Annotated in this window: 103 protein-coding genes and 7 pseudogenes (2 of these 110 only partly in view); 71 read left to right on the top strand and 39 right to left on the bottom strand. The window is 62.6% G+C overall.

Features of this window, described 5'->3' with window-relative positions; all coding sequences use genetic code 11:
* The 7 genes from CNE_RS36710 to CNE_RS36680 form a co-directional block, all read left to right on the top strand.
* Positions 1–1,094: the 3' portion of a replication initiation protein gene (locus CNE_RS36710; RefSeq protein WP_013959839.1), read on the top strand. The gene continues 304 nt to the left of window position 1, outside the view; the window shows 1,094 of its 1,398 coding nt (coding positions 305–1,398); the start codon falls outside the window, past its left edge; its stop codon occupies positions 1,092–1,094.
* Between the two features lie 1,373 nt (positions 1,095–2,467).
* Positions 2,468–3,610 carry a VOC family protein gene (locus CNE_RS36705; RefSeq protein WP_013959838.1) on the top strand — a complete coding sequence of 381 codons (1,143 nt, stop codon included), beginning with the start codon at positions 2,468–2,470 and terminating at the stop codon, positions 3,608–3,610.
* A 48-nt stretch (positions 3,611–3,658) separates the two neighbouring features.
* Entirely contained in the window at positions 3,659–4,615 is a 957-nt protein-coding gene (locus CNE_RS36700) for a fumarylacetoacetate hydrolase family protein (protein WP_013959837.1), read from the top strand.
* The gene (locus CNE_RS36695; RefSeq protein WP_013959836.1) at positions 4,612–5,634 is read left to right on the top strand and encodes an alcohol dehydrogenase catalytic domain-containing protein; all 1,023 of its coding nucleotides are present in this window, start codon (positions 4,612–4,614) and stop codon (positions 5,632–5,634) included. The genes CNE_RS36700 and CNE_RS36695 overlap by 4 nt, the downstream gene beginning before the upstream one ends.
* A 31-nt stretch (positions 5,635–5,665) precedes the next feature.
* Positions 5,666–7,594, top strand: coding sequence for an acyl-CoA synthetase (locus tag CNE_RS36690; protein WP_013959835.1), 1,929 nt, complete (start codon positions 5,666–5,668; stop codon positions 7,592–7,594).
* A gap of 34 nt (positions 7,595–7,628) precedes the next feature.
* Entirely contained in the window at positions 7,629–9,284 is a 1,656-nt protein-coding gene (locus CNE_RS36685; protein WP_013959834.1) for a bifunctional 3-(3-hydroxy-phenyl)propionate/3-hydroxycinnamic acid hydroxylase, read from the top strand.
* Positions 9,285–9,473: 189 nt separating this feature from the next.
* Positions 9,474–10,574 (top strand): transporter, encoded by a 1,101-nt coding sequence (locus CNE_RS36680; protein ID WP_013959833.1) that lies wholly within the window; start codon positions 9,474–9,476, stop codon positions 10,572–10,574.
* Between the two features lie 51 nt (positions 10,575–10,625).
* Here the strand turns inward: CNE_RS36680 and CNE_RS36675 are convergent, their stop codons facing one another.
* From CNE_RS36675 to CNE_RS36615, 13 genes are all read right to left on the bottom strand, one after another.
* Entirely contained in the window at positions 10,626–11,618 is a 993-nt protein-coding gene (locus tag CNE_RS36675; protein WP_013959832.1) for a Bug family tripartite tricarboxylate transporter substrate binding protein, read from the bottom strand.
* 53 nt (positions 11,619–11,671) lie between these two features.
* Complete coding sequence (locus CNE_RS36670; RefSeq protein WP_013959831.1) at positions 11,672–12,433, bottom strand: cupin domain-containing protein; 762 nt, start codon at positions 12,431–12,433, stop codon at positions 11,672–11,674.
* Between the two features lie 39 nt (positions 12,434–12,472).
* On the bottom strand, positions 12,473–13,288 hold the full coding sequence (locus tag CNE_RS36665; RefSeq protein WP_013959830.1) for a GntR family transcriptional regulator: 816 nt from the start codon (positions 13,286–13,288) through the stop codon (positions 12,473–12,475).
* Positions 13,285–15,075: an acyclic terpene utilization AtuA family protein gene (locus CNE_RS36660; protein WP_013959829.1), complete on the bottom strand. Its 1,791-nt coding sequence runs from the start codon at positions 15,073–15,075 to the stop codon at positions 13,285–13,287. The genes CNE_RS36665 and CNE_RS36660 overlap by 4 nt, the downstream gene beginning before the upstream one ends.
* A 10-nt stretch (positions 15,076–15,085) precedes the next feature.
* A complete protein-coding gene (locus CNE_RS36655) occupies positions 15,086–15,853 on the bottom strand; it encodes an enoyl-CoA hydratase/isomerase family protein (protein WP_013959828.1) in 768 nt (255 codons plus the stop codon).
* The gene (locus CNE_RS36650; protein WP_041229126.1) at positions 15,846–17,099 is read right to left on the bottom strand and encodes a CaiB/BaiF CoA transferase family protein; all 1,254 of its coding nucleotides are present in this window, start codon (positions 17,097–17,099) and stop codon (positions 15,846–15,848) included. The genes CNE_RS36655 and CNE_RS36650 overlap by 8 nt, the downstream gene beginning before the upstream one ends.
* Before the next feature lie 98 nt (positions 17,100–17,197).
* Positions 17,198–18,265, bottom strand: a complete 1,068-nt coding sequence (locus CNE_RS36645) for an SMP-30/gluconolactonase/LRE family protein (RefSeq protein ID WP_238553181.1) — start codon at positions 18,263–18,265, stop codon at positions 17,198–17,200.
* 179 nt (positions 18,266–18,444) lie between these two features.
* A complete protein-coding gene (locus CNE_RS36640) occupies positions 18,445–18,993 on the bottom strand; it encodes a 2,4'-dihydroxyacetophenone dioxygenase family protein (protein ID WP_013959825.1) in 549 nt (182 codons plus the stop codon).
* Positions 18,994–19,268: 275 nt separating this feature from the next.
* On the bottom strand, positions 19,269–20,087 hold the full coding sequence (locus tag CNE_RS36635) for a GntR family transcriptional regulator (protein ID WP_013959824.1): 819 nt from the start codon (positions 20,085–20,087) through the stop codon (positions 19,269–19,271).
* A gap of 143 nt (positions 20,088–20,230) precedes the next feature.
* Positions 20,231–20,836, bottom strand: coding sequence for a PqiC family protein (locus CNE_RS36630; RefSeq protein WP_013959823.1), 606 nt, complete (start codon positions 20,834–20,836; stop codon positions 20,231–20,233).
* Positions 20,833–22,464: a PqiB family protein gene (locus tag CNE_RS36625; protein WP_013959822.1), complete on the bottom strand. Its 1,632-nt coding sequence runs from the start codon at positions 22,462–22,464 to the stop codon at positions 20,833–20,835. Before CNE_RS36625 ends, CNE_RS36630 begins: the two co-directional genes overlap by 4 nt.
* Complete coding sequence (locus tag CNE_RS36620; protein ID WP_013959821.1) at positions 22,448–23,122, bottom strand: paraquat-inducible protein A; 675 nt, start codon at positions 23,120–23,122, stop codon at positions 22,448–22,450. The genes CNE_RS36625 and CNE_RS36620 overlap by 17 nt, the downstream gene beginning before the upstream one ends.
* Positions 23,119–23,766, bottom strand: coding sequence for a paraquat-inducible protein A (locus tag CNE_RS36615; RefSeq protein ID WP_148271823.1), 648 nt, complete (start codon positions 23,764–23,766; stop codon positions 23,119–23,121). Before CNE_RS36615 ends, CNE_RS36620 begins: the two co-directional genes overlap by 4 nt.
* Before the next feature lie 334 nt (positions 23,767–24,100).
* Between CNE_RS36615 and CNE_RS36610 the strand changes: the two genes are divergently transcribed.
* Positions 24,101–24,748, top strand: a complete 648-nt coding sequence (locus tag CNE_RS36610) for a TetR/AcrR family transcriptional regulator (protein ID WP_049800746.1) — start codon at positions 24,101–24,103, stop codon at positions 24,746–24,748.
* A gap of 9 nt (positions 24,749–24,757) precedes the next feature.
* Here CNE_RS36610 and CNE_RS36605 read toward each other — a convergent pair whose 3' ends face one another.
* Positions 24,758–25,471, bottom strand: coding sequence for a TetR/AcrR family transcriptional regulator (locus CNE_RS36605; protein WP_013959818.1), 714 nt, complete (start codon positions 25,469–25,471; stop codon positions 24,758–24,760).
* A 329-nt stretch (positions 25,472–25,800) separates the two neighbouring features.
* Between CNE_RS36605 and CNE_RS36600 the strand changes: the two genes are divergently transcribed.
* The 4 genes from CNE_RS36600 (at position 25,801) to CNE_RS36585 (ending at position 32,140) form a co-directional block, all read left to right on the top strand.
* Positions 25,801–26,949: an efflux RND transporter periplasmic adaptor subunit gene (locus CNE_RS36600; protein ID WP_013959817.1), complete on the top strand. Its 1,149-nt coding sequence runs from the start codon at positions 25,801–25,803 to the stop codon at positions 26,947–26,949.
* Positions 26,946–29,999 (top strand): efflux RND transporter permease subunit, encoded by a 3,054-nt coding sequence (locus tag CNE_RS36595; protein WP_013959816.1) that lies wholly within the window; start codon positions 26,946–26,948, stop codon positions 29,997–29,999. The genes CNE_RS36600 and CNE_RS36595 overlap by 4 nt, the downstream gene beginning before the upstream one ends.
* Before the next feature lie 80 nt (positions 30,000–30,079).
* Positions 30,080–31,393 (top strand): TolC family outer membrane protein, encoded by a 1,314-nt coding sequence (locus CNE_RS36590; RefSeq protein WP_238553179.1) that lies wholly within the window; start codon positions 30,080–30,082, stop codon positions 31,391–31,393.
* Between the two features lie 12 nt (positions 31,394–31,405).
* Positions 31,406–32,140, top strand: coding sequence for an MgtC/SapB family protein (locus tag CNE_RS36585; RefSeq protein ID WP_013959814.1), 735 nt, complete (start codon positions 31,406–31,408; stop codon positions 32,138–32,140).
* A 139-nt stretch (positions 32,141–32,279) separates the two neighbouring features.
* Here CNE_RS36585 and CNE_RS40430 read toward each other — a convergent pair whose 3' ends face one another.
* From CNE_RS40430 to CNE_RS41430, 7 genes and pseudogenes are all read right to left on the bottom strand, one after another.
* Positions 32,280–32,822 carry a c-type cytochrome gene (locus CNE_RS40430; RefSeq protein WP_013959813.1) on the bottom strand — a complete coding sequence of 181 codons (543 nt, stop codon included), beginning with the start codon at positions 32,820–32,822 and terminating at the stop codon, positions 32,280–32,282.
* Positions 32,823–33,227: 405 nt separating this feature from the next.
* A pseudogene (locus CNE_RS40425) lies at positions 33,228–33,380 on the bottom strand (copper-binding protein); the annotation flags it as partial.
* A gap of 54 nt (positions 33,381–33,434) precedes the next feature.
* A complete protein-coding gene (locus CNE_RS40895) occupies positions 33,435–33,569 on the bottom strand; it encodes a YHYH domain-containing protein (RefSeq protein ID WP_013959811.1) in 135 nt (44 codons plus the stop codon).
* Between the two features lie 58 nt (positions 33,570–33,627).
* Positions 33,628–36,807 carry an efflux RND transporter permease subunit gene (locus CNE_RS36575; RefSeq protein ID WP_013959810.1) on the bottom strand — a complete coding sequence of 1,060 codons (3,180 nt, stop codon included), beginning with the start codon at positions 36,805–36,807 and terminating at the stop codon, positions 33,628–33,630.
* Between the two features lie 17 nt (positions 36,808–36,824).
* Positions 36,825–38,315: an efflux RND transporter periplasmic adaptor subunit gene (locus CNE_RS36570; RefSeq protein WP_013959809.1), complete on the bottom strand. Its 1,491-nt coding sequence runs from the start codon at positions 38,313–38,315 to the stop codon at positions 36,825–36,827.
* Positions 38,312–39,643, bottom strand: coding sequence for a TolC family protein (locus CNE_RS36565; RefSeq protein ID WP_013959808.1), 1,332 nt, complete (start codon positions 39,641–39,643; stop codon positions 38,312–38,314). Before CNE_RS36565 ends, CNE_RS36570 begins: the two co-directional genes overlap by 4 nt.
* Before the next feature lie 97 nt (positions 39,644–39,740).
* Positions 39,741–40,124, bottom strand: a complete 384-nt coding sequence (locus tag CNE_RS41430) for a hypothetical protein (RefSeq protein WP_148271794.1) — start codon at positions 40,122–40,124, stop codon at positions 39,741–39,743.
* Positions 40,125–40,237: 113 nt separating this feature from the next.
* Here CNE_RS41430 and CNE_RS36555 point away from each other — a divergent pair, with 113 nt between their 5' ends.
* A complete protein-coding gene (locus CNE_RS36555) occupies positions 40,238–41,296 on the top strand; it encodes a DMT family transporter (RefSeq protein ID WP_013959806.1) in 1,059 nt (352 codons plus the stop codon).
* A gap of 1,000 nt (positions 41,297–42,296) precedes the next feature.
* Here the strand turns inward: CNE_RS36555 and CNE_RS36550 are convergent.
* Entirely contained in the window at positions 42,297–43,319 is a 1,023-nt protein-coding gene (locus tag CNE_RS36550; protein ID WP_013959805.1) for an IS110 family RNA-guided transposase, read from the bottom strand.
* A 544-nt stretch (positions 43,320–43,863) separates the two neighbouring features.
* Here CNE_RS36550 and CNE_RS36545 point away from each other — a divergent pair.
* The 3 genes and pseudogenes from CNE_RS36545 (at position 43,864) to CNE_RS36535 (ending at position 47,566) form a co-directional block, all read left to right on the top strand.
* A complete protein-coding gene (locus tag CNE_RS36545) occupies positions 43,864–44,841 on the top strand; it encodes an AraC family transcriptional regulator (RefSeq protein WP_013959804.1) in 978 nt (325 codons plus the stop codon).
* A 150-nt stretch (positions 44,842–44,991) separates the two neighbouring features.
* Positions 44,992–46,176, top strand: a complete 1,185-nt coding sequence (locus CNE_RS36540) for an FAD-dependent oxidoreductase (RefSeq protein ID WP_013959803.1) — start codon at positions 44,992–44,994, stop codon at positions 46,174–46,176.
* Positions 46,177–47,231: 1,055 nt separating this feature from the next.
* A pseudogene (locus tag CNE_RS36535) lies at positions 47,232–47,566 on the top strand (DUF932 domain-containing protein).
* On the opposite strand, the gene CNE_RS36530 reads toward CNE_RS36535, so the two are convergent.
* On the bottom strand, positions 47,563–48,903 hold the full coding sequence (locus CNE_RS36530; protein ID WP_013959802.1) for a type II toxin-antitoxin system HipA family toxin: 1,341 nt from the start codon (positions 48,901–48,903) through the stop codon (positions 47,563–47,565). The pseudogene CNE_RS36535 and the gene CNE_RS36530 overlap by 4 nt on opposite strands.
* Positions 48,904–48,906: 3 nt before the next feature.
* Positions 48,907–49,155 (bottom strand): helix-turn-helix domain-containing protein, encoded by a 249-nt coding sequence (locus tag CNE_RS40420; RefSeq protein WP_080569695.1) that lies wholly within the window; start codon positions 49,153–49,155, stop codon positions 48,907–48,909.
* A gap of 797 nt (positions 49,156–49,952) precedes the next feature.
* Here CNE_RS40420 and CNE_RS36525 point away from each other — a divergent pair.
* Positions 49,953–50,264: a DUF736 domain-containing protein gene (locus tag CNE_RS36525; RefSeq protein ID WP_035815586.1), complete on the top strand. Its 312-nt coding sequence runs from the start codon at positions 49,953–49,955 to the stop codon at positions 50,262–50,264.
* Between the two features lie 70 nt (positions 50,265–50,334).
* Here CNE_RS36525 and CNE_RS36520 read toward each other — a convergent pair whose 3' ends face one another.
* Positions 50,335–50,628: a helix-turn-helix domain-containing protein gene (locus CNE_RS36520; protein WP_013959800.1), complete on the bottom strand. Its 294-nt coding sequence runs from the start codon at positions 50,626–50,628 to the stop codon at positions 50,335–50,337.
* A 580-nt stretch (positions 50,629–51,208) separates the two neighbouring features.
* On the bottom strand, positions 51,209–51,523 hold the full coding sequence (locus CNE_RS36515; protein ID WP_013959799.1) for a helix-turn-helix domain-containing protein: 315 nt from the start codon (positions 51,521–51,523) through the stop codon (positions 51,209–51,211).
* A gap of 352 nt (positions 51,524–51,875) precedes the next feature.
* On the opposite strand from CNE_RS36515, the gene CNE_RS36510 reads away from it, so the two are divergent.
* The 4 genes from CNE_RS36510 to CNE_RS36495 all read left to right on the top strand — a co-directional run bounded on the left by CNE_RS36510 (position 51,876) and on the right by CNE_RS36495 (position 54,892).
* The gene (locus tag CNE_RS36510; protein WP_013955135.1) at positions 51,876–52,226 is read left to right on the top strand and encodes a DUF2958 domain-containing protein; all 351 of its coding nucleotides are present in this window, start codon (positions 51,876–51,878) and stop codon (positions 52,224–52,226) included.
* A gap of 170 nt (positions 52,227–52,396) precedes the next feature.
* A complete protein-coding gene (gene gabP / locus CNE_RS36505) occupies positions 52,397–53,788 on the top strand; it encodes a GABA permease (protein ID WP_013959798.1) in 1,392 nt (463 codons plus the stop codon).
* A 168-nt stretch (positions 53,789–53,956) separates the two neighbouring features.
* Entirely contained in the window at positions 53,957–54,184 is a 228-nt protein-coding gene (locus CNE_RS36500; protein WP_041229123.1) for a hypothetical protein, read from the top strand.
* 15 nt (positions 54,185–54,199) lie between these two features.
* On the top strand, positions 54,200–54,892 hold the full coding sequence (locus CNE_RS36495; RefSeq protein WP_013959796.1) for a helix-turn-helix domain-containing protein: 693 nt from the start codon (positions 54,200–54,202) through the stop codon (positions 54,890–54,892).
* 188 nt (positions 54,893–55,080) lie between these two features.
* On the opposite strand, the gene CNE_RS36490 is transcribed toward CNE_RS36495, so the two are convergent.
* The gene (locus tag CNE_RS36490; protein WP_013959795.1) at positions 55,081–55,296 is read right to left on the bottom strand and encodes a hypothetical protein; all 216 of its coding nucleotides are present in this window, start codon (positions 55,294–55,296) and stop codon (positions 55,081–55,083) included.
* Positions 55,297–55,328: 32 nt separating this feature from the next.
* On the opposite strand from CNE_RS36490, the pseudogene CNE_RS36485 reads away from it, so the two are divergent.
* The 5 genes and pseudogenes from CNE_RS36485 (at position 55,329) to CNE_RS36465 (ending at position 58,485) form a co-directional block, all read left to right on the top strand.
* Positions 55,329–56,084: pseudogene (locus CNE_RS36485) on the top strand (DUF2285 domain-containing protein).
* A 125-nt stretch (positions 56,085–56,209) separates the two neighbouring features.
* Complete coding sequence (locus CNE_RS36480; RefSeq protein ID WP_013959794.1) at positions 56,210–56,494, top strand: helix-turn-helix domain-containing protein; 285 nt, start codon at positions 56,210–56,212, stop codon at positions 56,492–56,494.
* Positions 56,495–56,520: 26 nt separating this feature from the next.
* Positions 56,521–57,354, top strand: a complete 834-nt coding sequence (locus tag CNE_RS36475) for a replication initiator protein A (protein WP_013959793.1) — start codon at positions 56,521–56,523, stop codon at positions 57,352–57,354.
* Positions 57,355–57,598: 244 nt separating this feature from the next.
* Positions 57,599–58,237, top strand: coding sequence for a ParA family partition ATPase (parA, locus tag CNE_RS36470; RefSeq protein WP_013959792.1), 639 nt, complete (start codon positions 57,599–57,601; stop codon positions 58,235–58,237).
* Positions 58,234–58,485 (top strand): hypothetical protein, encoded by a 252-nt coding sequence (locus CNE_RS36465; RefSeq protein WP_013959791.1) that lies wholly within the window; start codon positions 58,234–58,236, stop codon positions 58,483–58,485. The genes parA and CNE_RS36465 overlap by 4 nt, the downstream gene beginning before the upstream one ends.
* Positions 58,486–58,767: 282 nt before the next feature.
* Here the strand turns inward: CNE_RS36465 and CNE_RS36460 are convergent, their stop codons facing one another.
* On the bottom strand, positions 58,768–59,790 hold the full coding sequence (locus CNE_RS36460; protein WP_013953603.1) for an IS110 family RNA-guided transposase: 1,023 nt from the start codon (positions 59,788–59,790) through the stop codon (positions 58,768–58,770).
* A 161-nt stretch (positions 59,791–59,951) separates the two neighbouring features.
* Positions 59,952–61,325, bottom strand: coding sequence for an IS4 family transposase (locus CNE_RS36455; RefSeq protein WP_041229122.1), 1,374 nt, complete (start codon positions 61,323–61,325; stop codon positions 59,952–59,954).
* A gap of 116 nt (positions 61,326–61,441) precedes the next feature.
* Here CNE_RS36455 and CNE_RS36450 point away from each other — a divergent pair, with 116 nt between their 5' ends.
* The 3 genes and pseudogenes from CNE_RS36450 to CNE_RS36440 all read left to right on the top strand — a co-directional run bounded on the left by CNE_RS36450 (position 61,442) and on the right by CNE_RS36440 (position 64,938).
* Entirely contained in the window at positions 61,442–61,975 is a 534-nt protein-coding gene (locus CNE_RS36450; protein ID WP_013959789.1) for a DUF2840 domain-containing protein, read from the top strand.
* Positions 61,972–62,547 (top strand): S26 family signal peptidase, encoded by a 576-nt coding sequence (locus CNE_RS36445; protein WP_013959788.1) that lies wholly within the window; start codon positions 61,972–61,974, stop codon positions 62,545–62,547. The genes CNE_RS36450 and CNE_RS36445 overlap by 4 nt, the downstream gene beginning before the upstream one ends.
* 433 nt (positions 62,548–62,980) lie before the next feature.
* Positions 62,981–64,938 (top strand): annotated as a pseudogene (locus CNE_RS36440) (relaxase/mobilization nuclease domain-containing protein).
* Positions 64,939–65,521: 583 nt separating this feature from the next.
* Here CNE_RS36440 and CNE_RS41420 read toward each other — a convergent pair.
* The gene (locus CNE_RS41420) at positions 65,522–65,770 is read right to left on the bottom strand and encodes a hypothetical protein (protein ID WP_148271792.1); all 249 of its coding nucleotides are present in this window, start codon (positions 65,768–65,770) and stop codon (positions 65,522–65,524) included.
* A 93-nt stretch (positions 65,771–65,863) separates the two neighbouring features.
* On the opposite strand from CNE_RS41420, the gene CNE_RS38845 reads away from it, so the two are divergent.
* Positions 65,864–67,138, top strand: coding sequence for a thioredoxin family protein (locus CNE_RS38845; RefSeq protein WP_013959787.1), 1,275 nt, complete (start codon positions 65,864–65,866; stop codon positions 67,136–67,138).
* Between the two features lie 468 nt (positions 67,139–67,606).
* Entirely contained in the window at positions 67,607–68,860 is a 1,254-nt protein-coding gene (locus CNE_RS36430; protein ID WP_148271791.1) for an IS256 family transposase, read from the top strand.
* A 171-nt stretch (positions 68,861–69,031) separates the two neighbouring features.
* Here CNE_RS36430 and CNE_RS36425 read toward each other — a convergent pair whose 3' ends face one another.
* A complete protein-coding gene (locus CNE_RS36425) occupies positions 69,032–69,874 on the bottom strand; it encodes a hypothetical protein (RefSeq protein WP_013959785.1) in 843 nt (280 codons plus the stop codon).
* Between the two features lie 89 nt (positions 69,875–69,963).
* Between CNE_RS36425 and CNE_RS36420 the strand changes: the two genes are divergently transcribed.
* Positions 69,964–71,016 (top strand): RNA-guided endonuclease InsQ/TnpB family protein, encoded by a 1,053-nt coding sequence (locus CNE_RS36420; RefSeq protein WP_041228685.1) that lies wholly within the window; start codon positions 69,964–69,966, stop codon positions 71,014–71,016.
* 13 nt (positions 71,017–71,029) lie between these two features.
* On the opposite strand, the gene CNE_RS40400 is transcribed toward CNE_RS36420, so the two are convergent.
* The 3 genes from CNE_RS40400 to CNE_RS42605 all read right to left on the bottom strand — a co-directional run bounded on the left by CNE_RS40400 (position 71,030) and on the right by CNE_RS42605 (position 73,768).
* On the bottom strand, positions 71,030–72,259 hold the full coding sequence (locus CNE_RS40400; RefSeq protein ID WP_013959784.1) for a methyltransferase domain-containing protein: 1,230 nt from the start codon (positions 72,257–72,259) through the stop codon (positions 71,030–71,032).
* A 5-nt stretch (positions 72,260–72,264) separates the two neighbouring features.
* The gene (locus CNE_RS36410; protein ID WP_013959783.1) at positions 72,265–73,038 is read right to left on the bottom strand and encodes a phytanoyl-CoA dioxygenase family protein; all 774 of its coding nucleotides are present in this window, start codon (positions 73,036–73,038) and stop codon (positions 72,265–72,267) included.
* A gap of 325 nt (positions 73,039–73,363) precedes the next feature.
* Positions 73,364–73,768 (bottom strand): hypothetical protein, encoded by a 405-nt coding sequence (locus CNE_RS42605; protein ID WP_238553177.1) that lies wholly within the window; start codon positions 73,766–73,768, stop codon positions 73,364–73,366.
* Between the two features lie 598 nt (positions 73,769–74,366).
* On the opposite strand from CNE_RS42605, the gene CNE_RS36405 reads away from it, so the two are divergent.
* Positions 74,367–75,332 (top strand): LysR family transcriptional regulator, encoded by a 966-nt coding sequence (locus CNE_RS36405; RefSeq protein ID WP_013959782.1) that lies wholly within the window; start codon positions 74,367–74,369, stop codon positions 75,330–75,332.
* A 39-nt stretch (positions 75,333–75,371) separates the two neighbouring features.
* Here the strand turns inward: CNE_RS36405 and CNE_RS36400 are convergent, their stop codons facing one another.
* The gene (locus tag CNE_RS36400; protein ID WP_041229121.1) at positions 75,372–76,745 is read right to left on the bottom strand and encodes an IS4 family transposase; all 1,374 of its coding nucleotides are present in this window, start codon (positions 76,743–76,745) and stop codon (positions 75,372–75,374) included.
* Between the two features lie 614 nt (positions 76,746–77,359).
* On the opposite strand from CNE_RS36400, the gene CNE_RS36395 reads away from it, so the two are divergent.
* From CNE_RS36395 to CNE_RS36325, 17 genes and pseudogenes are all read left to right on the top strand, one after another.
* The gene (locus tag CNE_RS36395) at positions 77,360–77,551 is read left to right on the top strand and encodes a response regulator transcription factor (RefSeq protein ID WP_013959780.1); all 192 of its coding nucleotides are present in this window, start codon (positions 77,360–77,362) and stop codon (positions 77,549–77,551) included.
* Entirely contained in the window at positions 77,502–77,927 is a 426-nt protein-coding gene (locus tag CNE_RS40390) for a helix-turn-helix domain-containing protein (RefSeq protein WP_200872623.1), read from the top strand. The genes CNE_RS36395 and CNE_RS40390 overlap by 50 nt, the downstream gene beginning before the upstream one ends.
* A gap of 168 nt (positions 77,928–78,095) precedes the next feature.
* On the top strand, positions 78,096–78,953 hold the full coding sequence (locus CNE_RS36385) for a sensor histidine kinase (RefSeq protein ID WP_013959778.1): 858 nt from the start codon (positions 78,096–78,098) through the stop codon (positions 78,951–78,953).
* A 2-nt stretch (positions 78,954–78,955) separates the two neighbouring features.
* Positions 78,956–79,600, top strand: coding sequence for a response regulator (locus CNE_RS36380; protein WP_013959777.1), 645 nt, complete (start codon positions 78,956–78,958; stop codon positions 79,598–79,600).
* Between the two features lie 219 nt (positions 79,601–79,819).
* Complete coding sequence (locus CNE_RS36375) at positions 79,820–81,181, top strand: hypothetical protein (protein WP_013959776.1); 1,362 nt, start codon at positions 79,820–79,822, stop codon at positions 81,179–81,181.
* Between the two features lie 102 nt (positions 81,182–81,283).
* Entirely contained in the window at positions 81,284–82,579 is a 1,296-nt protein-coding gene (locus CNE_RS36370) for a hypothetical protein (RefSeq protein WP_013959775.1), read from the top strand.
* Positions 82,580–82,597: 18 nt separating this feature from the next.
* Positions 82,598–82,855: a hypothetical protein gene (locus tag CNE_RS36365; RefSeq protein WP_013959774.1), complete on the top strand. Its 258-nt coding sequence runs from the start codon at positions 82,598–82,600 to the stop codon at positions 82,853–82,855.
* A 68-nt stretch (positions 82,856–82,923) separates the two neighbouring features.
* The gene (locus tag CNE_RS36360; RefSeq protein WP_013959773.1) at positions 82,924–83,139 is read left to right on the top strand and encodes a hypothetical protein; all 216 of its coding nucleotides are present in this window, start codon (positions 82,924–82,926) and stop codon (positions 83,137–83,139) included.
* Positions 83,140–83,429: 290 nt separating this feature from the next.
* Positions 83,430–83,616, top strand: a pseudogene (locus CNE_RS43270) (transposase); the annotation flags it as partial.
* Between the two features lie 291 nt (positions 83,617–83,907).
* Positions 83,908–84,027, top strand: a pseudogene (locus CNE_RS40385) (DUF3158 family protein); the annotation flags it as partial.
* Between the two features lie 764 nt (positions 84,028–84,791).
* Entirely contained in the window at positions 84,792–85,421 is a 630-nt protein-coding gene (locus CNE_RS36350) for an acyl-homoserine-lactone synthase (RefSeq protein ID WP_148271788.1), read from the top strand.
* Entirely contained in the window at positions 85,418–85,627 is a 210-nt protein-coding gene (locus CNE_RS41415; protein ID WP_148271787.1) for a hypothetical protein, read from the top strand. The genes CNE_RS36350 and CNE_RS41415 overlap by 4 nt, the downstream gene beginning before the upstream one ends.
* A gap of 195 nt (positions 85,628–85,822) precedes the next feature.
* Positions 85,823–86,044 carry a hypothetical protein gene (locus tag CNE_RS36345; protein WP_013959769.1) on the top strand — a complete coding sequence of 74 codons (222 nt, stop codon included), beginning with the start codon at positions 85,823–85,825 and terminating at the stop codon, positions 86,042–86,044.
* 1,122 nt (positions 86,045–87,166) lie between these two features.
* Positions 87,167–87,880 carry an autoinducer binding domain-containing protein gene (locus CNE_RS36340; RefSeq protein ID WP_013959766.1) on the top strand — a complete coding sequence of 238 codons (714 nt, stop codon included), beginning with the start codon at positions 87,167–87,169 and terminating at the stop codon, positions 87,878–87,880.
* A gap of 760 nt (positions 87,881–88,640) precedes the next feature.
* Positions 88,641–89,819 carry an efflux RND transporter periplasmic adaptor subunit gene (locus CNE_RS36335; RefSeq protein WP_049800744.1) on the top strand — a complete coding sequence of 393 codons (1,179 nt, stop codon included), beginning with the start codon at positions 88,641–88,643 and terminating at the stop codon, positions 89,817–89,819.
* Positions 89,820–89,821: 2 nt separating this feature from the next.
* Positions 89,822–91,816 (top strand): MacB family efflux pump subunit, encoded by a 1,995-nt coding sequence (locus tag CNE_RS36330; protein WP_041229119.1) that lies wholly within the window; start codon positions 89,822–89,824, stop codon positions 91,814–91,816.
* A gap of 90 nt (positions 91,817–91,906) precedes the next feature.
* The gene (locus CNE_RS36325; protein ID WP_238553176.1) at positions 91,907–93,244 is read left to right on the top strand and encodes an efflux transporter outer membrane subunit; all 1,338 of its coding nucleotides are present in this window, start codon (positions 91,907–91,909) and stop codon (positions 93,242–93,244) included.
* Positions 93,245–93,391: 147 nt separating this feature from the next.
* Here the strand turns inward: CNE_RS36325 and CNE_RS41645 are convergent, their stop codons facing one another.
* Complete coding sequence (locus CNE_RS41645; protein ID WP_013959761.1) at positions 93,392–93,616, bottom strand: hypothetical protein; 225 nt, start codon at positions 93,614–93,616, stop codon at positions 93,392–93,394.
* A 232-nt stretch (positions 93,617–93,848) separates the two neighbouring features.
* Here CNE_RS41645 and CNE_RS36315 point away from each other — a divergent pair, with 232 nt between their 5' ends.
* A complete protein-coding gene (locus CNE_RS36315) occupies positions 93,849–94,226 on the top strand; it encodes a hypothetical protein (protein WP_013959760.1) in 378 nt (125 codons plus the stop codon).
* Between the two features lie 453 nt (positions 94,227–94,679).
* On the opposite strand, the pseudogene CNE_RS42595 reads toward CNE_RS36315, so the two are convergent.
* Positions 94,680–95,051 (bottom strand): annotated as a pseudogene (locus CNE_RS42595) (LysR substrate-binding domain-containing protein); the annotation flags it as partial.
* 237 nt (positions 95,052–95,288) lie between these two features.
* On the opposite strand from CNE_RS42595, the gene CNE_RS36305 reads away from it, so the two are divergent.
* From CNE_RS36305 to CNE_RS40365, 4 genes are all read left to right on the top strand, one after another.
* On the top strand, positions 95,289–96,356 hold the full coding sequence (locus tag CNE_RS36305) for an alkene reductase (RefSeq protein ID WP_013959758.1): 1,068 nt from the start codon (positions 95,289–95,291) through the stop codon (positions 96,354–96,356).
* A gap of 10 nt (positions 96,357–96,366) precedes the next feature.
* Positions 96,367–97,191: a pirin family protein gene (locus CNE_RS36300; protein ID WP_013959757.1), complete on the top strand. Its 825-nt coding sequence runs from the start codon at positions 96,367–96,369 to the stop codon at positions 97,189–97,191.
* A gap of 54 nt (positions 97,192–97,245) precedes the next feature.
* Complete coding sequence (locus CNE_RS36295) at positions 97,246–97,851, top strand: isochorismatase family protein (protein ID WP_035815657.1); 606 nt, start codon at positions 97,246–97,248, stop codon at positions 97,849–97,851.
* A gap of 169 nt (positions 97,852–98,020) precedes the next feature.
* On the top strand, positions 98,021–99,145 hold the full coding sequence (locus CNE_RS40365; protein WP_013959755.1) for an FAD-dependent monooxygenase: 1,125 nt from the start codon (positions 98,021–98,023) through the stop codon (positions 99,143–99,145).
* A 267-nt stretch (positions 99,146–99,412) separates the two neighbouring features.
* Here the strand turns inward: CNE_RS40365 and CNE_RS36285 are convergent, their stop codons facing one another.
* Positions 99,413–100,318, bottom strand: a complete 906-nt coding sequence (locus CNE_RS36285) for a LysR family transcriptional regulator (protein WP_013959754.1) — start codon at positions 100,316–100,318, stop codon at positions 99,413–99,415.
* Positions 100,319–100,537: 219 nt separating this feature from the next.
* Here CNE_RS36285 and CNE_RS36280 point away from each other — a divergent pair, with 219 nt between their 5' ends.
* From CNE_RS36280 to CNE_RS36205, 16 genes are all read left to right on the top strand, one after another.
* Positions 100,538–101,404: a VOC family protein gene (locus tag CNE_RS36280; RefSeq protein WP_013959753.1), complete on the top strand. Its 867-nt coding sequence runs from the start codon at positions 100,538–100,540 to the stop codon at positions 101,402–101,404.
* Complete coding sequence (locus CNE_RS36275) at positions 101,401–102,108, top strand: class II aldolase/adducin family protein (RefSeq protein WP_013959752.1); 708 nt, start codon at positions 101,401–101,403, stop codon at positions 102,106–102,108. Before CNE_RS36280 ends, CNE_RS36275 begins: the two co-directional genes overlap by 4 nt.
* A gap of 93 nt (positions 102,109–102,201) precedes the next feature.
* Complete coding sequence (locus tag CNE_RS36270; RefSeq protein WP_013959751.1) at positions 102,202–103,656, top strand: 2-hydroxymuconic semialdehyde dehydrogenase; 1,455 nt, start codon at positions 102,202–102,204, stop codon at positions 103,654–103,656.
* 8 nt (positions 103,657–103,664) lie between these two features.
* Positions 103,665–104,447 carry a 2-oxopent-4-enoate hydratase gene (dmpE, locus tag CNE_RS36265; RefSeq protein ID WP_013959750.1) on the top strand — a complete coding sequence of 261 codons (783 nt, stop codon included), beginning with the start codon at positions 103,665–103,667 and terminating at the stop codon, positions 104,445–104,447.
* A 32-nt stretch (positions 104,448–104,479) separates the two neighbouring features.
* A complete protein-coding gene (gene dmpH, locus CNE_RS36260; protein WP_013959749.1) occupies positions 104,480–105,268 on the top strand; it encodes a 2-oxo-3-hexenedioate decarboxylase in 789 nt (262 codons plus the stop codon).
* Between the two features lie 39 nt (positions 105,269–105,307).
* Entirely contained in the window at positions 105,308–105,523 is a 216-nt protein-coding gene (locus CNE_RS36255; RefSeq protein ID WP_080569673.1) for a 2-hydroxymuconate tautomerase, read from the top strand.
* A 40-nt stretch (positions 105,524–105,563) separates the two neighbouring features.
* Positions 105,564–106,508: an acetaldehyde dehydrogenase (acetylating) gene (locus tag CNE_RS36250; protein WP_013959747.1), complete on the top strand. Its 945-nt coding sequence runs from the start codon at positions 105,564–105,566 to the stop codon at positions 106,506–106,508.
* A 20-nt stretch (positions 106,509–106,528) separates the two neighbouring features.
* Positions 106,529–107,566, top strand: coding sequence for a 4-hydroxy-2-oxovalerate aldolase (gene dmpG / locus CNE_RS36245; RefSeq protein WP_013959746.1), 1,038 nt, complete (start codon positions 106,529–106,531; stop codon positions 107,564–107,566).
* A gap of 190 nt (positions 107,567–107,756) precedes the next feature.
* Positions 107,757–108,854, top strand: coding sequence for a porin (locus CNE_RS36240; RefSeq protein WP_013959745.1), 1,098 nt, complete (start codon positions 107,757–107,759; stop codon positions 108,852–108,854).
* 185 nt (positions 108,855–109,039) lie between these two features.
* Positions 109,040–110,227: an ABC transporter substrate-binding protein gene (locus CNE_RS36235; RefSeq protein ID WP_013959744.1), complete on the top strand. Its 1,188-nt coding sequence runs from the start codon at positions 109,040–109,042 to the stop codon at positions 110,225–110,227.
* Between the two features lie 24 nt (positions 110,228–110,251).
* On the top strand, positions 110,252–111,163 hold the full coding sequence (locus CNE_RS36230) for a branched-chain amino acid ABC transporter permease (RefSeq protein ID WP_013959743.1): 912 nt from the start codon (positions 110,252–110,254) through the stop codon (positions 111,161–111,163).
* 7 nt (positions 111,164–111,170) lie between these two features.
* Positions 111,171–112,178, top strand: a complete 1,008-nt coding sequence (locus CNE_RS36225) for a branched-chain amino acid ABC transporter permease (protein ID WP_013959624.1) — start codon at positions 111,171–111,173, stop codon at positions 112,176–112,178.
* Positions 112,171–112,914 (top strand): ABC transporter ATP-binding protein, encoded by a 744-nt coding sequence (locus CNE_RS36220; protein ID WP_013959623.1) that lies wholly within the window; start codon positions 112,171–112,173, stop codon positions 112,912–112,914. The genes CNE_RS36225 and CNE_RS36220 overlap by 8 nt, the downstream gene beginning before the upstream one ends.
* 1 nt (position 112,915) lies before the next feature.
* Positions 112,916–113,608, top strand: coding sequence for an ABC transporter ATP-binding protein (locus CNE_RS36215; protein ID WP_013959622.1), 693 nt, complete (start codon positions 112,916–112,918; stop codon positions 113,606–113,608).
* Complete coding sequence (locus CNE_RS36210) at positions 113,598–113,981, top strand: YciI family protein (RefSeq protein WP_013959621.1); 384 nt, start codon at positions 113,598–113,600, stop codon at positions 113,979–113,981. Before CNE_RS36215 ends, CNE_RS36210 begins: the two co-directional genes overlap by 11 nt.
* 6 nt (positions 113,982–113,987) lie before the next feature.
* The gene (locus CNE_RS36205; RefSeq protein ID WP_013959620.1) at positions 113,988–114,836 is read left to right on the top strand and encodes an NAD(P)-dependent oxidoreductase; all 849 of its coding nucleotides are present in this window, start codon (positions 113,988–113,990) and stop codon (positions 114,834–114,836) included.
* A 220-nt stretch (positions 114,837–115,056) separates the two neighbouring features.
* Here CNE_RS36205 and CNE_RS36200 read toward each other — a convergent pair whose 3' ends face one another.
* Positions 115,057–115,343 carry the 3' portion of a GlcG/HbpS family heme-binding protein gene (locus tag CNE_RS36200; RefSeq protein WP_013959619.1) on the bottom strand. The gene runs 118 nt beyond the window's last position, so only the last 287 of its 405 coding nucleotides appear in the window; the start codon falls outside the window, past its right edge — the gene reads right to left on this strand; the stop codon is at positions 115,057–115,059.

Raw genomic sequence — 115,343 nt, 5'->3', positions numbered from 1 at the left:
CTATCGCGGACGAGGCGCAGAACGCCAAGGTTCGCGTGACCAATACACCGTCAGACCGGGAGCCAGATGAGAACGATATCTGGGTCCAGGTCCAGTTGATCGGCATGGTGGCGATGCATCGCGGCCGCGTCCGTTTCGATGTGCATCACAGTTTGATCCCGCATATTCGAGATCCCCGCAAGTCTCATTGGCTCAGCCTTCGCATCTCAACGGCATTTACCCGCAGTCTCGCGCGTGCGATCTATGACAAGGTCTTGCCGAGTGTGCCCAACGGGCGTACGGACTGGATCAAACTTGATGAGATGCGGACCTGGCCGGGAAAGATGGGCGCGAATGCCAACATCTTCAAATACTTCAAGCGCGACTGGCTGGAGCCTGCGGTCCGCGAAATCAATGAGATCTCGGACATCGAGCTGTCCTACGAGACCAAGACCGAGTCCACTTCCTCGAAGAAGGTCGACCGGATTCGCTTTCTCCTCAAGCGTAAGGACACGGCCGACGCTGTCATGGCAAGCCTGTCCGATGCCAGCCAAATCTATAAGATTCTTAAGGAAGAGTTCAACCTCTCAACCCGGCAGTTTGGCGAGCTCTCCGAGAACCGCGAGACATGGAATGATGATCGCATCCTGCAGGCGATCGAGTACACGCGCTTCAAGCTCAATCGCGGTCAGGTCAAGAAGAGTCCCGCAGGCTATTTGATGAAGGCCTTGCGTGACAATTGGCGCATGTCAGAGGCTGAGCGCACGATGGTCCAGGTCCAGACCAAGCTGCTTGTCGAGGAAGAACAGAAGGACGCCGCGAAGATCGCCGTCAAGACCAGCGTGGAGCGCAGTGTTGCCTCGCGTGAAGACGAGACCCGCACTCGCATGAATGAAGAATCGCGGCAAGGGCGCGAACACTTCGGGGCAGCGGATACCAAAGCGCGAGGGGATTTTGTCCGGGCATGGTTGGCCTCGCGCGAGGGCAAGCTTGTGTTGAAGCGGATGAGGCTGGAGGCATCGTCCGTATCCGAAGACATCATCCTGGCGAATTCAGAGTTGGCATGGTACCTGGGCCAATTTGTGTTTGGGCGTATGGCCTCCTTGCGCGCCTGAAGGCCGCAGCTTTCCTGCCTGGCTGATCGTGTTAGCGCGCTAAACAACTATTGCGCGGCGCGATGTTCGATCTCCGCGACGCTAGCAAGTGCATCCCGGCGCGCTGCCGTCGGGGATGCGGGCCGCGCCTCTCGCCTCTGGCGAGGCACAGCTATCCGGCGGGATGTGGATCCGAAGTAAATTCGCGGGCTTCGGAGAGGGCTTGTCGTCCTGGGCCAGATCTCTCCGAGCTTGGACTGGCTCGCCACGCTCATGCGCCGTCGAGGCGGCGGGCCCAAAGCTTGCCATAGACTTTCCCTCAGGCCATCGCCGCCGGCGGATGATTGGTGTGGGCGTAGCAGCATAGCTAATTTGTGGATTAGGGGTAAGGATTCGCGACATGGCAGACGCACTTTGCGCAGCCTTGGCCGATGCCGCCTAGGGAGATATCGAGGTCGAAGCGAGGTCCCCATTGAGGGCTGACGCCTTCGGCCCTGCGCGCTGCGCTTGCCAGTCCGCGGTTTCTGCCGAAGGGGGGAGAGCGGTCTTGCTGTTTCCTTCACCGTATCACGACGTTCTCGCCGTCAAGGGCTGCGTGCCTTAGGCGCTTGCGGCCGTGGCCGTCCTCGACCCTCTGACGGCTGGCGCTGCGCCGTGCTGGCGCCGGTTCCGGGCAATTCCGCCCGAGCAACCGGAACACGATCATGTCGCAACAGTCCCATTACTTCGCCGAGCGAGGCCTGCTCTGATCTCGGGGGCTTCGGCCCCCTTTTTGCTACGCAAGGTCTAATGCGCAGTTCGCCAGCGAGGCCGGCGATCGATGAGCTTGGGGCCCTCGGCAGCTGGCCGTAGTGCTCGGCACTATTCTCCGCGATGGCTGCGAACGGTGCCCGCTGTCTGCTCTCTACACCTTCACCGAAATCCGCAGCTTGGCTCGGCGTTGGCTCGGATGCTGCAGCATCCAGGGCTCTCGCCGACTTTGACGGGCCTCACTTCGGGCGTTTCCCCCCCGAAGGCTCAAATTGTTCAAGTCCCTTGTGTCTATCGATTTCACCACTCAGGCCTAGCGCCAAGCGCTGGACCTTACGATTTCCGTCTACCGGCGCCTAGTTGGCTCCTGACCGCTGGTCAAGCCATGAAGCCACTGCGTGGCTGCTCGCAAACCGTTGCCGCAATTGGCCTTTTGCCTTGGTGTTGTGAGAGAAAAAGCTTGACGAAACAGCATCACAATAACGCGGGCCGCCCACGAATCACGCCGAATGAAGCACACGTCGCAAGCGGCTGCGGACAAAGGTCTGCTCGTCTCTTTGATATTGACTAAAACGTCAGGATGACGATAATGTCGTCAAAACATCGGGTGCCACCTATGGCGGCGCCCGGCCATTGGAGACGCCATGACCCGTCCGCCCCGCAGCGTGCTGCGCACGCCGCCGGCTTTCCCCGAAAGTGCGCTGCCTGCCTTCGTCCAGAAGCTCGACCGGCCCGAAGCCCTGGTCAAGGCCCAGGCGCTTGCCTTCCTGATGTTCGAGAAGCGCGACCTGCGCGCGACGCAGACCTTCCTGACGGATTTCGGCATGCATTGCGTGTCGCGCACCGGCAGCCGGCTGTTGATGCGCGGCGCCGGCCCCCAGCCGTGCCTGATGCTCGCGACGCCAGGGCAGCGCTCGCGTTATGTCGGCGCGGCCTTTTCGGTGCGCAGCGAGGCAGACCTGGACTACCTCGAGGCCAACGCGAATGCGCGCCGCCTCCAGGCAGACGAGATTCCGGGCGGCGGCGCCGGCGTCGAACTGACCGACCCCGCCGGGAACTTGCTGTGGCTGGTGACCGGCCAGCAGCCGGTCGACCCGCTGCCATTGCGGGACCCGCTGCATTCGCTCACCAACGACCCGGGACAGCTTCGGCGGGTGAATGCTACGGTCCGGCCGCCGCTGGAGCCCGCGGCCGTGGTCAAGCTCGGCCACGTCGTGCTCCAGACCGTCGACTTTCCCGGCATGGCGCGCTGGTATATGCGTCATCTCGGCCTGATCCCGACCGATGTCCAGTATCTGGAGGACGGGTCTCCCAATCTCTGCTTCTTCCGCCTGGACCTCGGCAGCACGCCCGCGGACCATCACGCCTTCGTGCTCGCCGGCGGCATCGAGGAGAAATACGAGCACAGCGCATACGAAGTGCTCGACCTCGACGCGCTCGGCCAGGGCAACAACGTGCTGCGCGCGAATGGCCACCGCCATATGTGGGGTATCGGGCGCCATGTGCTCGGCAGTCAGCTGTTCGATTACTGGTTCGATCCGGACGGCATGGAATTCGAGCACTACGCCGACGGTGATGTCTTCACCGCCGACCGGGAAACCCACTACGTGCCGCTGGAAATGTCCGGCATCTGGGCATGGGGCGACGACGTCCCCGCCGGCATGGGTGTCAAGCGCAATCTCGCCACGGTGTTCCGGGTTGCGCGGCTGCTGCGCGCCGGCCGGCTCTCGGCCGCGCGGCTGAAGCTGCTTGGCCGCGTGATGACCCAGGCGCGGCCCTGGCTCTGAGCCTGCGCATCCGCCCCTCTACGAACCCCCTCACGTCAAGGAAAGCAAATGTCCGTCAAAGTCGTCCGATATCTCCACGGCGGCGAACCCTGCTGGGGTGTGGTCCACGACCGCCGCATCGCGCCCCTGTCTTGCGGCTCTGCCAGCACCGCCGACTTCGTCACGAACGGCCTCGAAGCCGCGTGGCGCAGCACCCCCGGCCAGGCCACGCTGCCGCTCGACGCCGTCACGCTGCTGCCGCCGGTCACGTCTGACCGCCAGTTCCTGTGCCAGGGCATCAACTACGCCAGCCATGTGCGTGAGTCCGGCATGGACCCTGACAAGATCGGCTTCAACACCCTGTTCACCAAGGCCCCGTCCTGCCTTGCGCCCGCCGACGCCGACGTGGTGCGGCCGGCGCATGTGCATCTGCTCGACTACGAAATCGAGCTTGGTCTCGTGGTGCGCAAGCCGCTGAGCGAGGCGGTCCAGGTCGGGCCGGACCAGCTGCACGAGTACCTCGCTGGCGTGACCATCGTCAACGACATTTCGGCGCGCGACGTCCAGCTGCCGCAGGCCCAGTTCTACAAGGGCAAGAGCTACCGCAGCTTCGGCCCGGTCGGGCCTTTCCTGGTGCTGTTGGACAAGGAGGAATGGCGGCGCTGGCCCGCGTTCCGCATGCAGCTGCATGTCAACGGGCAGCCCCGCCAGGACGCCTATTGCGGCGACATGATTTTCAAGCCGCACCAGACGCTTACCGAGATGTCCGCGCTGCACGACCTGCAAGCCGGCGATCTGATCGCCACCGGCACGCCGGCCGGCTGTGCCGCCCGTGCGCCTGGCAAGCTGGCGATGTGGGTGTTCCGGCATTTGCTGTCCGAGAGTGCGAAGTGGCGCCTCTTCATCAAGAAGGGCTTGTCCAACCCGGCTTACCTGCGGCCGGGCGACATCATGACCGCTTCGATCCGCACCGACGACGGCGCCATCGACCTGGGCGAGCAGCGCAATCGGGTGGTGGCGGCATGAGCGACAGCTATATCGCCGCCATCGACGGCTTTGGCGATGCGTTCGCGTTGCGGCTGCGCCCGGCGCCCCGCCCGCGGCCGCGCCAGGGCGAGATCGTGGTGCAAGTTGAGGCCGCGGCGGTCAATCCCATCGATGTGCGCCGCCGCGGCGGCTACGGCAGCAGGCTTTTCTCTCTGATGGGCGCGGCGCGCATGCCTCTCATACTCGGTAACGATTTTGTCGGGACGGTTTGCGCGGTGGGCCAGGGTGTGACCGGGCTGCGCGAAGGCGATGCCGTGTTCGGCGCCAAGCCGCCATCGAGTGCGGGCACGCATGCCACCCATGTCGCCATGCGCGCCGAACACGCTCGCCTGATGCCGTCGTCCATCCCGGCCGCCGCCCTGGCGACGCTACCGTACAACTTCCTGACCGTGACGCGCGCGTTCGCCGACGCCGGGATCTGCCGCGAGACCGTGAACGGGCGTCCCGTGCTCGTGCACGGCGCGACCGGTGGCCTGGGCCAGATCGCGGTCTGGTTGCTGCGCAGGCTGGGAGCGAGTGTTACCGCTGTCGGCGGAGGTAAAGGACTCGTTGCCTGCCTGGCCGCTGGCGCTGACGTACTCGTCGATCGCCACCGCCAGTCGCTGGCGAGCCTGCCGCGGCATTTCGCCGCCACCCTGAATTTCGCCAACTGGGATGACGAAGCGGACCTGCTGCGCAGGCTGGCGCCCGACGCGGCCGGTCATGCGACCACGGTACATCCGCTGCTTGGCAACTTCGACCGGCTGGGACTGTTCAGAGGCGGGGTGGCCACGCTGGTTGGCAAGCGTGGCAAACGCGGGCTGATACCGAAGGGCGCGCGCTATGGGTGGACGACCTTCCGCCCGAACCCTTCGGCCCTGCAGGCACTGGCCGATTGCGCGGCGGCGCTGGCGCCCGCCGAGGTTAAGACTTTTGCGCTCAGCCAGGCCGGGCAGGCGTTCCTGCACGTCGGGCAAGGCCAACCCCGGCGGGCCGTCCTGCTGCCAGGGGAACTCTAGAAAAAGACAGCGCCACAACAAGGAGACAAGCATGCCCCATAACATAAACGACCGCGGGACGCGTACCGGCGGCATCCGGACCCAGGCCGATATCGACGAATTCGAACGCACACCCTGGCAGGAAAAACTGCCCGCGCAGAACACCTACGAACTGCTGTGCCGTGCCTGCGACAGTCATCCGGACAAGACCGCGTTGCGCTTCGTCATGACCGGGGAGGCTGACGCGCCAGACTTTGTCGTCGATTACGCAACCCTCAAGGCGCGCGTGACGCAAGCGGCCAACGCCTTTCACCGCGCCGGCATTACCACCGGCACGGCGGTGGCGTTGCTGCTGCCCAATCTGCCCCAGACCCATTACGCCTTGCTGGGCGCGCAGGCTGCCGGCATCGCCAGTCCCATCAACCCGATGCTGGAGGTCGACTATGTCGCCGCCATCGTCAATGAGACAGGCGCGCAAGCGCTGGTCGCCTGCGCCCCGGTCTCCGACAGCGCGCTGTGGGACAAAGCCGTCGCCGTGGCCGACCGTTGCCCATCGGTGCGGACCCTGTTCGTCGTCAGCGCTGCGCCGTATCTTCCTGCCGCGCAGCGTGCGCGGGTCGACGCGGCCTTCGACACGGCGTCAAGGCCATGCCGCGCGGACGTGAAGATGGTCGGCTTCGACCAGGCGCTGGCGGCCGAGCCGTCGGACACGCTGGTTTCGAAGCGCCGCATCCTGGCGACTGACCTCTGCTCGCATTTCCATACCGGCGGTACTACCGGCCTGCCCAAAGTCGCGACGCACACGCATCTCAATGAAGTCTTCGTCGCGTCGATGCTCAAGGCGCTGATCCCGTCGCCAAACACGATCCTGTGCGGCCTCCCACTGTTCCACGTGAACGGCGCGATGATCACCGGCCTTGCCGCATTCCATGGCGGCTGGGAGGTCGTGATGCTGACGCCCGCCGGCTATCGGGGCCAGGGCGTGATGCCGAACTTCTGGAAGCTGGTCGAACGGTTCCGCGCCACCAGCTTCAGCGGCGTGCCGACGATCTACGCCGCGCTGGCCGATCTGCCGCGGGAAGGCGCCGACATTGCGTCGTTGCGCTTCGCCTTTTGCGGCGCCGCGCCGCTGCCGGCCGAGGTCGCGCGGCGCTTCGAAGCCGCCGCTGGCATTCCGCTGTACGAGGGCTACGGTCTGACCGAAGGCGCGTGCGTCTCGGCCCTCAATCCGCCGCAGGGCGAACGTCGCCTCGGCACGGTCGGCCTGCGCCTGCCGCACCAGGCAATCGGCGCCTGGAAGGTCGACGGCTCCGGCCACGCCACCGAGCCTTGCGCGCCGGGCGAAACCGGCGTCATCGGCATCAACGGCCCCAATGTGTTTCCTGGCTATCTGCGCGAGCAAGACAATGGTGGCATCTGGCTCAAGCCGGGATGGCTCAATACCGGCGACCTCGGCCATCTCGATGCCGACGGCTATCTGCATCTGACCGGCCGTGCCAAGGAACTGATCATCCGCGGCGGCCACAACATCGATCCGGCGATGATCGAGGACGCGCTGCTGCAGCATCCGGCCGTGGCAATGGCGGCCGCGGTCGGCCAGCCGGATGCGCACAGCGGGGAGTTGCCAGTCGCCTACGTCACGCTCAAGCCAGGCTTCACCCCGGCTGCCGACGAATTGCTGGCGGCCGCGCGCAACCTCGTGCCGGAACGCGCTGCAGTGCCGGTGCGCATCGACATCCTGCAGGAGATGCCGCTGACTTCCGTCGGCAAGGTGGCCCGGGCGGAGCTGCGCATGCGCGCTGCCGGGCAAGTGTTCCGAGAGATCCTGGCGCAGGCCGGCACGGCCGCCAGCGTGCGCGTGGGGCCGGATATCCGGCGCGGCACCGTCGCCTTCGTCCAATGCCCCGCCCCGGACGTCGCGCGCGCGCAGGATCTGCTCGGACGGTTTCCGTTCCCGCTCGACTTCAACGGCCCGGTGTGAACGCGCCGAGTCCCCTCCCGTAGAGAAACCGCTCATGAATACCACATTGCCCGAGCAGGTCGACGTCTTGCTGGTGGGCCTAGGCCCGGTCGGCGCCACCGCGGCCAACCTGCTGGGACGCTACGGCGTCCGTACCCTGGCCATCGACAAGGCCGCTGATATTTTCACCGCGCCCCGGGCCATCGTGCTCGATAACGAAGCGCTGCGCATCTTGCAGATGGCAGGGCTCGAGGAAGGCGCGTTCGAAACGCTGGCCATTGCCAAGGTGCAGATGCATTCGCCGCTGTTCGGCAGATACGCGCGTGCCAACACAGCCGGCACCATGGACTGCCACCCGCGACTGGTCACGTTCTATCAGCCAGATCTCGAACGCGCCTTGCGCGCCCGCTTGAGCCGCTATCCCTGCGTGAGCATCGCGCTTGGCGCCGATCTCACCGGTTTTGACGACGACGGCGAAACGGTGCGCGCCACTGTGTGTCTTCCCGGCGGTGACACGGCCACCGTGCGCGCGCGCTATATCGTGGGCGCGGACGGCGCCAATTCTTTCGTGCGGCGCCACGCCGGCCTTGCCTTCGAAGGCAAGACCTTCACGCAGGACTGGCTGGTCGTCGACGCCCTGAACGTGCCCAACCCGATCGACCATGTCGAATTCCTGTGCGACCCGCGCCGGCCTACGCCGCACATGGTTGCCCCGGGCGGCAGGCAACGCTGGGAGTTCATGCTGCAGCCCGGCGAGACGCGTGAACAGATGGAATCGCCTGACAAGATCCGCGAGCTGCTCGCCCCCTGGTGCAAGCCGGAGGACATCACGATCGAGCGCACAGCGGTCTACCGGTTCCATGCGCGCATCGTCGATCGTTTCTCCAAGGGTAGGGCGTTCCTGGTGGGCGACGCCGCGCATATCACGCCGCCCTTCGTCGGCCAGGGGCTCGTCGCCGGGCTGCGCGACGTGGCCAACCTGTGCTGGAAGCTCGCTTGGGTCGTGCAGGGAAGGGCGACGCCCGCCATTCTTGAAACCTACGACACCGAGCGGCGCCCACACGCCCGCTCCATCATCAACCTGGCGCTCCTGATGGGCCGGCTGGTGATGCCGCGCAACCGGCTGGCGGCATTTGCCGTCCATGGCGCGATGGCGCTGATGCAGCGCATGCCCTGGGCTCGAGCCTTCTTCGAGGACCTGAAGATCAAGCCGCCGGCTCGTTTCAGGCGCGGCCTGTTCCAGCGCGGCAAGACGCGCGCGAGGCTGGTGCGCGGCGGTCTGCTGCCGCAAGCGCTTGTGCGCCGCGGGCCGGGGGCACCCATCGTACCGAGCGACGATGCGCTCGGGGCGCGGCTCGTGCTGGCGGGATTCGGCTGCGATCCCGCGCCGATGCTCGACCGTAGCCTCCTGGCGGCATGGCGGCAGGCAGGCGGCGCCATCATGCAGCTGCGCCATTGCGGACAAGGCGAGCATGGGCCGCAGCAGGCGCACGAGCGGCAGGACGGACATTCCTGGGAGGACATGTCGGACCAGCTTATCCCGGGGGCTGCACCCGTCGGCTGGATCGCGGTCGTGCGTCCCGACCGCACCGTGCTGCACGACGGCCCGCTCGAAGCCGTCGACGACATCGTCCGAGAGTCGCTGGCAATGCTGGGAGAGGGAAGCCCCTTGCCAGACGGCATGGCGCGTGCGTTGCGCGCCGCAGGCTGACATTGGTCTGACCTTTTCGCTTTGGCGTGCGCCCCCGCGCGCCAGCGATGTGCTGGCGATGACGCCCCGTCCGACCAGAGGCATCCCGCGATAACCGCGGGCGAACACACCGGCCCCGGTCGAGGCAAGGGTCGATCCTGGCTCGTCAAAAAATAAAGCAAAACGGCTTTGATGCCGGAGGAGACAAAGATGGCAACGAGAACAGCGGACGCGCTTCGCTCCGTCGTTTCATGGACCATGCTTGCGTGGTCTTGCGCGGGATGGGGGGCGGAGGGCTTCGAGCCGCGCTACAACCTCGCCGGTAGCCTGGGCGGCGAGATGTTTGCGCCGCCCAACCAGACCGGCATTATCAGCGCGCTCGCCGCCACCTACGTCAGTGTCAGCAAGGTGACCGGGGACGATGGCGGGCAGCTGACCCAGAGCCTTCCGGGGGGCACCGTTGCCTTGCCCAAGCCGACGCCGTCGGCCCTTTATCCCTCTTATTCGCGTGGCACGGTAGAGATTCCAGCCTCCGGCACCATGACGCGCTGGGACCTCGTGCTCGGCTATATCACCAGCGAGCAGTATGGCGGCGGGCGGCTGGCCTTTGCCGTCGACGTTCCATTCGCCAGGAAATCTCAGTCAATCAGCACGAGCGGCGCCACGCCGGTGCTCAACTGGAGTCCCGCGGTTCCGGCCGACGTGCAGAGCGCCGTGCAAGGGCAATTCAGCAGCCAGTACCAGGGCGCACTCAAGGCGCAGGGCGCGAGCGAAAGCGGCGACGTCAGCGGTCTCGGGGACGTCGAGCTCATCGCCGGCTGGCACTACGTGGGCGACAAGTTGCGGGTGCTGGGCAGCGCTGCGCTGGTGGTGCCGACGGGGAAGTACAGCGCCGACGCCGGCCCGGATATCGGCAACGGCAACTTCTACACGGTGCGCCCTGCCATCCAGGTGGCCTACCTGCCCACATCGAACCTGGCCTTCGCGGCCAAGGTATCCGCGGGCCTGAACAGCCGCAACCGGGACAACGATGTACGCAGCGGCAACTGGTTCGGCGTGGAGCTGGCTGCCGGGTACAAAACGCCGATCGGGGTGGTGGGCGTGCATGGGATCCGGATCCAGCAGTACCAGGACGACGAGAACAATCCGCTGGGCGCAAGCCGTCTCCGTTCCAACAACCTGGGGGCGTTCTTCACGACGATGATCCCGCTGGTCGATGTGGCATTGACCGTGCAGTACATGGCGACGACATCGTCGCGCAATGCCAAGCACGGAAACTTTACCCAGGTCCGACTGATCCGGATGTTCTGACTGCCGCCAGGGGGCCGGCCGAGTATTCCCGGCGCTCCCCGACGGCGCCGGTCATTCCGGCTGAATGCCGGCGGCTTTGATCACCTCAGCCCATTTCACGGTCTCGCCGCGCACGAACGCGGCCAGCTCTTCTGGCGTCGATGGGGAGGGTTGGCCTCCTGTCCGGCTGAAGTATTCGGTAGCCGCCGGGTTCGTCAATCCCTGTCGAATCAGCTGGCTCATCCGCGCGACGACCGGTTTTGGCGTATTGACAGGAAAGAAGGCAGCAACCCAGGCCGTCATCTCGTACCCTGGCAGGCCGCTTTCCGCCATGGTCGGGACATTGCCGAGCAGGGGATGGCGGCTGGACGTGGTCACGGCGACCGCGCGCAGCTTGCCGTTCTGGATCAGGGGCAGGGCGGGATTGATGTCGGAAATCATGAAGTCCACCTGGTGGCCCATCAAGTCGGTCAGGCCCTGCGGCACGCCCTTGTAGGGCACATGCAGTGCCGATGCGCCGCTCATCATCTTGTAGAGCTCACTGGCGACCCGGGTGGAAGAACTGCCGCTGGCGAAGGTCATCTTGCCTTGCCGGCTTTTCGCCAGCGTGGTCAGTTCCGCCACCTTCTGCACGGGGCTGTCGGATGGCACCACCAGGACCAATCCGCTCTTGGCGATCAGCGAAACCGGCGCATAGTCCTTGATGGGATCATAGGGCAGCTTCCTGAACAGGGACGCATTGGCCGCGTGGGTGGTATTTGTCGTGATGAGCATCGTGTACCCATCTCCGGGCGCCGTCGCGACCGCCGTGGCCGCGATGAACCCGTTGGCACCGGGGCGGTTTTCCACGACGACGGTCTGTCCGGTCTGGGCAGTGATGGTCCGCGCGATGTAGCGCGCGATGTTGTCCGTGCCACTGCCTGCAGGGAACGGCACCACGACACGAATTGGTTTTTCCGGATACTCGTTCGGGCCGGTTGCCCACACCCATTGCGGGGCCGCGCAAGCAGCTGCCAGTCCGGACAGCAGGGCGAGCATGCGTCGCCGGGGAAATCGCTGGATCATCTTGTCTCCTCCCGCATCCCGGGATCTGATGGATTGACTTGGCCGCGCTTGCGTCAGGACAGCGGATCGTGTGCGCGAATGACAATCAGCTCGCACGTCCCGTCTGCCGATTCGAGGCTGAGCTCCGCACCGTCGGGAACGTAGACCCACTCCCCAGTCCCGGCGGCAAAGCGCTCTCCTTCGATGCGACCGTGAATCGTGCCGCCACGCACGAAGAGCACCTGCTCGGTCTCGCCAAGCCTGTGCGGCTCGGCGCCGCCATCGGGAGCAAGATCGACCATGTAGATGTCGAGAAACCGGGAATCGACGGTCTGGCGTGTGATGACCGGCCTGGCGAGCGCGCCACGATAGTGCGGCAGCTCGATCGATTCGGTGCTGGCGGGAACGTCGCGGACATCGGCGGCACCGGCCTGAAGGCGCGGATCGTCCGGGCCGGTCGCAGTCACTGCTGCGTTCGGGTTTTCGCTGTACGGCGGCGCGTAGACCACCATTACCTGCACCGGTTCGTCGCTGATGACCTCGAAGCGATGGAAGACGCCGGCCGCATTGAAGCTCCAGTCCCCTGCGCGCAAGACGCGCTGCTTTCCCGGTAGTTCGCCGAGGCCCTCGCCGGCGAGCAGGAACGACGCCTGCTCGAGGTTCGGGTGTGCATGCGGCAACGCGCCATGGCCCCGCGATATCGTGCCCAGCAGGACCTCGAGCCGGCGCGCGCCGACAGTCTCCTTGCCGATGATGCGCTGGTTCGCCGTTCCCGTGTGGTTGGCCGGTGCGTATGCGGCCACGTCAGTGGCCCTCCGTACAAAGGGTGATGTCATTCCGATGTCTCCTTTCTCGAATGGTGAAGGCTGTCGCGCTCAGCGGCGGCTGTCGGGGATGGCCAGCGCCGGGTAGTGCTCGGTCAGCTTGGCTGGCATCTCCACATCCAGGATGAAACGATCACCGCGATACCAGAACTCCCCTGCCAGGAGCACATTGCCGTCGACGTCCAGCGTCGATCGAATGATCCTGGCGATTGGCGCCCCGAAGCCATAGGCGAGATCGCGTGCCAGGATGTAGTCGGCCGGCTCGACCGTCATGGTCTGCTGCATCATGCCAAGGCGGTCGCCTTCCACCTGGCGCAGCAGGTGACCGAGCTTGTGGTGCTTTTCGCCACCGCGTGGAAAGCGGGCAAAGACTGACGAGGCCACATACACCTCGATCAGGCAGAATGGCGTGCCGCCATGCAAATGCAGTTTGCGGACCATCACATAGCTGTCCAGCGGCGTGCCGCGGCGGGCCAGCCCCGGCCGCAGCGCCACGCCCTCGCGCATTTCCAGGATGCGGATTTCCAGCTCGCTGCCATGGGCCGATTCGTCATTGATGGCGGAGCGCAGGCCTTCTCCGGGTGCTGGCGGCTGCTTCATGACGTGGGTGCCACGACCGCGCTGGCTGCTGACCAGCCCCTCTTCCGTCAGCGCAGCAAAGGCCTGGCGCACGGTGACCTTGGCGATCCCGTAGGTTTGCGCGAGGCTGTCCACGGTTGGCAGCTGCATGCCCACCGGGTACTCGCCCGAAACGATCTTGTGCCGGATGACGCTGGCCAGTTGTCGATATCGCGTCACGCCGCCGATGCCGTCGTCGGCGAGGATGACGCCCTCGTTGGCAGCTGCGTTGGACGCATTGCTCGTCATGACAACAACTCCCGCGGCACGCGCACCGGCATGGTCAGCAGGATCTGCGCCATGCCCTTGCCAAGCGGATCATTGCGCAGCGACGCCATGCCACCGCCATCCAATGCTGACTCGCAGACAAAGTTCATGGCGTCGAAGCCGGGCAGTTCGTAGCATGTCACCGGCCCCTTCACCAGGTACCCAAGCCAGTCCGCCACGCGCGCCACCGTCACTTCGGCCCGCAGCACGGGCAGGTACGCCGGCCGGCGGGCGATCAGCCCGATGTTGGAGGTATCCCCCTTGTCGCCGCTGCGGCCATAGGCAAGCCGTATCAGCGGAACTTCGACGGTATCGTGTTCCGCAGGGCCGGCGCCCGTTGGTTCAGCGACTGCAGGTGCTGCGGCCGCGACCGGTGCCGCCGGGCTGCCCGAAGGAACGGTGACGCCGCTGCGTACGCCGTCCATCACCACCGCCGGGGTCAGGGCGCTCTTGTCGAGCAGGAATGCATACTGGCGGATCGATGGCGAGGGACTGGAACGCCCGCCAGCCGAGCCCGTCGTGCCCGGCGCCCAACTGGTCCCCGCCGCGGCGATTTCCCGCGCGAACAGTTCCAGCGCCGCCTTCTCGGGATGCATCACCGCCAGCCGCATCACCGCCTCGCGGGTGTGCCGGACGGCAGCATGTGGCCCAAAGCAGGACTCCGCTCCCAGCACCTCAATGTGGGTGCGACTGTAGTCTCCCCACCCGTTCTCCGCGAACAGCTTGCGCGTGCGGGCAAGGATCGCCTGCGCCGTGCGTTCTGCCTTGGCGACCGCGTCGACGCCGACGATGGAAAGCTGTGCATTGCAGCGAAAGCCGTCGACGTAGGTGGCACAGACCTTGTAGGCATTGCCCGGGGCCCGCCCGCGCGCGCCGCTGACTTCCACCACGTCCGGTGCGGCCTGCCGAAGGGTTACCTGCGTGAAATCGCAGGTGACGTCTGGCAGCAGGTAGGTGGCCGGGTCGCCGATCTCGTACAGCACCTGCTCGCCGACCGTGGCGGTATTGACCAGTCCGCCGGTGGCGGGCGGCTTGCCGACCAGGAAGGTGCCGTTGGCACGGCACTCGACCACCGGATAGCCGATGTCGTGCCAGTCCGGGACGCTTTCCCAGTCGGTATACAAGCCGCCCGTCGCCTGGCACCCGCACTCGATGATGTGGCCGGCCAGACTGCCTTGCGCCAGGCGGTCATAGTCGTCCGCCTGCCAACCGAACTCGTGCATCAGCACGCCGAGCGTCACGGCACTGTCCACGCAGCGTCCGGTGATGACGATCTGGGCGCCCTGGTCCAGCGCTTGTTTGATCGGCAAGGCTCCCAAGTACGCGTTGGCGCTGACCACCTTCTCCGGCAGGGGTCGGCCTTTCTGCATGTCCTGCACACCGGCTTCGCGCAGCTGTGGAAGCAGCGGCATCACGTCATCGCCTTCCACCACGGCGATGCGCAGCGTCAGGCCCTGTTCCGCGGCCAGCGCGGCAATGGCCTGCGCACACCCGTGCGGGTTCATGCCGCCGGCATTGCTGACCACGCGAATCCCACGCTCGGCAATCTCTCCGAGCAGGGCCTTCATTGTCACCGTCACGAAATCGGTGGCGTAACCCAGTTCCGGCTTGCGCAATCGGGCGGCGGCGAGAATCGACATGGTCAGTTCGGCCAGGTAGTCGAACACCAGGTAGTCGATATCGCCGTGGCGCACAAGCTGTGGCGCGCCAACGCTGCTGTCGCCCCAGAACCCGGAAGCCCCGCCAATGCGTACCGTTTTCGCGTCCATTCCCATCTCCCTATCTGCCAGTCCACTCGGGCTGGCGCTTCTCGCGGAATGCCAGCTGGCCTTCGCGCGCGTCCTCGGTCAGTGCAAACAGCCCGATCTGGCTTTCCGTGAACGCCATGGACTGCTCGAACGACATGGTTTCCATATGCTTGAGCGTGTACAGCCCCCGACGGATGGCGGCGGGCGAATTGTTCCGCAGGCGGGTCAGCAGCAGGTCCAGCCTGGCGTCGAGATCGTCGCTGACATCGTTGATGAGCCCCGCGGTCAGCGCTTCCCGCGCGGACAGTGGCTCGCCGCACAGGCACAATTCGGTGAGCGTGCGACGCGGCACCAGGTGCTGCAGCACGCTCAGCACCTGCGCCGGGAACAAGCCCAGCTTGACCTCCGGCAGGCCGAAGCGGGCACCTTCGCTGGCTATCGCCAGATCGCACATCGCCATCAGCCCCATGCCGCCCGCCATGCAGGCGCCATTGACACGGGCGATCAGCGGCACCGTCGACTGCCTGGCGCAGCGGAAAAGGTCCGCCATCCCCAGGTAGGGCTCGGCGTAATCGAAGGCAAAGGATTTGCCGGTCTGCAGATCGGCGCCGGCGCAAAACGCCTGCTCGCCCATTCCGGTAATGACCACAGCGCGGATGTCGGCGTCGCGATTGGCGCGCAGGATGCCGTCGCGAAGTCCCTCCAGCACCCCCGGCGTGATGGCATTGCGGCGCTCCGGCCGGTTGATGGTCAGGTAGAGTGCTGCGTCCCGGACCTCGCTCAGCAGTTCATCATTCATGCGGAGTTTCTCCTTCGGTGCGTTGCACTTGTGACCCATCCCTGGAGATGCCAGACGCGAACAGCGTATCGATGGCGTCGTCGTCGTAGCCGGCCTCACGCAGTACCTCGCGGCTGTGCTCACCCAGGCTTGGTGCATGGCGGCGGCTGGTCGGTGGGGTGCCATGCCATTCGCTGGGCACCGCCATCTCCCGGATACGCCCGACGGCCGGGTGGTCCGATTCGCTGAAGAAACCGATGTCCTGCAAATGGGGATCGTCCAGCAGCGACTCGAATGTGTGCATCGGAAAGACCGGAACATCGGCGTCCTTGAGCAGGGTGCGCCATTCCTCGGTGGTGCGCTTGGCCATTTCGTCGCTGACCATGGCATACAGCTCGGTGATGTTGGCGGTGCGGGTGTTGATGTTGGCGTAGCGCGGATCGGTGTCGTACACCTCCGGCTTGCCAATGACCTCGAGGAAGGCCCGCCAATGATGATCGTGATAGATCAGGCAGCAGACATGTCCGTCCTTGGTCTGGTACGGTCGCCGCTCGGGCGAGAGCAGGCGCGGATAGCCGAAGCCGCCCTTGGGCGGGACGAAGGTCTCGCCATACAGGTGGTCTCCCATCACATAGGGAACCATGGTCTCGAACATGGGGACATCAACGCGCTGGCCTTTGCCGGTGCTCATGCGCGCATACAGGGCGGCACAGATCACGCCGAAAGCATAGAGTCCCACCGAGCGATCGGCGATGGTGATTGGCAGGTATCGCGGACTGTCGCCACTGCCCAGCGAAACGGCCAGCGGCAGGCCGGTTGCGGCCTGGATCAGATCATCGAAGGCAGCCTGGGGCGCGTAGCGTCCGCGCTGCGAAAAGCCGAACATGCCGACATAGACCAGGCGCGGATTGATGGCCGCGAGCGATTCATAGTCCAGCCCCAGCCGCTGCATGGCCTGCGGGCGCACGTTGTAGGCCAGCACGTCGGCATCCCGTACCAGGCAAAGCAGGGCCTCCCGCCCCTCGGGCGCTTTCAGGTCGAGCACGATGCTGCGCTTGTTGCGGTTCAGGCCAAGGAAGAGCGGCCCCAGCTTTTCATCGCCGCAGGGACCTATGCCGCGCGTACTGTCTCCGCCCGGCGCCTCGACCTTGATTACATCGGCGCCAAGGTCAGCCAGCATCTGCGTGGCAGAGGGCCCCATGAATACTGACGTGATGTCAACGACTTTCACGCCGGCCAGCGGCCCCGTTGTCTGGTCTTTCTTCATATCCCTTTCATCTCGGTGGGGCAATGTATGACGGCTGGCCGGGAGGCCACCGTTGCCTGCCGCTTGGCCGCCACATCGCGCTTGCAACAACACATCGATCATCGGTCGACCTCCGGCCTGGCCAGCCCTGGTATCCGCTTCTTGATTTTCGAGACGGTGTGGAGCTTCACCCGCTGCGCCCATGGCCCATCGATGGTGCGCAGATTCTTGTCCTTGAGATGCGCCAGGCCGAGCTCGTCGCTGAGTTGCGCAAGGGAAGTCTCGACATCGAGCGAGAGGTTGGTGACAAGAACGTCGCCGCCATGGAAGACGAGGCTGTTCGACCAGAGGAAGCCGATGGGCGCCCCCTTGCGATCGATGCCGCCGAAGTCGCCGAGCTTGGCAATCACCTGCCCCTGCGTCGGCTCGAGCACTAGAATCTCGTTAGACTGGTTGCACGCGATCCAGAGGTTGTCGTGCTCGTCGATGATCAGGCCGTCGGGTCCGCCGCCGATCCGGTTGACGAAGACTTCAGGCGTGCCGGGCTCGAGCGTCGACCCGGTCACCGGTATCTTGACGATGGTGTCGTTCGCCGTATTGGCGACGAACAAGGCCGTCTTCTTGTTGTTGAACGACAAGCCATTGGCGCCGATGGTCGGTGGTATCCGCGTGGGCTTCAGCAGCGCGCTGGTGACCCATGCCGACGCTTCGCCGCCGGCGGGTCCGACTTTCCAGATGATGCCCTGGTGGGCGTCGGTCACGTAGACGTTTCCGGCGGGGTCGAACGTCATCCCGTCGAGGCCGGGGTTCTTGCCGCTGACCGTCATGAATACGGTCGAGGCACCCGTCCTGGGATCGACGCTCAGGACCTTCGCGCCCAGGTAGTCGACGACGAGCAACTGGCCCGTCCGGGGATGGAAGCCGAGGTCAAGCAACAATCGGCTCGAGCCCTTGATGGTGACAGTGCGCAGGTGCTTGCCCTGCGGGTCGAACACAAGCAGCGCGCCCTCGCTCGTCCTGGGTTTTTCCACCGCCACCGTGACGACGTAGACGTTGCCCTCGCGGTCCACGGTGATCCCCTCGGGATGCGCCTCACCCGCGGGCAAGGTGGCGAATGTCTCAACCTTGCCGCGCTCCCAGGCTCTTGCGGCCAGCGGTGTCGCCAGCAACACAAGCCAAATCAGCATTGGCAGTATCGGCATCCTGTGGGCTTTGATCATTCTCATGTTGCACTCGCTCAATCGCGCGGATTGATGGATCGTCACAAATTGATCTGATCGGTGTCGTACACGCTGGTCTCCAAAGGAGCAGAGGAACGGCACCGCGCAGGCCGACGAGCGGCCTGCCATGGTGGAAAGTCGCCTTTTTATTCCTCAGTAACGTCGGAGCCGTTGCCGCGGACGTAGGGCATCGGTCCGATGCCGCGCGCCGCCGCGAGCGTGTGGAGTGCGTACTGGATCGAGAGCGCGTCATTGAGCGAGTGGAAGGTGCCGTCCTCGTTGAAGCTCACTTGCGCGCCTTCGATCCAGGCGATGGTGATCGTGTCCTCGGTGTTGTCCTCGGGGGTATAGAAGGTGTGCACCGAGCCGCCGGGTTCGTACAGGTAGGAGCCGGCCGTCTGCGGCTGGTCGGGGTACTCGCGATACTTCCAGCAGCCCTGAATCGTCCACACCTGCGCCGTCCCGGTGTGGTAGTGGATCGGCAGGGAACAACCGGGTTCCACGATAGCCATGAAGACCCACTCGCCGCGCTCCGGGTCCAGGCGCAGCGGCTTGATGTGGATGCCCGGAAAGACGTCCTTGATCAGCGGGATCTGCTCGATGTTGACGGTCAGCAGCTTGTCTTGCGGCAGGGCGGGCAGCGGCAGCTTGGCGCCGGTGGACGTGGTGGGCTGCTCGAGAATTCTTGCATTCATGAGTTGTCTCCGTTTGTCAGAGGATGTGAAACAGTGGAAGGAAGCCGCCCTTTGATGAGACGGAAGAGTCACGCCGGTCCGGCGGGAAACTCAGAGCTGTGGCGGCAATGCGCCGAGGAATAGCAGCGTCCAGCGCGACGGTGAAGCCTGGCTAACCTCTGCCCGGCCGCATGTCACTGGATACTCCTAAAGTTCTAATGTTAGAAGTTTAGAGGCTGAGGAAGGTTTTTTCTGCCCCTTGTTTACCCTAGGGACCGGATCAAGGACCTATCGCTTCATTTGTGCTCGCTCGCCGCTCGCCGCTGGGGTTCGGTGATGGCGGGCACCGCCTTCAATGCGGACGCCGGGATCTCGATTTCGGAGACGTAGCGGTCACCCCGATACCAAGTGACGCCTGCGTACAGCACGCTGCCTTTGCCATCCAGAAGACGCCGCGACATCTTGGCGACGGGTGAGGCGAACGGGATCTTCAGCATGTCGCACAGAGGAAAATCCGCCGGCATCACGGTCATGCGTTGTCGCACACGTTTGCTGCGCGAGCCCAGTTCATCGAGCACCGCGGCGAGAAGCTTTTTCTTCCTGGCGGTGTCCTTGGGCAAGGCGTCGAAGACCGGGGCCAACACATAGATCTCTGCGTAGCAGAACGGCTCGCCGGAATAGGTGTGCAGCTTGCGGACACAGACGTATTCGCCGTCCGACTGGTCGCCCGGTCCGAGCAGTTCCTGCGGCACCCCGGTGCGGCGCCGGACTTCGAGTACCTCAAAGGCGAGCGCCGCAGGTGCGGCGAACGGATCGTTGATCGCCAGTTCGATGTCGCCCGTGGCGGCGGGCAGGGCAGCCACGTGGGTGCCGACACCCCGCTGGCTACGAATCAGCCCTTCCTTAGAAAGCAGCTCATACGCCTGCCGGACGCTGACGACGGCCACGCCGAGGTCAGCCGCGAGCTGCGTGATCGGCGGCAGCAGCATGCCGAGCGGATATTCGCCCTTTGCGATCCGGTACCTCAGCAACGAAGCCAGCCGCTGATATTGCGCAACACCCCGTTCAGCGGACAGCTCCGCCCGCTCAATCCCCGTAGTCCGTTCGTCCGTCATTCCAGTTGCCTGATATCCAGAACATTGGAGTATGCACCAGAAGAACGGGCGGCCTATCAGCTGGCAGGCGTCTACCGTCGGCCGGCTGGAGCCGGTAGCGTCGAGATGTGGCGCGGTGGCAGCGGGTGCGGAGCGTTTCACGTCTAGCGGTTAAGCGCTTGCACGCCAACCGCTATATCGGCCGCGGTTGCCGCGAGGATCTCCCGGTACGCCTTCACCACGCCCTCCACCGGCCCGGGCGCGGGCACCTCCGTTTCGGTGCGGCCGCTCAGGACCTTGCCGTCCGGCAGCCGCCGCACGGTCCAGGCGATGGTCGCCGCTGCCCGCTTGCCCACGTCGGCGTCGAGGGCTATCACATCGGTCGTCACGCGAAATGCCCGCTGCGTCGCCGACAGGCCGCGCTGGTAGACATCCACCGTATCGAGGCACGCCTGCAGTTGCTGCGACAGCGCATCGCGCAGTTCGTTGGGGAATGGTGAGGTCCAGCGCGAAGTGTCGGACAGCTTGAGGCCACCGCCGTTGCCGTCACGCACCACCAGCTGAATGCGGTTCAGGCGCTCCGGCACGCGCACCGGCGTGACTTCGATCCATAACGGGTCGCCGCTACGGCTGGCTCGCGCGGTCGCGGGCGGCGCGGCGTCGGAGCGACTGGCCGCCAGCGTGTAGTAGCGTGCCTCGGGCGACGCGCAGCCGTTCATCAGGGTCGTGGCGGCGGCCAGCGCAACAAGCATCGTCAGACGTTTCATCATTTCTCTTCCCTCTTGCCTTGCAGGAGCGCTTCGGGATGCCGCTCGAGATAATCGGTGAGCATGCGCAGCGAGACGGCTGTTTGCGTGAGTTCCTGCATCATCCGGCGCGTATCCTGTTGCAGCGAGGCGTCGGGCGCCAGCGCGCCATTGGCCGTGGCGAGCGTGCGGCGCATATCCTGCAGCGCGGCGACCACCTGTGGTGCCACATCGCCATTGACCTGGGCCACGAGCTTGTCCGCATTGACGAGCATCTTGTTCATCGACACTAGCGCCGTGCGCGCATCCTGCCCGATCTGGTCGAACGGCACCTTGCCGATCTTGGTGACGATGTCGCCAAGCTTGGCCTGCAGCTCGTCGAAGGTGCCCGGTGTGGTGGGAAGCTCAGGCACGGACGCGTTCAGGTCCAGATCAACCGGCGCGGACACTTTCGGAAAGAAGTCGAGTGCCACATACATCTGGCCGGTGAGCAGGTTGCCGGTGCGCAACTGCGCACGCATGCCGCGCTGTACCAGGCTATGCACGATGGCGCGCTTGCGCGTGTCGTCAGCCACGTCGTTCTCGCGCAGACCCATGCGAGACGGATAGAGTTCCACCACCACGGGCATGCGGAAGGCCTTCTTGTCACGCTGGTATTCGATACCGATCGAGCGTACCTGCCCGACGGTCACGCCGCGGAAATCGACCGGCGCACCGGGCGACAGCCCGCGCACGGACTGATCGAAGTTCAGCACTGCCAGTGCGGGGGCGAGCTCGTCCGGCTCCTTCATGGCTTCGGACTGGTCCGCTGCCAGCAGGTACTCGGTGTTCTCAGCGGCCGCGGCATGCGCGGTCAAGTGGTCCGGGGCCTGGAAGGCTACGCCGCCAAGCATCACGCTGGCCAGCGACTGCGTGGACAACTTCAGCCCGTTCGCGTCCAGCTTTAGGTCGACGCCGCTGGCGTGCCAGAAGCGCGTATCGGCGGAAACGAGCTTGTCATAGGGCTTGTCGACGAAGACCCGCAGCGTGATGTCGCGGCCGTTCGGTTCGAGCTGGTACGCCACCACATGGCCGACCCGCACGCGACGATAGTAGACCGGTGAGCCGATGTCGAGCGAGCCCAGGTCCTGCGCACGCAGCACGAACTGCCTGCCGGAGGCGTCGGTGGTGATGACCGGCGGATTTTCGAGCCCGGTGAAGCTGTGCGTGGTCTCGCCCGACTTGCCGGCATCCACGCCGATATATGCGCCCGATAGCAGTGTTTCCAGTCCCGACACGCCACTGATGGCAAAGCGGGGCCGTACCACCCAGAACCGTGTGTCGGCCACGGCGAAGTTCTTGGCGTCCTTGGTCAGCGCAATCGTCGCGATCACATGCGAACGGTCCGCTGCCAGCCGTGCTGTCTTGACCAGTCCGATATCGACATCCTTGTAGCGCACGGCAGTCTTGCCTGGCGTCAGGCCTTCGGCAGTGCGGAAGGTGACAGTGATCTCGGGCCCGCGCGACGCAAGCGTGCTGACCAGCAGCGAGAGCCCGACCACCGCGGCAACGATCGGGATTACCCAGACAAGGGACGGTAGCCAGCGCGCGCGGGGCTTGCGTCCTGGCTGCGGTATGTCGTTGGGAGGAGGATGGTTAACGTGTTCGGGCATTATTGGCGTGCAGAAATTCGATGGGGGAGGGGGAGGTCTCGAGCGCATCCCACAGCAGACGGGGATCAAAGCTCAGTGACGCGAGCATGGTCAGTACGACAACCGAGGCAAAAGCCAGAGCTCCGGCACCGGCCGTAATCGTGGCCAGCGCCCCGGCACGCACCAGCGATGCCAGCAGTGCCACCACGAAGATATCGAGCATGGACCACCGGCCGATGACTTCGACCAGGGTGTAGAGCCTGGTCTGCTCGCGAATGCGCCAGGTCGATCCGCGGCGCGCCGATAGCAGCAGCAAGGTCAGGATCATCATCTTCAGCAACGGGACGACGATGCTGGCGATCAGCACCACGATTGCCAGCATGTATGAGCCGGACAACCACAGATAGATCACGCCGGACAGGATGGTGTCGCGCTGCGTGCCGAAAATTGACTGCGTCACCATGATCGGCAGCAGATTGGCCGGGATATACAGCAGGTAGGCGGCCAGCAGGAAGGCCCAGGCGCGCGCCAGGCTGGCCGGCTTGCGATGATGCAGTACGGTGCCGCAGCGCGGACACGGTTCGGCCTCGAGCGTCATCGGACTGAGCCGGTCGCAGGTGTGGCACGACAGCAGTCCGCGCGAGGTCGCGGTGGGGTGGGGCGAGTAAAGCGCGGTCACGGCGCGGCATCCAGCGAGCGGGCCGGTACGTCATCTGCATCGTGCGCATCGAGGTGGTGCCAGAGTTCACGCGGGTCGAACGACAGGATGACGGCGAGTACGACCACCAGGGCAGCGAACGACCAGAGCGCGACGCCAGGCACCACCTGCGCTACGGTCGACAGCTTCACCAGCGTAACCAGCACGCCGATCATGAACACTTCGATCATGCCCCAGGGCCGCGTGCGGCAAATGCCGCGCAAGATGCGATCGAACCCGGGTGGCGTGCGCTGCCGCGCCATCGGCACGAGCAAATAGCACATCATCAGCAACTCGGCCAGCGGAAACAGGATGGTCGTGGCGAACACGAGCATCGCCACCGGCGCCATGTCGTCCGCGTAGAGTGCCTGTACCGCGCTCCATAGCGTGGTCTCCATGCGCGAACCCTTGAGGTCCATGGCGACAATGGGGTACGCGTTGGAAATAAAAAGCAGGATCAAGGCAGTCACCACGAGCGGCAGCAAGCGGCGATAGGCTCGCGAACTGTCGCGATAGAGCGCGCCGCCGCAGCGCAGGCACGTGGCACGTTCGTCGTGCTTCAGCGCCGCGCGCGTATGGAGCGCGCCGCAATGCTCGCACGCCAACAGCCTGTGCGGATCCAGCATGGCAACCGGCGGCGAGGCGTGGTTCTGATGCACAGGTGTCCTGGGGAAAATGATCGGCCTCGTTGCGTGAGGCAAGCAGCGCGTGCGCGCACCGGAATCCTTCATGAGTTCCGTATTCTTCCACATAATGACTTACGTGTCATCATGACATTGTGTGTGTTATAAGAAGGGCACGGGCGCCGCTGCTGCCAGCATGGCGTACTCCATGTTGGCGGCGTTGAAGCGGCGTATTGATATAATCGCCTCGTCACATAAGGTCCTCTAACTGAAGATGCCTGCCGTTCCTGATCCCAAAGACCACCGCCCTCGCGTTGCCGCAGAACGGCGTGCACGGATGCGCCAGCGTCTCATTGAAAGCGCGATGATTGTTTTTGCGCAAAGGGGTGTCGGAGCCAGCGTGATCCCGGAAGTCATTGCATCAGCTGGCGTCTCGCAAGGTTCCTTCTACAACTACTTCCGTACTAACGAGGATCTGCTGGCGGCTGTCGGCGACGCGCTCAGTCACGACATGGTGCAAATGATCGAGAGCGTGGTCGGCGATATCGAAGACCCGGCGTTGCGTGTTGCAACGGGTATGCGCTTATACCTGCACCTTGCGCGCTCCTATCCTGTCGTGGCGCAATTTCTTTCCGGTACGGGCCTGCTTCTGGTCGGCGGCAAGGGTGCTGCCGTCTACGAATACCTGCCCTCGGATATCAAGGAAGGCCTGAAGACGGGCACGTTTGACGAGGCTTCGGCCGACGTGGCATTGGACATGGTGGCCGGCGCCGGGCTGATCGCCGTTCACCGCATGGCCAAGGGAAGAACCGCCAGGGATTATCCCGAACGGATTGTGCGGGCGGTGTTGCGGTCGCTTGGCGTGTCCGCAGCGAGTGCGGTACGGTTGACCTCCGCGCCTTTGCCAAAGCTGGTGGCTCCGCCGGAATCATTGCTCGAAAAAGCCCAGGAGAAGCTCGCCGCCAAGGCCGAGCCCTCCAACTAGCAGCCAGCGCTACGGCACATCGCTGATCGTTTCCGCGAGCAAGCCATCGAACATCGCTTCGCTCGCCTGCAGCGGCGACCTGGATATCGCATCGGCCGCTGATTCCTCCACGCCCAGGGCGCGCAATGCCACCGCAGCGGCGAGCTCCGAAAAGTCTTCGCGGCATTCGGTATCAAGCATGCTCTGCATTGCGCTCATTGCGGCGCCGGCAACGATATTGAAGCCCAGGGCGATCGGCATGCGCTTGAAACGATTGCGACGAACGCCTTCCTCTATGTCCCTGCGGACAAACTCCAGCATATTCGGCGCGTGGTAGCCCGCCCATCCGAGCCGGCCAAGGATGCCAGCCACACCGGGCTGGTGTACCGTCAGGATCGACGCCAGCCGTATTCCCCTGGCGATGTGCTCGGCCGGGTCGTCATGGTCGCGCACAATGGGGTCGGCCGCCCGCACCCACTGTTCAGCCATCTTCCCGACAAGCTCCCGCACGATCGCATCAGACGACGGAAAGTACTTGTAGAACGTTCCGCGTGAAACCCGTGCTGCCGAAATGATGTCGTCGATGGACGGCGTCGAGGCGCTGTTCTCCAGCATCAGGCGCATCGCACTGTTCAGCAACAGCGAGCGCATACGCTGCCGCCGTGTTGCCGCAACGCGCTGACGGTGGTCGCCAGTCTTCCACGGTCCTGTTTCAGCTGCGAATTGCGTCTGCATCGGGGTCATTGATCTGTTTCCTCCTCATGGTTAATGCGTCGACAACGCCGCGCGCCGGTCTTCCTGCGTCTTCGGCCTATACCCGTCGCATCACTTTGCGTATGCCGTTGTCGTTGCGCACCACAGCCTTCGGCCGCGCGCGTTCTTCGTCTCATGCGGTCCGGGACCGCAAAGTCGACCCGTCCTCACACAATAAAATAAATTGTACGTCATCATGACACATAAGTCAGTATGACGTAGACTTCGAATCCTCAGGAAGGGCGAAGAGCCCGAACAGGCTTGCCGTCAATGACGCCAGCACGAGTCCGGTCAGACCGGCTCGGTGACGTGGATCGCTGATGACTCGCAGGCGAGCGACGGACCTTAGCGGAGCGCAGAAATTGAACAGGAACCTTCGAGCGGCAGCTCTTACCATCATCGCGGCACATCTGGCCGCGTGTACCCCGGGTCCGGAACCCGAACGCAAGGACGTGAGGCCGGTGCGGACAGTGGTCGCCGGACGCACCGCCGGGTCGGTCGGTGCGACCTATTCAGGTGAGATTCGTGCGCGTTACGAAAGTCAGTTGGGATTCCGCACCGCCGGCAAGATCGTCGCGCGCATGGTGGAAGTCGGCAGCCATGTCAAGCGCGGCCAGCCGCTGTTCCAGCTCGACACCACGCAGGAAACGTTGCAGGTAGCCGCAGCGGGTGCGGAGGCTGATGCGGCAAGAGGCCGGGTAGCCCAGGCGCGGGTGGACGTCAAGCGTACTGAGCAACTGCTCGCCCAGAACTTTGCCTCGCAAGCCGAGCTGGACCAGCAGCGGCTGGCGCTTAACCAGGCGGAAGCACAACTGCGCTCGGCACAGGCGCGCCAGCAGCTCAATGCCAACATGCGCGGATTTACCACGCTCGTAGCAGACCGCGATGGCGTGGTCAGCGCAATCAATGCGGAAGCCGGCCAGGTGGTTTCAGCGGGGCAGACGGTCGCCACCGTCGCGGCAGACGGCGAACGCGAGGTCTCGATCAGCATTCCGGAGTCGCGCGTCGACGAACTACGCAAGGCGCCGACACTGACGATTACGGTGTGGGCGCAGCCGGACAAGTCCTGGACAGGCAAGCTCCGCGAGCTCGCGCCGGACGCGGACGGCGTCACCAGAACGTACTCGGCACGCATTTCCATTCAGGAGGCGGATCCGGAGCTGCGGTTAGGCATGACAGCGTCGGTGATCGCACCCGACGTGGACGGCAGCGGCGTAGTCCGCGTGCCGCTGACCGCCATCGTCGATCATGAGCGTGGCCGCCAGGTATGGGTGGTCGACCCGAAGACGTCGCGGGTGATCGCACGTGAAGTCAAGCTGGGCGCAGCGCAGAACGACAGCGTGATCGTGGTTGGGGGACTGGCGGGCGGAGAGACCGTGGTCAGTGCCGGCGTGCACATGCTGCAGGCTGGCCAGCAGGTGAAGGTGGCCGAGGCGGTGACTGTCGCCAGGGCGGGAGGTGCGAAGTGAAAGGTATCAACCTGTCCGAATGGGCACTGAAGCACCAGCAGATGGTCGCGTTCCTGCTGTTGCTGTTGTCAGTGGCCGGCGCGCTCGCATATGGCAGCCTGGGTCAGAAGGAAGACCCCGAGTTCACGATCAAGACCATGGTTGTGCAGGCGTACTGGCCGGGAAGCTCCGCGCAGCAGATGGCCGACCAGGTCACCGACAAGATCGAGCGCAAGCTGCAAGAGGTTGCGGAGATCGACTATACGTCCACCTATGTGAAACCGGGCGAAACGCAGGTCAAGGTCAACCTGCGCGAGGATGTACCGCCGGGTGCCGTGCCGGATGTGTGGTACCAGGTCCGCAAGAAGATGGGCGACATCCGGCATACCTTGCCACAGGGCACGCAGGGTCCGTTCTTCAATGACGAGTTCGGAGACACGTTCGGTAACCTCTATGCCATCACGGGCGATGGCTTCGACTATGACGACCTGAGACGGATTGCGGACGCCGCGCGTAATGAGTTCCTTCGTATCAGCGATGTCAACAAGGTCGACCTGGTAGGCAAGCAGGAACAGAAGATCTATGTCGAAGTCTCCACCGCCAAGCTCGCCTCGCTGGGTATCGACCCGGCACTGATCGCGTCGACCCTCGCACAAACCAATGCCGTGACATCGGGCGGGACGGTGCAGACCACCGCGGAGCAAGTACGGTTGGCGGTCAGTGGCGAGTTTGACTCGGTCGAAAAAATTCGCGCCATCGGCATCCGTGCCGGCCAGCGTACCTTCCGCCTTGGCGATATCGCCGACGTCCGCCGGGGCTTTGTGGAGCCCGCCACCTCAAGGATGCGCTTCAACGGCAATGAGGCGATCGGACTGGCGGTGAGCATGCGCAAGGGCGGCGACGTGATTCGGCTTGGCGCAAGGCTGGATGAAACGATCAAGCACATCGAGTCCAACCTGCCGGTGGGCGTGCAGATCCACGCGGTCAGCGACCAGCCGCGTATCGTCGAGCATTCCGTATTCGAGTTCAAGAAGAGTCTGGCCGAGGCTGTGATCATTGTGCTCGTCGTCAGCTTCCTCTCGTTGGGCTTGCGCACCGGACTGGTCGTCGCGCTCAGCATCCCGCTCGTGCTGGCCATGACCTTCCTGGCGATGTACGTGATGGGCATTGAGTTGCAACGCATCTCGCTGGGCGCGCTGATCATTGCGCTCGGACTGTTGGTGGACGACGCCATCATTGCCGTCGAAATGATGGCGCTGAAGCTGGAGCAGGGCTGGGACAAGTTCCGCGCTGCCACATACGCCTACACAGCCACCGCTTTCCCGATGCTTACCGGCACGCTGATCACGGCGGCGGGTTTTCTTCCGGTCGGCTTTGCGAAGTCGGGAACAGGCGAATATGTGTACTCCCTGTTCCAGGTGGTGGGTATTTCGCTGGTGTTGTCCTGGATCGTGGCCGTCCTCTTTACGCCATACATCGGCTTCAAGCTCCTGAAGGAGCATGCGCACGCGTCGCATGACGAGGACGCGGTCTACCAGCGCGGCTTCTATGTCAGGTTCCGCCGCTTTATCGACTTCTGCCTGAAGCAGCGCGTGTGGGTGCTCGGCATCACGCTCGCCGCGTTTATCGGCTCGCTGCTGTTGTTCAAGGCAATACCCCAACAGTTCTTTCCCGCGTCTGACCGGCCCGAACTCATCGTGGACCTGTGGATGCCGAAGGCTTCCACGTTCGAGGCGAGTCAACGCGAGGTCCAGAAGCTGGAAGGCCTGCTCAAGGACGATCCGGACATTGCGGCGGTGACCAGCTTTGTTGGCAACGGTGCGCCGCGATTCTACCTGCCACTCGACGTGCAGACGCCCAATCTGAACCTGGGCGAGATGCTGGTGATGACGAAGGGCGGGGAAGCACGGGAGCGGGTGAAGGAGAAGCTCGAGAAGCTGTTCGACGAGAGATTCCCCAATGTGCGTGGTCGCGTCAATCGACTGGAAAACGGTCCGCCGGTCGGTTACCCGGTGCAGTTCCGCGTGTTCGGGCAGGACAACGCCAAAGTTCGCGCAATCGGGCAGAAACTGGCCGCAATCATGCGCGAAGAGCCGCACGTGCGCGAGGTCAACCAGGACTGGGGCGAACGCGTCAAGCGCTTGCAGGTCGACGTCGACCAGGACAAGGCGCGTGCACTGGGTGTCAGCTCAGGCCAGATCAAGGAGGCACTTGAGGCTTCGCTGTCGGGCACGCCAATCACCCAGTACCGCGAGGAAGACCAGGGTATCGACGTGGTCTCGCGCCTGGTCGCGGCGGAACGCACGGACCTGAACAACCTGAAGGATGCAAAGATCTACGTGCGTGACGGCAAGTTCGTGCCGGTCTCTCAGGTGGCCCGACTCACGCTTGACAGCGAGGACAGTGAGCTGTGGCGGCGTAATCGCGTGCCGACGCTGACGGTTCGTGCCGATATCGCCGGGGCGCAGGCACCCGACGTCACGCGTGCACTGCAGCCGAAGCTCGACGCACTGGAGAAAGAGCTTCCGCTCGGCTATGGCATCGAGATCGGTGGCGCTTACGAATCGAGTGCGAAGGCCCAGCATTCTGTTTTCGCGGTGATGCCTGTGACGATCATCGCGGTGCTCCTGCTGCTGATGATTCAACTGCAGGATATGAGAAAGATGGCGATGGTCCTGCTGACCGCGCCGCTCGGGCTGATCGGTGTCAGCATCATCATGGCCGCGTTCCGGATTCCATTTGGTTTTGTCGCCATGTTGGGCGTGATCGCCCTCGCCGGAATGATCATCCGCAACTCGGTGATCCTGGTCGTGCAGATTGACCAGGACGTGGCCGCAGGTGTCCCCTTGTGGACGGCCATCGTCGAGGCCGCGGTGCGACGGCTGCGTCCGATCGTGCTGACTGCCCTGGCGGCGATCCTGGCGATGGTGCCGCTTACCCATTCCGTGTTCTGGGGTCCCATGGCATGGGCAATCATGGGAGGGCTCGCCGTTGCCACGGTACTGACCCTCGTCTTCCTTCCCGCCCTGTATGCGACCTGGTACCGGGCCAAGCGTCCTGCGACCGTCTGATCGCAAATGTGACGATGAGAGTGTTTTCGATGAAAAGATTGAGTATGGCCATGCGGGCCGGGCAAGTGGCGTTGGGCTGCATGCTTTTCCTGAACGCTGGAGAGTCGGGCGCTATCGATCTCGTGGGGGCCTATCAGCAGGCATTGGCGCATGATCCGACGAGCCTCGCTGCGAACGATGCGCTCACGGCGGGGCGGGAGAGGGCAGTGCAGGGCGACGCCTTGCTGCGTCCCCGCGTAAGCCTCCAGGCGACACTGGACCGGATCAATAATCGTTCGTCCGGCAACCCGCCGGCCGACGTTGCGCCGTTGGTATCCAGCGATAGCTCGGGAACTGCGCGCCAGGCCGGCGTGGTGCTGGTTCAGCCGCTGTACGACAGGACCGCCGTAGCCACGAGGAAGCAGTTCCGCGAGCAATCGAACCTGGCGCAGACGCAGTTCGACCAGTCTCGCCAGGACCTGGCCTTGCGGGTGGCCGAGGCATACTTCGGCGTGGTGTTGAGCGAGGAGACGCTTCGCGTGGTGCAGGCCGAGAAGGCGGCGTTGCGACAGCAACGCGACCGCGCGAAGGCGCGCTTTGACATCGGCCAGGGCAAGATCACCGATCTCCATGAAGCCCAGGCGCGCCTGGATGGGGTCGAGAGTCGCGAAGTCACGGCGCAATCTGCGCTCGAACAGCGACGTACGCGATTCCAGGAAACCGTCGGCATGCCGCCCGATCAGCTCAGCGGGCCGGCGCCCGGTTTCACGCCGCGGCCGCCGGAACCGGACAATCTCACGGCGTGGCAGGCAAAGGGTGAAGAACAAAGCTACCTCGTCAAGACCAGACAGTCGGAGCGCGACATTGCCGGCGCGGAGATCGATAAGTACCGCGTCAGCAGTCGCCCGACCGTCGCGCTCGTGGCGCGTTATGGCGCACAAGGGCAAACCGGCAACCTGGCTCCCTGGGTTGCAGCCAGCAACACCCGGACCGCGACGGTCGGCTTGCAGCTCACCATTCCGCTGTACGCGGGCGGCGGACTGGATTCGCGCGAGCGGGAATCCGTTGCGAGGAAGAGCCAGGCGGAGCAGGAGGTTGCCGCCGCCCGGCGCGACGTGCGCCTGAAGGTGCAGGACGGATTCCTCTCGGTCAAAACGGGCGTGTCGCGCGTCGCCGCACTCGAGCAGTCGTTGACTTCGGCGCGTAGCGCGCTCGCGGCAACGACGCTTGGCCGGGACCTCGGTACCCGTACGGAACCCGACGTGCTCGACGCGCAGCAGCGCGTGTTCACCGCTGAGCTCGACCTGGTCCAGGCACGCCTGGACTACCTCCTTGGCCGTCTGCGGCTTGCCGCCGCGGCGGGGGAACTGAGCGAGGAAACCTTGCGCTCGCTGAATGTCTGGCTCGCAGCCTGATCGAGAAATCCTATGCCAGGAGATCTGCAGCACTACTGGAGCGGCGCCTTTCTCGCCGCTAACGCGTTCATCGGGCTGAATATGGTGGGCGCGTTGCTGCTCGGCATGCTGGTTGGCTACGAGCGCTCATACAACGGCCGCGCCGCCGGCATGCGCACTTATGGTCTCGTCTGCATGGCGTCGACGGCCTTGACTGTGTTCGTCGGCTACCCGGGGCTGTGGTACGGGGGTGTTTCAGCGCACGCCCAGGCAGACCCGACCCATATCGTCCAGGGAGTCGTCACCGGCTGCGGCTTCCTTTGCGCGGGGGTCATCATGAAGGACGGCATGAGCATCCGCGGCCTCACGACCGCGGCATCGATCTGGGCTGCCTCGGCCATAGGGGTGTTGCTCGGCGTTGGCTTCTATGCCGCCGCGTTGCTGCTTGCCGTGCTCTGCGTGGGCTCGATGTCCCTGTTGCACCGGCTGGAGGCCAGGCTTCCGGGGCGCATGACGCTTGATGTGTCTCTGACTTTCCAACCCGGAGAAGCGCCTGACCTCGATCTGCTGATCGACAGGGCAAAGTCCCGCGGCTATCGCGTGTTGCACGACAGCCTGACCATCACGTTTGCCGACAACCAGGCGGTGTGGAGAGTCAGCCTGGTCGCACCGGACAAGGCGCGCGCAACATCGCCGGCAGCATTGGCGGCCGAGATGGCTGCAACACAGGGTGTCTCCCGGTTCAGCATCCTGCCGGTGCGCAGTTGATTTGGGTACGCGAGCACTTCTTTGTCAACCAACGCTGTTTTGCTGACAATGCATGGTGATCTAAATGAAATTACTGAGGAGCCTGGCGCTATTGACACAACAAACAAGAGCGCACATGGTTTCAGCCCATAGGATCCAATTAGTGAAGTCCACCGTTGCGATCACGCTGTTTGGAATGGTGTCGGTCAGCAGTGGTGAGCCGGTACGCGTCGCCGCAATAGCGGATGGCGGTGACTCGTGACGCTGCGTCGGCCTCCTTCAAATTCGGAAGACCCTGCTCGGGTACCGTCACGCGACCAGTGGAAACCGCCTCAAGGTATGCAACCAGATCGGCTCGGGTGCGCGCATCGGCAATACCGGGAAAACCCATCGCATTACCCGGCACCAGCGCCGCAGGGCTCTTGAGCCAAGCATCCAGGTTCCGCTTGTCCCAGATCAGACCAGATCGTCTGAGGGCATCCGAGTAACGAACAAAGCCGTCAGTCGTGCCAGCTTTGCGACCCCAGACCACGGCCAGGCTTGGTCCTGTCATATGGCGCCCTGGTGCGAACGAATGACAGGCCATACAAGCACGGGCTGCTCGTGCGCCGCGCGCGATGTCACCTTCGGCGTGGGCTGACAAGGTGAAAGCCAGCGCGGCCACAGCGGCCACGATTGCGCCTATAACAGATTGCTGAATCATGGAACGCCTCCAGTTTGCACGCCACCTCGCTCTTCCACGGCAGTACCATCCTTGTTGTACAACTTTGTCTGTACCGATTGCCTGGTGTTGCGGGCTCATCTAGAGGCGGTCTACTTGCGGTTCCGTTCGGACTTGCGACGACTCTTGCGTGGACGGGCCGCCTGAACTGATGCGTGCGGACGGCGAGGGCCATACTGTCGCCTGAGATTCCAAGCGAACAAGCATATCGTACATAACGCGAGCGCCAGAGCGATCAGGATTGCCGCGATGACATTGGATGGAAGGTCGAACATGGCGGCTGCATTGGGTCAGATGTGCACGCCCTTACTGTGGGGGGCACGCGATGCATCTGTTCGAGCGATATATGCGCATGCAGCCGACACAGCGGCATGCGATTTGAGGCGCCTACTTGCGCTGCATGTCCACGACGGTCGGCTTGCCGTTGACCTTGTCGAACGTGACTGAAACGGACTCGCCTTCCTTGAAGTGCTTCAACGAGGCGCGATTCTTGACCGGGAACGCCATGGTCATGGCGGACGTGCCGAGGTTCTCGATCGGGTCGAACCAGAGAGGCAAAGGCGTTGAGCACCTCCGCGAAGGTGCTCAACCATCTCAATGGCAGTGGCGAATGCCAGTGCTGTGGTCCACGTGGCAGCCTTGCCTGTCTGTGCCGCCGCTGTGGGCATTCGCAGTGCCAACTGCTGCAAACAGCGCCAATGCCATGATTGCCGTCGCAAGCTTCTTCATTTTGTCTCCCGTTAGGATGCCGGTTCTATACCGGCTCCCGGACCATAGCACGTGGGTCCTAATCTCCCACCCCCCCCAAAGGTAGCGCAATGTCACGGGAAGGACGCGCTGTTTGCGAGCGTTCTTCCGCGTCGTTCCGATACGCCCATCTATAGAGCAATGGCAGGACAAGCAGGGTCAGGAACGTCGAAGATAGGACCCCGCCAATGACGACCGTAGCTAGCGGGCGTTGCACCTCCGCACCGGCTCCGGTGGCGATCGCCATCGGTACAAAGCCCAACGAAGCCACGAGCGCGGTGCACAACACCGGCCGCAGGCGAAGCAACGCACCGTCCCTGACCGCTTCGTCAAGCGGCGTCCCCTCGGCCCGGAGCTGGCGGATAAACGAGACCATCACCAGGCCGTTGAGCACCGCCACCCCGGAAAGCGCGATGAAGCCCACGCCAGCCGAGATGGAGAAGGGAATGTCGCGGAGCCACAGGGCGAGGACGCCCCCTGTCAATGCAAATGGCACGCCGGTAAATACCAACAGGCCATCCTTGACGCTTGTGAACATGCCGTACAGCAGCAGAAAGATCAGGCCAAGCGCGACCGGGATCACTATCTTGAGCCGGTTGGCAGCGGACTCCAGCTTTTCGAACTGACCGCCCCAGCTAGACCAATAGCCTGGTGGCAACTTGATGCCGCCGGCAACCTTCGCTTGCGCTTCGCGGACGAAGGAGCCCAGGTCCCTGCCGCGAACGTTTGCCGTCACGACCATCCGGCGCTTGCCGTTGTCGCGGCTCAACTGGTTGGGACCTTGCGTCACGTCCAGTGTGGCTACCTCCCCAAGCAACACATAGCGCGCCGCTCCGCCCGGCACGGGGAGTGGCAGCATGCGCAATTTGTCCGGGTCGGAGCGAACATGCTCCTGTAAGCGCACGACAATGTCGAAGCGCCGATCGCCTTCAAACAAGGTGCCGCTTTCCTGCCCGCCGATGGCTGCGTTCACCACCCGCTGTGCACTGGCCAGAGAGATACCGTATCGCGCGAGCTTTTGCCGGTCAAAGTTCACCGACAGCACGGGCAAGCCCGTCAGTTGCTCAGCTTTGACGTCTGCGGCGCCCGGCACGGTTTCGAGCAACGCCTCGGCGCGCTTACCCAGGCTCTCCAGGGTCCCCATGTCATCGCCAAAGATCTTGAACGCCACGTCGGCACGCACGCCAGACAAGAGTTCATTGAATCGCATCTGGATAGGCTGTGTGAATTCGTAATTGTTGCCAGGAACCCTGGCAACAGCCTGCTCCATTTCTGCTACCAGGGTCTCTTTGCGCTTGCCCGGGTCCGGCCACTCGGACGACGGCTTCATGATGACGAAGTTATCGGCCACGCTGGGCGGTACCGGGTCCGTCGCGATCTCGGCGGTCCCGATCTTGGCAAAGACGCGATCCACCTCCGGAAACGCCTTGATGCGCTTTTCCAGCGCCTCCTGCATCTGGATTGCCTGCGACAGGCTGGTGCCGGGAATCCGCAGGGCATGCAAGGCAATGTCCCCTTCGTTGAGACTGGGAATGAACTCCGAACCCATCCTTGCAGCAAGCACCACGCTTCCGGCAAGGATGGCGCCAGCGATCCCGAGGGTAAGAGCCGGCCTGCCCAATGCGCGATCGAGCTGTCGCGCATAGAAACGCTTGATCGCGGCGTAGGTTCTGCCCTCTCTCTCCTTGATGCTCCCGGTCAGGAACATGGCGATGGCGGCGGGCACGAAGACCACCGACAGTATGATGGCGCCGACGAGCGCCAGCACCACCGTGAGCGCCATCGGATGGAACATCTTGCCTTCGACGCCGGTCAAGGCAAAGATGGGCAGGTAGACCACCATGATGATGAGCTGCCCGTAGAGAATGGCCTTGCGCGCCTCGCGTGAAGACTTGAATACCAGGGCAAAGCGTTCGTCGCGAGTCAACGGGCGGCCCAGCCGGCGCTGCTCGTCCGCGAGGTGCCGGATGCAGTTCTCGACGATGACGATGGCACCGTCGATGATGATGCCGAAATCGAGCGCCCCGAGGCTCATCAGGTTGGCGCTGATGCCGTTGCCCGCCATGCCGGTGATCGTGAACAGCATGGAGAGCGGAATCACCATTGCAGTGATGATCGCGGCGCGCAGGTTGCCGAGCAGTACGAAGAGCACGGCGATGACGAGCGCGGCCCCCTCAAGCAGATTCTTGCTGACGGTATTGATCGTGCGGTCCACCAGGGTGGTCCGGTCGTACACGGGTTCCGCGACTATGCCGCCGGGCAGGCTGGCATTGATTTCCTGAAGCCGGGCGGCGGCGGCGGACGAAACTGTGCGGCTGTTCTCGCCGATCAGCATGAAGACCGTTCCCAGCACCACCTCCTGACCGTTTTCCGTCGCCGCGCCGTTGCGCAACTCCTGGCCCAGGTGCACCGTAGCGACATCACCGATGCGGATTGGCGTGCTGCCGCGGGTTTCAATGACGATGGCCGACAAGTCGTCGAGCGATGTCACCTGTCCGGGCGAGCGAACCAGGTATTGCTCGCCCTGGCGTTCGATGTATCCGGCGCCGACGTTGGCATTGTTCTCCGCGAGCGCACGCGAGACGTCCGAAAGGGTCAAGCCAAGTCCGGCCAGCTTTGTCAGATCCGGGGTCACGTGGAACTGTTTGACAAAGCCACCAACGGAGTTCACCTCGGTGACACCTTTTACCGTGCGCAACTGCGGCCGGATGATCCAGTCCTGGACCTCGCGCAAATCGGTCGGGGTATAGGCGGAACCATCCTGCTTGCGGGCTCCAGGGCGAGCCTTCACTGTGTACATGAAGATTTCGCCCAGACCGGTCGCGATCGGCCCCATCGCCGGGGTGACGCCGGCCGGCAGCCGCTCACGGGCCTCGGTTATCCGCTCGTTGACGAGCTGCCTGGCGAAATAGATGTCGGTACCATCCTTGAAGGTCACGGTCACCTGGGACAGCCCGTAGCGGGAGACCGAGCGCGTGGCTTCGAGGCTCGGCAGGCCCGCCATCACCGTCTCGATCGGGAAGGTGATGCGCTGCTCCACCTCTAGTGGCGAATACCCCTCCGCACGCGTGTTGATCTGCACCTGCACATTGGTGATGTCTGGCACAGCGTCGATGGGCAGCCTCAGGAGGCTGGCGGCGCCGATAAGGACCAGGGCGAGGACGCCCAGCATCACAAGCCAGCGGCGCTGGATGGAGAATTGAAGCAATCTGTCGAACATGGCGGACTCCCGTGGCCTCAGTGGTCGTGTGTCGCGCCGGCCTTGCCGAGCTCGGCCTTCACGGTGAAGCTGTTGCCGGCCGCGTACTGCTCACCGGCTGACAGGCCCTCGATCACCTCCACCATCTTCCCGTCACTACGCCCAAGCTCGAGCGGGCGGGCTTCGAGGTACTGCCCATACCGACCAAACACGACCTTCCAGTCGCGCACCGTCTGGATCGCGCTTTTGTCCACCGCGACAGCGACTTCCTGCTCGTTGGTAATCAGTACAGCATTGACCAGAGTGCCCGGGCGCCATACACCTTCGCGGTTGGGTAGGACAACGCGCGCCGTGGCCGTGCGCGTCTGCTCGCCGGCGACCGCGCTGACAGCTTCCACCTTGCCCTGCGCCTCGGTCTCGCCGTCGCTCGTCTTGATGACGACAGCCTGGCCGGGGCGCACGGCAGCCATGTCCTTTGGATAGATCGGCAACTCGACCCAGACCGTGGAGGTGTCCGCGACCGACATCAGCACTGTGCCGGCGTCGACAGCCTGGCCCGGCGCTACTGACTTCCCCGTGACCACGCCATCAATGGGGGCGCGCAGTTCGACGCGGGCGACATTGGCGCCGCCGCCGGCGGTCACGCGCATTGCTTCCAGCTTGCGTGCAGCGGCGTTTGCTGAGATCTGGGCTTCGCGATAGGCTTGCCGCGCTAAGAGCACGTCCTGTTCCGGCGAAATGCGCTCGGCAAAGAGCTTTTCTTCCCGCTCGAGTGTTCGCCGATGCAGCTCCGCCTTGTCTCTCGCGACGGCGAGCGCGCTACGCAGGTCGCCGACTTCAGGACTTTCCACCACTGCCAGAATGTCGCCACGCTTGACGTGCGTCCCTTCTCCAACTGGCGCCGCGACCACGGTTCCATTGAACTGCTGCAACAGCGGCACGAAGCGGTCGCCATTGGGCTTGATCGCGCCGGGCAACTCAAGGACGGAGCGAATGCGGACTGGCCCCGCGGTCAGTATATTGACGCCCGCCTCCTTTAACTGCGCTTCGCCCATCTCGACCCGCGCTTCGACCTGCGCGTATCGCCAGCGCGACGTCTTGCCATTGTGGTCGGCCGACACGGTCACATCGAACGAGTGTGGCTCGACCACGGTCTTGTCGCCGCGCAGGTAGTCCCGTTCGGCATAGAAGGCGATGGGTTCGGCCGGCCGGCCCAGGCGTTGCAGCGAGATCGCCGCTTGCGCAGCCTTGGGCGATAGCGGCTTGCCGTTCTCATACAGATAGAGCCGGAACTGTGGAGGGACGCCTTGCTCGAAGATCGTCACTTCTACCTGGAACGACCCGTCCTCGAGCAGGCGCCCGCCGTGAGGGCCGCGCTTGGCCTCTTCCGCGACTGACGCCGCGGAGCTATGGGCAGCTTGAGCGGACTCATGCGAGCTGCCTGCATTGCGGTGTCCGAGTTGAAAGCCGGCAAAGGAGCCGACGAGGAGCGTCGCTACAGCCAGTACGACAGCGGATTTGGTGTTCATGGTTGCGCTCCCGGATTGACGGCCGGGCTACCGGCAAATTCAAGGATCTCGTTCTTCAGACGCTCGTACCGCGCGGCGGCGGCGATGTACTGAGCTTCGTTGCGGATTTGGGCACGCTGCGCGTCCAGTGCTTCCAGGTAGGAAAACTTACCGAACTCATAGCCTTTCATGACCGCACGAGCCGTTTCGCGCGAAGCGGGAAGTACCTCTTCGCGCAGGGTCTTGAGTTCTTTGGCCGCCAGTGTGATGCCGTCAGACAGCTCGAGCGCCCTGAGCTGCAACTGGTTACGTGTGGCATCGGCTTCCAGGCGGGCCCGGTCTACCTGTTGGGTCGCCTCATAGATATTCCCCTGGTTCCGGTCAAACAGCGGCAAGGGGATGCCGACGGATAGCATCAACGTATTCTGCGCAGTGGGCTGGCCAAACGTGGGGGCCTGATGAACCCGCTTGACGCCTGCGGCAACCGTGAGGTCACCGACCCGGCGAGCGCGCTCCAGCTCAAGCCGCGCCTCTTGCTCACGGATGGCCTGCTGCCGTGCCTGATATTCCGGGCGCTGCGGCAAGGCGTTCAAAACGATCTGGCGGTCCGGGAACGCTGCCTCCTCGCCAAACGGCCCATTGACCGTGGTGAAATCCGGCGCATCGGTGCGAGCCCAGAAGCTGGCCAGACGCCGGCGGGCCAGCGCAGTCCGTTGCCTCGCTTCCTGCGCCTCGATGAGAGCGCCTCCCGCATCCGAACCGACTTTCTCCCGCTCGATCGGCGACACCTTGCCTGCGACCACGCGGCGGCCGACTGCACTCCGGAACGACTCAATCGTCTCCAGTTTCTGGCCCGCCAGGCGCTCCAGCGCCTCGGCCTCCTGCAGTGATACAAAGGCGCTCGCCACCATGAGGCGCAGTTCGCTGCGCCTTGCCGTTAGGGTAGCGTTGGTCCGGTCTCTGCCTGCCTCGGCTACGGCGGCAAGGGCGCGTCGCTTGCCGCTTACGTCAATGGGCTGAATCAGTCGGATCGCCTCAGTGCGGGTATCGCTGCGCAACTCATCGCCCTCCAGGGAGAGCTCGGGATTCGCGTAGGCCCCGGCCTGGCGCACCGTGCCATCCCAGGCAAGCCGCTCTTTCTCTGCGGCAAGGAGTGAAGGATTCGCTGCCAGCGCGCGGCTCTGCGCGGCTTGCAACGTCAGTGCGGGTTGTGCGGAAACTGAGGCTGCGGGTGCGGCAGCGCTGATACCGGCATCATACGGCTGGGCATGCGAAGCGCACGGCAGGAGCGTCAGGAGAAACGCTGCTGCCGTTGCCGCGCGCCCGCGTGGGCACGGAAATGCGACCATGTCGGAACTCGTTAAGCGACAGGAATGGGCCGCCGACGTGGGCAAGCCGCGTCAGCAGATAGGCTTGGACGGCGCGGAAGGAAGCGCCTGGCGGGGGTCAGAGCCGGGGCGGCTTAAAGGGAAGACCAGGAGGCAGGTCGGTCAGGGCGTCTGCCGCGGCATGCGACGGCGGTGTTCCAGTGCGCTCCACAATCACCAGTGGCGAATGTTGATGCAGCGTGGCAGGCAGTTGGGCGAAGGCATGCAGTGCGCCATGTGGAATGCCGGAATCGTCGTCGTGATCGGGCACGGCAAATTCGGCGGCAAGTTGCTCACCGACGTCGGCCTTGCCATCCAGCCCGGCAGCGCCGTGCGCGTGCTCCAGCGCGTGTTCCATTTCATGGTGGAGCCATGCCGGCGCCGCAGCCAAGGTCGCGCCGCAATTCAGAACGAACAGCAGCGTGACCAGACGGACGACGAAGCGCGAGACAAGGCGTTGCACGAACCAGCCAGCGGTGCTGCGGGGAGGCCGCTGCACTCGCAATATGAGTAATAGGCCCGTATTCTCCGCAAACGCGCGACAATAGGCAACCATTCCCCCATGGCATTGCTGACATGTCCGTTCGTTCCGCCGCCCCGGCGCTCGCTGCCGCACTCCTGTTCGGCGCTAGCACGCCGCTGGCCAAGACCCTGACGGGCACAGTCTCGCCGCTGTTGCTGGCGGGACTGTTGTACTTGGGTAGCGGCCTGGGCCTTGGCGGATTCCTGCTACTAAGGAAGCTCACCCGGAAGGCCGACAGCCAGACCCCGCCGCAACCGCCGATTCCGCGTCACGAAATTCCGTGGCTTTTGGGAGCGATCCTGGCTGGTGGAGTGGCCGGCCCGGCACTTCTGATGACGGGGCTTGCTGTGACCAGCGCGGCATCCGCCTCGCTCCTATTGAATGTGGAGGGTGTCTTCACAGCGCTCATCGCCTGGATCGTGTTCAAGGAGAACGCCGATCGGCAGATTGTGCTTGGCATGATTGCCATCGTTGCCGGGGGCATGCTTCTTTCCTGGCAGCCCGGTGCTGCCACCTTGTCTCCAGGTGCACTGCTCATTATTGCCGCCTGCGGATGCTGGGCGGTCGACAACAATCTCACCCGCAAGGTGTCATCGAATGATGCTGTCCTGATCGCCTGTCTGAAGGGCTTGGTCGCAGGCGCGTGCAATACGGGATTCGCACTGGTCGCAGGCAGCACGCTCCCTGGAGCGATACCTTTAGCTTCGGCGATGGTGATCGGCTTTGCCGGCTATGGTGTGAGCCTGGCGCTGTTTGTGATCGCCCTTCGTCATCTTGGTACGGCCAGGACAGGTGCTTATTTCTCAGTGGCCCCCATGTTCGGTGTGGTGATCTCCTTTCTCTTATGGCCGGAGATACCGAATTTCCTGTTCTGGCTCGCCGCAGCGCTGATGGCATTGGGTGTGTGGCTGCATCTTCGCGAACGGCACGAGCACGAACACACCCATGAGGCGATGGAACACACGCATGCGCATCGTCACGATGAACACCATCAGCACGAGCATGATTTCCCGTGGAATGGGAAGGAGCCACATGTGCACACCCACTGGCATGCCCCCCTCGTCCACAAGCATCCCCACTTCCCTGATATTCATCACAGGCATTCGCACTGACATAGCCGAGACTCGGCCAATATGGAATACAACACGGAGGGATAGTGTTCGCGTCTATTCCTTGCACCAATTGGTCTCTATTCCTGCACTGCCAGTGCGGGGTGGGGTAGGCCCAACACTCGCCGCCGCCATAGATGCAGGTGGCCAAGCGGCGTCACCCGGCGCGGCGGGCTGGTCGTTGCCAAGGTCACGGCATGCCAGCCGCTCATAACATGGCAGGGTATTCGGTCCCGGATCGGACTGTCAGGGTTTGGGTTCGCGTCACGATCTATAGTCACGCGCGACACGTCGTGGCTGGAGTCCGGGTAGTCTTACCATTTACGTAACTGCAGTCTCACAAAGAACGTCCCAGTCTCACGAATTCCGTTTCCCGGCACTATTGCATCGCACACTTGCTTGCGACGTTGCCAATTGAACAGCTCTCGTTTCCACTGGTCCTTAGCCATTCCGACAAGCCGGATTTCCTGCTGTCCATGCTTGGTGGTGATGTCAGGACCGAGCACACGGAAGCCGTACCGGGGAACGTCGTCCCGGGCCGATTTTCTTCGGGAAAAAGGCCTGGGGCCGGATGTCTACTTCACCCCTCGTGCCATGCCTTGGGAATCCAGGAAAACGGCCGCTGAACTCCGTCGCGAGATCGAGGCCGATGCGCCTGGTTCTGGCTGGGACGGTGATTTGCCAGTGCGCGAATGGGCCGCCGCGATAGCGCACTACTTGACATCCTTATATGAACACCGCCCGGATGCCAAGGTAAATTGAAGGGCTTTGGCTTGTAGGTATGGGTTGCTGTCTTATATCCGACCTTGCTGCAGGAACGTGCCTGCGGGCCTTGATGGAATCAGCCGGGAACGTCCCCATCTCCCACGACGGGCTGTAAGCCGCTTGGATGTCATCGGGTTTGCGTTCCCGCGGTCCGACCTAGTTTGCCATCACACCTTATCTCCTTACCCTGTGCAACCCTGAAGGTATTCGTTTGTGCCCTGCTGTGGTCGTGCTTTCGCTACGCAGGCCGTGCGCTGACATAGCCGGGTTCATAGACGCGGCGATGGGCAAGCAATGCCCAGGCGGTGCGCGCCATCTTGTTGGCTAGCGCGACGATGGCAACATTGGTCGGGCGCCTGACCAGCAGGGCCTCAGCCCAGCACGGGCGCCGCTTCGAGCGGGTCAGCACGATGCGTGCGCCATGGATCAGCAGTTTGCGCAAATAGGGATCGCCACGTTTGCTGATATGGCCGAGGTGAACCTTGCCGCCGGTGCCACTCTGGGTTGGTACCAGGCCCAGGCTGGCCGCGAAGGCTCTGCCTGAGCGGTAAGCCTGGGGAGATCCCATGGTGGCAACCAGGGCCGTGGCGGTGATCGGGCCAATTCCCGGAATCGCATCCACACATTGGGCGGCAGGCTCGGTTTTTAGCCATGCAGCGATCTCTTGCTCGGCCGCGAGGATTTCAGCGTCCAACTGCCTGAGTCGCTGTAACTGGCGCGACAACAGTCGCCACAAGGGAGCCGGGATGGTTTGCTCGATCTCGCTCAGTCGGGTGACAAACTGCGCCATGGCAGCCTTGCGACCAAGCACGAAGTGCAGGCCGTATTCGCCCAGCAAGCCGCGAATCTGATTCACTTGCCGCGTGCGGCTGTCGACTAGTTCCGAGCGAATTCGGTGCAATCCAAGTAAGGCTTGCTGTGCCTCAGTCTTTACCGGTATCGGTCGCATCCCAGGTTGCTGCGCGGCTGTCCAGATCGCGCGCGCGTCGGCCGCATCGGTCTTGTTGGTCCGCACGAACGGTCGCACGTACTTTGGGTGGAGCAGGATGGCTTCATGGCCCAGGCTGATAATCTTTCTTGCCCACCAGTGCGCGCCGCCACACGTCTCCAGTACGAACTTGCCGGGGGTGCGATTGCTCAGAAAGGAAATCAGTTGGGTCTTGCTGAGGCGCCGGCTGTGCGTCTCGCCCGTCTCTGGGTCGACCCAGTAGAGTTGGAAGATCGACTTTGCAAGATCCAGCCCATATGTCGTAGCATTCATTTGGGCTTACCTCAAGTGATGGTTCGGATCTTCACTTTGGCACATCGATGCCGTCGGTCAAGCGAGAGCCCCTCATCGTGGAACCCCCGCTAGCGTTACTGACGGGCGGTGTTCATTCCATCTCTATAGCCCGGACCCCTGTGGAGAATCAGGGCATTTGCAACGCAACTAAGGCTAAGAGCCGGAACGCTCAGTTGCGCGACCGACAGTGTTGCGGCAGAAGACTCGGCGACCCGTACAGTTGAGATTGCGGCCCCGACTCGTGAAAGCGTGGAAGCCTGGATCAGGCCTCAGAGATTGAAGCCGACGGACCTTCTATTCTCAGGCCCTATGCTTTCATCCCCCATCTGTCAGCTAGGCAGTACGAGCAAACCGAAGTCTAACAACCTCCAGCGGGCCGAAGGTCGCCTATCGGCCAGTTTGAGCCATTGGATTTCCAACTCTCGATGACCGAGTTGGCCGAATTGCAGCCCTTCGGCTAGCGCGGGCACTACTACCGCGCTAAGCTAAAATTCCATAGCCCTCGCACCCCATTTTCCCACCGATGAATCCTGGACCGCATGATGTCCTGAGCGGCATCCTTTCCGCATGCAAGGCCGAGCGCGCCGTGACGGCGAGCTTCAGGCTTCACGCACCTTGGGCGCTGCATTCGGCCGGGACCGAAGGCGCACTGATCCGCGTGTGTACTGGACGCGGTTACTGGATCCAAACCGATGGCGGCATGCCTGTTGAGATTTGTCCGCGCGATATCGTCATGCTGCCGCGCGGCACCTCGCATACGTTGTCATCAATGCGCTGCCCCGGCAACAGCGTCGTGCCCATCTCAGACTTACTGCAGGCGCACATGGTCGGCCGCCACGGTGATCACCCAATTGAAATGACGTACGGCGCCGATGGCGCAGGCAGTGCGGATGAGCCGCCCACGCAATTGTATTCGCTGCACCTGTGGATGCCCGCGCCTGACGTAGGCACCATCCCGGCAGAACTGCCACCGCTGATTGTCCTGCGTAGCGACACATTTGCGCTAGCAGATACGCTGGCAACCACGATGGAACTGCTGGTGCATGACTCGCTTGCCCAGCGTCCGGGCTGGCGCTTGTCCGCGGCACGTATGGGCGACCTGCTGCTCGTGCATATCCTGGGCGAGTACCTGCGTACCCCGGCGGCCGCGCGGCAGGACACAGCGAACGTCCTTGATGACCCCGGCATCGCACGCGCAATCGCGGCCATGCAGGAAGCGCCGCAGCGCGACTGGAGCATCCCCCAACTCGCCGCCGTTGCGTACCTGTCGCGCACAGTATTCACTGAACGCTTTCGCACGCTGGTGGGGGTGCCGCCCATACAATACTTGTGCGCCTATCGCATGAACCTCGCCACCGAACGGCTGCGCCAACCGCGTGCACGGATCGGGGATGTTGCCGAAGCGGTCGGCTATGCCTCAGAGAAGGCCTTCTCACGCGCGTTCCAACGCTGGATTGGGGTATCGCCCACGCAATACCAGTGCGACGCCACGGCGCCCTGACGCTGTCCGCGCCCCAGCAGGCAGCACGCCAGACACAGCAGATCCGGACGCTCGGTGCCAGAATCCGGTGTTTCGGAGGTTGAGGCCGGCATGCACGCTCCCCAATAATTCCGCTCACTGGCCTAGCGCCAGTGGACAAGGAGAGTGGACATGAAGCAATTGGAACACGCGCTGGTCGTCGGCGGCGGCATCGCAGGCTGTTCGGCAGCCATTGCGCTGGCACAGGCCGGCGTGCGGGTAACGATGCTGGAGAAACAGCAGGAATGGAGATTCCAGAGTTCTGGCATCTTCATTTATCACAACGGCCTTGCAGCACTTGGCAGCCTTGGGGTGCTGCCGCAGATTCTTTCAAGCGGCTTTGCCATTGCCGATGGGCGCAATATCTATCTGGACCAGCACGGCAAACCGATCGTCGATACATTCTATCCGTCTTCGCATCGGGACATCCCGCCGATCGTAGGCATTCGCCGGGCCGAGATGCATCGCGTCCTTGCCGGCCGGCTCGATGCGCTGGGCGTCGATATCCGCCTGGGCACTACAGTCGTTCGGATCGATCAGCACGCAGCCGACCACGTCACCGTCGCGCTATCCGATGACACCACGGGCCAGTACGATCTCGTGGTAGGAGCGGATGGCATTCGGTCAAACATCCGCCGCCTGGTTGCCGGCCCGCTCGAGCCGGCCTACACCGGCCTCGGCGTCTGGCGCAGCGTGCATGTACGCCCGAGAGACCTCACCGCCAAGGTCATGATGATGGGCGTCGGCAAGCGACTGGGCATTATGCCGATCAGCGACGACCAGCTATACCTGTTCGGGACGCTGCCCGAGCCCGCCGGCACGTGGTACGACCGTGCCGACTGGCCGGCGCTGATGCAAGCCCGCTTTGCCGAGTTCGGCGGCCCGGCGCGCCAGTTTCTCGATGCGCTCTCGCCCGGCGCCGAGGTACTCTACACCGCCGTCGAGGAAGTAGCCGCACCGCTACCGTGGCACCACGGCCGTGTGATCATGATCGGCGACGCAGCACACGCCTCTACCCCCTTCATGGGACAAGGCGGCGCGATGGCACTCGAAGACGCGGTGCTCCTGGCGCAAATGCTGTCGCGCGAGGCCGACGTCGAGACCACGCTGCAGGCCTTCGGCGAAGCTCGCTATCCCTTGTGCAAATTCGTGCAGGACACCTCGCGCAAGGTCGGCGAGGCCGGCGCCCGGGAGGGCGCCACGCTGCTGGCGGCGCGCAACGAAACGATGCAGCGCACTGCACAGCGGCAGGTGGATGACTTCTACGCGCGGATGGACGCGCTACGTCATCAATTGCCCGCGGCGCAGCGCGGCTGAAGGGCGGATTACAGGCGTCCACGTCTCCGAACAGATGTCCATTGCAGTTCGGAAGCCGCCATTGGGACTGATCGGGGCGAACGGCGGAAAGGGGTCGACTGCTGCCTGTCGCCGGTGACCTTGTCGCCCCGCCGACGGCGGAGGTCGTGCCGGCCTTCATGTCATCGCAACGCTACCCGTCGCGCCCGAGTCCGGCCAGTCTCACGAAAAGCGCCGCCCTAGTCTCACTAATTCCGTTTTCCCGCAGTAGCGCTGCCCCTCGATGAGGAGGTTTTCGCAGATGTGCTGCGGGTCTCATGTCCGTCCTTGATGTATTCGACGCTTCACAGCGTATAGAACCAGGCCGGACTTGTCGGTACCCCAGCCATCATCGCCGGACCGACTCTGAGGTACCTGCCCAATTCCAATGGACTGCGATATCTGGGCGTCCCCGGCCAGGGAGGCACGGCCGGTCGCGCTGTCGTGCTGCGCATCGAACCCCCTGCGGGGTTTCGCCCTAATTCGGGCTTCCATCGTTCCCTCACTCCGTTCGGCTGACGCCTCCGGCCCGGCTCCCAGATCCGGGCCTGCGCGCTTCGCTTGCCGTGCGGTCGGCACACAGGGGCGGCCGTTGCCTGTCCAGCCATCTTTCCTGACTCCATCACCTCGCGACTGTAGCCCGCGGACGGGGGCCGTCAAGGCGCGCAGGGCCGTGTCCTCGGCTACGCCTGCGGGCCGCACCAACCCTGCGCTTGTCTCCTTGACGGCCCCCGTCCGCGCGCTCCTGACCGTCGCGGGCGATGAACTCAGAAAAGACGGTGGCAACGAGGCCGGCCCAGGTCTCCGCGCCGACCCCACCGGAAAAGCCGAAAGGCGGGCTCCGAATCTAGGAATCCGGTGGTTTTCGACAGCTAACCCTTGTCAGGAGAAAGACTATGCATCTCGCATCCCGCTTCGCTTCCCGTTCCCCGGTACTGCGCTCGGAAGATCCCTTGCCCGACGACCAAATCCGCAGCGTAGCCCCGTCCATCTTCGCGGAAGCCCCACACGGCAGTCGTTCGGAGCGGTAAAGCTATATCCCTACCGTCACGGTATTGGACGAGCTGCGCGGCGAAGGTTTTCAGCCCTTCATGGTGTGCCAGACACGCGTGCGGCAGGACGACCGCCGCGAATACACCAAGCACATGATCCGACTGCGCCACGCCAGCCAGATCAATGGCCGCGAGGCCAACGAGATCATTCTGCTGAACTCGCACGATGGCACGAGCGCTACCAGATGCTCGCCGGCATGTTCCGCTTCGTGTGCCAAAACGGCCTTGTCTGCGGCGACGCCATCGCGGACGTGCGCGTACCAACGGTTGACTCTCTGATGATTCGAAGCCGGCAACCGCCGGCGGTTTTGCAGCGCTAACCTGCGTTCATGTCACCGAGTTTCTTGGCGGACGCCTGAAGGCCTTCCAAGATGCTGTCCGAGACATGAGCAGGGAAATTTGGTGGCAGTCGATTGGCCACGTTCGAAACGGCCGTTGGGACCTTGGCAATCAACTCCTCCATGATTGGTTCCGCAGTTGAGTCTGCATAGCACTTAGGTGCCATGGCATTGAAATGGCGGCGCCGAATATCCTTCAACAGATAGTGGCGGTTCTTGCCGGCAACTGCCATGGCGAGCTTAGCCTTGTGGTACGAGACGTGGTTGGGCCCATCCCCGATAATCGGCCAAGCGGACAGAATGTCATAGAGCGGTGTGAGGTTGTAACGGCCCCCTGACAACATATGGATGCTGAAGTTCTTGGCGTGGCCGTCTGTAGCAGCCAGCATCCAGAACAGGACTTGTGTTGCCAAGAATGTTTTCAGGTCCCGCTCTGGAGTTTGTGACTGCCGGAGGACTGCCGCAATGTCGACCATTGCAGGTCCGCCTTCTGCTTCGTACTTCAGATGGGGAGGCACGCCGAGGACCTGGCAGAAATCCTCTTGCGGCAAACGCATTATCCATTTGCCGCTGTGATGAAGTTGTCGGTCGAATCGCGTGACGACGAGCACCTTCTGCTTGCCGAAGGTCAATATCTCACAGTCGGCCACCGGCAGTCCGAACTCCTTGAAGAGCTGCATGCAAAGCCATTCGTTCTCTACCGAGGTCGACAAGTCAGCTTTCCGGTTGCCAACCAAGCCGAGCGGTAGCTTCAAGATATGTGTAGTCGGCGTTGCCCCATGCGGAAGCAGCCATTTCCCTTCGTGACGGAGCAGGGCGGTCTTTTCTTGGGCGCCTGCAATGGAGATGCGGAAATCTTCATCTTCCATTATTGTTCCAGGCCCCGTTGTGGTAACCGTGTTCTCGAGGAGCTGCTCAATGTCGGTGTCAGATAGCGGGGTGCCTTCAATACTGTTGACGTTCTGGGGGGCTTCGTCTTCCTTGAGAAGCTGGACGGCGCCAACGCAGTCTCGTCCTATTGCTTCCAACAGGTCGAAGGGGTCGGTGGAAGCGGTCTGATATTTGGTAGCGAGCCGCCGGCGGATGTTGTCGTTATCCGGCAGAAGGTTGTCGAAGTAGTTGCGGACCCGCTCGCCCTTCAAAGGAGAGGTGTCGATGCCGAACGGCAGTGAAAGGGACAAGGGGCGTCCTGCGGCAGAAGCCATCCAGTCTTTGTCATACTGGAGCTCCATAGGGCTATGCGGCGGGATGCGCCAGGTGCCAACACGTTGGCCATTGGCCCAGACTGACAACGCCCGAGTGTGTGACTTTCTTCCCATTGATTACCACTCCGTTTCTTGCGATGGAGGGGCGTGGTTCTTCGACTGGAGAACGAGCTCTAAGCCATAAAGGCTGACCAAGGCCAGTAACTGTTCCGAAGAGATGGCTTTGGGCTCAATCTCCAAGGCAGACAGCCGGCTTTGGCTTAGTCCCAGCCTGGTGGCGGCTTGGCCCTGCGTGAGCCGTTTGGCTCGGCGAGCCGACCGCAATATTTCGCCTAGCTGAGATGGCGTTGAGAGCACTTGCTTCATTTTGGATACCTGCAATGCGCGTAAATAAATTTTACCTGCTTTGCTCGTAAAAGCAAATTACTTGCTATGCAGGTAGACACGACTTACCACCATAACGCGTAAAGTTGAAATAACTGTAAAGCAAGTAAATGTGTGTTGCAGGTATTTCAAGCCCGCGGTCTTTGAAGTGTGCGCTGGAGTGCATCTGACAAAAAAGGCTTCCTACGGCTTTTTGAATGAACTGTCAGGGTCGCAAGCGTTGCGCCCCGCTGCAGGGGGCGGTGCCGTGGGGCTACGCCTCGGCTTGCTGCAACAGGTTGTGCGAAAGCCTTCTGTCCTCGACGCTAGCGATTCGTCGCCCACAACGTCATGAAGGGCGGTTCACGGATACGCCGCTCGGCCTCTATGGAGCATCCACGCCATGCCTCGAAGGCGTCGCCGCGGGCTACGGCAGGGGCGTTCTCGCTTGTCGTTGAAGGACGGGTCGTTTCCCGCGTCAGGGCGCAAGCCGGTACAGCCGCCATGCGGGGATGCCGAGTCGGCCACGGCTCCTTTTGGGGAGGTCAGCCCATGCGTCCTTTAGCTGTTGTGCATCCTGGCAGGGGCGCGGCTGCGCCTCGGTCTTTATGGCCGCAACCTTCCAGCCCAAACAATTTCCTCGCCGCTGCGCGGCTTCCTCGCGCAGCAAATTGTTCGCGCCTGCAGGTCCTCCACTGCGTCTCGGCCGCAAGCGGTGCAGCCAGCCCGGCCCCCGCGGATCGGATCACAACAAGGACGCGATGGGCGCGACCTTGGTTCATCCGAAAGGAGAAAGCATCATGGCCAACATCGGCATCTTCACCGCTCAGAACGACGGCTTCATTGGCACGGTTCGCACCCTGACGCTCAACGTCAAGGTCCGGTTCATCCCCAACGACAAGGCGAGCGAGAACGCCCCCGACTTCCGCGTCCAGGCGGCCGGCGGCTATGACCTCGGCGCGGCGTGGAAGAAAGTCAGCCAGTCCGAGCGGCCCTACCTGTCCGTGACCCTTGATGATCCTTCATTCCCGGCGACGATATACGCCCGGCTGATCGAGGAAGATGATGGTACGCACAACCTGATCTGGTCGCGCAGCAAGCCGACGGCCTGACGGCCGCCCCAAAAACGCCCCGCCCATTGCGGCGGGACGCAGCTGCTGCTAGCGGCCGCATCGCGAGCGCCTACGGCACGTCGCGCTCTTTCAAGATCGCCTCCAATTCCTGGCGCACGTGCGCCAGAAGCTGGTCGGCCTTGTGCGTGCTCTCGCCGGCATAGGCCAGCGTCAGCAGCGTTAGCGGATGCACTTGCATGACCTCACATAGTTCGGTCAGCTTGTGCATGGTCGGGCTTTTTAGGTTGCGCTCCAGGGAACTCATGTAAGTACGGCTAGACACGTCGGAGAACGCTTCCTGGCTCAAGCCGCGCGCTTTCCTGATTATGCGTATTGCTGTTGCCAATGAGTGCTTCGCCGTCACCAGTGGTTCCCCTAGAAAACCATGATGTCAGCCGATTGCGCTCTATAGTGCTACAATCTATAGTGTTCATTTTAGAGCTGCTTTCGGTTTTCCCGGAATCCTCATTTGCGGATTCCGACAGATATAGGGACCGCATCCGTGCCTTTCTTGACCTCAACAATTCCGCTTCCCCCTTCCGTGACCGAGCCGCTCACCACAGTTGGCGAGCGGGGGCCACTACCAGCCAACGGCGAGGCGAGTACCGCCGGGCAGGGCATCGACCCGCTACCCGTGGTGCGGCTGCTCACTTGGCTCAAGCTCCCGGCGAGCGTGCGCCAGCAGGCCATAGGCGAGCGTGTCCTGGAAAACCTGCTGTCGGAACGACCGCTGGCATCACAGCTTTCTCAGGCGCGGCACGCTTGCGAAGCACACCATGGCTCTCTAGCTGTAAACGCGCGACTTAATTATGTCGGCCTGAACCGCTGCAGACGGCCGTGTAATGCGACTCACCCCGCCCGCGGAGTCGTAGTCGATCGCCATGCGGGACGGTGCTCGATGTCATGGCTGCAACAGCAGACGTTCACTCCCGGAGATGCGCCAGTTAGCGCAGTCTCTGACGCTTGATCTCCTCGGGTTCCGCGGTGTTTGAGCGGCGCGTACCTGTCGGTTTCAGGGAAATTGTCAGTGGTTCGAATAGTTCGGCGAGTGTAATGCCGAGGCAGTAGCAGATGTTGGCCAAGGTCTCGACCGAGGGATTCGCGACGCCGCGCTCCATCGCGGAAATGTACGTGCGGTCCACCAGCGCCTCGAACGCCAAGGTTTCCTGAGATTTTCCCGCCTCGATACGACAAGCCTTTAGCCTCTGACCGAGGAGCGTCGCGACCGGATTTCGTTTGTGCTGACCCTTGCCTTTCATAGGCCAAAGAATGCCTATGAGTAGTCTGACTAACGACGTTTTAAACACACCATTTATTGACGTGTTTACTCTACAATTGCAGCGCACGCGTCAAGCCACATCTACTGATGTGTGCGCCAGAAGGTGCAACCCGGCGCATATAGACGGACGCTTGGTGCGGCTTGACGTCCCTAGGGGCTCCAGCAAAGCCGCGTCCGCGTCCGCCGCAATTCACGCTGTGCTAGCGCATGTCGCTAGCCGTCAACCCCGGCCCGCCCCGAATGGGGTCGGAGTGTGGACGGTCCGGGTGTTTGGCCTGCGCGCAACATCGTCTCGCTCTGCCGTGGAGCGAACCTTTTAGGAGGCAACGACCATGATCCAACCTCTCATCACCGCCGAACAACGCGAGCAGCTGCTCGCAAACGGCCACGCATATGCAACCGGAAAGGCCAGGGATCCGCTGCCCGTGGTGCGGCTGTTTACCCCCGATGCGCATGCGACCTGGCTACTGGCCGCGCTGGATCCGGCCGATGGTGACACCGCCTACGGTCTGTGCGACGTGGGTATCGGCATGCCCGAACTGGGCCATGTGAAGCTGTCCGACCTGGCATCCATCGTTGGGCCGCTCAAGAGGCCGATTCTTCGTGACCGGTACTTCCGGCCAACGCGGTCGTTAGGCGAGTACGCCCGGCTGGCACAGTCCAGTGGCTCGATCGTCGATTGATCGAGTGGGCAATCTGCAGAACCCCGTTGTTCGCGTCAATGCGATGCGGCATGCCGCATTTGGGGTCAGACGACCGCGGCATGCTGGAACGCCAGCGGCGGTCAATTTCCATGTCATAGGAGCACCAACGTAGCGGCTCATGTAGGTCGCGCTTCACCGAGGAGAGAGACATGAACCCGTCAGGGAAAGGGCTGAGCCATGGACTCAAGGCGCGTCACGTCACGATGGTTTCGATTGCAGGCGTCATCGGCGCCGGACTGTTTGTAGGCTCCGGGCGAGCTATCGCCGAGGCCGGCCCGGCCGCGCTGCTGGCCTATGCCATGTCTGGGCTGCTGGTGGTGCTGGTCATGCGCATGCTGGGCGAGATGGCTGTGGCACAGCCGGATACCGGATCGTTTTCGACCTACGCGGACGGCGCCATCGGACATTGGGCCGGTTTCACGATTGGCTGGCTGTACTGGTGGTTCTGGGTCCTCGTGATCCCGATTGAAGCGACCGCGGCGGCGGCCATTCTGAGCGCCTGGTTGCCCGCCATACCCCAGTGGACGTTTGCGCTGGCGATCACGCTCGCGCTGACCGGCACCAATCTGTTCTCGGTCAGGAACTATGGTGAGTTCGAATTCTGGTTCGCGCTCATCAAGGTGGTCGCCATCGTGGCGTTCATTGCCGTAGGCGGTCTGGCGGTGCTGGGTTTGCTTCCGGGGGCTCAGGTATCGGGCGTGGCGCGGCTGGTTGACTATGGCGGGTTCATGCCGAATGGCGCACATGCTGTCATCGCTGTCGTCCTGACAACGATGTTCGCATTCATGGGGGCGGAGATCGTCACCATTGCGGCGGCCGAAGCGGAACACCCGGCCCGGCAAATCGTGCGCGCGACGCGCTCGGTGGTGTGGCGCATTTCGCTGTTCTACCTGGGCTCGATCTTCATTGTTGTTGCACTGGTGCCGTGGAATGACCCGCTGCTGGTCACCCATGGGGCGTACCAGCGCGCGCTGGAGATCCTCGGCGTGCCGCACGCCAAGGCGATCGTCGACGTCATCGTTCTGACAGCGGTAATGAGCTGCCTGAACTCGGCGCTCTACACCGCCTCGCGCATGCTGTTCTCGCTGTCGACGCGGGGCGATGCCCCGAGCGGCCTAAGCCGGACTGCCGCGTGTGGCACACCGCGCGCCGCGGTACTGGTGTCCACCGCATTCGCTTTCGTGTGCGTGCTGGCGAACTACCTTATGCCAGAACGCGTCTTCGCCTTCCTGCTGGCTACCTCTGGCGCCGTGGCGCTTCTGGTCTACCTCGTGATCGCAGTATCGCAGCTGCGCATGCGCGCAGTACTGGAACGACGCGCGGCAGAGCTGCCGCTGCGTATGTGGGGCTACCCGTGGTTGACGTGGTCGGTCGTCGTGGTGATTCTCGGTGTCCTCGCGGCCATGGTCTGGCATCCCGCCCATCGCATGGAAATTCTCGCGACAGCGACGCTGCTTGCGGGTGTGCTGGCTGGTGCCTGGCTAAATGCGCGTAACCGAAGCGCAGACGGGCAAGCACTGGCGATGGATGACAGCCCGTGAACCGGCACGTTCGGCCCACGCGGTCGAGAGTACACCAGCCTGGCACCGGTCAATGGCTCGAAGGTCGACTGAGGGAACCGGCTCGCCCGCCGTGGTGGGCCCGCAAGACCCACACGAAGCCGGGCACTGACCGACGGCGTATCAATGCCATTGCAAGGAGACCTGAACGTGACCACATTCCGAGAGCTGAATGAGATTCACGTGGACGCACCGGGCGGCGTTTTGCCGGTCCTGGCACGCACACTGAGCGCTTGCGACTACAACACCATGGCGCCGGCTCACTATGTGGCAGTGCTGGCCGCTGTCGGATTCTTGCTTGCGTTCTGGCCCCTCGCCAGGTGCGGCCATGCCATGCGCAACGGTGTGGCCAGCACGGCTGGCCACGTCAGTCGATAACGAAGGAGCAACGAAATGAATGCGACGGAAAACACGCCACCAGTACGCCTGCTGACCCCCGCCGAGCTGGCTGTCTGCATCAAGGTGTTCCGCGACGCCCGGCAATGGACTCAGGAGCAGTTGGCCGTGATCGCTGGGCTCAACGTGCGAACCGTTCAGCGCGTCGAGCGAGGCTGGCCGGCCGACGCCGACACCTGCCGGGCGCTGGCCAGCGCGTTCGATTTCCTGGATATCGACGCGCTCAACAAGCCATTCGCGATTCCACCCGAAGACGAACTCAAGGCTGCGCAGGAACAGTTCGACCTCGAGCACGTCACCTTCGCGGCGATTCGGCTGACCACGGGTAAGCAGTTGGCCGAGCTGGCGCAGACCAGCACGATGGACATGTCGGAGCTGGCCTTCGAGATGGGCGCCGAAGCGGACAAACGCTTCGCCGCACTGATGGAATATTTCCGCAACTACCGCGATGCCCTGGACGCCTATACCGAAGCGCAGAAGCGCGAGGCGGCTGACACGATGCAAGCCAACATCGATGTGCTCAAGACCCTTGGCGTTTCGCTCTGCTATGCCGAGCGCAACGTGCTGCTGAAGGGGGGCTCGGACCCGGACAGGCCAATGCCAGCTAACGTCCTGTACGTGATCGGGTTTCCGCTCGGCAAGGAACCCAAGCTATTCGCGACACCAACTTCCGTTGATATCCGTCTGTAGGTTGATGGATCGGGATCCACGCTTGCCAGCGCCGCTCTAATCCGCCCTGCGATTCGCAGTCGAAATGGCACCAGAGAGGGGAGAGAGGCGCTGCGCACCTCGATGGTTCGATCCCCACTGAACTGGATCCAAGGTCCCGATGCGGCGGGGAATCCAGACACAGGCCATTGCAGCTAATTGTGCCTATCTCAGTCTGATTCAAGACGGCCGCGGTCTAGATCGACAGTATTGCGCCAAGACGGCGCGACCTTGAGCCAAAGAGACATGATGTCCTGCGCGGCTTGCGGCAGGATTCGCTGTGCCGCGCGCGATTTCCGCGCTGCGCGGCGGTCGCATTCGGACGATCTGGACAAGGCGTTGGAGTCAAAGACTTTGTGATGTATTTTCTTGTGCTCGATGTCCATCGCGACGTTCCTGTTCGACAGAAGGTTGCGTCATGGCCGATCGAAGTGCTGATTCTTGGCTTCCGACCGCAGCGTATCTCTACGTTCTGCACCTGGACGGGCCCGGATTGGCTTGGGAGTACCTGCGCCGCCATCCCGACTACCGGCGTGACTGACTGCGCCGTCGGCGCCGGCCGGAGGCGGCGCATCGCTGGGGCCTTCGCTTGTTGGAAGACCCGTCTCTGGATGCGCGCGACGCGCATCCAGCCTGGTACCCTGACCATGACGCGGTGCTCCAACTCTACCCGGATGCCGACCCATCGCCCAATGCCAGCGCCTTCCAGTTTTGGCGCATTCCCGGCCAAAAGCATCTGATTCATGACGGCAAACGTCTGATACTGATGGCTCGCCGGTCCGACAGCTGCGTACGGCTGGCGCTGGCGCCCGGGCTGGAGGATGGCATGGCCGTTGTCTATGCCGTCCGGCCCGGCGCCGCACTCAGCGCGCGCTACCGCACGGTCGTGGCCGAGTGGGACAAGTTGGCGGAGGTTACCGAAGCTTCCCCGACTGTCACTGGCCGACCCCGGCCGACACCCTCCGCAATGCTGGAAATGCGCACCTTGCAAGCGCTCGACGCGACCCAGGCAGGCGCGTCCCTGCGCGAGGTCGGGGAGGGGCTGTTCGGTGCCGATGCTGTGGCAAGTGACTGGCACGCCGACAGCGGCCTGCGTTCGAGCGTGCGCCGCCTGGTACGCCGCGGCCGATCGTTGATGCACGGCGGCTACCGTCGCCTGGCGCAGCTCGAGTGACCTCCATAGGGTCATCTTACCTTCGCTGCAAAACGACCCTCCGCGCTCAGCCCCCCTTTCTTCAGACTGGTCTCCATCCGGTCGCGTTGTGCGGCCAACGATCTTGATCGATGGAGGATCATCCGATGCGTCCCGCTCCCTTGCGGCCTGCAGCCGCTGCCGTCGCTACGACGACCCCGCAACTCCAACGTTATCTCACCAACGACGAAGCTGCCGACTACCTGCGGTTGTCGCCGCGCACGCTCGAGAAGCAACGGGTGATTGGCGGCGGGCCGAAGTTCCGCAAGTTCGGCCGGCGCGTCATGTACGCCGTCGCCGATCTCAACACCTGGGCCGACCAGCGCAGCTACGAGGCCACCTCCGATCCTGAATACACCGAACAGCATGCGGCGGACAGCCGTGCGCGCTGATCGCTGGCTCGCCGGTGGTCATTGCCATGTCAAGTCGATCAGTGGAGCGGGAACAACTCGACCGCTTCCACGCCTTGCCGGGCGACATGGCGCCGCGCGATGCCCAGGACTTGATGGCGTACCCGTTCTTTTCGCTGGCGAAGTCGCGGCGCACGGCGCCGATCGATTTCCGCAGCGGGAACGTCATTATCCGCGTGGAAGGCACGCAGGAGCATGGCATCGCCACGATCTGGGATGCGGACATTTTGATCTGGGCCGCCAGCCAGATCGCGGAAGCGCACGACGCGGGCCTGCGCCCACCCCGGCTGATGCACGCCACACCATACGAAATCCTTCGATTCGCAGGACGCGGGGTGTCGCTGCGCGACTACCAACGCCTCAAGGCCGCGCTCGACCGGCTGCAATCGACCACCGTGGCAACCTCGATCCGCGAGACGAGCGGGCGGCGCCTGCATCGGTTCTCATGGATCAACGAGTGGAAGGAATTGGCCGATGCCCGTGGCAGGCCGCTCGGTATCGAGCTGATCCTGCCGGACTGGTTCTACGCCGGCGTCGTCGACGCTGCCCTGATGCTGACCATCGATCCGGCGTATTTCCGGCTCACTGGCGGCATCGAGCGATGGTTGTACCGCCTGGTGCGCAAGCACGGTGGCAAGCAGCCGGGCGGCTGGCAATTCGATTTTCGGCACCTGTACCGGAAATCGGGCAGCGCCACGCGCTTCTCGGATTTTGCCTACGACCTGCGCGCACTGGTGGCGCGGCAACCCTTGCCTGGGTACGTCCTTGGCATCGCGCGTGTGCCGGGCGATGCCACCGAAGTGCTGACCTTCAGGCCCGTGCTTTCCACGGCACGGGGATAACTTGGGGACAACCTGTGAAGAGCCTCGTGCTATCAGGAGTAAGGGGTATCGTGCTATCAGGAGTACGCGTATCGTGCTATCAGGAGTATGGAATACCCGCAAAGCCAATACCGGCGCGGGTTTTCGGCTCCGTTAACTTATCTAACTTAAAAAAACTAACTAGTAGTAGCGCGCGGCGTCGGTGGACAACCTCCGACCGGCACGACGCAGCAAAGGCCGGTGTTTCAGTCCGTGAGGCGAGGTCATGATTGTCGCCTTACTCAACCAGAAGGGTGGCGTGGGCAAGACCACGCTCGCCACGCACATCGCCGGGGAGCTGGCGCTACGCGGCCAGCACGTCGTCCTGCTTGATGCCGACCCACAGGGATCGGCGTTGGACTGGACACAACGACGAAGCCAGCAGGGCTTGGCTCGCCTATTTGGCGCCTTGGGCCTCGCCCGCGAAACGCTGCACCAGGAAGCACCGGACTTGGCGCGACGCTGCGACCATGTCGTCATCGACGGCCCGCCACGCATCGCCGCTTTGGCGCGCCCGGCATTATTGGCCGCCGATCGCGTCGTGGTTCCAGCGCAGCCCAGTCTCTACGACCTGTGGGCATCTGCCGAGATGGTCGCGCTGATCCGTGAAGCGCCAGTCTTCCGGCCGGCGATACGCGCTGCCTTCATGATCAATCGGCGCATCAGCACCACCGTCATTGGCCGCGAAGCCCGCCAAGCATTGGCTGATCAGCCGCCACCGGCGCTGCGCGCCGAAGTGCATCAGCGCATCGTGTTCGCCGACAGGGTGGCTGCAGGCCGGCTCGCCCGCGAAACCGCGCCAGACAGTGCCGCCGCGCACGAAATCACCGCGTTGGTCGATGAACTGCTGCGGTGGCCGACATGACGATCACCCGTGGCAAACGCATCGCCATTGGCGCGCGTCCGCCCGTGAACCCGCACGCTCAGGCGTGGGTTCGACAGGGCGAGGCAGACGGCCTCCAGAAGAACGACCTGTACACCGCACGCCTGACGCTCGATATCACACCGGCGACGCGCGCACGCATCAGAGTCTCGGCGTTCACGCAAGGCGTGACCGTCGCCGAACTGCTGCGCGCGCTGCTGGAACGCGAATTCCCGGAGTCACCCCATTGACGTCCTTATATGAACACCGCCCGGATGCCAAGGTAAATTGAAGGGCTTTGGCTTGTAGGTATGGGTTGCTGTCTTATATCCGACCTTGCTGCAGGAACGTGCCTGCGGGCCTTGATGGAATCAGCCGGGAACGTCCCCATCTCCCACGACGGGCTGTAAGCCGCTTGGACGTCATCGGGTTTGCGTTCCCGCGGTCCGACCTAGTTTGCCATCACACCTTATCTCCTTACCCTGTGCAACCCTGAAGGTATTCGTTTGTGCCCTGCTGTGGTCGTGCTTTCGCTACGCAGGCCGTGCGCTGATATAGCCGGGTTCATAGACGCGGCGATGGGCAAGCAATGCCCAGGCGGTGCGCGCCATCTTGTTGGCTAGCGCGACGATGGCAACATTGGTCGGGCGCCTGACCAGCAGGGCCTCAGCCCAGCACGGGCGCCGCTTCGAGCGGGTCAGCACGATGCGTGCGCCATGGATCAGCAGTTTGCGCAAATAGGGATCGCCACGTTTGCTGATATGGCCGAGGTGAACCTTGCCGCCGGTGCCACTCTGGGTTGGTACCAGGCCCAGGCTGGCCGCGAAGGCTCTGCCTGAGCGGTAAGCCTGGGGAGATCCCATGGTGGCAACCAGGGCCGTGGCGGTGATCGGGCCAATTCCCGGAATCGCATCCACACATTGGGCGGCAGGCTCGGTTTTTAGCCATGCAGCGATCTCTTGCTCGGCCGCGAGGATTTCAGCGTCCAACTGCCTGAGTCGCTGTAACTGGCGCGACAACAGTCGCCACAAGGGAGCCGGGATGGTTTGCTCGATCTCGCTCAGTCGGGTGACAAACTGCGCCATGGCAGCCTTGCGACCAAGCACGAAGTGCAGGCCGTATTCGCCCAGCAAGCCGCGAATCTGATTCACTTGCCGCGTGCGGCTGTCGACTAGTTCCGAGCGAATTCGGTGCAATCCAAGTAAGGCTTGCTGTGCCTCAGTCTTTACCGGTATCGGTCGCATCCCAGGTTGCTGCGCGGCTGTCCAGATCGCGCGCGCGTCGGCCGCATCGGTCTTGTTGGTCCGCACGAACGGTCGCACGTACTTTGGGTGGAGTAGGATGGCTTCATGGCCCAGGCTGATAATCTTTCTTGCCCACCAGTGCGCGCCGCCACACGCCTCCAGTACGAACTTGCCGGGGGTGCGATTGCTCAGAAAGGAAATCAGTTGGGTCTTGCTGAGGCGCCGGCTGTGCGTCTCGCCCGTCTCTGGGTCGACCCAGTAGAGCTGGAAGATCGACTTTGCAAGATCCAGCCCATATGTCGTAGCATTCATTTGGGCTCTCCTTACCTCAAGTGATGGTTCGGATCTTCACTTTGGCACATCGATGCCGTCGGTCAAGCGAGAGCCCCTCATCGTGGAACCCCCGCTAGCGTTACTGACGGGCGGTGTTCATTCCATCTCCCCTGCCTAAAGGCCTGAGCTTTACCCACATCCTATGGACCTGAACTGAAGATGCGGAACATTTCGGTAATCTCGTGGAGGACGAAGAAGCCTCGCCAGATAACCGTGGCGCCGGGCGGAGGATCACTGCGGCGATTCAGGTAGCCACCCAGCGTGGCGATCCACAGTACTGCCTGATTCAGCGATGGCGCTTTGTCCGGTGGCCGGGTGGTTCGGTGTACGCGGCAATACAGAGCCTGCCATTCGATGGGCTGAAGGACTACCTCGCAGGGCAACTCGCCATCAAGGCGAGCCAGTAGAGTCGTGTACAGAATGCGCCAGGCGATTACGGCAAACAGGGAGGTGGCCCGCACGAAGCGTTCCAGTGTACCGAATTGGCGGGCCTCGATACGGCAGCCACTCTTGAGCACACGGTGCCAGGTCTCGATGGTCCAGCGCCGCGCATACCACTGAAGCCGCTCAAGAGCCTGCTCAGGCGAGTGCGTGGGCACCGAACTGAGTAGCATCCATTCGAGCGGCTCGATACCGGCGGGCGGTTCGTCCTCGATGACATGCACAGCGAAGACATTCTGCTCGGGCAAGCCAGCCCGCGTCTGAGGTGGTTGCAGGCGAACGGGCGCGTATCGCAGCGTCAGGCGGGCCGTGCGTAGGGTGCGTGCACCTCTGGCCGGAATCAGCAACTCGGTGTAGCCTGCCGCAGGGGTGTCCAATACCGCTTGCCAGAGATAGCGCTGGGGATGGCGGGCACAGCGATTCCATGCTGCGCGCACCAGCCAGTCCACTCCGTCTGGTCGCTCGGCAGCAAACAGTTCATACACATCGCTTTCGCGATCTCCGATCCCTACCAGTTGGGTCTGTGCACAGCGCGACTTCAGCGCAGACAGATGGGCAAGACCCTCGATCCACTTAGCGCTTTCTTTCTCGTGGACGGGTCGGGACTTGCGCTGCGCAGCACTACCTTTGGTTGCTTCAGCGCGTGTCCACGTCTTCATGCCCAGCACCCCAAGCGGCAGCCCCTCTGGACTGACTGCCAGCAGGCTGTGCATCAGGAAACCACGCTCATTGCCACCGGTACAGCGACCTAAGCCCTCTGTGGCGTGCAGGTGCGTCAGATTGAATTCGGTCGTATCCTGTATTGCCAGCACCACTGGCAACTGTTCCATGCGGTGCAACGTCTGTGCAATATGCGGCGCCAGCACGCCGTTGGTATCGACCTGATCGTTATCGAAGAAGCGGTAGGCCGCCTTCAGTTCAGCTGGTGACAGGGCCTGGGGGAGCGAAGTGTGTGGACTGATGGCCAGCTGCCGGGCCAGCGCGACCAGTCGCTGCGACAGGCGAGCATCGCCGAGACTCGCCTCTGCGAATTCTTCGCTAGCCCAGTCTGCCGTGTCGTCTCTGATCGCCAATCCGCTGCAACAACATAAATAGGATGGGCGAAAGTTAACACCGCTCAATCCAGTTTACAACCGGATTTGTGGGTAATCCTCAGCCTTGAATGGCGAGGTTTCTCGGAGCAAATCTGATGAACGCGCAACCTTCGGCGGTCGCAGCTACGCCCCCGCCACCACTTGCGGTGCTCGCCGGCCTTGACGGCTCCGCGCCGGTGACCCGCGTCTCGCTCGCCTACATCGCGCAGCGCATCGACATCCACCTGCGTTTTGGTAACCAAGCGCACACCATCCGCCTCGACCGTTCGCGTCGTGTCGCGGTGTTTCTGCCGGGCGCGGTGTTCTGCCGTATCCTTTGGCAAGCCAACGATTACGGTACGGTGCGCTGGCAACTCATGGTGATGCAGACTTGCACGTCGTTGGACGCGGCGCAGCGCATCCCCGGCGTGTTGCCCGGGGCTCGTCTGCTGCTGGATGCCGAGGGCGAATCGGCCGTGCGCGCCGTGCTGGAACGGATCGACGCCATCGAGGCGCTGGGCATTGCCCCGGTCGCTGTGTCGCCCGCGTACTGGCGCACGCTGGGCAATCGGCTCAGCGCGTGCTTGCCGCTGCCGGCCTATACTGCCGAGCGGCATGCCGCCTGGCTGGCGGGGAGGTCGCTAGCATGACTGCCGGCACCGCGCGGCATCCGCGCTCGCGCCTACGCGCTCGCATCGTGGTCGCAGGCTTCTCTATTCTCGGTCTCGCTGCGTTGGCCTGGGCGTCTTTGGCGTCGCCGCTGCCTCGCCTGACCTATAACCCGTCCGCCAGCATGGCGGTTGGCTGGTATCGCATCGATCCGACCTTCAATCGGGGCGACTTGCAGCATGGAGCCGTGCGTGTGGGCCGCATCGTGCTGGTTCAGTTGCCGATCGAAGCGGCTGCACTGGCGGCGCAGCGTGGCTACCTGCCCGCGGACGTTCCCTTGCTCAAGCGCGTGGGTGCGGTGGCGCCACAGCACATTTGCATGGTCGGACGCAGCGTGCGCATCGACGACGTGCTGGTGGCCGCCGCGCTGTCTGCTGACCGCATGGGCCGGCCGCTGCCATCCTGGCAACAGTGCCGGCGCCTGGTTTCAGGCGAGGTGTTCCTGCTGAGCACGACCGATCCGGCGTCATTTGACAGCCGGTATTTCGGGCCGGTTGCCGCATCCGCCGTGATCGGCGTCGCGCATACGGTTTGGTCGGAGACGGGTCGATGATGGCCGCCGACTCACTGCGCTTCGTCGTGCCATCCGGGCCGTCGTTCGCCCGGGCGTCCCCGTGTCGTCGCACCTGCAGCGCGGATGCGCTCGCGCCGCACCTTGCGCCGCCTCCGGCGCGGCGTTCCCACGTGCACGTCTTGCCTTGAACGCGGCCGGCCTGTGGCCTTGGCAGCGCTCGCCAGCGAAGCCGCTGCGCGGAGTGCACCGCCGCGGGGCCGCCGGCGTCCACCGCGAGAGGGCAGGGCAAAGGTGGAAGGCAAGATATAAGGTCGCGGCACGCTGGCTCGCCAAGAGGCAGTCTGCACGTGGGGGTGACGCGGCACGCGCCAGGGGGTAGCAGTGTGTCGTGAAGCGCGCAATGCCGCAACGACATTGGCGAAGCGGCGTGCTTTACCCGCCCGGCTACGCTGGCTTTGGACGGAAGCGAAGCATGAGGAAACACGACTACGATCGTTTCCAGATACGGCCTGGCGCGCCAAAACGGCGCGGCGACGCCTTCGTCAACCAGGTGCTGCGCCAGACCAACAAGGCCGGCGCTAAACTCGGCAAGACCGTCGGCAAGGGCGGCCAACGGCCGGGCGCCCGGTTGGGACGCGGCCACGTCGCGGCGCGCTTCGCCGGTGGCTCGCTGACCCCCAATGCCCGGCGCGTGACGATCAAGACACGGCTGGTCAATCTGGCGAATGCTGGGCCACGTACGACCGCCGCGCATCTGCGCTACATCGAGCGTGAAGGCGTCGATCGCCACGGTGGCGCGGGACGAGCTATGGCCCGACAACCGATGCCGCGGACCTCGATGCATTCAAGGAGCGCAGCGAGGGCGACCGGCACCAATTCCGCCTCATCGTGTCGCCGGAGGACGCAGAACTGTTCGACGGCTTGCGGATCTATACCCGGCACCTGATGGGGCGCATGGAGGCCGACTTGGGTACCCGGCTCGAGTGGGTGGCCGTGGATCACTGGAACACCGACAAGCCGCATATGCATATCGTCCTACGCGGCAAGGACGACGTTGGGAAGGACCTGATCATCTCCCGGGCTTACCTCGCCGAGGGGATGCGCATGCGCGCATCGGAGCTGGCAACGGAATGGCTAGGACCGCGCACCGAACTGGAGATCCAGCGCGTCATGCTGCGGGAAGTCGACCAGGAGCGGTGGACAGGGCTGTACCGTAGTTTGCAGCGCGAGGCGGTGGACGGTCTGGTGCTGCCGGAGACGCTGGGCGCTCCCCGGCTGCAACGGCATCGGCCAATGCTGATTGGGCGTCTGCAGCGCTTGCAGCGCATGGGTCTTGCGACCGAGCAGCAGCCCGGTGTGTGGGCGATCCATGCCGAGGCCGAGCCAACCCTGCGGGCGATGGGCGAGCGAGGCGATATCATCCGCACCATGCAGCGCGCCATGAGCGGCAAGCCGCGTGAGCTGGCCGTGTTTCAGCCCGCCGAGGGTGGCCGCACCATCATCGGTCGGGTGGCCGACAAGGGGCTGGCCGATGAGCTGTACGACAAGGCCTACCTAATTGTCGACGGGATCGATGGCAAGGCGCACTACGTCGCATTGCCACCACGGTCAGAGCTGGAGTGCTACCCGGTCGGCGCCATCGCGGAAGTGAAAGGTTTGACCGAGGTGCGCGCGGCCGACCGGAACATCTCTGCACTCGCTGTTGAAGGGGTGTACCGCACTGACCATCACCTTGTCATCGCCCAGCGTCATGCTACCGCTGAGCGCGACCCGCACGAACTGGTTGCCGCACACGTGCGCCGGCTCGAAGTCTTGCGCCGTGCCGGCATCATGGAGCGCGTGGCAGAAGGCGTCAGGCACGTGCCCGGCGACCTGGTCGAGCGTGGCCGCCAGCACGACGCGGAGCGCCTGGGCGGCGGCGTGGTGGTGGAGCTGAGATCGCACCTGCCCATCGAGCGACAGGCCCGTGTGATCGGCGCCACATGGCTCGACCAGCAGTTGATCGGTGGCGGCGAGGTGCTGGGCGACGTAGGCTTCGGCGAGGAGGTCAAGGCCGCGCTGAGACAGCGTGCAGAGTTCTTGGTTGAGCAGCGGCTGGCCGAGCGGCGCGGGCAGCGGGTGATATTGGTGCGCAATCTCCTGGGGACGTTGCGTGGCAGGGAGTTGGCCACGGCCGCGCAGGACATCGCCGCTGAAACCGGTCTGGAGCATCGGCGGGTGCCCTACGGGCAGCGCATGGCGGGCATCTACCGACGCAGTGTGCAGCTCGCGAGCGGGCGCTACGCCATGCTCGATGACGGCAAAACGTTCAGCCTCTTGCCGTGGAAGCCGGTGATCGAACAGCGGCTGGGGCAGCATCTTTCAGTGACGATGCGCGGAGGTAGCGTGTCCTGGGAGCTAGCGAGGCAACGGGGGCCATCGATAGGTTAACAGGGCAGCCATGCGAATGGTGGGGGCGATCGCACTGCAGCGATCCCGCCCATAGTTCCGTCCAAGATTTCGCGGCCGTCTTACGTCAAGACCCCAAGGAACTGGAAGCTCCGCGCGTTGTCTAGCAAGACTCGCATACCCCGTCTTGTTCAGTCAGAGGGCCAGAACGAGCCAGGCCAGTGAGATATCAGCAGGCGGATCGAGAAGGGCCCGCGCCCAGCGTCTCGCGGGGACTGGATCTGAAAACGACCAGCACACTGCGGTGGCGCAAAATCTGCCTGTTCGTCGAGCTGTATGTCCGCGGAACTGACGATGAGTCCACGTCGCTCTTTGGTGTCGCTTTACCCCGACAAGGCTGCCGGTTAGTAATACGCCGACGGCAGCCTCACCATATTTGCAGATGCCGATCGCCTTGACGACATCCCGTATGTCGACTGTCTCAGTCATTTCTCGCTCCTTGACGCGGCCGACGCCCCCAGCGCGCTTCTTAGGAGCGATGGCTCTTCATCTCTAGCAGGGGCGGGATGATCGCGCGCAAGTTCCACGGAAGGCTCATTCCCATTGAGTCTGAATAACTCGGATTTCATTCTGAAATCCAATCGCCATATGCGCTGGTCCTGGTGTCAAAGAAATTCTCCTTTTTAAACCAGATTTTTCGAAAGCCGAGCAAATTTCTGTCAATTGCTCGTCTTCGCACTTCTTCTTGCTCTATTTCATCTTTCCTCGTCCCCCACGTGCGCTGGCAATGAGTGATGAGCGAAGCCAAAATTGTGCGCAGGGTTCTGCTTACGGATGCGAAGAAAGCAGCAACCCAACGATAGGCCAGCGGCATTGGTCGTCCGGGGTAGCGCGCTGAAGCTCAGTGAGCGTTCCTGGGCAAGGTCGCTCCATCGATTTGTGCAATAGCAACCGAAGTGAGGTAAGCATGGCGATACTTGAAACGACGCAGGCGACGTTCCATCAGGACGTTGAGGGTGATACCCCCGTTCTGGTGGACTTCTGGGCACCGTGGTGCGCGCCGTGTCTAGCACTAGCGCCCCATCTGGAGACGCTCGCGGCCAATCATGCGGGACGATTGAAAGTGCTCAAGCTGAATGTCGATGAGGCGCCCGGAGGGTGGCAGCACTTTGGCGTGCGTGCGATCCCGACGCTGGCGTTTTACTCTGCGGGCAAGGAATACGGCCGCCTCGTCGGTCCGTCGACAATGCGGCTGCAGCTCATGGTGGAGAAATGGTTGGGGGAGCTTGGACTGGTGTTACCTGCGCTACAGCGTGCATCTCTCGAAACACGGAATGCGCCGCTTTCGGCCGATGCCCTAGAAGAGAAATGGAATAGCTTCGGCGGTGACGTCGCTGTCAAGAAAGCTGGCATTGCCCGCCTGAGGGATTGTTCTCAAGAGGAGGCATACCAACCATCGAGACAACTGGCAGGCGATGAGGCGCAGTTCGAAGCGATTGTAGGGGTGCCGATGGCGTTGGGAGACCTACTTGGCATGCTGTACTGGCTCCAATCCCAGAACGATGAGAAGACGGCGCGCGCGCAGACACTTGAGATCGTCGATGCCATGCCAGTTGGGGCGAACCTCGGTGCAGTGACAGCCAAGGTGCTGTACGACCTGCTATACCTTTCCCCATGGGCTATATCGCAATACCGCCAAAACGATATTGCGCGCACTCTCAACAGGAAAATCGAGATGCTGCATCAACGCCAGCACGCTGGCGCGAGCGTGATGGAGTCGGACTGGGAAGCCCTGCAACGTGAGGCCGTACTGGCGACTGGGTCTGGCCTGGGTTCCAGTGAGAGCGAAGAATTGGAGCACTTGGCGGTCCCGCTACTCGATGCTGACATGGTGAGACACGTGTTGCCGTTAGTGACCGAGTATGCGGTCCACGACTATCGGCAATATCCGGATTGGAGCGAGTCGGAAGCAGCGCAAGTGGCAGCCATGAGCGATGAAGACTACGAACAAACGCGAGAAGCACTGGGCGGCCCGCCGAAGAACGGCGAGGCGGCTAGAGATGAGTGGATATCGCAGCTGTCCGAAGGCCTTCATGCACGCGAAGTAGAACGCCGCAAGGCACACCCAGTCCTGTGGGAGCGCTATGACGCCTGGTGCATCTTTAAGCAGGAAACTATGGCATCGATTGGCGCGCGTACTGGAGCTGTTTTGCTATCGCTCCTGCGCACGGCCGGGAAGTAGCCGGCGCATTGCCAGGAGGGGGGGTGACATGAAGCAGAACTGTGCGTTTCCAGCGGTGGTGAACGTCAGCGTCGACTCGCTGCGATCACGCTAGGCAGGGCACGAACGGCACACGCATGCGCATGACGGCAACGTACTTTGCCCCCGCAGTCTCTACACGAGGAGCCCCATAGGAATCGGCGTAAGCCACGCCATTGTGATAGTCATTAGGAGAAGATGAGCGCGAAGCGCAGGCCACCTTATGAAGGTGGCCTCTATCGGACGCCGGTTCCGTTCTCTGTTTCAGGACGTTCCGGGCCGAGACAGCGCGGCATGCCGCGCTTCATGCGCGAAGCCTATGGGGATCACGTCTACTAGCGCATCCATGAGGGCGCTAAGAAAAATGGCTTTCGAGCCTGTCAGATTTCTTGTGTGTTGAGGTCATGAGACGATATCGAAAGAAACGCCCTTATGACCGAAACAAAAAGCATGACCAAGAAGAGCAAGAAATCGAGCGCGCCGAAGCTGTTTCCGGATGAGTTGATCGATCAACTACTGGCTCAGGTACAGAACAAGGACGCCGAGTCGATTCTCGGTGAATCAGGCTTGGCCGGCCTGCTCAAGAAGCAGTTGGCCGAGCGTATGCTTGCCGCCGAACTGACGCACCATCTGGCCAGCGAGGCCAAGCAAGGCAAGAGCGGCAATCACCGCAACGGCAGCAGTGCAAAGACCGTCATCACGCCCAACGGCGAGCTGGAACTGGACATTCCGCGCGACCGGCAAGCCACCTTCGAGCCGCAACTGGTCGCCAAGTACCAACGCCGGCTGTCCGGCTTCGACGACCACGTAATCAGCATGTATGCACGCGGGATGAGCGTGCGTGAGATTCAGGGCCATTTGCAGGAACTGTATGGCCTGCAGGTCTCGCCCGACCTGATCTCCACCATCACCGACGAGGTACTGGCGGAGGTCGAGCAATGGCAGCAGCGCCCGCTGGAGGCGATGTACCCCATTGTCTACTTCGACGCGCTGCGCCTGAAGATCCGCGACGAAGGCACCGTCAGGAACAAGGCGGTGTACCTCGCGCTGGGCATCCGCGCCGATGGGCGCAAGGAAGTCCTCGGCCTGTGGATCGAGCAGACCGAAGGCGCCAAGTTCTGGCTCAAGGTCTTCAACGAACTGAAGAACCGCGGCCTGGAGGACATCCTGATCGCCGTGGTCGATGGCCTGCGCGGCTTCCCCCAGGCCATCGAGGCCGTCTACCCGGCCGCGCAAATCCAGACCTGCATCGTCCACCTGCTCCGCAACTCGCTCAACCTGGCGAGCTGGAAGGATCGCAAGGGCCTGGCGACCGCGCTCAAGCCGATTTACCAGGCTGCCACGGCCGATGCCGCTGCCACTGCGCTGGATGCCTTTGCCGGCAGCGACTGGGGCCGCAAATTCCCGACGGTGGCCGACATGTGGCGGCGGCAATGGGAGCAGGTCATCCCGTTCTTCGCCTATCCGCCGGAAGTGCGCAGAATCATCTACACCACTAATGCCATCGAGAGCATGCACATGCAGTTGCGCAAGATCGTCAAGAACCGGGGCCACTTCCCCAGCGACGAAGCCGCCAGCAAGCTGCTGTACCTGGCCTTGCGCAACATCGAGAAAGATTGGAAGATGCCGCCCATCACCTGGAAACAAGCGGCCAACCAGTTCGCCATTCTCTTCGGTGACCGCTTCACCAACGCCCTACGCTGAGATTTATTTAACCGACCTCAGCACACAGAATTCCTGACACCTCCTGGCTTTCACGTCCTTATGCGCGTCGCCGCGATGTAAAGCTTGGCCGCCAGTGAGGCAAAATCAAAGTCCCCGCATTGAGAAGAGTGCAAGCGCCAAATAAGAACCGAGAGGCATGGCACGACGGTGCTACGGAAGAAAAATGTGAATTCCGCTAGCATCATCCCGTCTCTTGAGCTCAGCGCCGCCGGTGAGGCTCGATGCCTCGAAATTCCTGAGCGCATGCAAGAGCGAAGATAGCCCATGTTGTGCGACCAGATGCATGGCCTGCTCCCTGGTCATCAATTGGTAGGTATCCCAAACGCGAGATAAGCCGTCGCTGCCCAGAACGATATGAGCTGGTGTCGTGATCTTTCGTTCCTCCACCACGGCGTTCATCGCACTGGCCGGGTTCAGGGTAAGCGCGGTACTGCACTCGCCCTTCTGCTGTTGGAGCCGACGTTGCCATAGATTCAACAGCTTGTGACCCCGGAATCCAGAGTACGGCTTCCAGCGATCATAGCTTGGTGGCGATTGAGGCGGCCGAGGCGATTGGTCCGCGCTAGGAACGGGAACTTGCAAGACTTCCACGAAGCAATCCGCATAGCGAAAGACGGACATACTTACAGATTCTTTCGTTCGGTCAATCTCCACGAACGTGGCGGCGGCAACAGGCCAGCCCCAAATCGGCTGGGCATCGCCTCCGTCGCGGCGGTATTCGTCCTGGAGGACCTGCAGACTGTTGCACAGCTGCGCCTTGCTGAAGGGAATGTCTTGAAATTGCTTTTCCAGCAACTGGCTGAGCCGTCGCGCGAACCATCCGGCGTCAGTGACGTCTTCGTAAGTCTTGAATGGCGCGGCGGTGACAGGGGAGGCGCCATCAATCGCCCAAGCTAGCATTGAGCGCTCGCGCAGGAGATAGCCCACTACGTCCTCCGTCGGAATGTGCTCATAGATGCCTTGTGATACTTGAGAGACCGTCACCTGCATCATCAGATTTGCTCCGAGAAACCTCGCCATTCAAGGCGGGGAGTGAAAGGAGCGCCGCCGAAAGGCGGCATTCCCACGTTAGAATGAGCGGCATGATTCGTGTCTACCGCTACCGGGTGAAGTCGCTCAACGGCCTGCTCAACAAGCAGAGCCGCGCGGTGAACTACGTCTGGAACTTCTGCAATGACACGCAGAAGCACGCGCTCAAATGGGGGAAGACGTGGCCGAGCGGGTTCGATCTGAACGTGCTGACCACGGGCAGCAGCAAGGAACTCGGCATCCATTCCGGTACGGTCAACGCGACATGCGAGCAGTACGCGAAATCGCGCAGCCAGCATCGCCGTCCTTACTTGCGATACCGCGGCAGGAAGAGCCTTGGATGGGTGCCCATGAAGGGCCGCGATTTGAAACGAGAGGGCGAGGCGTTTCGCTTTGCCGGGCATACCTTCCGCGTTTTCAATAGTCGCCTGTTGCCCGAAGGCAAGGTCAGGGACGGCAGCAACTTTGCGCAGGATTCGCGCGGGAACTGGTTTCTCAACATCGTGATAGAAGTTGCTGATATGCCGGCACGCCCGATTCAAACTGGCGTCGGCATCGATCTTGGTTTGAAGGACTTCGCGACGCTTTCGACCGGCGAGAAGCTCCCCAATGACCGGTTTGGCCGGCATGCCGCCGAACGACTGGCGAAGGCGCAGCGTGCGCGAAAGCACAAGCGGCATATTGCCAAGCTGCATGCCAAGGTGGCGAATGCCCGCGCCGACTTCCAGCACAAGCTTGCGCTCGAGCTCGTCCGGCGCTTCGATTACATCGCGGTCGGCAACGTGTCGGCTTTGAAACTCGCCAAAACCAAGATGGCGAAGAGCGTCTACGACGCATCCTGGTCGTCCTTCCGGGACAAGCTCCGCTACAAAGCGATTGCGCACGGAGCCACGTTTGAGGAAGTGAACGAAAGCGGTTCTACCCAGTCCTGTTCGGCGTGCGGTTCGAAGGACAGCACGACGCGGCCGAAAGGTATCGCAGGACTGCGAATAAGAGAGTGGACCTGCAGTAGATGTGGTGTCGTGCATGACCGTGATACCAATGCTGCGTTAAACATTCTCCGATGCGGACGTGCATCGCCAGGTGTGGGAATCCCTTGCCTTTAGGCAGGGGAGGACGTCAAGGTTCTTGTCCTCGTATGGAAATGGCTAGTTGCAGCGTGCGTAGCCCGCCGGATATCACGGTGTCATCCATAAATTCCTGGGTGAGCGCTTGAGCAACAGCCTCCGCGCGTTTCTCTGCAATGAGTCCTTGCTCGACGAGCTGAGGCCGGCACTGTTGGAAGGATAAGTAGACGACTTCCTTGTGTTCCTTCTTCCAGACCGTAGGCTGGCTGAATCTGGCTTCCATGATATTGACATCCAGATTGGTGACGATTGCCCAAATGTCCTCGATGCAGTCATAGGGGACACCATTTCTCCAGCCGTAGGCCATCATGACGGCATTCGCCTCCGCGAATGCCGATACCGCCGGCACTGAGAACAGACTTGCCAGCGATGGCTCCTCGATGACCATGGTTCCCCCTGGGGCGAGCTGTTTAAGGAGCGTCCGGATGACATTCGCACGTTTTTGGATATGCAGCAGCGTGAATCGGCAGGTGATGAGGTCAAACGCCCCTTCCGGCTGAACGACGTTGGTGAGTTGGGTGACATCCCCGAGGCGAAATGCGACATTGGTCAACGCCAGCCGCCGAGCGGTAGACCTCGCCATGTCGATTTGATTCGGATTGTTATCGATACCCAACACCGTAGACTGCGGTCTACTACTGGCCATCCAGCATGCAATCTGTCCGTGACCAGAGCCGACATCCAAGGCGCGTCCCTGATCTGGGAGATACCGACTCAAGAAATCCCTCGTGGCTGGGTCGTAGATCGATGACATGATTTGAAGGCGCTGTCGATCTGACTCACCAGTATGAAGCGGGCACGTCGGTACTGCCTCCTGCGACAGACCTCCGACATACGAATGTTCCTTGCGAGACAAGGCAAAATCTCGGCAGAAATCCCAGTAGTAAGACGGTAGAATCGCCGGCTTTTCAGCCGCGATGTCTATCCATTCATAGGCCGTATGTTCTTCGCTCAACGTCAGGACTTGCCCGGCGAACTCGCATAGAAAGAACACAAGCAACACACGTCTGTCCGGAATGATCTCGCAGGATCTGCTGCCGAGATAGACCGTCGAGGTGACATCCAGGCCGCACTCTTCCCTTACCTCGCGTACCAGTGCACGCTCGAGCCCTTCTCCCGCCTCGGGTCGTCCCCCCGGTAACTCCAATTCGTTGCGTGGATTCTTGACGAACAGAACCCCTCTCGGTCCAAACATAATCGCTTTTGCGCTCACGGGTTCCATTCGTGCTAGCTCCGTATGGCCGGGTGGCTCCTTGCGTAGGCGGGCGCAGCAACCAGTTGCCGCTGCCGCGGTGTAAGGCGATCCGGGGAAAATAGCTGTGTGCCAGCGACCGAATGGTTGGGCGTGGCCGGCAACGCCGTAATCTCCTGATGCGCGGGAGGCCTTCTGAAATAGGAATGACTGTTCATATAGCGCGCAAACACCGAGCGTCGTCGCCCGGAGTCGGCCACCTTGCAGGTTCCGTGGACAAGCGCTTCGGAGAAAATCACGGCGTCCCCGGCTCGCAGGAAGACGTGCCGCAACAGCGGGTTGTTTGCGAGGCTCCGGTAGCGGTCTGGAACCGGGAAGTTTGCACGATGCGAGCCCGGGATGCAGCAGAAGTGATTCTCGGTCGCGCTGATATCCGAAACGGCATATTGGACTGCGACAAGCCCGCTGTGGATACGGTGATTCCGTACCCAGTAATATATGCCATCATCGAACATATCAGCCTCATGGTGCAGATTGCCACCACTACTGATAAACCGCTCGTCGACGCAGAACATATGGTCGAGGCGGAATCTTGACCGGTAAATGATATCGAGGAAGCGATAGACCGCTTCGAGATCAATCAGTGCGCGCCATTCCTCGCCCCAGTCGAAGTTAACATCATGCAGAAAATGCGTGATGAGATGCCTTGACCAGTACTCCTGCAGGCGCAGAAGATGGGGCTGCGTGATGGCCGCAGGAATGATGACATATCCGTTGAGATCAAATTCGTAAATGTGTTCCGGGTTCATGCTTGTCATCCTACTAACCGTGGGAATCATTCGTTTCGTCGAGCCTTCATTAGTTCTGCTCAGTGGGCGAAGTCTGAAATGCGGCCTTCCGCGGAAGGCTCGCAGCCTCGGTCAATGCGCGTCTATTTTTGACAAATATTCCCTCTGAGGCCCGATTCAATCTCTCCTAAGCAATGGACTGACCGGTTGATGATCGAGTTCGAGAGATATTCATTCCTGTTCCGTCTGAATGTCTTGAGGATTGGTCTGGATCGCCTATGGGATGAGAGCGATCCGGCGGGAGAGTAGTCACCACGTGTGGGCAATTCCGTCCCCTCTGAAGGCGCTATGGATAGGGGAACACGCAGCGCTTTCCAGTGGGACGTCCGAATACGTAAACCAGTCGCAATTGGTCGTCAATCACGGCTTGGGCCTGGTATACGGAAGGCGGGATGCAATACTCGTTGCGTCGTCCATATACCTCGCCGCTGACCAGTGCCTGGACCGCAATATGGAAGTCCTCGTGCACGTAGCATTGGGGCGCAGAGAAATCCACCACACCCCCATTCGTTCGTGGCTCCCAGATGACACCGTAATTCATGTCTGCCGCCCAATGTTTGACTGCATTGAACGTCGAGCGACCGTGTGCCCCGGTGACGCTGAATGCAAAGACTGTGGCAGGCACCACAAGAATTGCGGCCAGGAAAGCGGCAACTGAGGACGTGTGGCGTGGGCGGGCGAGTATCGTCATGTCGGAATTCGTGTACTGCCCAGTTCTCGCGGCGGATCTTGGGCCTCGCTGCCTAGCAGCGATTTATGGATGCGTCATCGCGATACCGATCGGCTCCGCGCGGCCTTTTTGTGGCGGCGCTCCGCGCATCGCCCACCAGCTATCGCACATGTGGGGGTCCATTGACCGCCGGCTCTAAATCGGCGGAATGATTGAATGATCTCGCAATGGGTCGCGAGGTTTATTTCCGATTCGATCTAAATCATGTCGATTCTTGACTTGTTCCACCCGGGATAAGCATTTTTAATGCCTCATCTTGAGGCCATCTCATGTGGGGATGAGCGGTTTCTCTATCGGTTGGGTTGATGCTATCGGCATGAAAACGTCGATAAGGTCTGCCATCGACATCGTTTGTTGGCTTACGTCATCTAACGTGGATTTGGAGCGCCTTCGCAATGCATGCTCGGCGAAGACAGAATCAGCAGCTGCGTCGCTGGATTCAGGACGCAGATCTGGCAGCGGTTTTCGCTCATTCGCTAGGAGTGTCTCGTGCAGAAGAATCGGTACTATCGGCAACTGGTGAACCGCTTTCATCCGGGCGTCTTGCTTGGGAGTGCGCATGTCTAGCAAGTCACTCAGGACGGAGTTGCGCCATCTGCGCTGCTTTCTGGCCGTTGCCGAAGAACTCCATTTCACGAGAGCGGCAGAACGATTGCACATGGAGCAGTCGCCGCTATCTCGTGCTATCAGAGAGCTGGAAGAAGACCTGGGGGTGCTGCTTTTCGCGAGGACCACCCGTAGTACGCGCCTGACTCGCGCTGGTGAGGTGCTCTTGGAGAACCTACCAGCCATCTTCGCTGCGGTGGGGCGTGCGCGCGACTGTGTCCAAGCAGTCGCAAACGGTTTTCACGATCAATTGCGCATCGTCCTGTCAGACTGTAGTGCCCGATCGCGTCTGCCGGCGTTGCTTGCGTTGTGGCGGGAGGATGAGCCGGCGGTCGAGGTCCGACTATTCGAGGTGCCGTTGTCAAAGCAGATTGAGGGTCTGAACGATGGTCTATACGATGTCGGATTCTCCCTAACCAACGACGTAGGCGACGGCATCATCGCGCATCCACTTTGGCGCGAGCCGCTGGTGGTAGCGTTGCCCCTACGGCATCCGCTGCTTGCCTATCCACAGATTCCGCTTGAAGAACTGCTGCGCTATCCCTTGGTGCTTTGCGACCCGCAAGCATGCGAGGGCCATGCCCGGCTGGTTGACCGCTTGTTGCGCTGCGTGGATCAGGAGCCGCTGGTCGTGGATCGTGTGTCCTCATTTGAGCTAATGATGACGTTGGTGTCGGCAGGCCTTGCTTTAGGGCTTACGGGTGCATCGCATGCGCTCGCCAGCAGGGGAGCGGGTGTGGTAGCGCGCCCGCTGGCAGGGCAAGTTCCCCTAGTCACCACCTATCTCCTGCGCCGCGATACGGAACCGTCAGTGACCTTAACCCGCTTCATCGAGCGGGCAAGCGCTGTCGAGTCGCGCGCCTGTAGCGAAACCTGTCACGATTCTCAACATAACGTCGAGGAGGACGTTGCACCTTGACGTCCTCCCCTGCCTAAAGGCCTGAGCTTTACCCACATCCTATGGACCTGAACTGAAGATGCGGAACATTTCGGTAATCTCGTGGAGGACGAAGAAGCCTCGCCAGATAACCGTGGCGCCGGGCGGAGGATCACTGCGGCGATTCAGGTAGCCACCCAGCGTGGCGATCCACAGTACTGCCTGATTCAGCGATGGCACTTTGTCCGGTGGCCGGGTGGTTCGGTGTACGCGGCAATACAGAGCCTGCCATTCGATGGGCTGAAGGACTACCTCGCAGGGCAACTCGCCATCAAGGCGAGCCAGTAGAGTCGTGTACAGAATGCGCCAGGCGATTACGGCAAACAGGGAGGTGGCCCGCACGAAGCGTTCCAGTGTACCGAATTGGCGGGCCTCGATACGGCAGCCACTCTTGAGCACACGGTGCCAGGTCTCGATGGTCCAGCGCCGCGCATACCACTGAAGCCGCTCAAGAGCCTGCTCAGGCGAGTGCGTGGGCACCGAACTGAGTAGCATCCATTCGAGCGGCTCGATACCGGCGGGCGGTTCGTCCTCGATGACATGCACAGCGAAGACATTCTGCTCGGGCAAGCCAGCCCGCGTCTGAGGTGGTTGCAGGCGAACGGGCGCGTATCGCAGCGTCAGGCGGGCCGTGCGTAGGGTGCGTGCACCTCTGGCCGGAATCAGCAACTCGGTGTAGCCTGTCGCAGGGGTGTCCAATACCGCTTGCCAGAGATAGCGCTGGGGATGGCGGGCACAGCGATTCCATGCTGCGCGCACCAGCCAGTCCACTCCGTCTGGTCGCTCGGCAGCAAACAGTTCATACACATCGCTTTCGCGATCTCCGATCCCTACCAGTTGGGTCTGTGCACAGCGCGACTTCAGCGCAGACAGATGGGCAAGACCCTCGATCCACTTAGCGCTTTCTTTCTCGTGGACGGGTCGGGACTTGCGCTGCGCAGCACTACCTTTGGTTGCTTCAGCGCGTGTCCACGTCTTCATGCCCAGCACCTCAAGCGGCAGCCCCTCTGGACTGACTGCCAGCAGGCTGTGCATCAGGAAACCACGCTCATTGCCACCGGTACAGCGACCTAAGCCCTCTGTGGCGTGCAGGTGCGTCAGATTGAATTCGGTCGTATCCTGTATTGCCAGCACCACTGGCAACTGTTCCATGCGGTGCAACGTCTGTGCAATATGCGGCGCCAGCACGCCGTTGGTATCGACCTGATCGTTATCGAAGAAGCGGTAGGCCGCCTTCAGTTCAGCTGGTGACAGGGCCTGGGGGAGCGAAGTGTGTGGACTGATGGCCAGCTGCCGGGCCAGCGCGACCAGTCGCTGCGACAGGCGAGCATCGCCGAGACTCGCCTCTGCGAATTCTTCGCTAGCCCAGTCTGCCGTGTCGTCTCTGATCGCCAATCCGCTGCAACAACATAAATAGGATGGGCGAAAGTTAACACCGCTCAATCCAGTTTACAACCGGATTTGTGGGTAATCCTCAGGCCTAAAGGCCGAGGCTTGCCGCGCACCTGGTCAAACAACACCCAGAACCGCGGTTAGCGCTACGGCCACCAGCCTCCGGGCGCCGAAGGACGAAACATATTTTTAAGACGCATCGAGATATTCCGTTCCGAGCGATTGGCCTTTCCGATTGATCGCAGCAGGGCTGGCAGAGGACCGCTAAAGTCTATTTGGCGCGTAATTGTTGTCGCCGGACACATCCACCATGACTGGCATTCCCATCTTGCTGGTCGCCGTCTCTGGGCGTCGATGTTGAAGCCGACCCATCACCCAGCTCCCTAGGTCGTGTCAAGCGTCGGCGTGGCGCGCACACTTTGAGGCACAATCTAAACGCCAGGCAGAAGCCGCCTTTTATCTAGTTTGTCGCGATGTTCGTTAGACGGAGGAGGCCTGGCCAGCGTGCACCGGCCGATCTGCGACAATGACCGACTCCAACGAATCCGCGGGAAGGCATGCCGGCACAACACGCACCACGGCACACATTGACCCTGCGCGAACAGGCAGTTCTCCGCATGATCGCCGCCGGCAAGAATAGCCGTTCGATTGCCATCGAATTGGGGATCAGCGTGCTGACCGTGCGCAAGCACCGGAGCAATCTGCTAGCCAAGACCGGCACGCGCAATGCCGCGCAACTGGCCTCATATGCCGTCGAGCATGGATTTCGTCGTGCTCGCTCCCTCGTCCGACTCGCGCCTGCAACCTGACACTGCACAAGTAGGCAGCGCGCAAGCGGAAAGTGCGCCCGCGGACGGGGTACAAGCCGCGCCGGCGCCCGCAGCCTATGCTGACCCGCGAGAGGGCAGCGCCCGCGACGCGGCGCAAAGCTTGTCCGTGCTCGATGACAAGCCTTCTCACCGTCTAGCGCCGCCGCCTTCGCTGACACCGCGCGAGCGCGATATCGCGCTGCGGATTGCCAGTGGACAGACCAGCAAGCAGATCGCGCGGGAATTCGGTCTGAGTGATCTGACGATACGCAAGCACCGTGAAAACCTGTATCGGAAGCTGGGCATCGGCAATGCCGCGGGGGTGGCAATCCATTGCCTGCGTCATGGCCTGCTAGACCCGCCGGACACCTCCTGACTACGGCATTGGCAGTATTGCGGAGCTCGCGCAGGCCACCTGATGATGGCACGGAGCCCGTTGCTCACTTCAGGCGGAATAAGGCTTTCATGCAATATATGTCAATTGAATAATATTTAAAAGAGATATTCGGATAATGGCGATTTTTTCGCCTTTATGGGGACTCGCATGACGTGGAACAAGAATATGAGGTCAGCATGGTCAGCATTTTCGGGGCAGCAGCGTCTTTGCGAACGGGACGGAATCGCATCGGCGACTGAAGCATCGCCGCGCAGCGGGCGGCAGAGCCGGCACTGGCTGGCCACCCTTGAGGCCCGCGTGCGCGAACGTGAGCGCCAGCGCATCGCCTGCGGTTTGCACGATGAAGTCGGCCAGGCGCTCGCGCTGGCACAGCTGCGGCTGCGCGAGCTGGAAGGCCTGGCGTGTGCGCCCACGGCAAAAGCTCTGATCGACGAAACGCGCTCGCTGGTCGACGATGCGGTTGGTACGATTCGCGCGGTCACCTTAGACCTCGGCCTCGGCTTGCTGGTGCAGGGGCGCCTGGACGATGCCCTGCGCGGTCTCGCAGACCGCTTTCAGGCAAGGCGGCAGGATGCGCTGCTGACGCGTCTGGAACTGCACGGCCCGCCCGTGTCGCTTGACCGGACCACTATGGCTGTGGTGCTGCGCGTAGCGAACGAATTGCTTGCCAATGTGCGCCGGCACAGCGGCGCCAAACAGGTCTGGGTGCGCTGTGCCTGCGGTCGCGGCCATGTCTATGTCACCGTGAGCGACGACGGCCGCGGCTTCGATCCCCGGCTCTGCTCGTCGTCCGGTAACGCTGCGGGCGGCTTCGGTCTGTCCAGTTGCGCGGCCCAGCTGGCCGCGTTGGGGGGAAGGCTGGAGGTGAATTCTGCCCTCGGCAGCGGCACACAAGTCCGCATTGTGCTACCGCTGCCGCAAGGCCGGCGCAGGCCCGCCACGCGCCTGGGCCTCTCCTACGGCGACACTGGCGGCAGCGCGCGCGCGTCCCGTCCGCGAGGTTGAATATGCCTCGCATCCGTGTATTGCTAGCGGACGACCACAGGTTGTTTCGCGAAGGACTGGCGGCCTTGCTGTGCAAGGAGAGCGACATGGAAGTCGTCGGGCAAGCCGCCGACGGCATAGAAGCGATGCGCCTGACCGACCGCTTGCGCCCGGACGTGGTCGCGCTTGACGTCGGGATGCCGGCGCTCAACGGCATTGATGCGATCGGCCGCATCCTGCCGTTGTCACCGTCGGTGCGCGTGCTATGCGTATCGGCGCACAGCGAGCAGCGCATAATCGCCGCCGCGCTGGATGCGGGCGCTCTGGGTTATCTGCTCAAGGACTGCGCGTTCGACGAATTGGGCAAAGCCATTCGCACCGTGGCTAGCGGACGTTCCTACCTGAGCGCCGAGGTGGCCACCGCCATGTTGGCCAGCTTGCGCTCGGCACGCAGTCATGGCACGCCGGCCCCGGGCGCCACGCTCAGTGCGCGCGAGCGCCAGATCCTCCAGCTGCTGGTAGAAGGCCACTCAACCAGAGAGATCGCGGAGCAGCTGCACATTAGCACCAAAACTGTCGGCACGCATCGCGAGCACATCATGAGGAAGCTCCAAGTAAAGGGCATTGCACAGCTGACCCGCTATGCGATTCACGAAGGTCTGTTCTGAACGGCGGCAACACTTGCCATATGCGGCTCCTGCCGATGCGCAAATCAGTTTCTTTGAAGGGGCAAATCAGTCTTCCGCACAGTTCGCCGGCGCCCGCGATCGCCGACCATGGAATCCAGACGGGCGGTGCAAGCGACATGGCGGCACGGCGCGTCTGTGGACGATGCTGGCACTGCCGCCGTTGTCGTCCATTTCCGCCAAACCAACTGGAGCAGAGAAATGGCAAATGTCGATACCTTGGATCTCTGGAAGAAGTGGATGGGCGCTGTGCAGGCCCAAGCGTTCCCGAATGGGCTCACCGACCAGCAGCAATTCAGCGCTGGCTCGACCACGCTGAATGTCGACCTCGGCAATGGCGACCCCGGCATCACCAACTACTACGTGTATGGCATCGGCGATGTCATTCCCGCCGCCAGTCCCGCCTACTCCTCCGCCGGCGGACTGCTTGCCGCCTATGCGACCTTCCTCGACTGGGTGGACCTCGGGGCAATGGTCAATCCCAACCTGGAAAGCCAGGTGAACCAGGCGACGGCCGCGCTCAACACCGCACAGACCAATTTCAACAATGTCCAGGTGGCGGCCTACAACGCCTATGGCGCCTACAAGAACGTCAATCCTAACCCTCCGCCGTTCCAGGCCTGGGTACAGCAGAACTACCCGAGCTATCTGAATGCCAACAATGCGCTGATCGGCGCATCCGGCGCCTACGACGAGATCATGATCAAGGCCTACGGCCCCGGCTATAGCGTCGTGCAGCAGGCGCGTGCCAAGGTCGGCATCAACGGCGCGCAGAACATGGCCACGCAGAACCCCTACAACATGCCTGTCAAGATGGGCAGTGTGGCGCCGGCCGGCAGCCAGCCGGTGGTGATCGGTGGCACCAATCCGGTCCCGGCCAACAACTTGTTCTCGGCCTTCGCACCGTCCTATTCACTGCAGGCATTTAGCGCCAAGTATGCTGAGTGGCAGCAGGCCAGTGTGGCAGGCAAGAACAACGCGGGCGCCTCGATCTCGATCAGCTCGAGTTCCGGCAGCTATGACTTCGACGAGTCCGGCTGGAGCACGTCAGTGGATGCCAGCTTGTTCGGCGACTTCTTCTCCTTCTTCGGCGGCGGTTCGGCAAGCGGGCAGAAAACTAGCATCAACACGAGCAGCTCCGATTTTAGCCTGGCGGTGGACTTTACCGGCTTTGGCACCTTTCCGATCGGCCCCGGACTGTGGTGGGACAACGGCGGGCTGGTTGCCACCTATCACAACCGGCTCAAGCCCGGCGCGCCGGACTTCTTCGGCGACAACGGTGCGCTGGCCCGGGTGCCGACGCAAATCATCGCCGGCTTTCAGCCGACCGTGAAGCTAAAAATGACGGCAAGCGACTACAGCAACGTCAAGAACAGCTGGCAAGCGCAAGCCACGGCCTCGATCGGCATCGGGCCGTTCCGCATCGGCTCGGCCACGGTATCGACCAGCGGCACCAAGCAGGACATCAAGTGGGATGACGCTTCAGCCACCGTTACGATCGGGCCGGTCAGCAGCACCCTTCCCATCCTGCTCGGCGTGGTGAGCCAGAAGCTGGGCGGCTGATGCGCGCATGGCGCCCCGCAGATGAGTTCGGGGCGCCACGTCCGACACCTTTGTGCATCCGCCTCGGCTGCAGTTGACAACCGTCCGCCCGCTGGAGATCTCATGCTGTCCGATCACGCGCTATGGCGCCTCTACGCCGACGCCATCGCAAACCATGCCGGCGTCGCCGCGCCGGATCTGTTCTCTCCTGCCGCTGTTACTTCTTTCAGCGGGCTGGGTGATGCGCAGCCCGCGGTCGTCAACTGGAGCATCTTCCAGCTCGGCAATGGCATCCCCGCCAGCGCGGGTGCTTACGCTTCTCGCAGCGGCCTATTCACGGCTTACTGGCTATGCCTGAGCTTTCTGGTGGAGGCCGCCGCATCCATGACGCGGCGCGGACCTTTGCGGCCGGCAGCACTTGGCGACCTCTTGAGCACGGATCTGGCGCGGTACCGGCGACTGCTGCAGGCGCGGCACCTGCCGCTGCACGGCATTGCCGGCCGCGCTGTCGCCGACGCGGCCCCGCAGGATGGCCAGCGCGCAGGACTGCTGGGCGCCCATGATGCCCTGATCGCTACGCTGGACGGCCGGGCGCCGGCGCTGAGCGTGGCGATGAATCGCTGCCTTATCGCGTCCCTGCCGGAGGCCAGCGAACTGAACATGGCCGCCAGCCTGTATGCAGGCAGTACCGAGTTCTGCTGTCCGCGGTACTCGCTGGGCGGCTGGGCCACCGGCCTTGGCGCTTGGCGCAGCTCGCCGGCAGATTTGCCGCCGGCGTTGTCGCTGACCTTGCCTTCGCCTACCACGCTCGCCAGCCCGCGGGGTCTGCCGGCCACATTGGGGGCATCTGCCGCACCGGCCGCAGCGCCGACACCGGATCCCTTCGTCGGGGCCGGCTGGCCCGCCTTTCTCGGACTGCACATGCCCAATGCCAGTGCGGCGGTTGCGGAACGGCCAGCGCTGCAGCGCACTGCGGCCGACGGGTTGCTCGAAGGTCTGACCCTGACCCTGGCCGGATTCGGCGTCTTCCCTATACAGCCCGGCAATTGGTTCGACGCCGAGCTGCTCGAAGGCGGGCACGCAACGCTGCCGGCTGGCGCGCCGGATTTTTTCGGTATGGATGGTGCGCTCGGCCTGCTTCCGGCGCGCGCGGTTATCGGCTTTCGACCGCGCCTATCGCTGCGGGCAGCCAATAGCCGCCTGGCGCAGGAGCTGGCCGCGTCGGTGGCAAGCATCGGCCCTTTCAGCATACGGCGCGCGCCCGCCATGGCCGCCGCGCTTGCTTGCAGCGGATGCACGGGAACGGAGGTGCGGTTCGATGCCAGCGATTCGAATACTCCGGTCTTGCTTGGTGTCATTAGCAAGCCGGTTCGCAGCGTCGACGGCGCGTCAGCACCGCCGACGCACAAACCGCAGTAGCACGTCAGGAGAACTGCAATGATGGACGATTGGAAAGTGAGCGGCTATGTCGACCCCGACAACGGCGGCACCTGGGTCTACTATGAAAATCCCGCCTTCCCCGGCATCCACATGAGCCGCAGCGTCGACAATCCCGCCCGCGACCATATGGCGACGAATGACCGCACGGCCTACTACTACGGCAACAGGAAGCCGCCTACGTTCAACAACAACCAATTGCCCGAGCAGATCCGCACTCAACTGGTTGCGGCATGGCGCGACTACTACACCGTCTGAACGTCATCGCCCGAACTTTACCGTTTCAGTTGAAACGTCTGCGTCGATCTACGCTAAAGGAGTGAGCCATGCCAAAGTACTGCCAGGAAAAATTTACTGAAACCACCAACGGCACCGAGGTGAAGGTCTGCTGGCGCCAGGACAAGCATGTCCATGACGCCACTCTGATCACCGCCATCGAGCTATGGCTGCAAGCCGAACGTGGCGGCCAATGGCGGGTCCGCGCCAACAGCTACCAATCCAATCAGTCCAGCTGTTCGGTGGACGCGATCAGCTACGGCTAGCGTGCCCATTCAAGGGTCGGGACCGGCGCGGTTCGCGGCGCAGGTCCCGACTGCCTGCCAACCGGGCCGCACTTGGGGACAACCTGTGAACAGCCTCGTGCTATCAGGAGTACGGAATGCCCGCAAAGCCAATACCGGTGCGGGCTAGCGGCTCCGTTAACTTATCCACCTTAAAAAACTAACTAGTACTACTGTGTTAAGAATTAAGGCATTATTCGCTTGTCTTCAAGTGAATTACGAGGAAAGCGATGGGAGCCTCTACGGAACGGTTCGCGGATTACGTGTCTTTGATGGCGCAGTCGCTTGGGCATGCTGATCGCGTGGAGCCGTTTCGTGGCTACTGCACAGGGTTGATGTTGCCGGTCAAGCGTAAGAGCGTTGAGCCCATGGCGGCGCATTTGTCGCCAAACCGGGTACGCTCGGAGCACCAACGCCTGCATCATTTTGTAGCCGATGCGCCGTGGTCGGACGAAGCGGTGCTCGATGCGGTGCGCAGTTACACGCTTGAGCGAATCAGCCGGCGTGCGGGTTGCCGGAGGCGCTGATTATTGACGATACCGGCTTTCCGCGAAGATTCACGCTTGCCAGCGCCGCTCTTAGCCGGTCCGCCGATTCGCAGTAGAAATGGCACAAGATGAAGAAGGGGGACGCGCACTGCCAAACCGGTCGTTTGGTATAGAGCGCGAGAGGTACAGCGCCCACAGCCCCATGAACTAGCCGAACACTGCCGTGCTATCCCCAGGGGATAGCTGGCACACCCGGCCTTCCATGCCCGCTCTGTCGACGCGCTTCACGGCGCTGGAACAGGCGGGCTTCCAACGGCTGGAACAAGCAGGCTACCTAAAAGGCCTTTTACAACCTTTTAAAGGTAAGGGGAATATGGAGTCCCGGGTCACCGGTGCTACTAGGGCGATTTGGAGCCACTCACCTGGCTTCTGGGTGTACCGGCCGGCCTGACGCCGGCTGGCGTATAGTGGCCTGCCACTGCGGCGCACGGCAGGCGCAGCCAGCACCGCCAACCCGCAACGTCAGGACGCCCCTACCTTGACCACACATCTTCGCCCGCTTTGAAGCGGACTGCCTGCCACGCATCGCCGATACCATCGGCAAGCTGCACTGGCGCGTTTAATGCCATGTCCTGCCCGCCGATGCGCCCGGACTGCCCGCGCGGCTGCGCCTGACGGGCGACGGGCCGCCGGAGTTGCGGCGGCATCCGTTTGCGCTGGATATCCGTCTGTAGTTTGAAGGGTCAAGATCCACGCTCGCCAGCGCCGTTCTCAGTCGGCCCGCCGAACCGCAGTCGAAATGGCACATGATGAAGACGGGAGACGCGCGCTGCGCACCTTGATGGCACGAACTCGCACGCCCAGGCGTGGGTTCGACAGGGCGAGGCAGACGGCCTCCAGAAGGGCGACCTGTACACCGCACGCCTGACGCTCTACATCGGCGATGCGCGTACGCATCAAAGCAGTGCGTTATTCACCCAGGCGGAGCTCGGCGTGACGCAGTGTCCCGAGGTATGCCATGTGTACCCCCGTCAGTTTTGACGGTTGCTCCAAGGTCGAATGAGGCGATCTAATCCGGACACAGCAGAGTGCTCGGAGGAAAGTGTGCGTATTATCTCGGGGGAATCGACCCACCTGCAGCCGGCCATGATGTCGCGCCTTGCGCGCTATCGGCACGAAGTCTTCGTGCAGCGCCTGGGCTGGAAGCTGCCTTGTCCCGATGGGATCGAACTCGATCAGTTCGATCGTGAAGATACCGTGTATGTGGTGGCACTGGACAAGCATAGTGGTGCGATCCGTGGCATGGCGCGCCTGTTGCCCACTACCGGCCCATACCTGCTTCGCGACATCTTTCCGGCGCTACTGCACGGCTCGCCGGCTCCGGCGTCTCCCAACATCTGGGAGATCTCGCGCTTCGCGGTGGTGGAACTCAAAGCGCCGGCGTTGCCGGGCAATGTGCAGTTCTCTTCCCGTTCGGCCACGGCCCTGCTGCGCGCGACCATTATGTGCGCAGCGGAACTCGGTGCAAGCGAACTTGTGTCAGTCTCTCCCGTCGGCATCGAGCGGCTTCTTCAGCGCGCCGGATTGCGCTTCAAGACAGCATCGCCGGTCGCCATCGACGGGCGACAACTCTTTGCGTGTCGCATCGATACCGGGCAATACCAGAGCGCGATGGGCGACGCAGATCAGCGGTCCCTGTGCCCGGCCGACGCCGACTCATCGGACAGTCAGGAGGACCCGCTGAACTCCCATCACATCGGAGAGATGACGCGATGAGCGAAATACTGCTGCTCGCGCTCGTCAAGCTGTTGGTGAACGGTGCGGCGAAGGGACCCACCGCGCCTGAAATGCCAGCGCGAAATCCCTCGCATCTGGAGTGTCAGCAGCCCAACCGGGAACGCACCCAATGTCACGTTGCACCCAACGCCACGCCGTTTATCTCCGGAGACTGGCATGCCGGGGGACGGAAGTCGACCAATTAGCGGCGGCCCGGGAACTACCGCTGCGCCCCCCTTGAGTCGAGGCGAGCGCAGGCATGTTATGTCGGGCCGCGCATCGTGCCCGCTCATTTGCTGTCGCCGAAGGATTGGATCGCTGTGCCATGCGCCGGATCCCGCCCGGCGTTACTGCGCGGCGGTGCACCTCTCAATCGCCAATCATTTCGAGGAGATCTCGCTGTGAACAACATCGTGCTGCTGGCGCTTGCGACGCTGGCCGTGGACTGCGGGTTCATTTATGTCATCGAACAGCAATCCGAGCCCGCCAAATCACCGCGGCAGGAGGTTACGCTACGGCCGTGCTCCGAGATGCCAGCCAGTGATGCCAGGGGGCTTTGCTATCCCGTGCATAAACCCAAACCCAAGGGGCAGTCCAAGACTGGCAAGGAAGAGAAGCGGTAGCACGCACCGCAGGCGTCGTCACTGTACCAGGCGGCATCGCTGTTGGCGCCTGGGTGCGAAGGACCGGTCGCCGGCTACCGGGTCAGGACGTTTGCATCATTGCGCAGCGGCGCCATGCCGATGCCAGCCGCTCCGGTGGCTTCTGAATGCGCTGTCAGCAGTTCAGGCGGCACCCCACCCACTGGCACCGCATGCGCATGGCCGATACGCGGGCGCCAATGCAAGCGGCGTTGGACATGTCTCGACTTCCGGGCGCCACAGCGATAAGCAAGTAGAAGACCCAGATCCTGCGGCTCGCCGACGCTCGCGTGTGGGTGAGAGACTCGCGGTCGGCGGCGGCTGAAATGCCATCGCGGGGCTCCTTGTCAGCCTCGACTGTATATCGGTGACTCAGGCGCGGCGGATCAAGCCGTTCGCGTCAGGTCATCCTATCGTGTCGACCTCCTGCGGGAAGGTGAAGATGCAGCGATCTCCGGTCGGTCGGGCGATGACATAGACAATGCGCTTCTCGTCGTCGAACATGGCATGCGGCTCGTACTCCGACGGTCGTATGCAATACACATTGCGACGGCCGTAGGCAGCGCCGCTTACCAGCGCCTTGACCGCGGGGTGAAAGTCATCGCCTACCTTTTTGGGCGGCGCCCGAAAATTCACGATACCGTTGAACGTCCGAGGCTCCCAGACGAGCTTGTTCCCACGTCATATTGATGGATCGCAACGGCTGGATTGCCCTCGATGGCTATTAAGGAAGAAAACACCCGGGCACATTACGCGGTCTCAACGCAGTAGGAAACCTCTCAGTTTGGATAGCTCCACATTACGCCGAAATGCGCATGAATGGCCGGCCAAATTCGGATAGCGTCGCGAGCAACGGTATCCGAGATCCAAAGATAATTTATTTAAATATATGAACTGGCCATCATAACTATTTGACTTATATGCATACGCATATGAATAAAATTCAAATTGTATTGATAAAATTAATCGCCCATAATGAACAGTTGTTTTCTGTGACGGCCCGATGTACGCCGTGATGTGGTGTGGGGAATGCAGTGTTGAAAGGGATACGAGAGACGTTGGGTGTGGCATGAGGTGGGTGATCGCGCAAAGCGGGGTGAGGCCATGAAGCACTGGCTACTTGATTTGCTGACTTCCATCGATGGTGTGCATAGCGAGCAGGCGATCTTCGAAGCCATACTGCGCGTGGCGGTGAAGCTCGAGTTCGAGTATTGCGCGTACGGGCTGCGCACACCCTGGCCAGTGTCGAGACCCGAGACACTGATGCGGAATAACTATCCCGCCATCTGGCAGGAGCGTTACGCGCGCAACCGCTATCTGGAGATCGATCCCACGATCGCGCGCGGCGAGCAATCCGACACCCCCTTCGTATGGACGCCGAGAATGTTTGCGCGGGTGCCCGCCTTCTGGGAAGAAGCGCAGGGCGCTGGCCTGCGTGTGGGGTGGGCCCAATCCTGCTTTAGCGGCGCCTCGCAGGGCGGCATGTTCACCGTGGCGCGGTCGGCGACGCCGTTAGCGGACGAGGAGCGTGCGTACAAGGAAGCGGAGTTGCGCGGGCTGACGGCCATTGCCCATCTGCGCCTATCGGAAGTGATGCTGCCCGACCACTTCGCCCAGCGGGCCGGGGCTCTGACGAGCCGGGAGATCGAGGTGCTCAAGTGGACGGCCGATGGGAAGACCACGCTCGAGATTGCCGATCTGCTCTCATTGTCGGAATGCACCGTGCGCTTCCACATCCGCAACATTATCACCAAGCTCAACGTGCCCAACAAGACCGCGGCGGCTGTCTATGCGGCCATGAGCGGCATGCTCAGCTGACTCGTAGCACGACAGGGTGCGATTCCTGATCTGAAAGACCTGTCAATTCTGCTGGTCGTCGCGCACCACCGGTGCAGCATCCCATGCAATCTGATGTAGCGCCCAACTCGCCCGATGCTGACACGCGACGCCGGTGCGGTGAGAAATATCGTCCCGGAACTTACCAGCATACCTCTCAGTTCTGAAGGTTGTCGAAGGGCCGGGCGAGGCTTCCAATTCAGGCATCCCCCGCCCGTTAGCCTAGTTGGCCCATCAGAAGCATCATGAAGCTGAAGGTTTGTGTTGGCATCATCGCTGCATGGATTGCGCTGTGCGTCGCCATCGGCGGCTTGTTCGCCCTCGTTGCGAAGTTGCTTGAGCAGTCTTGAGCCCTCGACAGGCGCGGATCCCCTTGCGCGAGAGGCTATCGCACACGCGGGCGGCGGTTGCGCCTGGCGCTCGGGATCCTGGCGGCGTGGTTTGCGCCCCCCTCGCGCTGGAAGGCTGTCCGATGGATGCGTCATCGACGGGCGCGGCGGCCCTTCACGTTTCCGGCCACGGTGGGGAAGCCGGTTGCTCACCAGCGAATTCACCTACATACCTGTCAGTTTGGATGGTTGCCGAAGAGTACGATGAGGCGATCTAATCGCGGCATGTCACAGCAATGAAAGGCCCGCGTATCTCGAAGGGACGGCAGCCGGCGATGACGGCTGAGGTTGCATGGAGTCGGCGCCCGGGCTTCCATCGTCCATCGAACCGCCTCTGCGGATGTAGTGTCCCCATGAAGATCATGTCGCTTCGCTATCGCTCCCGGGTCATCGGCGCCGCTGTTTGCGCCACGATACTGACCATCGCGCTGTGCCAGCTCGCCTGTACGAAGCCCTCTCCATATACCACGGCGCCAGTCGAACGCAAGGATCTCGAACTGGCGGTGTTGGCGGTGGGCTCGCTCCAGCCATCCCAGCAGGTCAAGGTGGGCGCCCAGGTGGATGGACAGATCAAGGCGTTGAAGGTCGAGCTTGGCGACAAGGTAATTAAGGGACAGCTGCTCGCGGAGATCGATTCGGTACCGGCACACAACGAACTGCGCCAGAAGATCGCCAATGAAAAGGAACTGGTCGCGCAAAGACAGGAGACTGTCGCGACGCTGGCAAAAGCCGAGCCGGCGTTGAATCGTCAGCGCAATTTGCTAGCTATCGACGCCTCCTCGCGGCAAGACTTCGAGGCGGCGAGAGCCCTGGTCGACGAGCAGCGGGCACGGCTCACCGCGCTTGATGCGAGGATCGAAGGCGCTCATGCCGAGGTGGAGATTGCGCGCGCGAACCTGGGCTACACGCAGATTGTCGCGCCAAGGAATGGCGAAGTGGTAGCCATCGTCACCCAGGAGGGGCAGACCGTCATTGCCAGCCAACAGGCGCCGGAGATTCTCAGACTGGCCGATATGGACTCGATGACCGTCAGAGCGCAAGTCTCCGAGGCGGATGTGGTCCGCCTGCGCCCGGGACAAACTGCCTACTTCACAATCCTGGGCGACCCGGACAAACGCTATTACGGAAAGATCCGGGCCATCGAGCCGGTGCCTCAGGGCTTCCTGGATCCGCCCGGCTCCACCCCGGGCACGAACAGTGGACAATCGTCCAAGCCAGGCGCCGCAGTCTTCTACAACGCGCTATTCGAGGTACCGAATGCCGACCGGCGCCTGCGCATCTCCATGACCGCGCAGGTGAGCGTGCTGATCGCGACCGTGCGTCAGGCACTTAGCATCCCGGTGGCCGCGCTGGGCGAACAGATCGCCGATGGTCGCCATCTGGTGCGCGTGATCGGTCGCGACGAGCGTGTCGTCGAGCGCGCGGTCTACGTTGGCCTGAACAACAATGTGAACGTGGAGGTGCGCAAGGGTCTGGCGCAGGGCGAACGCGTTGTGACGGGCATGGCCGAACCCACCACCACGACGAGCTGAAGGTGAATGCCCCCCTGCTACAGTTGACGAACGTGACGCGCCGGTTTCCTTCCTGGGACCGCGACGTGGTCGTGCTCAAGGACATCAACCTGTCGATCGATGCCGGCGAATTCGTGGCCATTGTGGGTACATCGGGCTCCGGCAAGTCGACGTTGATGAATATCCTGGGCTGCCTGGACCAACCGAGTTCGGGCAGCTACCGTATCAATGGGCGGGAAATCGGTGACCTCGGTCACGACGAGCTTGCCTATCTGCGGCGACAGCGCTTCGGCTTCATTTTCCAGCGCTACCAACTGCTGACGTACCTCGATGCATCGGCCAACGTCCAGATGCCCGCGGTCTACACCGGCGCCGGGCAACGCGCAAGGCAGGCGCGTGCCCTCGAACTCCTCGGGCAACTGGGGCTCGGAGAGCGTGCCAATCACAGGCCAGGCCAATTGTCGGGGGGGCAGCAACAGCGTGTCAGCATTGCACGGGCGTTGATGAATGGGGCAGACGTCATCCTTGCGGACGAGCCAACGGGTGCGCTCGACTCCTCGAGTGGCCAGCAAGTGATGGACACCCTTCGGGATCTGAATGCACGCGGCCGCACCGTGATCGTCATCACGCATGATCCCGGCGTCGCCGCGCATGCAAGCCGTGTCATCGAACTGCGTGACGGCGAGTTGGTCGCGGACTCGCGACAGTACGCCATCCCTCGGGATGGAATCTCTCCTGACAACGCGAGCGCGACGGCGTCACTCGGCCGGGCAGCCCGGCCCGCCGCGTGCGCTGAACCGTTGCTCGGGGATATCGATACGCCGCGTAGCTTTATCGAGGCGCTGCGCATGGCGTCACAATCGATGGTGGCTCGGCGGTTGAGGACGATACTCACAACGCTTGGCATCACGATCGGAATCGCATCCGTCGTAGCGATCGCATGGATCGGAGAAGCCGCCAAGCGGCAAGCGCTCGAGTCATTTGGCAGTATCGGGACGAATGTCATTCACGTCTATTCAGGTCGGGACTGGGGCGATCCCCGGGCGTCGGAGATCCAGACGCTTGTGCCGGCCGACGCGGCCGCCCTGGCAGAGCAGGCATTCGTCGACGATGCGACGCCTGAAACTCCGCAGGGCGCCACCGTACGTTACCGGGGCGTCGACGCCTTGGCGGATGTCATAGGGGTGAGTGCGAACTACGCCCGGATGTACGGGGCAAGGCTTGTCGAGGGGGCATGGTTCGGACAAGCCGCCGTGCAGCGCCGCGCGCAGGTCGTGGTCATCGACGAAGTGGCGCGCCGCAAGCTGTTCCCGGCTGCCGGGAGCGCGCTGGGAAAGATCATCCTGATCGACAACGTGCCATGCGTGGTGGTCGGCGTTGCCGTCGTGAACGCGGGCATGCTCCTGAACCCTCGGCAATTGAACGTGTGGTTACCCTATACCACCGCCAGTGACCGGCTCTTTGGCCGTCAGCACGTGGAACGGATCATCGTACGCGGTCACGAACGCATTCCTGCGAAGGTGGTCGAGGAGGGGGTCGAGAAGATCCTCACGCTGCGCCACCGTACGAAGGATTTTATGACAATCAACCTTGACGAAGTCGCCAAGAGGAGGCAGAAGGCCCAAGGCGTGCTGACGCGCATGTTGCTGACCGTCTCCGTGATCTCGCTGATTGTCGGCGGGATAGGCGTGATGAACATCATGCTCGTTTCCGTCGCGGAGCGCACCCAAGAAATCGGCATCAGGATGGCCGTCGGTGCAAGACAGCGGGACATCCTGATGCAGTTCCTCTGCGAGGCGGTGATGGTGTGCCTGCTGGGTGCCGCGCTCGGAATCGGACTTGCGCTGCTGGTGGGCCTGATCCTCCCGTGGCTCGGGCAGCAGACGAGGATGGCATTTACCCTCGGGCCTGTCGTGGTGGCAACGCTATGCTCGACGCTGGTTGGCATCGTGTTCGGCTATTTCCCTGCCCGGAACGCCGCCCGCCTGAACCCGGTCGACGCGCTTGCCCGCGAGTGAGACGACGCCATGCCGACATACACATCAAGGCGGCGACGCGGATCGTGCTGGGTGGGCGCCGCGTGCCTCGCCGCATCGTTGGCAGGCTGCTTGCCGGCCAGCCAATATCTCACTCCTGCCGTGGAAATCCCGACGCAATGGAACCAGTACGGAGACGGTGGCGACGCACAGACGCGCACCCGTGAGCTGGGGGCTGGCGCACCGTCCGAAACGGGGCCGTACGATTGGTGGCGAGCTTTCGGAGATGCCAATCTGGATCAATTAGTGGAGGACGTGCTGGTTGTCAACAGCCAGCTGGCGGCTGCGGCGATCCGTATTCATCAGGCCCGGTTGCAGGCCGGCATTGCGGCCAGCAATGCATATCCAAGAATCTCCTCCGGGCTAGGGCTCAACGCCGGTCGCGAAACCGGTTCGCTCCGGGTTCAGGGCGATTATTCCGTTTCGCTCAGCTACGAGCTGGATCTCTGGGGCAAGCTGGCGGCCGAGCGCGACGCCGCGCGCTGGGCCGCAAGGGCCGCAGAGGCAGAACGTGAAGCGATCAGAATGACCCTCATCGGGGACACGGCGAAGCACTACTGGCAGATCGGCTATCTGAATCATGAGCTCGTCCGCAACGAGGCGGATATTGCCAATGCACAGAGGACGCTCGCCATCGTGCGGGGCCGGCATGAGGCCGGCGCCGCGCATGGCCTGGACGTCGTACGCGCCGAGCAAGGTGTGGCGACGCTGGAAGCGCTGAGGCTGAACCTGCTGGCGCAGCGCACGCGTCATCGGAATGACCTCGCGATCCTGCTGGACCGCCCGCCACAGGGCTGGCTGCACGAACCTGGGCATCTGCCCGAAGGGCACTTGCCAGGCGTACCCGATTCCCTGCCTGCGGATCTGTTAAGCCGTCGCCCCGACCTGCGCAAGGCCGAATTCGAGTTGCGCCGGTTGCTGGCGAGAATCAACCAGGCCCGTGCGGAGCTGTATCCCACTTTTTCGCTCGCCGGTAAGGCTGGGCGCTCCAGCGCCAGCCTCGTGGGTCTGCTGTCGAACCCGATTGACGGGATTGGACTAGGCGTTGTGCTGCCGTTGCTCGACTGGGGGATGCGGCAGCGAGGGGTAGAGGTTTCGCGCGACGAATACGAAGCCAACGTCGCCGAGTTCAGGAAAACGTGGTACACGGCGCTCGCCGAGGTTGATTCCGCCTTGTCGGGGCGCTGGCAGCTCGAGCAGCAGAAGTCCCTGCATGCCCTATCGTTGGAGCGGGCCCAGCGCGCAGAAGGGCTGGCTCGCGCTCGCTTTGTGGCAGGGCTGTCCGACGTGCAACCCTGGCTTGACGAGCAAAAACAGGTGCGCCAACTGCAGGGCGCTTGCGCGAAGAATCGCCTGGACCGATTGAACAATATGGTCACGCTGTACAAGGCGCTAGGCGGTGGTGCGTAGGTTGGCACCTGGACGCAAGAGGCCGTCCACATCGAGTTCCGGAAAGGGCGCAGCAAGAATATCGTGAATGACTTCAGATGGTCGGGTCAGCATTGGCAGGACACTGACGAGATGCGTGCCGTTGAGCGGCATACCTCGCACGTCGTCTTAAAGGGCGTCGGTGGCGGTGTGGATCGGATGACGCATGTAATGATTGCTGCGAGCGCCGTAGTACGAGCTGGGGCGCTGGGCGTGCACGTGGAGCACGTTGGCATTGCCCATGCTCCTCAGGCATGGCTCGATCTGGGTAATGGTGGCCTCGAAGGAATTCACCGCGCGTTTGTCGTCACCGTTGATGGGCCAGTCACTGGTGCCTACAGTTGTGGTATTCACAATTTCGGACTGAAGGAAGTCAGGGTCCCGGCCTGCGCCCCCGATCGTACAAGCGTTGTCGGAATATTAACCCGGCATTTGCTTGTAAAAGGCGCACGCATCGCTGGCGGCCAGACCATATCAATCGGTGGGAAGTCCAACAGGTACCGCTTTTGCGATGTGCAAACCGTAACGGCACCCGACGGATCCATGTTCCAACATCAAGTCGGCACATGGCAGCTGGTCCGGGCCGATGGGAAGCAGTAGCGTCGCACATGACGCGTTAGGGGCACCCGGCGCCAGCGAGATGGGCACCTATGTGTTCCAGTATGCGGACGTCTCGTGCGCGTCGCTGGCGAACGAAATTGAGAAGGGCAATGTGCTGGCGGCACTGGGCCCCAGCGCCATCGTCTATCACGCGGTCGTCAACAAGATGGCAAAGGATGTGGTCACCAACATCCCGCTGGTGTCGAAGGCGGATAAGGACAACATCAAAAAGGTCATCGACAAGGCTACTGGCGTGCCCTCGGTCAAGATCGACAAGAAGAACGTCGAAGTGCAGGCCGGCGGCGTGAAGGTCAGCGTCAAGAAGCCGAAAGTCACCATCAAGAAGCCCAAGATCACGCTGTGAGGGTCTAGCCGCCTTGGCCGCGCCAAAGGTGTTGATCCGCTGCGAGACGATGCATGATCGTCTGCAGAAGGAACAAAGTTCAGCTGTGGTGGCTGGCAGGCGGCCGGATGCTCGTTGCCTGTAGTCTAATGGGCCGGCGGCGGGCAGTCCAAATCTTCCAAAGCATGGGCGGGAAGCCGGCGAGGAGTGCCAATCCTTAATTTCATGATGATGAAATTATGAAGTTAGAGAACGGTGCAATGGATGGGGAGATCACCGCCTACGCGTTTGCCTCATTGCGACCCGTTGCGGCCATATAAACGCCGGCGCTCCAGTGACCGCAATCCTCTTCATATGCGACGCTCGGAAAAACTGATAACGAGCACCTAACTCGCACGCCCCTGTTTGCAAGCTAACGGAACGAGACTTTCCGGCATGCAGTGGAACTGCCCAGGAGCCCCAAGCACTAATTCTCCTTGCCAGCCGTTGGCGCAAGAACTCGATAAAGCGCAGAGTTTTCGCAGGTAGCAAGCGGGCTTCGGTCAGCGCATAGACCGGGGCCGAACTTGTCTGCCACTCGGGCAGAATTCTTCGCAGGCGACCCGCCGCCAAATCTTCCGCAGCCATCTCGACCGGCAGAAGTGCCACACCCAGGTCCAGCGTCGCCAACCTCCGGAACATGCCGACGCTGTTGACCTGGAACCTCCCGCCGACCTCAACCTCAACGGTTTCCTCACCTAGCTGGAGCATCCACTTTCCTGCTTTGGGGAAGCCGAGGCACTCGTGCCGTGTCAGGTCGGTGGGATGGGCCGGCTCGTCGGAAAGTTCGAGATGTAGCGGTGAGGCCGGCGGCGCCTCGAAAACTACGTATCTGGACGACCTCGACAAACAAGGCCATGTCGGTCAGCAGTTCCACAGAGATTGCGCCATTTATGGATCAATGATTGCCAATCTACCGCCTTTATCTCCCTCGTGAATCAATCCAAGATACGTGCATCGCCACCGCGTGTTGGGGCGGACGGTGGGCAAGCCGGTCTAGCGGCCTCCACGCTTCCGCACCTCGTTACCTTCAAGGACTTCAACATGAACAAGCTTCTCACCCCCGTTCGCATTGGTCGCTACGTTGCGCCGAACCGCCTCGTCATGGCCCCGATGACCCGGTCCCGCGCGGGCAACGACGGTGTTCCCAGCGACATGACCGTTACCTATTACGCTCAGCGTGCCAGCGCAGGCCTCATCATCTCGGAAGGCGTATTTCCGTCCGCCATGGGTAAGGGCTACGTGCATACCCCCGGCATCGAGACCGAGGCCCAGGTTGCCGCATGGAAGAAGGTGACTGAGGCCGTGCACGCACGTGGCGGTCGCATATTCATGCAGTTGATGCATTGCGGCCGTGTCTCGCATCCTTCTTTGCTGGATGGCGCGACGCCCGTGGCCCCTTCTGCCATCAAGCCCGAGGGGCAGGCATGGACGCCCGGTGGCCAAGTCGACTTCGTCACGCCCCGCGCACTGGGCCTCGGCGAGATCGCCGGCATCATCGATGAGTATCGCCAGGCCACCCGCCGGGCGATCGACGCCGGATTCGACGGTGTGGAACTGCACGGCGCGTCCGGCTACCTGCCCGAACAATTCCTATCGACGGGCAGCAACCAGCGCCAGGATCAATACGGTGGTTCCGTTGAAGGCCGCGCCCGCTTCATGCTCGACGTGCTGGCTGCCATGGTCGCCGAGGCGGGGGCGGACCGCGTGGGCATCAAGATCTCTCCAGAGATGAACTACAACAGCATCACGGATGCCGCGCCGCAAGAAACCTACACGTATCTCGTCGACAAGCTTCGCGGAATGGGCCTGGCCTATCTGCATGTCGCCCTGTTCGGAACGAAAGTCGACTATCACGCGTTGCTGCGCCCGCTTTTCGACGGCGCATACCTGATCGGAAGCGGCTTGACGCAGGACAGCGCCGAAGCCGTACTCGACGGAGGCAAGGCCGACGCCACCGTATTCGGCAGTGCGTTCCTTGCCAACCCCGACCTGCCGGAACGCTTCCGTCAAGGTGCCGCCCTCAACGCGCCGGACCGCGACACGTTTTTTGCCCCGCCCACCGCCAAGGGATACATCGACTATCCGGCGCTGGCTGCTGAAGCCGTCTAAGGAGTCAACCATGACCACCACCGCCCGCATGCAACGCGCTAACCGGGGAAGCCATTTCCGGGCATACCGCCTGCATGGCGCAGATCCGGCGTTACTTGATCCCTTCATGGGAATCGACCATGCCTGGATGAGCGCTCCAACGTTTCCGCCGCATCCACACGCCGGCTTTTCCGCGGTCACCTATCTGTTCCTCGATTCGGAGACAGGCATTGCCAATCGCGATTCGTTGGGCAACAGCGTGCTGATCGAGCCCGGCGGCCTGCATTGGACCGCCGCCGGGCGTGGTGTGATCCATGAGGAGAACCCTGCCGTGTTGGGAAGCACGACCCACCTTCTGCAGATCTTCGTCAATCTCCCTCGGGAACGTCAGGAAGCCGCGCCGTTTGCGCTGACCCTGGCACCGCAGGACGTGCCGGTGGTGCAGCGGCCCGGCGTGCGCATCCGGGTTCCCCTTGGCAGCTTCGGCGACGCGCGCTCCCCGCTGGTACCGCCGACCGACGTCACCTTGCTCGATATCTCGCTAGACGCAGGCGCAGCGCTGGACCTGCCTTTGCCGGCGGGACACCAAGCCTTCGTCATGCCGATATTCGGCAGTGCGGAACTCGATGGAGAGACCTTCGGCCTGGATAACCTCGGTGTTCCGATCCGTCCTGCCACGACCGATGCGACGACATTCAAGCTCATCGGAGAGCCCGGCGGAGCCAAGGTCGCGGTGTTCATTGGTCGCCCTTTGCATCAGCCCGTTCTTTCGAATGGCCCCATGGCTTTCGCGAGCCAGGAGAGTCTGTCCGCAGCAACCGCCGCTTATCACCGCGGCGATCTGGGAAGCCTGTAAGAGCTGCCCACACACCGGGGGCCTATGCCCCATTCATCACCAAGGAGATTCATCATGAAGGTTGAACGATTCACCGCAGAAAATAGCGCATTGCTGCTTATTGACCATCAGGTTGGCACGATGCAGCTGATCAAGAACATCGACCAGCAACTTGCAGCCAAGCAGTCGATCGCGCTGGCCAAGATGGCCAAGATCCTGAATCTGCCGGTTGTGATCACGTCGAGCCAGGAGGACCGGGCGCAAGGCCCGATTCTTCCAGAGATCGCCCAGATCCTGCCTCAGGCACACGCGGCCCGGATCAAGCGTCCCGGCGTGGTGAATGCATGGGCCTATCCCGACTTCCGCAATGCGGTGCTCGCCACCGGGCGCAAGAACCTGATCATGGCGGGCGTGACCACCGACGTCTGCCTTATCTTCCCTGCAATTGATGCTGCAGTCGAGGGCTTTGCTGTTCAGGCCGTGATGGACGCCTCGGGATCGCCGAGCGATCTCTCCGAAGAATTTTCGCGTCAACGGATGCACGACGCCGGCGTGGTGCTCACCGCGACCAACACGCTCATGGCGGAGATCGCGCAGGATTGGTCAACGCCTGCCGGCCAACAGTTGATCGGCTTGTTGTTCAGCGATGTGTTCCCGGCCCTCGGCGCCAGCATCTCCTGAGGCCGAAGCCAGAAGCTGTCGACCGAAGTGAGTCTCGTTCGGTCGATAGAACGGGCCTTGTTGGCCATGCGGTACTGGTTTGATCTGCCAAAGAATCATCCTTCTTCACATGCTCCCTGCGACTGAACATACTCGGCCGCAAGCGAAATTTCATGAGTGATCCCTCCCGATGAACGCCCCCCACTCGCAAATCGTTATCGTCGGCGGCTCACTTGCCGGCCTCACGCTTGCATTGGCGTGCGCATCAAGAGGTGTGCCGGTTCATGTTGTCGAGCGCTCGGCCCGCCGCGTACAAGGTGGCGACAGTCTGAGTGTGGATCTTCCGGCGCTGGCAGCGACCGTCGGTCATAATCCGCGGTTGCATCCCATATTGCCCGTCGTACCCGCCTATCGTGATCGTCATCTGACCACCTGGCCGGCGCTGTATTCGTGGCTGCATGACCGCGCTGCCGAAACGCCGGGCATTCTCATTGAGGAAGGAAAATCCGTCACATCGGTCGCAAACGTGGGTGATCGCGCGCAACTTCTCTTTTCGGATGGAACGGAAATGGTTGCCGACGCGGTGATTGGCGCTGACGGGTACCGCAGCACTGTTCGCCAGGCTATCGCGCCAGACGCGCCCCTTGCACGTCATGCGGGTTACGTTGTGTGGCGGGGTCTGATTGATGAGCGGGTGCTCGGGCGACCCATCCCGTTGCCCGCGACGGGCGGATTGTGGATTGAATTTGTTGAGGGATATCGGTTGGTCGCCGCCGTGCTTCCGGGGCGCGATGGCTCTCTCGAAGTCGGTCACCGCCAGGTCACTTTTGCATGGTTCGATGTGCACCGGGAAGCGTTGCTCCGCCGCACCAATCGGCTGACCGCAGATGGGTACCTAGTGGGGACACTGGGACCCGGAACAATTGACACCGAGGTCCGCGAGGAGTTGCTTGCACTGGTTCCGAGGCTTTGGCCCGCGACATGGGCAGAAGCGGTGGATGTCGGAATCCGCTCGACAGATGTACTGAGTGGCGCCCCTATCGCTGAATATGAACCGTCGCGGCTATCGGCCGGCCGGTTGGCGATCGTGGGTGACGCCGCCCATGTCGTCTCACCCATGACTGGACGTGGCTTTGCGACTGGCGTAGAGGACGCAGCCGTGCTCTCGCGATTACTCGCTGACCAGCACGTCGGCGAATCGGTCTCTGCGCCCCTCGCGCGTTACGAAGCAGCAAGACTTCCTTTCGTCCGTGCGCTGGTGAATCATTCAAGGCGAATCAGCGCGGACTATCTTCGCTACGCAAGAGGACCATGATCGGCACCGCCGCACGCATGCGATCTCAACCATCCATCGCCAACATGGCTCCTCGATCGCCGGGGGAGCCTGAATGGGTGCATCGTTCGCCCTCAGGATCTTCGATGAAGCCTCGGAAAGAAGCCTCGTCCTCCCATTGCGCGTAATTGATTACATGGCGCCGATCGTGGCGCAGTAGCGCAACCTTCTCGTGCAGGCGAGCAGTCTTGAGTTCCGATGCGCAAAGTGCTCTGATTGCTACGGGCCGCGCCCCGTCCCGGCAATTGCTCAGTCGGCGTCGGTAGCGAAAACCTCTGTGACCACGGAGCGCAGCCATTTCGATTTGGGATCCTTGGCAAAACGCCGATGCCAGTACACCTTCAGGTCGTAATGCGGAATTTCAACTGGAGGCGTTACGATGCGCACCCTCTTGGAGTCGGCGAACACATTGGCGACCGTACGCGGCAGCACCACCACCAGATCGGATTCGGCGATGATGGTGGGGATGCTCATATAGTGCGCAGTATGCAAGACGATATTGCGCTGGATTCCCTGTTTGGTGAGAACCTCTTCAAACATCTCCTGGCTACGACTTCCATCCTTGACGAAAGCATGTTCTGCAGCCTGAAATTGCGCCAGGTTCATGCGCGGTCCTTTGATCCTGTGCCCGGTGCGCACCATACATACAAGGTCATGCGAAAACAGGCGCCGCTGGAAGAATTCGGCCTTGCGTAGATCCGGGAAATAGCCCAGCGCCAGATCGACCTCGCCGGCTCGCAAGGCGTCCTCCAACTGGGCGGGGGCAAGGCTGACCCCACGAATGCGCGCAGACGGCGCCGTAGCGCGGATGTGTTGCACCAGCTTTGGCAGAAACACGATCTCTCCGATCGCGCTCAGGCAAAAGACGAATTCATCGCTGCACACCCGCGGATCAAATTCCGGCGCCCGCAGGATATCGTGATCGATTGCGTCCAGGACTTCCCTGGCCTTGCCCGCCAGGCTTTGCGCGCGGGGCGTAGGTGACATGCCATCGACCTGCCGGATAAACAGGGCATCTCCCAATGACTCGCGCAACCGGGCGAGGGCGGCGCTGGCCGCCGGCTGGCTCATGTTCAGGCGCTTGGCCGCCGCCGTCACGCTGCCGGTGTCGTAGATCGCCAGCAAGACCCGCAGCAAATTCAGATCGAGTCGCATGGATATCTGAAAAGCAAATAATCTGAATTATAACAATTTGCTTTGTTTATGCGTTCGGCGCCGCTACATTTTTCGAAAACCAGCCGGCGGGATGCTCAGCATCGATGCCTGCGGGGCAGGAGACGAACGTAGCCAGGCCGGTTCACGCTGTGACCGGGGAAGCGCGTGCCTGAGGACTCCTGCCTCGTGATCTGCCGGCGGCGATCAACAGGAGACCCGATGATTCACCTTTCCGATATCCGTTATGTGCGTCTTGGGACGCGCGACCTGCAGGGTTGCGAGCAGTACGCTACGCAGGTGCTGGGCCTGGAGGTCGCGCATCGCGAGAGAGGCGCTCTGTACTTCCGCTCGGACAGCCGAGACCACACGCTGTGCTATTTCGAGGGCGGCCCCAAAGACCATACTTCCGCCTTCGAGGTAGCGTCTCCCGCCGAACTTGCCGCGGCCGCCGACTTGCTCGATCGCAACGATGTGCGTGTCGTCACGGGCTCCAAAGAGCAGTGCGAGTTGCGACGGGTTGGTGCCTTCATCAACTTTCGTGATCCGTCTGGCAACAGCATTGATCTCGTGGTCGCGCCCGACCACAGCGGTCGTCGATATTTTCCATCGCGCGATGCCGGCATCACCGGCTTCAGCCACATCGGCTTGCGCTCGACCAGTCCGGCGCGCGACGAAATATTCTGGACGGGGCTCTGCAATGCAAAGGTAAGTGACTGGATCGGCGAGGCGCCATTGCTGCGAATCGACGAGATCCACCACAAGATCGCGCTGTTCCCTTCCACTTACGCCGGCGTCCAGCATATCAACCACCAGGTGGAGAGCGTCGATGACCTGATGCGGTCTTACTACCTCTTGCGCGAACGGGGGGTCCGCATCCTGTTCGGTCCGGGACGGCATCCCACCTCGGGCGCGGTGTTCCTCTACTTCGAAGGTCCGGACGACATGATCTACGAGTACTCGACAGGCGTCAGGACCATCTCGGTGGAAGACGAGAAGACCTACCGCCCTCGGCATTTTCCCACCGGGACTTCGTCATCCTTCTGCATGTGGGGTGCCAAGCCGGACATTGCCGAGTTTCGTTCATGAGCACGGCCTCCACGCTCATTGACGCGCAACAACGCCTCCTGCGTGTGGCAGCGCGGGCGATCGGTCGGGCTCATCTTGCCCATGCCTATGGACATTGCAGTGTGCGCCTGAGCCCGGGCGAGTTTCTGGTGTGTGCGGCCAAACCGATGGGACTGATCGGGGGAAGCGACACCGGCACGGTAGTGAACGTCGACGGGGCGCTGCCAGAAGGCGTGCTGGGCGAAGTCCGCATTCACCAGGAGATCTACCGGCAGCATCCGCACGTTGGCGGCGTCGTGCGCAGCATGCCACCGGCCGTGATGGCGTTGTCGGCAGCACGCCTGACACCGCGCTGCCTGCACGGCATTGGCACGTACTTCTCCGCCGGAGTGCCGCTGTGGGACGACCCGCAACTGGTCCGCACGCCTGAGCAGGCGGCAGGTGTGGTCGAAACCCTGGGTGCGGCCAGCGCGGTGGTGATGCGGGGCAACGGCGCCGTGGTTGCCGGCGCTTCACTGGAGGAGGCGGTGGTGCTGACGTGGTACCTGGAAGATGCGGCACGCATGGATCTCGCGTTACGCGGTGCGGGACTGAGCGACCGTGCCGCAGTCATCCCGCAGGCGGAGGTCGAACTGCGGGCGACCCGCGCTGGCCGGATCTTCGAACGGATGTGGGAATACCTGACAGCCGGCGATCCGGAGGGCACGGCGATCGGATCAGCCTAGCGCTCCAGGCGAACAGGCGCTGCTGCTCGGGTCCGACGCGCCCTGGACGGCGCGGCTCCCATCCCTTTCAAAATCAGTCACCGAGGCAATTGCATGAAACAATTCCGCAACTTCATTAACGGCGAATGGGTCGGCACCGGACGGACCTTCGAGAACCGCAATCCGGTCGACAACAGCCTGATCGGGCACGTCCACGAGGCCGGCCAGGCAGAGGTCGACGCCGCCGTCGCGGCCGCGCGCCGCGCGTTGCAGGGCGAGTGGGGGCGCATGACGGTGGCCCGGCGCGTCGAGCTGCTGCACGCCGTGGCCGACGGCATCAACCGCCGCTTCGACGAATTCCTGCAGGCCGAGATTGCCGACACCGGCAAGCCGCTGTCGCTCGCCAGCCACGTCGACATTCCACGCGGCGCGGCCAACTTCAAGGTGTTCGCCGACCTGATCAGGAACGTACCGGCGGAGAGTTTCGCGATGGCTACGCCCGACGGCGGCGAGGCCATCAACTACGCGGTGCGCTCGCCGCGCGGCGTGATCGGTGTGGTATGCCCCTGGAACCTGCCGCTGCTGCTGATGACCTGGAAGGTCGGCCCCGCGCTGGCCTGCGGCAATACGGTCGTGGTCAAGCCGTCCGAGGAAACACCGGCTACCGCCACCTTGCTCGGCGAAGTGATGAACGAGGCTGGCGTGCCGCCCGGCGTGTACAACGTGGTCCACGGTTTTGGCCCGGATTCCGCCGGTGCATTCCTGACCGCGCACCCGGATGTGAACGGCATCACCTTCACCGGCGAAACCCGTACCGGCGAGGCCATCATGAAGGCCGCCGCCAACGGCGTGCGTCCGGTCTCGCTGGAGCTGGGAGGCAAGAACGCCGGCATCGTGTTCGCCGACGCGGATTTCGACAAGGCCGTCGCCGGCATTGCGCGCTCGGCCTTCGAGAACAGCGGCCAGGTGTGCCTGGGCACTGAGCGCGTCTACGTGCAGCGGCCGATCTTCGAGCGCTTCGTCGCGGCGCTCAAGGCAAAGGCCGAAGGCTTGCGGCTGGGCTCCCCGGACGGCGACGGCGTGAACATGGGCCCGCTGGTTTCGCTGGAGCACCAGGCCAAGGTGCTGTCGTACTACAGGAAGGCGGCTGAAGAGGGCGCCACCGTCGTCACCGGCGGGGGCGTGCCCGAGATGCCCGAAGCGCTGGCCGAAGGCGCCTGGGTGCAGCCCACCATCTGGACAGGCCTGCCCGAGGATTCGGCCGTGATCCGCGAGGAGATCTTTGGCCCTTGCTGCCATATCGCGCCGTTCGATACCGAGGAAGAAGCCATCCGGCTCGCCAACGACACGCCCTATGGCCTGGCCGCGACGGTGTGGACGTCCGATCTCGGTACGGCACACCGCATGGGCAGCGCGCTGGAGGTGGGCATCTGCTGGATCAACGCATGGTTCCTGCGCGACCTGCGCACCGCCTTCGGCGGCGCTAAGCAATCCGGCATCGGCCGCGAGGGCGGAGTGCATTCGCTGGAGTTCTATACCGAGCTGCGCAATGTGTGCGTGAAACTGTGAGCCAGGCCATGAAACCAGAACAAATCCTCGATATCGCTGCTGGCCTTCACCACGCGCTGTCCGCGCGCCAGGCCATCGCACCGCTGACCGAAAGCTATCCGGATCTGTCCCTCGACGACGCCTACGGCATCCAGCTCGCCATGGTGCAGCATCGGCTGGATGCCGGCGAGCGTGTCATCGGCAAGAAGATCGGCGTGACCAGCCGGGTGGTGATGGACATGCTCGATGTGCGCCAGCCGGACTTCGGGCACCTGCTGTCCGGCATGGTCTACGGCGATGGCGCCGCCATTGCTGCCGACACGCTGATCGCGCCCAAGGCCGAGGGCGAGATTGCCTTTGTGCTCAAGGAAGACCTGGAAGGCCCGGGCGTGACCAATGCCGATGTGCTGCGCGCCACCGCCTACGTGCTGCCGTGCTTCGAGATTGTCGACTCGCGCATCCGCGACTGGAAGATTCGCATCCAGGACACGGTGGCGGATAACGCATCGTCCGGCGTGTTTGTGCTGGGCGACGCCGCCGTGGACCCGCGCGGGCTGGATCTCGGCACGGTCGGGATGACTCTGGAGAAGAACGGCGAGATCGTCGCCACCGGCGCCGGTGCCGCCGCGCTCGGCCATCCGGCCAACGCCGTGGCGTGGCTGGCCAATACGCTGGGCCGTCTCGGCATGGGGCTGAAGAAGGGCGAGGTGATCCTGTCCGGCTCGCTGGCCGCGATGGTGCCGATCAAGGCCGGCGACCAGCTTCGCATCAGCCTGGGCGGCATCGGCTCGGCCGGCGTGCGCTTCATCTGAACGGATTCCACATCGCAGCCCAGGACATCGCCATGAATCTCACCCAAGACATCATCCAGCAGCTCGCCGAGCATCTGGAGAACGCCGAACTCAACCGCGAGCCGGTGCGCAAGATCACCGACGACTATCCCGAGATGGACTGGGACGATGCCTACGCGATCCAGGACGCGATCCGGGCACGCAAGGAGGCACGCGGCACGCGCATTGCCGGCCTCAAGATGGGGCTGACCTCGTTCGCAAAGATGCGCCAGATGGGCGTGACCGAGCCGGTCTATGGCTTCGTGACCGACTACGGCGCCTGCATGGATGGCGGCGCCATCGATACCGCATCGCTGATCCATCCCAAGGTGGAGGCGGAGATCGCCTTCGTCCTTAAACGTCCGCTCAAGGGGCCCGGCTGCCATATCGGCGACGTGCTGGCCGCGACCGACTTCGTGCTGCCGGCGGTGGAGGTGATCGACTCGCGCTACGAGAACTTCCGTTTCGACCTGAAGAGCGTGATCGCGGACAACACCTCCTCGGCCCGCTTCGTAGTGGGCGGCACGCATCGCAGCGCCGATGGCATCGATCTGAAGAACCTCGGCGTGGTGATGGAAAAGAACGGCGAAGTGGTCGCCACCGCCGCCGGTGCGGCCGTGCTCGGCCACCCGGCCAGCAGCGTGGCCATGCTGGCCAACATGCTGGGTGCGCGGGGGCGCGAACTGCCGGCCGGCACCTTCATCATGACCGGCGGCGTGACCGAGGCGGTGGCGGTGCAGGCGGGCGACAACGTTACCGTGCGCTACCAGCACCTGGGGACGGTATCGATGCGCTTTGTCTGATGGCAGCACAGCTAGCGGGAGCAAGACGGTGTGCTCCCAATGACCAATGACAGGAGTGAAGTAATGCCCATCATGCAAGTTTTCCTGATGGAAGGAAGGACGGAGGAACAGAAGGCGGGCCTGATCGGCGCGCTCACTGACGCGGCGGTGGCGTCGATCGGCGTCCCGCGCGAATCCGTGCGTGTGCTGATCACCGAAATGCCCAAGGCGCATTTCGGCATCGGCGGGAAATCCGCCAAGGAATTGGGCCGCTAATCAGGCCGCTAACGGACAGCGGCGGCAACGGAGAATCAAGATGGACATGAAAGCAGGCAAGCACAAGGTTGCCATCATCGGCTCGGGCAATATCGGCACCGACCTGATGATCAAGGTGATGCGGCACGGCCGTCATCTGGAGATGGGCGCGATGGTCGGCATCGATCCCGCCTCCGACGGTCTGGCGCGCGCCGCGCGCCTGGGCGTGCCGACTACCGCCGGGGGCATCGAAGGCCTGCTGGCAATGGAGAGCTTTGGCGATATCCGTATCGCTTTCGACGCCACTTCGGCCGGCGCGCACGCGCACCATAACCAGTTGCTGCAGCAGCATGGCGTGCGGGTGATCGACCTGACGCCGGCGGCGATCGGCCCCTATGTGGTGCCCGTGGTCAACCTTGACCAGCACCTGGAGGCCAGCAATATCAATATGGTCACCTGCGGCGGCCAGGCCACCATTCCGATGGTGGCGGCGGTATCGCGTGTGGCGAAGGTGCACTACGCCGAGATCGTGGCGTCGATCTCCAGCAAGTCGGCCGGGCCGGGCACGCGCGCCAATATTGACGAGTTCACCGAGACCACCAGCCAGGCGATCTGCTCGGTAGGCGGCGCCGCGCGCGGCAAGGCCATCATCGTGCTGAACCCCGCCGAGCCGCCGCTGATCATGCGCGATACGGTGTTCACGCTGTCCGATCTTGCCGACGAGGCGGAGATCGAGGCGAGCATTGCGCAGATGGTGCAGGCCGTGCAGGCCTATGTGCCAGGCTACCGACTCAAGCAGCGCGTGCAGTTTGAGCGCATTCCCGCTTCCGCGCCGCTGAACGTGCCGGGCATCGGGCCTGCCAGCGGATTGAAGACCACCGTGTTCCTGGAAGTGGAGGGCGCCGCTCACTACCTGCCGGCCTATGCCGGCAATCTCGACATCATGACCAGCGCCGCGCTGGCTTGCGCCGAACGCCTGGCCGAGACCAGCCTGGCAGCCGCCTGACCGTGCAGAAGGAGACAGACATGGATCTGAACAAGAAGCTTTATATCTCGGATGTCACCCTGCGCGACGGCAGCCATGCCATCCGCCACCAGTACAGCCTGGACCACGTGCGCCGCATTGCCGCGGCGCTGGACGCAGCGGGCGTGGACTCGATCGAGGTCGCGCACGGTGACGGCCTCTCGGGTTCGAGCTTCAACTATGGCTTCGGCGCGCATACCGATGTCGAGTGGATCGCCGCGGTAGCCGATACCGTGCGTCGCGCCAAGGTGGCGACGCTGCTGCTGCCCGGAGTGGGCACGGTGCACGACCTGCGCGCTGCCTACGATGCCGGCGCGAGGGTCGTGCGCGTAGCCACGCACTGCACCGAGGCGGACGTCTCGCGCCAGCACATTGCTTTCGCGCGTGAACTCGGAATGGATGCCGTCGGCTTCCTGATGATGAGTCATATGACCGATCCCGCCGCGCTGGCGCAGCAGGCGAAGCTGATGGAAAGCTATGGCGCGCAGTGCATTTACGTGGTCGATTCCGGTGGGGCGCTGAACATGAACGATGTGCGCGATCGTTTCCGCGCCTTCAAGGACGTGCTCAAGTCAGAGACCCAGACCGGCATTCACGCCCACCACAACCTGAGCCTGGGTGTGGCCAACTCCATCGTCGCGGTGGAAGAGGGCTGCGACCGTGTGGACGCGAGCCTGGCCGGCATGGGGGCGGGCGCAGGGAACGCACCGCTGGAGGTGTTCATCGCCGCCGCCAGCCGGATGGGCTGGAATCACGGCTGCGACCTCTACACCCTGATGGATGCCGCCGACGACATCGTACGCCCGTTGCAGGACAGGCCAGTACGCGTGGACCGGGAAACGCTGGCGCTGGGCTACGCGGGCGTCTATTCGAGCTTCCTGCGCCACGCCGAAGCCGCAGCGGCACGCTACAAGCTAAAAACCGTCGACATCCTGGTGGAACTGGGCAAGCGTCGCATGGTGGGCGGCCAGGAGGACATGATCGTCGATGTGGCGCTCGACCTGGTTACGCAGCGAGGCGGGGAACCTGCTGAGGTCTAGAGACATCCCCCGCTGCGGATCGACAGACTTGGCGAATTTCGGATGAGCCGGGTATGAAGCATGCGGCCCCGTGCCGAATGGCACAACACCTGGTCACAGAAACTGCCGGCACGTACGGCTGGGCATTTACCACCTTGACGGAGGCTCGGTGGCGCTCTCGCAACGTTAGCCAATAACTATATGAAAGGTAATGGAGGAGACATGGAGATTCGTAAGATGTGCGCTGCTGATGGCAGCTCCCGGATTGGCCGCCGCGCAGAACGTGACGTTGTATGGAGTCGTCGACACCGGCATCGCCTTCGTCAATGGCGTTGGCCAGGCACGCAACACCGAAGCTTTCATGCCTGGCCTGACCAGTACCGTTCCGTCCCGTTGGGGCTTGCGCGGGAGCGAAGACATCGGTGGCGGCAGCAAGGCGATCTTCTGGCTGGAGTCGGGTTTCCAGCCAGACAGCGGTGCGTCGAGTCAGGGAGGGCGGCTATTCGGCCGCCAGGCGCTGGTGGGCCTGTCCGGGCGCTTGGGGCAGGTGGCCATCGGGCGCCAGTACACGATGCTCTTCTGGGCCATGGCCGAGCCCGACATGCTTGGCCCGAATCTCTTTGGTTCCGGATCGCTCGACAGTTACATACCCAATACGCGCACGGACAACGCCGTGTCCTACAAGGGCACCTTTGGTGGCCTGACGGTTGGCGCCACCTACAGCTTCGGTCGCGACACGGTCAATGCCGGACCGAGTCCGGGCGGCACCAATTGCGCGGGGGAGAACCCGGCAGACCAGCGCGCGTGTCGTGAGTGGTCGGTGCTCCTGAAGTACGATGCGCCGCGCTGGAGCGTAGCGGCGGCCTACGATTCATTACGAGGCGGGCCCGGTGCCTTTGCCGGCCTGACAAGCAGCGCCCTGACAGACGACCGGCTTTCGCTCAACGGGTATTTCATGGTGGGAGAGGCGAAGATCGGGGGCGGATGGCTGCGCCGCGACAACCGGGCAAGCGCGACGCCGCGCAGCGATCTCTACTACCTGGGGACGTCCTACCCGATCACGCCGAGGATCAGCGTCGATGCCGAGGCCTATCACCTTCGCTTTCACAACAGCCTGAACAAGGCATGGATGTTCGCGGGCCGCGGCAGCTATGCGTTCTCAAAACGGACCTCCGCGTATGCGACCGCGGGCTTTATCGACAATCTCGGCAACCTCGCCTTGTCCGTCAATAGTGGTCAGGCCGGTACCAACCCGGCGCCAGGTGGAAACCAGTTCGGCGCAATGGTCGGCGTGAAGCACATCTTTTAGGCGAGTCATTTTGCACGGCGCCGGGGAGCGGCGCCCCTTGAGGATCCAGCCAGCCAGTCTTCAGGCTACATCTGGCCCCCACAGAATCATTCCACATGCATTTCCGCATTGCCGCACGCAATGCGCTTTGCACACAGTGGCCGCCGGGAATGGACGGACCACAAGCACACGAGGAGGAGACACATATGCTTCAAGCAAAGAGATGGATTGCCTTCACTGCCATCGCCCTGTCCTGCACGCCGGCTGCACAGGCCGCCGACCCAATCAAAATCGGATTCATCGGCTCCCTCACTGGACCACTGTCGACGCTGTCGACCGACATGAAAGACGGATTCAATCTCGCGCTCAAGCACAAGGGAGGCAAACTCGGCGGTGTCGATACCGTCGTGGCGTATGGCGACGACCAGGCTAACCCGGATACCGGCAAGCAGGTCTACGAGCGCATGGCCAAAAGCGAGAATGTCGACATCATCACCGGCATGGCATTCACCAACGTGATGCTGGCCGTGGCACCCACGGCGTTCAAGGACAAGATCTTCTTCGTCAATTCCAACGCAGGCCCCAAGGAACTCGCCGGGGCCTCGTGCAATTACTACTACTTCAATCCTACCTGGCATACCAGCGCGCTGTCCGAGGCCGCTGGCCGCTTCGCCACCCAGAAGGGATACAAGCGGATATTCGTGATTGCACCGAACTACCAGGCAGGTCGCGAGCATGCCGAGGGCTTCGAGAAGGAATACAAGGGCGAGATCGCAGGCCGCGCCCGCAACAAGGTGGGCCAGCTGGATTTCTCTGTGGAAATCGGCCAGATCCGCGCCGCCAACCCTGATGCGGTCTTCTTCGCGCTGTGGGGGCCGATGGCGATCAATTTTGTCAAGCAGTTCAACCAGGCAGGCCTGAACAAGAAGATCGACCTGGTCACTGCCGGCTTCGCCGTCGACGCCGACACCCTGCCTGCGCTCGGCGACGCAGCCGTCGGCATCTACAACACCAGCCAGTGGAGTCCGGACCTTCCCAACGCGGTCAACAGGAAATTCGTCGAGGATTTCGAGAAGGAATTCAAGCGACCCGCCTCGAGCTACGCCTCGCAGGGCTACGAGGTTGGACTGCTTCTGGATGCCGCGATTCGCGACAGCAAGGGCAAGTACAAGGATGACAAGGTACTGCACGACGCGATTATGTCGGCAAAGTACGAATCGGTGCGCAGCTACTTCAAGTTCTCCGCGAACCAGAACGCCACCCAGAACATCTACTTGCGCCAGGTGGTGAAAAACGAGAAGGGCAACCTGACCAACAAGACCGTCAGCAGCACGCCGGTGTATGCCGACCAGAGCGATCCCTACGTGGGCGAATGCAAGCTCGCGGCGAAATAGGACAACCGTTGGAAGGAGTACATCATGCTGGTTTTTCTGTTCGAGCAGCTCCTCAACGGCGTGCAGTTCGGGCTCATGCTGTTTCTGCTGGCGGCGGGCCTGACACTCGTGTTCGGCATCATGAACATGATCAATCTGGCGCACGGGTCGCTGTACATGATCGGTGCCTATCTGGTCGCCACGCTGACCCTGAAGACGGACAGCTTCCTGTTCGGGCTGATCGGCGGCGTGGCACTGACCGCGGCGATTGGCGTCGTGCTCGAAATGAGCCTGTTGCGCCGGCTTTATGACAAGGACCATCTTACCCAGGTGCTTGTCACGTTCGGCATCATCCTGATCGCCAACCATGCGGTGCAGGAGATCTGGGGGGCGCAGCCGATCATGACCAGCATGCCGCCGTCGTTGAGTGAGTCCGTGCCGCTCGTCGGTCTCTTCGAGTATCCGGTCTTCCGGCTGTTCATTATCGTCGTCGGCCTGCTGATCGCCGCACTGCTGGCGCTGCTCATCACGAAGACGCGGGTCGGCATGTGGATCCGGGCGGGTGCGGCCGACCGTGAGATGGCCCGCGCCATGGGGGCGAACATCAACCTTGTGTTCTCGCTCGTGTTCGGTCTCGGCGCGGCGCTGTGCGCCATCGCCGGAGGCCTGCTCGGTCCTTTGCTGTCGATCAACGTCGGCATGGGCGAGAGCATTCTGATCCTGGCCTTCGTGGTGGTGGTGATCGGTGGCATCGGTTCCGTCCAGGGTGCGCTTGCCGGCGCTGTGCTCGTCGGCGTTGTCGACGCGCTGGGCCGGGCGTTGATTCCGATGGCGCTGCGCAGCCTGCCGGACCAAGGGCTGGCTGATTCGCTGGCATCCACGCTGTCAGCCGTTTCGATTTATCTACTGATGGCGCTGGTCTTGTACTGGCGGCCGCAAGGTCTTTTCTCGCGCTGAGGCTGTCATGAAATCTCATTCCCACATTGCCTGGGCATTGCTTGCCGTCCTTCTGATCGCATTCCCTGCGATGGCACAGGCGTTCGGCGGCAGCTTCTACGTTGGCTTCGCCACGCGCGTGCTGATCCTGGCCTTGGCCGCAACCAGCCTGCGACTGCTGGTCGGCGAACTGGCCCTCGTATCTTTTGGACACGCCGCCTTCTTTGGCACCGGCGCCTTCGTGGTCGCCATCTTGTCTAAGGAACTGACAGCGCCAGTCGGCTTGCTGCCGGGTACGGATTCCGCATGGATCGCCTGGCCGATTGCCGTCATGGTGTCAGCGTTGCTGGCGCTGGTGATCGGCATGATCTCGCTGCGCACGAAGGGTGCTTACTTCATCATGATCACGCTTGCGTTCGCCCAGATGACGTTCTATTTGTTCGAATCACTGAAGATGTACGGTGGCGACGAGGGCATCAATATGGCGCACCGCTCCAGGCTTGGCTTCGGTCTCGATACCGGTGACAACGTCACGTTCTATTACGTGGTGCTCGTCACCGTGGTCCTGGTGAACCTGCTCTTTCGCTTCTTGATCCGGTCGCCGCTGGGGCGCGTGATGAAAGGCATCAAGGAGAACGAAACCCGGATGCAGGCGCTCGGCTACCGCACCTACAGGTACAAGCTGATGGTGTTCGCGATTGCCGGCGCCGCTGCCGGACTGTCCGGTGCACTGCTGGCCAATCAGAACAGCTATGCCAGCCCGAGCCTGTTCAGCTGGCTGCAGTCCGGCAGCCTGCTCATCATGGTGATCCTCGGAGGCAGCGTGAACTTCTGGGGTGGCGCTGTAGGTGCCATCGTTTTTTGTGTGCTGGAAGAAGTGCTGCCACACCTGACCAGGTATTGGCAGATCGCCATGGGCGTCTTTGTCATCCTGGTCGTCATGCGTGTGCCGGAGGGATTGACCGGCCTGCGGTGGCGCGTCCGCGTCCCGCAAGTGGGGCAGCGCCGTTCGTCGAGCGAGGTGGGTAATGGCTGAGCAAGTGTTAGCGGTAAGGGGCCTCGTCAAGCGCTTTGGCGGACTGATGGCTACCGATCATGTCGACTTCGACATCACGGACAGCCAGATCCACGCGCTGATCGGGCCAAACGGAGCCGGCAAGACCACGTTCATATCGCAGCTCGCCGGCGGGCTGCTTTCGGATAAGGGATCCATTTCATTCTACGGAACCGACATAACCCGCCTGAGCATGGCCGAGCGCGCCGACATGGGCCTGGTGCGCTCTTACCAGATCACCAGCATTTTCCGCAATCTCTCGGTATTCGAGAATCTCGCCATCAGCGTTCAGTCGCGGCTGAAGGCTAGCTTCCGCTTCTTTGGTAAGGCATTGGTCGAAGAACTGCGCGAGGAAGTGGTTTCGGTTGCGCACCGCATCCAGTTGGCGGACGAACTTCATACCCAGGCCTCCCACTTGTCATATGGCCAGCAGCGCCAGCTGGAAATCGGGCTCGCGCTGGCGCTAAGGCCGCGCCTGTTGCTGCTTGATGAGCCGATGGCCGGGCTATCCCCGAACCAGGTACCCTGGTTTGTCGACTTCATCAAGAGCCTCAAGGGAAAGAACCTGTCCATCCTGCTGATCGAGCACGACATGGACGCAGTCTTCAGGCTGTCCGATCGGATCTCGGTGTTTGTGGCGGGAAAGCGGATCTTTAATGGATCACCCGACGAAGTCAAGAGCAGCGCGGAAGTAAAGCGCGCCTATCTGGGAGAGTGATATGAGCCTGCTGGAACTGACGTCGGTTGAGGCCGGCTACGGCGCGAGCCAGGTGCTGTTCGGTGTCGACCTCTTTATCGATGAAGGCGAAGTAGTGACGCTGCTCGGCCGCAACGGCATGGGCAAGAGCACGACCGTCAAGGCCACCTCTGGCCTGCTAAGGCCGATGCGCGGCAGTGTGCGCTTCAACGGATGCGAGGTGGCCGGGATGGCACCGGAACGCATCAGTCGAAATGGGATCGGCCTGGTGCCGGAAGGCCGCCGGATTTTTTCCAACCTGACGGTATACGAGAACCTCGTTGCGTTCGCGCGCCGGGGCCAGTGGACCTTGCAACGGATATACAAGCTGTTTCCGGTCCTGGAAAGGCGTAAGGACAACATGGGCTTCCAGCTATCTGGCGGCGAGCAGCAAATGCTGGCCATTTCGCGGGCGCTGTTGACCAACGCCAGGCTGTTGCTGATCGACGAGGCAACCGAAGGGCTGGCGCCGCTGATTCGCCAGGAGATCTGGCGTTGCCTGCACGAGGTGAAGAGGGAAGGCCAGTCCATCCTGGTGATCGATAAGTATGTCCAGAACCTGATTGGCCTCGCGGATCGTCACTACTTCATCGAAAACGGACGGATCGGATGGACAGGAAGCAGCGCACAGCTAAGTGAACAGCCGGAGATCTGGGAGCGATATCTTGGAGTCTGATCGCTCGCTCGTAGATTCGTTGACCGCCGGCATGCTCAACCAGAAGCTGTATGTGATGCTGCGCCGGACCGTGCGCGCCGAGTTGCTGAACGAAGAACTCGTCGCGCTTCATTTGAAATGGATGATCGCGCAGGAGCGCGAGGGAGTGATCTTCGCCTCTGGCCCATTCATCGTGCGCGGCCGGCCGCGTGGTGCTGGCGGCGGCATGACTGTCTTGCGTGCGACCGATGAGCAGGAAGCGATAGCAATCGGCGATACTGACCCGTTTGTGGCTGCTGGCGCCGTGGAATACGAGTTGCTCACCTGGATGCTGATGGAAGGCGGCCTACGCCTTACTCTCAACTATTCCACCGGAAAATTCGAACTTGGTTAAGAAGAGATGACATCTATTGGAATTCTGGGAACGGGTGGCATCGGCCTGGCCATCGCCCGCAAGCTCATTGGTGCGGGTACAGTGCCCTTCGGCTATCGCCGTGCTGACAACTCCGCCTTTGTTGAGGCCGGCGGCCGGCACTGCGCGTCGGCGGCGGAGTTGGTCGACCAGTCGGATATCGTGCTGTTGTGCGTGCCAGACGCGGCGCTCGAATCCCTGTTTTTCGGCGCAGGTAATGTGCTCGCGCACGTCAGGGCCGGTCAGACATTCGTCGACCTCGGGGTAGCGCCGATCGAGCTCAAGCGCGAGGTGCGCGACCGCTTGTCGCGTGCATCAGCAATCTTCCTTGACGCTCCCGTCATGGGCAATCCGCCGCTGATCGAAGCGGGTCGCGCGGTGGTATACATGAGCGGAGAGGAGGAGGCCTGCCGCGTTGTCGAAGACGAACTGCGGAAGTTCGCCGCCGCCCGTTACGTGGGAAAGTTCGGCGACGGCTCCAAGCTGAAGTACGTGTCCAACATGCTGCTCGCCGTACATACGGTCGCCGCGGCAGAGGCGGTTGTCTACGCGAAGAGATCGGGGCTCGACATCGGCACGTTGCTCGACCATATCCCGCCGATCGCGCAGTCCGGTGTACTCGGCATGCGCGGCAAGACGATGGCCAGCGGCGCCTATGGTAAGGGTGCGGGCACGGTATCGATGCTGCTCGACGTGATCAACGTGATCCACGACGACGCGTTGGCGTCGGGAATGGAACTTACGTTCTTGGGCAGCGCGAAGCAGTACTATGAAAGAGCGGTATCCGAAGGGTTGGGAGACTCAGACACCGAGAGCTTGGTGGAAGTGATCTCCTGAAATGCGCATGGGGCTCGCTTGAACGAGGAAAGGCCGGAAATGTTGCCGAGAACATTTCCGGCCAATTTCGTTGTCGAAACGCATGCGCAAACCGCTTCCACCCTGGCACTGCTACGCGGTCATTCTTTACCTGCGGTCGGTCTGCAGGATCGGCACGTCGCGTCGTTATCTGCGTCGACGATTGGCGGGTGGGGAAAACTGGCCGCCCGCGACAAGCAGGCTAGGCCAGCGCAGCGATACCAGCGCGCGCGATTTCAACATCTTCGTTGGAGCGGACGCCGCTCACACCGATCGCCCCGGCGCAGCTACCGTTGACCGTGATTGGCACGCCGCCTTCCAGAAGGCAATCCAGGCCGGGCGCAGTCAAAAACGCCTGCCGACCTGCGTTGACCATATCTTCATAGAACTTGCTTTCACGCTGGCCCATCGCCGCCGTGCGGGCCTTGGCGGCTGCGATGTAGGCGGTTGCCGGCGGGGCCCCGTCGGCCCGCTGCAGCCATTGCAGAT

Source organism: Cupriavidus necator N-1 (assembly GCF_000219215.1).
Lineage (GTDB): Bacteria > Pseudomonadota > Gammaproteobacteria > Burkholderiales > Burkholderiaceae > Cupriavidus > Cupriavidus necator.
This window is presented reverse-complemented; position numbering and strand designations above follow the sequence as displayed.

Coding starts and splice junctions, on each gene's coding strand:
- CNE_RS36705 (WP_013959838.1), top strand. CDS start 2,468: ATGACCCGTCCGCCCCGCAGCGTGCTGCGCACGCCGCCGGCTTTCCCC.
- CNE_RS36700 (WP_013959837.1), top strand. CDS start 3,659: ATGTCCGTCAAAGTCGTCCGATATCTCCACGGCGGCGAACCCTGCTGG.
- CNE_RS36695 (WP_013959836.1), top strand. CDS start 4,612: ATGAGCGACAGCTATATCGCCGCCATCGACGGCTTTGGCGATGCGTTC.
- CNE_RS36690 (WP_013959835.1), top strand. CDS start 5,666: ATGCCCCATAACATAAACGACCGCGGGACGCGTACCGGCGGCATCCGG.
- CNE_RS36685 (WP_013959834.1), top strand. CDS start 7,629: ATGAATACCACATTGCCCGAGCAGGTCGACGTCTTGCTGGTGGGCCTA.
- CNE_RS36680 (WP_013959833.1), top strand. CDS start 9,474: ATGGCAACGAGAACAGCGGACGCGCTTCGCTCCGTCGTTTCATGGACC.
- CNE_RS36675 (WP_013959832.1), bottom strand. CDS start 11,618: ATGATCCAGCGATTTCCCCGGCGACGCATGCTCGCCCTGCTGTCCGGA.
- CNE_RS36670 (WP_013959831.1), bottom strand. CDS start 12,433: ATGACATCACCCTTTGTACGGAGGGCCACTGACGTGGCCGCATACGCA.
- CNE_RS36665 (WP_013959830.1), bottom strand. CDS start 13,288: ATGACGAGCAATGCGTCCAACGCAGCTGCCAACGAGGGCGTCATCCTC.
- CNE_RS36660 (WP_013959829.1), bottom strand. CDS start 15,075: ATGGACGCGAAAACGGTACGCATTGGCGGGGCTTCCGGGTTCTGGGGC.
- CNE_RS36655 (WP_013959828.1), bottom strand. CDS start 15,853: ATGAATGATGAACTGCTGAGCGAGGTCCGGGACGCAGCACTCTACCTG.
- CNE_RS36650 (WP_041229126.1), bottom strand. CDS start 17,099: ATGAAGAAAGACCAGACAACGGGGCCGCTGGCCGGCGTGAAAGTCGTT.
- CNE_RS36645 (WP_238553181.1), bottom strand. CDS start 18,265: ATGCTGATTTGGCTTGTGTTGCTGGCGACACCGCTGGCCGCAAGAGCC.
- CNE_RS36640 (WP_013959825.1), bottom strand. CDS start 18,993: ATGAATGCAAGAATTCTCGAGCAGCCCACCACGTCCACCGGCGCCAAG.
- CNE_RS36635 (WP_013959824.1), bottom strand. CDS start 20,087: ATGACGGACGAACGGACTACGGGGATTGAGCGGGCGGAGCTGTCCGCT.
- CNE_RS36630 (WP_013959823.1), bottom strand. CDS start 20,836: ATGATGAAACGTCTGACGATGCTTGTTGCGCTGGCCGCCGCCACGACC.
- CNE_RS36625 (WP_013959822.1), bottom strand. CDS start 22,464: ATGCCCGAACACGTTAACCATCCTCCTCCCAACGACATACCGCAGCCA.
- CNE_RS36615 (WP_148271823.1), bottom strand. CDS start 23,766: ATGCTGGATCCGCACAGGCTGTTGGCGTGCGAGCATTGCGGCGCGCTC.
- CNE_RS36610 (WP_049800746.1), top strand. CDS start 24,101: ATGCGCCAGCGTCTCATTGAAAGCGCGATGATTGTTTTTGCGCAAAGG.
- CNE_RS36605 (WP_013959818.1), bottom strand. CDS start 25,471: ATGACCCCGATGCAGACGCAATTCGCAGCTGAAACAGGACCGTGGAAG.
- CNE_RS36600 (WP_013959817.1), top strand. CDS start 25,801: ATGACTCGCAGGCGAGCGACGGACCTTAGCGGAGCGCAGAAATTGAAC.
- CNE_RS36590 (WP_238553179.1), top strand. CDS start 30,080: ATGCTTTTCCTGAACGCTGGAGAGTCGGGCGCTATCGATCTCGTGGGG.
- CNE_RS36585 (WP_013959814.1), top strand. CDS start 31,406: ATGCCAGGAGATCTGCAGCACTACTGGAGCGGCGCCTTTCTCGCCGCT.
- CNE_RS40430 (WP_013959813.1), bottom strand. CDS start 32,822: ATGATTCAGCAATCTGTTATAGGCGCAATCGTGGCCGCTGTGGCCGCG.
- CNE_RS40895 (WP_013959811.1), bottom strand. CDS start 33,569: ATGAAGAAGCTTGCGACGGCAATCATGGCATTGGCGCTGTTTGCAGCA.
- CNE_RS36575 (WP_013959810.1), bottom strand. CDS start 36,807: ATGTTCGACAGATTGCTTCAATTCTCCATCCAGCGCCGCTGGCTTGTG.
- CNE_RS36570 (WP_013959809.1), bottom strand. CDS start 38,315: ATGAACACCAAATCCGCTGTCGTACTGGCTGTAGCGACGCTCCTCGTC.
- CNE_RS36565 (WP_013959808.1), bottom strand. CDS start 39,643: ATGGTCGCATTTCCGTGCCCACGCGGGCGCGCGGCAACGGCAGCAGCG.
- CNE_RS36555 (WP_013959806.1), top strand. CDS start 40,238: ATGTCCGTTCGTTCCGCCGCCCCGGCGCTCGCTGCCGCACTCCTGTTC.
- CNE_RS36550 (WP_013959805.1), bottom strand. CDS start 43,319: ATGAATGCTACGACATATGGGCTGGATCTTGCAAAGTCGATCTTCCAA.
- CNE_RS36545 (WP_013959804.1), top strand. CDS start 43,864: ATGAATCCTGGACCGCATGATGTCCTGAGCGGCATCCTTTCCGCATGC.
- CNE_RS36540 (WP_013959803.1), top strand. CDS start 44,992: ATGAAGCAATTGGAACACGCGCTGGTCGTCGGCGGCGGCATCGCAGGC.
- CNE_RS36530 (WP_013959802.1), bottom strand. CDS start 48,903: ATGGGAAGAAAGTCACACACTCGGGCGTTGTCAGTCTGGGCCAATGGC.
- CNE_RS40420 (WP_080569695.1), bottom strand. CDS start 49,155: ATGAAGCAAGTGCTCTCAACGCCATCTCAGCTAGGCGAAATATTGCGG.
- CNE_RS36525 (WP_035815586.1), top strand. CDS start 49,953: ATGGCCAACATCGGCATCTTCACCGCTCAGAACGACGGCTTCATTGGC.
- CNE_RS36515 (WP_013959799.1), bottom strand. CDS start 51,523: ATGAAAGGCAAGGGTCAGCACAAACGAAATCCGGTCGCGACGCTCCTC.
- CNE_RS36510 (WP_013955135.1), top strand. CDS start 51,876: ATGATCCAACCTCTCATCACCGCCGAACAACGCGAGCAGCTGCTCGCA.
- gabP (WP_013959798.1), top strand. CDS start 52,397: ATGAACCCGTCAGGGAAAGGGCTGAGCCATGGACTCAAGGCGCGTCAC.
- CNE_RS36495 (WP_013959796.1), top strand. CDS start 54,200: ATGAATGCGACGGAAAACACGCCACCAGTACGCCTGCTGACCCCCGCC.
- CNE_RS36490 (WP_013959795.1), bottom strand. CDS start 55,296: ATGGACATCGAGCACAAGAAAATACATCACAAAGTCTTTGACTCCAAC.
- CNE_RS36480 (WP_013959794.1), top strand. CDS start 56,210: ATGCGTCCCGCTCCCTTGCGGCCTGCAGCCGCTGCCGTCGCTACGACG.
- CNE_RS36475 (WP_013959793.1), top strand. CDS start 56,521: ATGTCAAGTCGATCAGTGGAGCGGGAACAACTCGACCGCTTCCACGCC.
- parA (WP_013959792.1), top strand. CDS start 57,599: ATGATTGTCGCCTTACTCAACCAGAAGGGTGGCGTGGGCAAGACCACG.
- CNE_RS36465 (WP_013959791.1), top strand. CDS start 58,234: ATGACGATCACCCGTGGCAAACGCATCGCCATTGGCGCGCGTCCGCCC.
- CNE_RS36460 (WP_013953603.1), bottom strand. CDS start 59,790: ATGAATGCTACGACATATGGGCTGGATCTTGCAAAGTCGATCTTCCAG.
- CNE_RS36450 (WP_013959789.1), top strand. CDS start 61,442: ATGAACGCGCAACCTTCGGCGGTCGCAGCTACGCCCCCGCCACCACTT.
- CNE_RS36445 (WP_013959788.1), top strand. CDS start 61,972: ATGACTGCCGGCACCGCGCGGCATCCGCGCTCGCGCCTACGCGCTCGC.
- CNE_RS41420 (WP_148271792.1), bottom strand. CDS start 65,770: ATGCCGCTGGCCTATCGTTGGGTTGCTGCTTTCTTCGCATCCGTAAGC.
- CNE_RS38845 (WP_013959787.1), top strand. CDS start 65,864: ATGGCGATACTTGAAACGACGCAGGCGACGTTCCATCAGGACGTTGAG.
- CNE_RS36430 (WP_148271791.1), top strand. CDS start 67,607: ATGACCAAGAAGAGCAAGAAATCGAGCGCGCCGAAGCTGTTTCCGGAT.
- CNE_RS36425 (WP_013959785.1), bottom strand. CDS start 69,874: ATGATGCAGGTGACGGTCTCTCAAGTATCACAAGGCATCTATGAGCAC.
- CNE_RS36420 (WP_041228685.1), top strand. CDS start 69,964: ATGATTCGTGTCTACCGCTACCGGGTGAAGTCGCTCAACGGCCTGCTC.
- CNE_RS40400 (WP_013959784.1), bottom strand. CDS start 72,259: ATGGAACCCGTGAGCGCAAAAGCGATTATGTTTGGACCGAGAGGGGTT.
- CNE_RS36410 (WP_013959783.1), bottom strand. CDS start 73,038: ATGAACCCGGAACACATTTACGAATTTGATCTCAACGGATATGTCATC.
- CNE_RS42605 (WP_238553177.1), bottom strand. CDS start 73,768: ATGACGATACTCGCCCGCCCACGCCACACGTCCTCAGTTGCCGCTTTC.
- CNE_RS36405 (WP_013959782.1), top strand. CDS start 74,367: ATGTCTAGCAAGTCACTCAGGACGGAGTTGCGCCATCTGCGCTGCTTT.
- CNE_RS36395 (WP_013959780.1), top strand. CDS start 77,360: ATGATCGCCGCCGGCAAGAATAGCCGTTCGATTGCCATCGAATTGGGG.
- CNE_RS40390 (WP_200872623.1), top strand. CDS start 77,502: ATGGATTTCGTCGTGCTCGCTCCCTCGTCCGACTCGCGCCTGCAACCT.
- CNE_RS36385 (WP_013959778.1), top strand. CDS start 78,096: ATGACGTGGAACAAGAATATGAGGTCAGCATGGTCAGCATTTTCGGGG.
- CNE_RS36380 (WP_013959777.1), top strand. CDS start 78,956: ATGCCTCGCATCCGTGTATTGCTAGCGGACGACCACAGGTTGTTTCGC.
- CNE_RS36375 (WP_013959776.1), top strand. CDS start 79,820: ATGGCAAATGTCGATACCTTGGATCTCTGGAAGAAGTGGATGGGCGCT.
- CNE_RS36370 (WP_013959775.1), top strand. CDS start 81,284: ATGCTGTCCGATCACGCGCTATGGCGCCTCTACGCCGACGCCATCGCA.
- CNE_RS36365 (WP_013959774.1), top strand. CDS start 82,598: ATGATGGACGATTGGAAAGTGAGCGGCTATGTCGACCCCGACAACGGC.
- CNE_RS36360 (WP_013959773.1), top strand. CDS start 82,924: ATGCCAAAGTACTGCCAGGAAAAATTTACTGAAACCACCAACGGCACC.
- CNE_RS36350 (WP_148271788.1), top strand. CDS start 84,792: ATGATGTCGCGCCTTGCGCGCTATCGGCACGAAGTCTTCGTGCAGCGC.
- CNE_RS41415 (WP_148271787.1), top strand. CDS start 85,418: ATGAGCGAAATACTGCTGCTCGCGCTCGTCAAGCTGTTGGTGAACGGT.
- CNE_RS36340 (WP_013959766.1), top strand. CDS start 87,167: ATGAAGCACTGGCTACTTGATTTGCTGACTTCCATCGATGGTGTGCAT.
- CNE_RS36335 (WP_049800744.1), top strand. CDS start 88,641: ATGAAGATCATGTCGCTTCGCTATCGCTCCCGGGTCATCGGCGCCGCT.
- CNE_RS36315 (WP_013959760.1), top strand. CDS start 93,849: ATGGGAAGCAGTAGCGTCGCACATGACGCGTTAGGGGCACCCGGCGCC.
- CNE_RS36305 (WP_013959758.1), top strand. CDS start 95,289: ATGAACAAGCTTCTCACCCCCGTTCGCATTGGTCGCTACGTTGCGCCG.
- CNE_RS36300 (WP_013959757.1), top strand. CDS start 96,367: ATGACCACCACCGCCCGCATGCAACGCGCTAACCGGGGAAGCCATTTC.
- CNE_RS36295 (WP_035815657.1), top strand. CDS start 97,246: ATGAAGGTTGAACGATTCACCGCAGAAAATAGCGCATTGCTGCTTATT.
- CNE_RS40365 (WP_013959755.1), top strand. CDS start 98,021: ATGAACGCCCCCCACTCGCAAATCGTTATCGTCGGCGGCTCACTTGCC.
- CNE_RS36285 (WP_013959754.1), bottom strand. CDS start 100,318: ATGCGACTCGATCTGAATTTGCTGCGGGTCTTGCTGGCGATCTACGAC.
- CNE_RS36280 (WP_013959753.1), top strand. CDS start 100,538: ATGATTCACCTTTCCGATATCCGTTATGTGCGTCTTGGGACGCGCGAC.
- CNE_RS36275 (WP_013959752.1), top strand. CDS start 101,401: ATGAGCACGGCCTCCACGCTCATTGACGCGCAACAACGCCTCCTGCGT.
- CNE_RS36270 (WP_013959751.1), top strand. CDS start 102,202: ATGAAACAATTCCGCAACTTCATTAACGGCGAATGGGTCGGCACCGGA.
- dmpE (WP_013959750.1), top strand. CDS start 103,665: ATGAAACCAGAACAAATCCTCGATATCGCTGCTGGCCTTCACCACGCG.
- dmpH (WP_013959749.1), top strand. CDS start 104,480: ATGAATCTCACCCAAGACATCATCCAGCAGCTCGCCGAGCATCTGGAG.
- CNE_RS36255 (WP_080569673.1), top strand. CDS start 105,308: ATGACCAATGACAGGAGTGAAGTAATGCCCATCATGCAAGTTTTCCTG.
- CNE_RS36250 (WP_013959747.1), top strand. CDS start 105,564: ATGGACATGAAAGCAGGCAAGCACAAGGTTGCCATCATCGGCTCGGGC.
- dmpG (WP_013959746.1), top strand. CDS start 106,529: ATGGATCTGAACAAGAAGCTTTATATCTCGGATGTCACCCTGCGCGAC.
- CNE_RS36240 (WP_013959745.1), top strand. CDS start 107,757: ATGGAGGAGACATGGAGATTCGTAAGATGTGCGCTGCTGATGGCAGCT.
- CNE_RS36235 (WP_013959744.1), top strand. CDS start 109,040: ATGCTTCAAGCAAAGAGATGGATTGCCTTCACTGCCATCGCCCTGTCC.
- CNE_RS36230 (WP_013959743.1), top strand. CDS start 110,252: ATGCTGGTTTTTCTGTTCGAGCAGCTCCTCAACGGCGTGCAGTTCGGG.
- CNE_RS36225 (WP_013959624.1), top strand. CDS start 111,171: ATGAAATCTCATTCCCACATTGCCTGGGCATTGCTTGCCGTCCTTCTG.
- CNE_RS36220 (WP_013959623.1), top strand. CDS start 112,171: ATGGCTGAGCAAGTGTTAGCGGTAAGGGGCCTCGTCAAGCGCTTTGGC.
- CNE_RS36215 (WP_013959622.1), top strand. CDS start 112,916: ATGAGCCTGCTGGAACTGACGTCGGTTGAGGCCGGCTACGGCGCGAGC.
- CNE_RS36205 (WP_013959620.1), top strand. CDS start 113,988: ATGACATCTATTGGAATTCTGGGAACGGGTGGCATCGGCCTGGCCATC.